Here is an 81,574-nt window from a genome sequence, read left to right as displayed (position 1 = left end):
CAATTCAATAGCTTTCATTTTTGTTTCCACTGGGTAACTTACTCTTGTTGCCAACGTAAAAACACCTCCAAGGTTGTCTCCATATCTTACGACATGGTTGCATTTTCTTGAAGGTGTTTTAATTTGTCTCACGCTAAGGGGTCAGTCCCGTGAGTACACACCATGCTTGACCTTTTTTCTATCTATTTTCTCGGAACCAATATCATATCAGCGGGTTTATGTCGTTAATTTACAGCTTCTTGACAATTGGCTTTATTATCATTTAATGCTGTTTTGTTCCTCTTTAAAACATCACAATGGAAACGCGGCTTTAGCAGAGCTAACGTTAACTATAACTATAAATAGAATTGAGAACTCTATTTTTTCGGATTGTAATCAATGGATATTGACCATTTATTAGAACCTATTTTTCCACTTGAAAAAATGTCAATTTCCGAACCAGTGATTAGTTCTACTACAAACCCCTTTTTAATTGACTGTTGAATTTCATCCTGCTCAATATAGCTATAGCTTTCAATTTCCCCATTGTATTGTAAGATTTTCAATTCTTTCTCGTAAAAGGAGTAAAATTCTTTGTCATCAACATAAGTTGAGTAAAAAGGAGAACAGCCGTCGGATTTTCCAAGAAACACAGTTCTTTTCGGGAGTGGAATAGAAATATTAATTTGGTCTTCCATATAGGACTCACACTCAAAGATTTTACTTGGAAATAAGTAACTACGAATATAACTGTTAAATTCTAAATTCCAAAAGTAAAGTTGGAATAAAGCAATAATTGGTACCGTATAAGCTAAAAATTTTTTAGTTGATCCCTTGCCTTTTTTTATTCCGATTATTACTACGCAAACAATAAAAGCTAAAATCATAATAACAGTATAGGGAATGTATAATATATTACCCGCCATAGAGTCACATCCCTTATTAGTAATTTACCACTATTACGATCTTAATATTGTAAAAATATCGACAACTAGGCAGTTTTCACCCAAGTTGTCGATACCTGATATTTTATATAAACTCACTTAATATCGCATCTCTAAAACGCATAATATGCAGCTTTTTTCCAACAAATCCTTCTATTAATCCGCACATTGAAGATGAGCACTAGTGCTTCTATATCGTATCATGAAAAATAGCCGATTCATATGATCAACAATGATAAGCGTACAAAATAATGACTTTTTCTATTGCCAAACCTACACGTATTTCCTATACCTAAATTACTTAAGCTTCGACAGACCAACAATCCAGTCAGCCAACTCCTTCGTTTGTGCGAGGAGAGCGATAGGATCACGATACCATGAACGTTCTTCATTCCAAAGGAAAATTCGTTCTTCCCGTACCGCTTCCAGAGAACCCCATATTGGATCTTTTTTGAGCTCTTCCAGCGATGACTCGGTTGTTAGGACGATATAGTCCCCTGCATACTCCGGCAGTTTCTCTATTGATATTTTCGAGTAAGTATTAGCTAATATATTTTCAGGGATTGCAGTTGGAGCAGCAAGGCCCAGCATCTGATAAATATTTCTGCCTCCACGACCTGATTTGGGGCCGAATGCGAAAACTTGTCCATCATACTCCTGGAATACTGAAAATGTAGAACCTTCTGGTAAAAGCCCTGCAATTTTCTCCTTCGCTTCAGCTGTATGGAGATCATATTGTTTCAACCATTCAGCCGCCTCATCTTCTTTGCCTAATACTTCTCCAAAATAGGTTAATTCTTCATGAACACTATTGAAGGTATTAGAGGCGATAGACACCGTCGGTGCAATCTCACTATATTTCTCATAAACCTCTGGCTTGGTCGTATGTGTAATAATAATATCCGGCTCTATAGAAAGGAGCTTCTCTATCGAGTCACCGACATCTTCCACACCTTCCAAATGCCCCTTTAAATACGGGCTATTCAGCAGCACATTATTGGAACCGATCGGTTCAACGCCAAGAGCAATTACAGTGCCCAAATAGTCAATAGATGCTACTCGCTTCGGATTTATTGGAATTTCCACATCACCAAAATGGGTAGCTACTATTTTTGTTTCATTTAACTGCGCAGCAGTTGTAGAAGTATTGGCAGACTGATTGTCTGATGTTTTCTCTGTTCCTGTCATATTGCCCGAGCTCGCGTTTCTCGGGGTGTTAGTCGCTGCTGAGCACGCACTAACCATAATAGCAAAACAGAGCCATACTGTGGACAGCATTACCGTTTTGGAGCCTTTGTTCATTGTGTAATCCTCTTCTCTTATGAATTGAGAATGTTTTTCATTCTCATTATAAATATAGTTTTGAGAGGTTTGATTAACAATGGAGTTTTTTAACGTTTTTTTTGTATGATTAGAACCCTGTCCTTGATCGGACAGATGTTTATTTCGAAATTTACCTGGTGCAATACCTGCATATTTTTTGAAAATACGATTGAAATAGAACAAATCTGAATATCCCACATTCAGTGCGATCTCTTGTAAAGTAGCATCTGTCGTAAGCAATAAAAATTGTGCTTTCTCTATTCTCAATTTAATGACATATTCAATCGGACTGAATCCTGTCTGCTCTTTAAATTTGCGCGTAAGATACTGTGGACTGTAATTGAGCTCCAAAGATAATGATTCCATTGATTTCGGCTCTTGATATCTATCGGATAAAAAACGCAATACTTGCTCTGCTAGATTATTTTGACTGATCGCCTCAGGGCTTTGCAGCATTTGACGAAACAGCCTATGTACAAATTGATAAAATACCCCTCTAACATGCAGCATGTCCAGCTTGTTTGCTTGAATCCAATCTCTATGCATCATTTGTATAAATTCCAAGAGTGCCAACCCGTCAAATGGAGTATAGCTGTATGGCTTCTCGAATGGATTATCATTTTGCATCAGTAATTTAAAATCATAAAGACAGTTTTGCGGCAATACAGCCTTATATAGAACTAGATAGTATTCAATTGCCGTTTCTGTTTCAATCTCCAAGCAAGCTCCTTTCCCTCCGTGCAGCACATAAAACCTGTCGGCAAAATGGACATCTCCGTCCAGCCAAAGTCGACCTCTGCCGCGAACAATATAAACAAAGGTGCTGGTGGGCAATGTATACTTTCGCAAGCATTTTCCTTGCTCTAACGTGTTTTGTCTAACATCTAAAACCCTTACAATTGCCTGATCCCATAATTGGATATGGTCATTAATGTTCATTTGCTTCGATTCAAATCCTCTCTCTACTCTCGCAGCGATCAAAGTGTATAACTCTTTGCTTATTAGCAATAAACCCTTATATAAGTGTATTCACTGAGAATTGTTCTCATTGTTATTGTATAGGAAAATACTAGAACTTTCAATTTGCAATCATGAACACAGTGGAAGATCAAACTTATAATAAGCTTATTGCATGCAACCGTAGAACAGTATTTGATATTCTGGCGAAGTTACGGCAGGTATGTAGTAGCTAAAAAAAGCAAAAAACCACCTTTAAGGGTGGTTTCTGATACATATTATTAATGTCGATAGTTTATGGCTAGCTTGATTCGAGAGGAAGCGATTCTGCATGAAGAAACGGTTTCTTTTGTATCAAGCGTTTCGCAAAAAGAGTAAAAAGAATCAAGGAAATCGCGACGGACAAAGCACTGACGATGAACAACACCTTATAGCTTGCATACTGAGAGACAGAGCCTAACATGATTGCACCTAACCCAATACCAAGATCATTAGCAGTCGAGATTGAGGCGTTCGCAACTCCTATACGATTCGGGTGGGCCAAACGGATCGTAGCCGCTTGAAGAGCTGGCTGCGCCGAACCGAAACCAATACCATATAAAATTGCTGATAGCAGTACGCCCATCAATCCGCTTGAGAGGCTCAATACAATCAATGAACCAATCGTAATTACAAGTGCCGGTACAATGACAAAAATTTCTCCGTACCGATCAGATAGTTTTCCCGAAATGGGACGGCTTAGGGCAAGCGTTGCAGCAAATGCTAGAAAAAACGCGCCGGAATTAACCTGAATCGACTCAGCGAAAAGCGGAACAAAGGTTGTAATGCCGCCATAAGCAATAAAGAGAAAAAAGACCGAGGCCGCAACGGGCAAAACCGATTTTTCGAATAATTCAATTTTTCTTGTGTCAGCTTTTGGCTGGAAAGGCATTTTTGCACCTAACATCAGGAGCAGTGCTCCTGATGAGAGGACCACAGCGATTAAAAACAAATCGCTGTATGATCGATTCTGAGCAACCCATATGCCGAACATTGGGCCGATTGCCATAGCCAGTGTCATGGATGTGCTAAACCACCCCATTCCCTCACCACGGCGGGTGGACGGGATCATATCTGTAATCGCCGTCATCGTAGCGGTTGTAGATACCGCCCAGCTCATGCCATGCAATATTCTGAGCCCCAGCAAAACAGCAATTCCCCCGACCCAGTTATACAAATACATTGCTAGGATGAAGAGAATCAGTCCCCAAATGATAAACGGTCGCCTGCCGAACCGGTCTAGCAGCCCGCCAACAAGCGGCCGTAAAATAACAGCAGACAACATAAAAGCACCCATCGCTAGACCGACCTGCGATTCATTGCCTCCCAGTTGTTTGATGAACAGCGGTAGCGTCGGATACAGCATATAAAATGCGTTAAATAAGAACAGGTTACCTATAGTCATGAGAATAAACGACTTCGTCCATAGGCGTTCGATATTTCATTCCTCCTCAGGTGCAAAATGTTTTGATTTCTACTAATGAACAATAATCAGGAAATACAGAAGATATAAAGAAGCTTAATCCATGGAGTGAACTCCAAGTCAATACATAAATTCCACTTGCTTCGGAGCAAAATGTATGGCCAATTTCAATGATGTAATAATAATCATTGATTCATTAATGAACACTTGTCTATAATTATAAACAGATGCAAAACATCTGCAATTGTTAACTGAACGTGATTTGTTAATTAATGAACAACTTCTGTATATTTGTTAATTATTTACGAAAGCTTGGTGACCTGAAATTGGCTAAAGTGGATCGAAGAATACAAAAAACGCAGGATGCGTTAAAAAAAGCGGTTATAGATCTGATGTCAGAAAAAAATTTTGATGATATTACAATTCAGGATCTTTCCGAAAGGGCGAATGTGAGCCGCGGGACCATCTATCTTCATTATTTAGATAAATATGATCTGCTGGATAAACTCATTGAAGAACATATTGACGTGCTAAGGGTAACGTGCAGAGCGGCTGCGGAATTGGATTTTACCGAATCGACTCTAATCTGGACCGAATATTTTGAACGTCATTATTCATTTTTTTCCATGATGTTAGCGAGTAAAGGTGCTCCTTACTTTCACGGTCGTTTTCTTGCATTTCTTATCGAAGAATTTAAGAATGAAATCGATGTAACGAAAGGAAAAAATGAAGGGTTAAATGAAGATCTTCTTGTGAGGTTTGTCGCTTCTTCTTTTGTAGGAGTAGTGGAATGGTGGTTCATGAATGAAATGCCTGTCCCCCATCATGTCTTAGCAGAACAACTGGGGACATTGCTAGAGAGGAATGTATAATCGTTATAAACGTACGGCATACATCATCTTGCCAAGTTCGTCAGAACAATAACTTTAGTGCTCTCTAATATCTACTAAATAAGGCTTACGTATTAAATTAAATTTATAAACGAAAAAATATTCAATATCTGCCTTTATTAGATTCCAAGTTGTTAATGGAACTTTAATTTTATCCGTACGAGTTTGATCAGCATAAATAATATTTATAAAATGATTTCCGCCTTTACTCTCCTTGCTTTCAATCGTGCCAACTGTGATACGAGTAGTCTCTATCGGTTTATAGATCCAAAATATGATAAAAACGATAGAAACAATCAATACAACAATATACTTGTTTCTCATCAATTTAAGCATTGTTGCAGACCGCCCTTTCTAGTCTAATCGGTATTTTTTTATCTGATTTTTTGTTTGTAGAAGTGAATTATGGAATTAATTTCTCGGATTTCAATTTTGTTACAAATCATAAAACTAATTAATACTATAGTCAATCATCTTTTCTAAGTTGACGCTTCACTTCCTATCAATAAAATAGCCACCGCAATGGGTGGCTAGTACAATTATTTAAAATGACCCTTCGGCTTTTTGCCGCTCCATCTTTCGTCAACCTTTTCGTAGGCTGATTGGTATCTCGCATCCACACTAATTCGGTATTGATTGGTTGTATTCTCCAGTGAGCAATGCATTAAAAACATGCCGAAAATGAGTACATCGCCTGCCTGAAACTGAGTTGTCGCCCACTGACCACCGAACTTCTCCGTTATAACAAGCGGATCATCCGTGTAATGTCCCAAACCATCACGATCCGAATCTTTCGATCCATACGATTGCTTCAGCGTTTCAAATCGATGCGAGCCGAGGCAAATCGCAAGTCCCCCCATTTCATACGAAACGTCTCCAAGAGGAGACCATACGGTATAGACATTTGGGGTACCTCTTCCCATGTAAACAATGTCATAGTGCGCTCCTGTGAAATCACCTTTACCTACCGCACGAAGCCACTTGTAGTGATAAGTCAGTGATTGCTCTCCGAGAAATTCATCGAAGAAACGCATGATGTGCTCCCCATTCAAAACATTAAGCAGTGCAGGAAGATCCTCGTTCGTTCCTCCAAAAAAAATCGTTTTGCTTCCGTCTGCCATGACGCCATCTTCTAATTGCGTATCCCGATCTAGCTTTCCCATCTGTTTCATCTTTTCCAAAATATTTGTTCGAGCCTGCAACACCTTATCGCGATCATGAAACCCGCGGATCAGTAAATAACCGTCTTCCTCCATCCGATCGCGCAGCGCCTGAACATCATGAAAAATATCATTAGAGCTTCTGAGCTCTGTAAGCTCTTTTCCATCCATCTCCAACTCACGGCTTCCAACTTTTAGCTTCATTTCAATTACACTCCTCTACTCGGTATTTGTTCTAAGTGTAGAGGAAAAGCATCTATGCATCCATGGATACATGTATTCACATCATGTATAATTGTACATATTATACATAGATTTTACGGAGATTACTGAAATTAAATGTATATTAGAACAATGGTATGGAGTTGATTAATATGACCTACATGAATATTCCTTATATACTTGGAAAAGAACCCATCAGCTTCCCTCAATTTAATTCGATTTGGAAAGTGCAGGCTGACGATGCCTACAACATTATAACCAGTGAAGGATTCGTCGTTCCCGGTCTTTTTATTACTTATGAAGGTAAGGGCATCCTATCCCAAGGGAATGACCGCTATGAGCTGCATGCAGGCACTTTCTTTTTCGTACAGGAGGGAATTCCCTCCGAATACAAGTGTCAGGATAATAACTGGAAATTTTATTATCTTGATTTCAATTCCCTGGATGCCATTCGAAATCTGCAGCTCCCTGTAAGCAAGGTCGAAACAACCGGAAAAGTTGCAGAGGCAGTATTGCTGTGCGAGCGTATCATTGATACTTTGATTGCAGAATCCTTCGGCTACGCTTATTCTTCGAATATCTTCCTGCAACAATTATTGGTACTCTTTGCTAGAGAACTTGAGTCAGGGCAGACCTCGCGCCAAACCGAACTCAACAATATATTAATCTATATCCATCGGAATATGGATAAAGGTATTCGGGTCGAAGAACTCATCGAACGCAGCGGCTTGTCGCGAACGTCCTTTTTTTCGCGCTTCCGCGCATTAACTGGCCAATCCCCCAGCGAGTATATGCAAAATTTAAAGCTAGAATCGGCCAAAGTATCGCTGGAGACAACAAGCCTGTCAGTGAAGGAAATTTCTTCCCAGCTGCAATTTTATGACGAGTTTCATTTCTCTAAACTGTTTAAACGAAAGTATGGTCAGTCTCCAAGCAATTGGCGCTCTTCCAGAGGAACATGAATCCTAGCTGAATGATGAATCGTTTTTTGTCCGTTCCGCTTTTACATGTTTCAGCTGTGCGACGATAATGACACTAATGATTGCCAGAAGGAACCATGAGCTAATCTTACTGAAACTGACCAGCTGCCAGGTTTGATTCTGATCAGGATATTTCCAAGCATTAAAAAACGTGGCTATATTTTCAGCTAACCAAATAAAAAAACCTACAATAATAAATGAAACGGTTAACGGCATTCGATAAGTTATAGCTCTTACTCGGAATATGATCCATGTTTTCCAAAATACAATAAATACAAGCGCCGTCAGCCACCAGCGAAAATCAGGAATAAAATGATGTGTGAAAAAGTTGAAATAGATGGCTCCTCCAAGCAGCGCCGATGACGTAAGTCCAGGCCAGCCCGTCATGTCCATGCGTAGTCTCCGCCAAACCTGACACATAAAGCTTGCAACACTTGCATACATAAATCCGCTATAGAGCGGAACACCTAGCAACTTTGTATACCCTAACTCCGGGTATGACCAAGAGCCCATCCTTACCTTATAGATCTCAAGAAGTAAACCTATGATATGAAATATACAGATTACTTTGATTTCATCACGTGTCTCTAATCCGCTGCGATACATGAGGTATTGCACGCCAAGCAGTACAAGTAGAATGGCATCATAACGATGAATGAAAGGTATTTCTACGATGTTAGAAAGAGCTAATGTTCCAAAAATCGCAACAGGAAATATGCAGCTCATCGCCTGATGGTAGCCAAAATGCAGTAGCTGTAACATTGATTTCAATTTATTTCTCTCCTCACCATGACCAAAGGATAACATTTCACGACAGTGTCAACGTTCTACAACTGTCCTACGAGCTAGATCTCCCGCCATGTTAAATAAAAAAACAATTTCCTTTTCTGATCAGGAAATTGTTTTTTATTTTATTTTATTGTTCTATAAATTATGTTTATTTTTTTTGATCATAGAAATGACAGCCATCAACAATAATATAATCATTCCACTTAAAAATAATAGATAACTTAATGGAATTAAAAAGAACAAAGGTTCTATTAGTGTACCATCTGGAGCGACTTCGGATTTCCCCATCATTCCGATAACTAGACAAATGATTCCCAAAAAAATTGGGATAGAAGCTAATCGATATTGGTTAATCAACATACATTCTCCTTTGCCTACAAAATTAAATATCATTCTTATATTCTAAAATGTCTCCAGGTTGACACTCCAAAATTTCACATATTTTTTCTAAAGTTGAAAATTTTACAGCTTTATCTTTTCCATTTTTTAAAATTGAAACATTAGCCATTGTGATTCCTAGTCAATACCCATTTTTAGCGGTATAGGCTTGATAAGAGCCAATATCCGAACATATTTTCCACCCTAAAACTAATGCTATAAAAAAAGGAATCGCAGTCACCCATATAAACGCAATAGCGGTTTTGTATAATTCCTTTAACTTCGCTGATCATTTTTTCTGTCTCATAAAAATCCTCCTCAAAGCTAACTACAAAAATAATATCTTCATTACCTGTTTAAGTCAATATAAAATTATCGTAAAACGATAAATTTTTGTTGTTTAAATTTCTTACTATGCTTTACACCTTCCTATTTGTAAGCTCTCGCTCAAATCGTTTAGCTCAACGCCACAAATTCGTAACAACTTGCTCATTGTGCATCATTGCCCATTGGGCAATAATATAAGCAGGGATTATTTTTGAAAATGCTTCCATTCTATTTGAAAAGGGGTGAACGCTTAAGCGTTACATGATGAACAAACAAAGCCTACGCGATATTAAAAGAGAAGCAACCGCAAATGCGCTTGCCGATGCAGCTTTCGCTCTTGCTCTGGAAAGGGGAATGGATGGTTTCGTCGTCGAAGATGTCGTGCAACGCGCCGGATACTCCAGAAGAACGTTTGCCAACCACTACTCCTGTAAAGAGGAAGCGATAGCTTCAGCAGCTCTCATCTTTAAAGGCGCCGACGAAATTGGGAATTGGATCAAAAGCTTAAACCAGGACATGTCCCCACTCGACATTCTTCACCAGTTGATGAAGCTGCATCTGACAGGAGAACATATTGGAAAACTGCGACAGCTTGTATCATTTTCGAGGCAGCACCCTACGCTTGAGCCTTACATCTTAAGCGGACTGCGCCGTTTGCAAATTATGGCTCAGGAAACTTTAGATGAGTTTTCCCATGAACGATATCCCGATGGTTATACCCACCTCCTCGCCGGAGCTGTTTATGGAGCCATGCTCCCCATTCTGGATGGCAGCCTGAGTGTGCTGTTACCAGGTCAATCCGTCGCCGAGAACCCAGAGGCCGTAACGTTCGATCAATATTTAGACACCATGTTTGGTTACTTGCGAAACGGATTTTAGTACACGACCTCACGTTATTTCTACATGCAAAGGAGAATCATTAACAGATGTCAACTTTTCTGTACAGATTGGGTAAGTCAGCCTATACCAAGCCATGGTATTTCATTATTAGCTGGATCGCAATTCTCGGAGTTGTACTCGCTATACTCGGGGTCAATGGAATCCATGTAACCTCCGATATGAAAATTGAGGGAACGGAATCGCAGAAGGTATTGGATCAGTTGTCAGCGGAACTGCCAGAAGCTTCAGGCGGACAAGCCAGCATCGTATTTACGGCTCCCAAAGACGAACGACTAGATACACCAGAGCGTTTGAGCGCCATTACTAAAGCTGTTAATGATGTTTATAACCTTGAATATGTTATTAATGCTGCTGAATTGGCTGCTAAAGCCGGCGCTTCAGCTTCAGAAAACGCTCAAGGGAGTGCACCACAAGAAGGGGACGGAACAGCGCAAGCAACCACAGGTGAATTGCCTCCTTTCGGCCCTCTAATGGTCAACGGTGTTCCGGTACCTGGCGTGATGCTTGCCTCTGACGGCAGCGTTGCCCTGTTCCAATTCCAATTCACCGTTCAGCAAATGTCGCTTCCTGAATCGGTACCCGATTCCGTCATCGATGCCGCCATGTCTGTTGAACAAACGGGTATTCAAGCATTGCCAAGCGACTCGCTGTCAACTAAACCTTCCATTGGTTCGACAGAAGCTATCGGTATTGCCGTAGCTGCCGTTGTGCTATTCATGACACTTGGTTCGGTTGTTGCTGCTGGCTTGCCGCTTCTAACTGCCTTAATGGGAGTAGGAATTAGTGTAGGAGGAGCATACGCCTTCTCAAAATTCATCCATATGACTGATCTCACTCCTGTTCTAGCGCTTATGGTTGGGCTTGCCGTCGGAATTGACTACTCGCTGTTTATCGTAAATCGTCAACGCCGCATGATTCTTGATCAGGGATTAAGTGCGCGGGAAGCAGCCAGCAGAGCAGTCGGCACAGCCGGAAGTGCAGTGTTTTTCGCTGGCTTGACCGTTATTATTGCTTTGTGCGGCATGCTTGTCATCGGAATTGGCTTCTTGTCTGCCATGGCGCTTGTTGCTGCTTTGGCTGTCCTCGTCAATGTTCTGGTTGCTTTAACTCTGCTGCCGGCACTGCTAGGTCTGTTGGGTGAACGCATCTGCTCAGCAAAAGCGCGTACGAAGAGCAGCACCCAATCGAATAAAACTGCTCATGGGTTCGCACACCGCTGGGTAACAGCTATAGCGAAAGGCCGCTGGCTAGTTATTGTTGCTGTTATTGTTATTCTTGGCGCAGCAGCACTACCAGTCGCAAAAATGGAAATGGGCATCCCATCGGGAGCCACGGCTAACTTAGATACACCATCAAGGCAGAGCTACGACGCCATTTCAAACGGTTTTGGCGAAGGCTTCAATGGCCCGTTGCTCCTGGTAGCAAAGCCAAAAGGCGTATCGGACAAAGTGACGCCGGAATTGCTGAATGGTCTAGTTCAAGATCTAGGGAAGCATGAAAATGTTTCGCTTGTGACACCTATGGGCGTAAACAAAACCGGAGATATGGCGATTATTAGCCTTATCCCCAAAACAGGTCCAACGGATGCAGAAACCAAAAACCTAGTTCGTGAGATTCGAGCTTCTGATTCCAGCATGGCGCTAACGTATGATGTCACGGTTGGCGTTACTGGGTTCACAGCAATTAACATCGATATGTCATCGAAGCTGGCTGAGGTGTTCCCTCTCTACGTCGGCATTATCGTCATCCTATCGCTTATTATTCTGCTGCTCGTGTTTCGCTCAATCATCGTTCCGCTCAAAGCTACGGTTGGATTCCTTCTCAGTGTGCTCGCCACATTCGGGATTACAACGGCCGTATACCAATGGGGATGGCTTCACTCCCTCTTCGGCTTTGATACCGGCGGTCCGCTGCTCAGCTTTATGCCAATAATGGTTACCGGCATTCTTTACGGTCTTGCGATGGATTATCAAGTGTTCCTCGTCAGCTCCATGCGCGAGTCTTACGTACATGGTCATCACGGAACAGAGAGTGTCGTTCACGGCTACAATCAGGCCAGCCGTGTAGTAGTAGCCGCTGCCGTGATTATGGTGTCCGTGTTCGCAGGCTTTATTTTCGCGCATGATATTATGATTAAGCAGATCGGTTTTGCACTCGCAATCGGCATTCTTATTGACGCCTTTTTCGTCCGCATGGCGCTTGTCCCAGCTGTCATGGCAGTCTTCGGCGACAAAGCTTGGTGGCTGCCAAAATGGCTAGACCGCATGCTGCCGAACCTGGATGTCGAAGGTGATAAACTTCTAGCTGAACTTAAGAGCCAGGAGAACGCTGCTTCCATTAAGGCGAAGCCTCGTCGGGCATATTGATTCATTTATCGCTAATTTGATTTACAAAAAAGGCAAACCAGATCATCTGGTTTGCCTTTTTTCGCATATGATCCCAAAGTCATGCATCAGGAATTGTAGGAGAATTATTAATCCAATTAGATTGACAAAATTATGATTGAGGATTCGTTGGGGTATACTATCACGTATTGAGATTAAAATTCACTGTTTTGTATATTTTACAACATATTCTGAAATATTTTTTCTCATTTGCATTCACTTCCATTGCTTTGTATAAAGTTATTAGTGTATTATTTGTCCTTAGAATACAAAAAAATAGAACCGTAGAGGACGTGTTTACATGCAAGCAAAAATTACACTTCAAGAAGGTCAACGACTAATTACGAACAAAGATTTTGAAGTTGCGATTGCTCAAAAAGCAATAATCAAACCTATGCAAAACGGCATGCAGATTCGCCCAGCATCAACCATAACAGGATATAACGACGATTCTGTTCGCATGTCAGATGGAAGCATTATTCACAGAACAGCAAATTCATTTTTCGTCTAAAAACAATGTCTACAAGGCCGATGTAAAAATCGGTTTTTTTATTTTTTATATGACCATTAACATTAAGGTAAACAACAAAATGTGAGCATGGAACAAAAAAAGCAAGGAAACTTCCCCTGCTTTTTTTACTTTATTTAATTGATTTATAATACTCCGCAAACACGTCAGCGAAAGCCTCTGCTGTTTGAAGATTTTCTTCCAGCGTATTGTTTACTCCCCCAAATTCCAGAAGCAGGCTTCCATTAGAGACGGACTGGTTGTACTCGGCATTCCCCTGGTGGGCGCTTTTCATAAGAACTCCCCTCGATATGCCAGGATACTTCTTGTTCAATAGAGCGTTTAACGCTTCGGCGAACTTTTTGTTTTCCTTATGCGCGGGATTAGCATCACCAATGACGAACATAATGCGTGCATACGTTTTACCATTAATGACAACCGTTGTTTTGCTCCGCGGAACATCAGCGTCACGGTGTATATCGAAGAAATAGGATAGTGAAGTATTAGCCTTCATCGCCTTGTCGACTGCTTTACGCGATTCAACGTAGGCTTTTGTGTAGCTTAATTTCTGTTCATTCAGTCTTTCAGTAAAGTCGGTCTGTTCAACAATGGAGGATATCCCTTTTTTCTGAAGACTCTCAGCAAGCTTCTTGCCTACAAGCGTAATGTTCACTTTGGCATCGTCGACGGAGGTCCCTTTTGAATTGCCTAATACATTTCTCCAGGACTCCCTATTATGGGTATGATAGATATACACTTTACTGCCGCTTTGTTTGTTACTCCCCGTGTTCACAACCCAATTAGCAACGTAAGCGGTTCCTCCACTTGGCAGCGATACTTTATACCAATCTCCTTCTAATCCGACGACAGGAAAGGTTTCTCCAGCTCTCGCCTTGGCAACAATCTCATAATCTAAACCAGGACCTTTTCGCAAATTAGTAGTATCTACTATATTTACTATAGCTTCCTTATCTTGACCACCACTCGGCTTGTTGGCATTTTCCTGGTTTTGTCCATTATTTGAAGTAGGTTGGCTGCCTCTGCTCTCAACCGTCTCCACTACCCAATTTGCAACATAAGCCGTGTTACCGCTGGAAAGAGTTACTTTGTACCATTCCCCTTTCGATCCAACGATTGGATAAGATGTGCCCGCCTTCGCTTTGGCAACAATCTCATATTCAAGCCCCGGTCCTTTGCGCAAATTGGTAGTATCCACAATTTTAGCGATTGTTTCTTTCTTTTGAACGGTTTGTGCGTACTGCTGTACTCCCTGGCTTAGCTTTTTTCCTGCCGACAAGTTCTGAATTGACGCATAGGCAGAATCGGATCCCCCTGCTAATAAAGAAAGAATGATCGTTCCACCCAATATTTGATTTCTTAATCTCAAAGCTAACTTTCCTCCATTTCAAATGCTTATTCTACGAATTTCGACAGCAATGAAGGAAAATCCTTCTAATCTATATTTTAGAACGCGAAAATGAGCGTAAATTCCTAGTAGAGTCATTCAAAAGACATGACAAAAAACACCCCGAAGGGTGTTTTTTACTCTTGATGAGCATTATGGAGAGCCTTACTCAGAACCAGTAGCTTTCTTGGGTATTCATGAATGTTTTTTCTACTTATTTTAACTTGTTATATTCCTCATCGGTTACGGGTTCAAACCATTGAGCAGGGCCCAAAGTAGTATCAGGATCAATGGCAAGATGAACAAACCAACTATCTGCTGCAGCTCCATGCCAGTGTTTAATATTCGGGGGTATCTCCACGACATCGCCACCTTGTAATTCCTGTGCTCGTTTTCCTTCTTCCTGAAACCAGCCTCTTCCACCCGTAACCAACAGAATCTGTCCGCTAGGATGGCGCAAGATGCTTGTTATTGTGCAATTATGATTAAGGAAGTTTGGTGATGACAATAATGCCAGTGATGGATAGAAGAGTTCTCAAATCTCAAGAAGCAATTAAAACTGCTTTTATTGAACTGATGTCTGAAAAAAACTTTAATGAAATTACGATTCAAGATATTTCCGACAAAGCAAATGTAGGTCGAAGAACAATATACCATCATTATTTAGATAAGTTTGATCTACTGGACAAACTGATTGAAGAACATATAAACGAACTAAGGAAAATCTGCAAGGCATCATCAGAATTAGATTTCGTGGCAGCAAATTTGATTATGTTCGACTATTTCGAACGTAATTTTTCTTTCTTTTCGACCATGTTAGCAAGCAGCGGCGCCTCAACATTCCGCACTCGTCTCCTTGAGTTTCTCATTGAAGAATTAGAAAATGACGTAGATATAACTCAAGGAATAAATAAAGGATTGAATAAAGATATTATTCTTAAATTTTTTGGTACTGCAATCGTTGGAATAATGGAATCGTATATTACGAATGGAATACCTGAATCGCCGAAAGTGATGGCAGAACAAGTAGGGATATTATTAGAGAGGAATTTATAAAAGAAAAGAATGCACTGCCGTTAATATTATTAAATAATGAAATAAGCAAGCTACCGTAGAGCCTGCTCATTAATGTACATCATTTAACTAGACTTCACCGTTAGCGTAATCGACCTATCTCAAAAGTTTTTTCTATTGTGGATTTGTAATTATCCCATTCAAAGTGGAAAGGCCCGATATTTAGCAATAGATTATTATGTTCTAAATAAAAATTACTCCATTCAACAATATCTGCTTCTTTATCTATAGCTACAGATATATAACCACAGTCCAAATCACCACATTGAGGACATATCATTATGGGATACCTATGATACTTATAATCAAAGGGACATTTAAATAAATAGTAATCAGTTATAAGCTTTTGTTGGTCAGCATTCCCATATCCAAAAGCAGGTACTAAGTCGTATTCTTTTAGCCTTTGATATAAGGACACTGAATCAATGACTAAGTCAGCAAACACTGTGTTGTTCTCTTGTTTTAAATCCACTTCACCGTATCTGCTCATTAATCTTGTCTCTAGAAAATTTGTTCTAGTCATGACTCCTCCATTAAAAACGTTAAAGTTCTTATTGTATTGTTGAACAAACGGCAACCATCATGTCAGCCGCCGTTTTTAAGCAATCGTTATTCATTAAATAAATACCTATTTTTTCAACTGTAACACTATTGTATTTACCTCAATTAAGTCATCTATTACGATATCTGCCTGAGAGAGTTCGTCTTCTTGTGCAAAATCAAAGTTGCATCCAATAGCGACTAAACCATTATCTTTGGCTGCATTTATATCCGATAGACGATCTCCTACTACAGCTGCGTTGGTAATACCGTATTTTTCAATAATGCTTTTAACTAAATCTGATTTATTCAGCGACTCAATTTGTTGAATACTAAAGGTTTCTGTAACCCAATTATCCAAATGATAATAACTAACTATTGCTTTTAAATAATCCGTTAAACCATTGCTAGCTATGTATATTGAAAAACCATTGTCTTTTAAATAAGTAAAAACTTCTTTTACATTAGGATATAAAGCACCTTTCCCGCTTCTAATGTTTTCAATTAATCGTTCTAGAAAGTATGCATCCGTTTGTTCTCTTATTTCTTTGGAATGATTAGGCAACAGAGTTTCCCAAACCTTTGGTAAAGGGATACCCATAATTTCGCGGTATTTATCAATAGGCGTTGCAGTATCCCATTCATTTATTGACCTTAACTGATTAAACGCATCTTCAAGTGATATTTCTAAAATTTTATTTGTTTGAAATAGTGTTCCGTCCATATCAAAGATAAGTGATAGTGACATTTCTTCCTCTCCCTTTATAAAATTACATGATCATTCCCACTTTAACACAAATCATTGAAGTTAACTGCTCAATTACAATACGAGGCTGCCGTTTCATACCGGCAGCCTCGTCCCTTTTAAGCTATAGTAACCCATTCTTTCTTTCCATTAATGAATATTCAATAATCTGATCCAACAGTTGACTGAATGAAATTCCCGCAGCTTTGGCGCTTTTGGGCAGAAGGCTATTTTTCGTCAAGCCAGGCAATGTGTTCACTTCCATTACATAAGGAATTCCATCTTTAATAATCATGTCGATTCGGGCGTAAACGCTGCATTTTAATGTCTTGTAACAGCCCAGTGCAGAAGCACGAACCCGTTCAAAAATCTCAGGAGGCAGCTGGATCACTTGTTCATCGGCTCCACCGTCATCATACTTGGAAGAATAATCAAAAAAATCGGATTGAGACCGAATAGCGATGATAGGAAGAAGATTACCGTTTAAAATGGAGCAGGTTATTTCCTCACCTTCGATATATTGCTCAATCAATACTTCATTATCCCATCGAAAGGTTTCTAGTACCTCATCAACCAACGTTTCTTTGTTCTTTAATATTTTAACTCCTAAACTCGATCCGCCTGAATTTGGCTTCACGATAACCGGATACCCCAGACGTTCGACATCTTCAATACATAATTCATCTGCACCGTTCAAATGTATCCAGTCAGGAGTATGGATGCCTTCATTACGAAAAAGCTTTTTGGATATATTTTTATCCATGCTCAAGCTGCTCGATAACACACCGCAGCCGGTATAAGGAACGCCTAGTGTTTCAAGCGCTCCTTGAATCGTTCCATCTTCACCAAACTTACCATGCAGCGCAAGCAGAGCTACATCAATATTTTTCACTTTTTCAATGAGTTCATCTTTACGATTGATTTCAATCGGATACAACTCATATTTTTCTCTATCCAAATTAGCAATCATTTCGCGTCCAGTCATAAGGGATACTTCTTTTTCTGATGAAATACCCCCCATTATCACTCCAACTCTCATAGCTGTCTCTCCTTCATCATTTGTTTAGCCGTATCACCTATAATTTGAATCCCTTTTATGATGTCCTCATCTGCTACTCGTGAGAAACCAAGCCGCATCGTATGATGACCTTTATTATCTGTAAAAAAAATGTTGCCCGGAGTAAATATGACTCCTTTGTGGCGACAGTATTCTAATAAGACATTGGTATCAAAGTTATCTTCGAATTCAATAAATACATGAAGCCCTCCGTCGCCTGAAAGGCGTCTTAACGGAATAAACGCTTTACAGCACCGAATGACTAATTCACATTTTCGTTTATATTCAGATTTGGCTTTCTTCAAATACTTCTCGAAGTTGCCATTATGAAGATATTGATAAAGCAAGGATTGATCTAACGTGGAGGTGTGAATGCTTCGCGCACGCTTTACACTTTCCAGATAATAAATGAGCTCTTTCTCAGCCAAAACCCATCCAACCCGGAGGCCGGGGAAAAGGATTTTTGAAAAACTGCCTAGATAGATGACACTATTTCCATTTCCATTACATGCAAGTAAAGGGGCAATGTGATCTCCTGAAAACCTTAGCTCCTCGTTGAACCCATCTTCAATAAGCGGGACTTGATATTTATGGAGCAGCTTGATGACTTCCATTCGTTTATGGGGAGACATCACAATACCCGTTGGATTATGATAAGAAGGTACAAGATAGCTTAAATCAAACGATCGTTCTGACAATGCCCTCTCCAGCTCCACAAGATTAATCCCGTCTTGCTCCATTTCGATACCCTCAATATCAAATCCATGCAACTTAAACAGTTTAATTGCCGCATGATGGGTAGGGTTCTCGCAAAGGACACGACCATGTTTCTTAATTAAAGTCGATAAAATGAGATCTAATCCTTCTGTAAAACCGTTCGTAATCAGAATATCCTTACCCTCTAGATTTACCCCTTTATTCTCCATATATCGAAGTAAATATTCCATTAACGGCTTGTAGCCTTGTGCATATCCATAGTTTAAGATGATTTCACCCTCTATGGACATCCGATCTAAAAAAGCTCGTTTGACATTATCGAGATCAAACAGTTTCCCATCCGGTGCGATACTTGTAAAATTGATTTCTCCTGTGCTCGAACGTATTCCGTGCTTGCTAAGATCCATTTCTTCAGCAATCTTCGCTTGCTTGCTAATATTTTGCTTCCAATCAAGCTGCCATAATTGTTCAGTTGCTGCCTCACCGAATTTTTGAGCAACAAAGCTCCCTTTTCCTTTATCTACATACACAAAACCTTCGTCTTTCAAATCTGCGTATGCACTAACTACCGTATTTCTACTGACATTCAGCATAGAACTGAGTTCGCGCGTGGACGGGAGTTTCTGATTCGCTTGCAATACACCTAAAGTAATTAAACTTTTCATGTAATCTTTTACTTGGGTATAGGCAGGGCTGTCATCCGTCAAATTGAATTCAGTAAACATCCAATCCCCCCTAGAAATATAATGACATACATTAATCAATATAATAAGATCCACGATGTCTGATTTTCAGCCTACCTGTGGATATGTAACAAACTTGGACGAATATATAACCCATTAGAAATATCAACAATCGCGCTCAAATGACAGGGATGATACTTCCCCATAACGCAAACGTTCGTATTCATCTTCTTTAATAAGCTTCCATACCTTTTTTGAATAAACTAACCAAACATTGTAATCCCTAATTTCTTTTCTAAAATCGTATACGCTGTCCATATCAATGTCATGACCAATAAAGGTTACCGGTATTCTTAATTCAGCTTTATTTTTTTGAATTTTTGACAAGTCAATCAATAATCCATCTCTTGTCCATTCTAAAAGTACCGATGATATGTCCTTTGGAATATCCTGAACTTTTCTACCGGCTAGCTTATGAAGCTTAAAAGCAATCACTTTAGCTAAAAGAACTTCATAGTCATATAAATCTGTAACATAAAGTTTGTTAAACCAGCCATCATCATGTGCAAAATAAGCAAACCTCAGCTTTGGTATATGATGCAATGGCTCACCCATATCGCCAAAAAACAATAATTCAGCGATTTGATTGTTGCTTAAAGCATTTAAATCCTCTTCTTTGGAGAAATCTACCCAACAAAAATCTCCATAGTCATACACGTTTTCTTCAATTAATTCATCCAATCCTTGCTTCAAAAGATAATGAAGTCTAGAATGCCGATTCGTCTGTACGTTATGAAAATCATGTTTAAGAAGTATAAGGTTCTCCGGCCTATGATGTACACAGTTCATAAATTCAAGAAATTCGATGCCATAGGAGCAAAAATAATTCTTTACATGCTCCCCGCTTACATATATTAAATCCCTAATTTCCTTACTTTTCTTCATTAAATTTACCCCTCAAAAGGAAAGAATGGTTCCTATTTCTATAGTACTACATCCTGCATAGGCGTTACTCAAAACAATGCAAAAACCCCGACCTCTTTTAAGGTCGGGGTTTCACATAACTTACTTTTACTCCTATTCCAATTCTATGAACTTAAAAATATAATATCTCTTTATTTACTAGCCAAAAACTCATCCAACTGGCGCTGAATCTCAGCTACGTATTCATCAATCCCTGCTGCTTTTAGCTTCTTAATCGCTTTCGGATATTCCGTTTCAAAATCGACAAAGCCTGAACGTATAGCTGCTAAGTCCTTGCCTGCCACTTCTTTTAGGGCAGTCTCAATCAATTTTACTTTCTCATTATTAAATCGGAAACCGAGTGAAGCGGAAGTTACTGCCTCGTCATCCCACGTTTTATAATGATCAATAGATTCTTGTGCTACATCCGGTCCAAACAATTGATAATTCTGGTTTCTAAACATCCATTCATAGAAAAACTCATTTGCAGTCAACTTCTTGATTCTTCCTTCTACAATCTCGTAATCTTTGCCTTCAACGCCATAGAGCGCTAATTGATAATTTTCTTTGGATTTATAAATCCAGTTCACGAATTTTATCGCACCCTCTGGATTAGGAGCCGTTACCGGAACGCCTAGAACTTCTCCTCCTGTTGCAGTAATATAACGAGGTTTCTCCGGTGCCAGAAGATAAGTTTTCACTCTAGCATCAGGTGCATTTGCTTTTATTGCATCTATAATTTCCATTTCTTTGCCTAGCGAGCCTTCAACCCATAAGTATAAACCTGTCTGCATGCGAGAATCCCGTTCATTGTATTTGATAGTCAGATCCTCTGAATAAAGCCCTGCATCATACATGCTGCGGTTAAATTTCGCTACTTTTTGGAAAGCTTCTGATTCATAATAGCTATGTGCTTTTTTGCTGTCTTCGCCAAATACGATTAAATCTTCGACTGCAATAAAGTTATACTGCTCTTCTGTAAAATATCTGGTGAGAGGTTTAAAGACAATATCAGCTGGCCCTTTCATTTCCGGGAACTGTTTTTTTGCTTTGGTTGCAAACTCTTTTAAATCTTCAGCTGTTTTTATTTCGTTCATACCAACTGCTTCTAGTATATCCTGACGTACAGCTACCAGTTGATACATGGCTGATGACGGAGCATACGCTGACGGAATACCATGAATTTTGCCGTCAATTACCGCACCCTGAAACTGTTCCATCGGCAGCACTTTGAGCATGTCCTGGCCATACTGCTTAATTAGATCATCCAATGGCATGCTTTGCTTCTTATTCACAATGGTAGAAAGGTCGGGAAGGCCATCCCAATAAAGATCAATCGGCTCATTTGCAGCGAGCATAATATCTTTTTGCTCCCAGTACTGAGCCCATGGCACAAAAATAACTTTCAACTTTAGTCCAAGATCGGCTGCCATCTTCTCAGAAAATTCTTTTTCAAGAAATTCAGTCATACGATCACTTTCGTCCCCCGGGTACAAGATGGTGAGTGTTTCAAGCTTCCCCTTTCCTCCAACCTCTTCCTTGTTGCTACACGCTGCTAGTATTGAAGTAGTAACTAGCATTAAAACCAAAAAGATAAGCATTTTACTGGATTTCATTGATAACCCTCCCTATTTAATGGTTAATGTATGTTAGGCCTAGATAGGCTACAAACCATGTATCGCTTATTCCTTTACTGCGCCCGCCATAATGCCATGAACGAAATACTTTTGAATAAAAGGAAATAGGAAAATAATGGGACCAATTGTAATTACGGTAATTGCCATCTTTACGGTTTCTGCTGGCAGCGTTATGTTGCCGGAAGCCCCAGAGGGAATACGGCCGGAGCTGATCGCATTTACATTGGATAGAATGTTGTAGAGATAGTATTGCAGCGGAAATAGATCCTTATCGTTGATGAAGATGAGTGCATTCCACCAATCATTCCAATAATTCAGCGCATACATTAATCCCACTGTGAGCAGAGCAGTCTTGCTTAAAGGAAGAGCTACTTTCAAATAAATGGTAAAATAATTAGCTCCATCCATCTCCGCCGCTTCGTATAAAGACGGTGAAATGCTAGAAAAATACGTTCGAAGCAAAAACATATTCCATACGCTAAAAATAGAAGGAAGGATTAACGCCAATATACTATTTTTCAGTCCGTAATAATTCACGCTAACCATATACCACGGAATCAAGCCGGCCGAGAAAATAATTGTAAAATTGCTAATGAATGCGATAATATTGCGATATCTCAGCTTTTTTACGGATATCGAGAATGCAATCATACTTGTAATCAGCAATGCGCTTACCGTGCCAATTACAGTTACAAAGATGGTTACGCCGTAAGATTTCAATATCTTCATGCCACTATTCACATAGATATATTTATACGTATCCAAACTTGGACTCAGCGGGATAATGGAATAACCATTTTTGACAATGGCCTGCTCAGATGAGAAGGAAACACTTAAAGTCAATACAAGCGGGTATAAACATACGAGTGCAAATAAGCCAATAAAACAGTACGCCAAGCTCTTTACGAGTCTATCTCCAAGCAATCGATTAGTTTCCATTATTAAAATAGACCCTCTCCATCGTTTATTTTCTTAGCCGATTTGTTAGCTGCAGAGATTAGAATTAATCCCATTAGAGACTGAAATAATCCGATTGCAGTCGAATAAGAAAAGCCCAACGTACGCATAGACTGGTAAACATAGGTATCTATTACGGTAACCTCGTCAATGAGTACCGGGTTATTACCGACAATGCCGTATATCATACCAAAGTCACCATAAAAGATCCGTCCAACACTTAGTAATGTCAAGACAATGATCGTTGGTTTTAGCATAGGAATCGTTAAGAAAACAATGCGCTGAAGCTTATTCGCGCCATCTACTTTCGCTGCTTCATACAAGCTCCCATCAAAGTTAGCCATTGCAGCCATGTAAAGAATAGAGCTATACCCGCTCCACTTCCAAACACTTGATAGAATAATGATCCATTTCCAATACTTCGGTTCTGAATACCATCTAATCGGATCTGCCCCAAAAAATTCCAAAATATTGTTGGCAACACCTACATCCGTTGAGAAGATTCCATAAAGAATAGCGCCCACTACAACCCACGATATAAAATAGGGAAAAAACATCATGCTTTGAGCAATCCGTTTAAACGATTTATTCCGTATCTCGTTTAAGAAAACAGCGATACTGACTGGAACAATAATGCCTAATATGAGGCTGAAAAAGTTAATGTATAAGGTGTTATAGGTAACCTTCCAGCCCATGCTATTTTTAGAGAAAAAGTAAGTGAAATTATCAAGACCAACAAATTTACTGCCAAATATGCCGTCAACTACATTAAAGTCGGTAAATGCCATCCATATTCCTGCAAAAGGGATGTAGCTGAACATCATTAATACAACAAGCGCAGGCACGCACATGAGATACAATATTCTGTTTTTCTTTATCTCATATAAGAAACCTTTCACAACTGAACTCATTACATCACTACCTTTGCATCGTTATCGAGCGGCTATCGCGTAATGTTTCATGCAGCTCTTCCTTTAAATGATCGATATCAATTACCGTACCTGTAACCCTTGCTCTCTCAGCTGCATAGGCCATAATGTGACTTTCTACTGATCTATCAATGGAAGATCTGCTGTTGCTGTCCTCATTTTCTAAATTGTCCAAGAAATCAATCATCAGTCCTGTATCCCCGCCATTATGTCCGCCATTCATGGCAGCTGGCCGGATCACGGTGTGCTCATATTGTTCAGACATATTGGATGTGAACCGCGTTACTTCAATGATATTTAAGCTGTCATCACCTCTAATTTCTCCATGCTCGCACATAATTTTAAGCGTACGATACATCTTATTGGTAAAACCACTTAAATTAAAGGTGACCGTTATGCCGTTTTTGAACTCAATAATGGATGCTTGATGGTCACAAACATTATTATCAGACCGATAAACACAGCGTCCATAAGGGCTTGTTTCCAAAGCTTTCAATAATCCCTCTTCGGTCTGATCCACCGAAATCGTTGTAGCCGGCCATTGGCCTCTGATTGGAAGATAAGCTTTCCTGGCATCGAAGCGGCAATCTGCGGCAACTTTACAGTCTAGGCATCGATCAGCGCTATTAGCTGGTGCATTCTCTTCTTTAAAATAAGTCAGGTCCCCATAGGAAGAAATCCGCTTCGCATCGCTGTCCACAAGCCACGCCAATATATCCATATCATGACAGGATTTCTGCATAATAATTGGACTCGCTAGGTCGCTGTTTCTCCAATTCCCCCTTACAAAAGAATGAGCCATATGATAATTTCCGACGTTTTCATTATGCTGAATGGTTATGATCTTTCCCAGTTCATTGCTATCAATGATTTTTTTTATTTCTGCGAAGAAATTTGTATATCGGAGCACATGACAAACGATAACTTTGCGACCTTTTTCATTCGCTTTTTGTTGTATTCTTAAACATTCCTCCGGACTTGGCGAAATTGGTTTTTCCAACAGAATGTCATAACCAAGATCAAGCGCTTCCATCGTTTGCGTATAATGGTCTCTGTCCATCGAAGAAATAATAAGAGCGTCGCAAATTTTTCCCAATCGATAAAATTCATCTACAGATTGAAATTGATTCTCCAGCGGGATGCCAAACTGATCAGCTGCAACCTTTCTTCTATTCTCATTTGGTTCAACTACCGCAACAATTTCTACTGTTTTGCTTGCGTATTCTGAATAAATCATGCCTCTTTGCCCTGCTCCGATTAATGCAAGTTTCAAATCAACTACCTCCAGCGTATGAGTTTTTATCCAAGATGCTCTCTATTACTATTCCGGCAATTTAGGATCTTCCAATGGATAATATCCTTCGGGATAATAGGTATCCCATATATTCAAAAGAGGATCTTCACTTGTGATTTCAACGTTCACAGTACCTGCCTCGTAATAACCGTCCTGCACGTTGCTTTGTATATTCAGATCGATGAATGTTCGGTCTTTGAAAAATAAGCCAAAGCTTAATGTATAATTTCCAGGCGGCATATCCGGCAATTGTATAATCTCGTTATGGACAAGATCCCCCGTTAACCATGACTCCGTTGCAGCATGGATGGGAATTTCATACGATACATCCCCTTGCACTAATTTCACCCACAAACGAAATTCACGGTAAATTTTTGAAGTCCCTGTGTTAACAAACCAGAATCGAAGCGGCAAGCTGCCCCCGCTAGAAACGTTCTCTGGATATGTCAATCTTCGTAGAGTAAGGTTATATCCAAGCTCTATTTCCAGATTAGAAAGGCTTGCATGCCAGCGATGCGCCTCACGCCTACTATTAGGACCGCATACATTATCGGTAAAATGAATGACAACCGGATAACTCTTCCATACCTGCTGCAGCTTCTGTTTGGCAAATGCTTCACAGCATGTTATCCAGTTAATTTCACAACACTTTACGATCAAGCCAAACCCGCGGCCACGTTCCCTTAAGTATTGAATCAGTTTTGCATTGTGCAGATCAGCAAGAAGCGTCGTGGCTTCAAATGAATCCGTATAGGCATTCCATTCTTCCTTACCGTCAGCGAGTGTCGATATTACGACTCCTGCAAGTCGACTATCTGAATCTATATAACTGCCAACTTTTCTTATAAAAGCCGCAAAACAATCATCAGCATGGCCTTTCACCCATAAAGGTAAGTCCGGTTTGATCCTAAGTATTGGATTTGTTGCTGTGTTAAGTGCTGCCTTCAACTGTTCGAGTTTGTATTCCCCTCTAGTCGGCTCTAGTTCATTCCATGAATAAGAAACATATTGAAAAGCACCATTTCTTGATTGAGCGTCATTACTCGGTAATGGATAAGGCCGGAATTTTACGGTTTTATACTTCTCGTAGTTTTCAAGCGAATATTTACCCATCCCATTACCTCCTCTGTAAATGGCAGTCAACGGTATTAAAGAATTGATCAATATCCGCATCTGAAATATAGGGCTTGTTTCCAATCTGTTCAATTTCTTCCTTCAAAACAATCATGCTTAAAGTGTTAAATCGCGCTCCCGTCTTCATATAAGCTGCAGCAGCTCTTTGCAACGAGGTTTTGTATTGGACATCGTTCTGGACAGGATCTGCCTCCCGATCTCCAAAGGCTTCATAACGCAGCATGCTGTCCCCTTCAAATGTGGGATAATTATAAAACTGCCTTTGAACCAATACGATATTGCTTTTTTCATTGTCCAATATCAGCGATAATCTCGTATCATAAAGCCAGCTTGCGCTCCAGAAGCCTTTTATAGCTAACTCCGGAAAATAGTTACCATATAATTCAATTGCGAGTGACATCGAATGTTTCAGCCTTTCGGGTGTATAGCCAGGTCCAGATGGAATATGCAGCGCTAATAGGGTATCTCCTCTCTGAAGAACCGGTTCCCATTCCTTCTTTACTATCGAAGTTGGTTCTCTTTCAACGTAGCCCATTGGATTAATCCGATTAGCGATAATGTGATCAGCATTTTCCTCCCATTTCGATGTGAAATGTCCCCCAGGATCAAATACACCATTGATTCCATTCCTTTGCCCATCGCTGCGAAACTCTTCTCCCGCATGACGAAGTGCAATAACCTCTTGCGTGTGAACATGACGATACATGGTAAAAGGATCTTCAAATCGATAAGGTATAAAGAGAAATCGATCTAATCGAAATATTGAACAAGTATAAAAATTCAAATCCCACGGAAAGTCACTGACTTTAGAATCACCGTATGCCACTAATTTTTCCAACTGAGCTTTAAGTGGCTGATGAGGAATATTCTCGTAATATGGTTTAGGAATTCCGCGCTTTTCCACCATTTCCATAGAAGGGACAACACAAGCAAGCAGCAAAAGAAAGGAATATAGATCACTATATTGCTTCATACATCCCGGAGTCATATTCGTATAAAAATCTTCATCACAGCGATTGCGCAACGAGCACATGTCATCTACTAAAAAGGCCGTGAATAGAAATAATATTTCATCCTTTTCTATCGCTTCAATTCCGCCAACCAGCCACTGTTTGATATGCTCGGGAAGTTGATATTGCTCAAAAATTTCATTTAAAAACTTACGTGGAATGAGTATAGTCTTGTTACTCGGTTCGTAGCTTTTATATTTGCCTTCTAAACCTTCTGGAAGATAATCAAATTTGCAGTACGCAGCAGCCGTTTTAAAATCCAACCGTATCGACATTCGTTACTGATCCCCTTTTATCAAAAGTTTTCCCATCTCGTAATAGCCGTCCGTATTTCCTTCAATCGCCAGCTTAACATTTCCAATCTCTTGCACACCTGTTTCTATACCAATTTCTAAACGATACTCTCCTGCTGGCACATCGCTCGGAATCGAAAAACTCTCTTCCCAAGCAATATCTTCGTCCGGCAGCCATTCTCTTATATCTTCTTTGCTATAAAGTGTATAAGTCTGATTATTGCTTGTTAGCTTCAATACAAGCGGATAGCGATTATAAATAGGTGCGACCCCAACATTAGCCCACAAAGCAGCAACATCTAGATTCCCGCCTGCCTCAACTTCAGCATCATAAGTGAACTTTCTTAATTCAAAGCGGTAGCCCATCTTGTTTAGCCACTGCTTCACATGATCTTTCCAAGGCTCCGGTACGATTGTCCCTTTGTTGTTGAAGGAAGAAATATGCCATTTGAGCGTTTCTTGAATAATGTAATCAATATCCCAGCCCTGAATATACCAGTCATTCATATGCCAGCATGCTTCAAATAAAATCGGAGCTTTCTCCCATGCATTTTCCATTTTAAAGTTCTGTATATTCTGAGGGTAAAAGTCGGTCATATGTGACCATCGTTTGCCATGAAAACCGCCCATATCGCCTAGACAATCGACACGAAAGCCTACTTTGGCTTTGCGATCCGTTATGATCTTCATTGAAAGTGGATCATGTAAAAGCGCTTGCAAAGGTGTAATTTTAAAACCATCCAAATAAGCATCTGTAATACATTGAATGGCCTCTGGCTCTAAAAACTCCGTGCCTCCGCCTTCCCCCCATGCTCCTACAATCGTCAAATCTATAGAGCTTATAACGGGATGCCCGTCATACTTCTTTGCAAAAGCTTTTATAAAATCAGACCAATACTCCACATACCTCGTTGTCTCAGGATCTACTCTCCAAAAAGGAAAATCGGGCTCCTCCGGACTTTCCGCTCGAAACCATTCCGGTATATCATCTTCTTCACTTAGTGCATATGGCGAACAACGTACCACCGCAGTACATCCCATGGATTTGGCATACTCTAGCTTTTCCTCAAGCACTTCCCACCTGAAAACACCTTTTGCAATTTCTATATCCCTCCAGCGAGCACTGCAGAAATAGACTTTGCTATCCGGATGATTGTATGTCCTGCTGTCTTGCGTAAATTTATATTTCTCTTTCTTTTCCCCTCTATTGTCAAACACATCGCCGATGTCATCCATTAAACCAGGTGCTGAAGTAAAACCAATGCCAGGATTGCTTAGTAAGCTATCCACGATTATCGGATACACGGTCATCGCTTTATTCATGTCTCATCATCTCCTCACTAGGTATTCTCTTTAAATAAACAACATTTGCTTTTTTGTTACGTTGTGTGTTACGTTATATATGCAGTTTGTTTAGTAATCTTATTGTGCAATTATAACATTTCTAACCAATCCTGCAAGAGGAAATTACATCGTTCTCAAATAAAATTTAATGTGAGACTACGCATCATTCGTATGTTACTATATAGTTTAGTAGGCATACATACTGATAAATCGGTATGAACGTAATTTTCACGCAACAAAACATAAAAGCGCTAATGACGAATCACAACGTAACGTAACGATCATTAGCATTTTCAAAAGGAGACTATGCATAGCTATGAGTACGATTAGGGATGTTGCTAAATTAGCGAATGTGTCCACGGCTACCGTATCTAGAGTTTTAAATAATGATACGAAGTATAAAATCACAGATGAAACACGAGAAAGAGTCTGGCAGGCCGTTACACAGCTTAACTATAAAATTACTGATAGCCCCAAGCATCAAGCAGCAACGAAGGATCATTCAGCAAACAAAGCTCAAGTCAAAATAGGGTGCGTATTAAGTGTGACAAAAAACAAGTATAACGATCCGTATTTCATGTCTATATTATCCGGTGTAGAAAAGAGATTGCTTCAATCAGGTTACAATATTGCCTTTATTCGAACGGGTCCTGAATTAGATGACAAGAAGATTTTGTTTAACACGTTTAGTGAATCGATTACAGGGCTTATCCTAATGGAATCCTTAAATAGCGAAACATATGAATATGTTCGCAAGCAGGTGCCTCATATTGTTGGCATCGATACAGAACGCTGGGATATTGATAATGTAGGTTATGACCATTACAATGTTGCTTCTCTAGCCGTCAGCCATCTTATTGAAAAAGGACATACGAATATTGGCTATATAGGTGGAAGCGGCTTAAAAAGCAACTTAAAGGAAAGCCGGCGCTATCAAGGTTACTATTCCACCATGCATGCTGCTGGAATGAGTGTTAATCCCGAATGGCTTATTGATTGCATGTGGGATGAGGCTGTCTGTATCGATAAAGTCAATCATTTATGCCAAACAAACAACTTGCCTACTGCCTTCTTTGCTGCCAGTGATTTGATGGCTATGGCAACCCTTAACAGCTTATATAACAACGGGATCTCTGTGCCTGATGAAGTGGCTGTTATCGGCCTATCCAACATTGAAGTATCCAAATACTCCAATCCGCCTCTATCAACCATTGATGTGCCGACCGAGGAAATTGGGATGGTCGCCGTTGACTTATTATTAGAACGAATGAATGGGAATAGCTTGCTGCCGAAGAAGGTTATTTTACCTACACATTTGGTCGTTCGCAGCTCTACTTAATTCACATTAGAAAGAACAAAAGCAGCCCCTCCTCTAACGAGGAAGAGCTGCTTTTTGGCGTTTTCACAATTGCTGCATCAATACTAAAAAAGTCTAATACGATGCATACCAATATGGCTGTATTTATTTAAATGCTCATTAATTGGACGGAATGATCCGAATATCCTTATCCAAATTGGCTAGCATCATGTAATTGTGATTGAAAGTAAAGATACGTTTTACCTGATAATAGGACATAGTCACAGCGGTTAATGCTTCGCTGAGAGAGAATCGGAGCTCAGGCCTGTCGATAAGCAATCTGCGCGATTCCCCCTCAAATTCAGGGCCGCTGGAGATGACCGCCAGCTTGCCTTTACTGACTGCCTTATCAATTGCATTTAGAAAATATTCTGCCTGCTGATAGCTGTATTCATTGCGAAGCCATTCGTGAAGATCAAATAAAATAGAGTTGGTCGTTACATAATTACGTTCAAGATCATGCAAATCCAAAAACAGGGAACGAGCTTTCACATAATGAGGGTCCTCCGGGTTCATCAATGCAGCAAAAGCTGTTTCATCCAAAAATATTGTATCTTGTACATTTAAGTGGTTATCCATCTGTCAGCACTCCTTAATCCTCTAATTTGCAAATACCATCCAAATACAAAAGCGGGTTATCTTCCTTCTGGCCCGTCGTGATCGGGGCTATTTCGTATGGAGCGCTTGCCAAGTATTGGACTAAGATTCCATCGATAATCGCTTGCACGGTCGTATGCTGCTTATCGGCGATTGCTTTCAGCTCAACATAATTTTGTGGATTGAGTTCTATGATAGCTTTTTCTTCTTCTTCATTTCTTGAAGAAATAAGCTCGGAAGCGGTAGACTTCGCTTTTTCGAATTGATTTTGAATGAAGCGTTTGTAATTATTCACCATCGTTATTCACTCCTTATGTATTGCTTTTATAAGGTTTCGTCGCGTTTTATTGATTTCAGGGGGGCGTGTAAATGAGAAAATCTTAACAAGATTATCCTATTCATGCTGTGCTAGAATAAACGCTCAATGCCATCCAATCATTACCTATCATTCGCATCAGGAGGGATTTATTCATCATGAACAGATTTTTGACTCTATTTGTCCTACTCGTACTAGTTACCGCAGCCGTATCAAATCACAAAGTTGATGCTTCACCCGTGTTGAAACTTGGCAGCAAGGGACAGGACATTACAGATCTGCAATTTCGGCTTCAAACAATGGGTTATTACAATTTGCCCATCGATAACAGTTTTGGAAAGGCTACCCGCACTGCGGTTCAATCCTTTCAAAAAAAGAGCGGTCTCCAGGGTGACGGCGTTGTAGGTCCAAAAACATGGGCGAAGCTCAAAAAATTGTCGGTCAACAAAAAGGAACTTTCCATGCTCGCACGTGTCATCTATGCCGAGGCTAGAGGAGAAGAGTATAAAGGCCAAGTGGCGGTTGGGGCAGTTGTCATGAATCGGCTTCAGTCTTCAAAATTCCCGAACACAGTAAAAGAAGTCATTATGGAGCCCAATGCGTTCTCTGCCGTAAAGGACGGTCAGTACTGGCTTATTCCGAACCAAACGGCATTCAAAGCCGCTAAAGCTGCTGTAAAAGGGAATGATCCCACTGGCAATGCGCTGTTCTTCTTTAATCCGATAATTACCAATTCGGCTTGGTTCAAGACGCGTACAGCCACTAAGAAAATAGGCAGTCATCAGTTTACACTTTAGGTTTTGCCGATATTGAAGAACGCCTATCGAGAACAGGAGAATATAGGAATGCGCATGGATACGAAGGAAAGGCATCAGGCTAGGGTTGAATTGGTCATTGATATTATTAAAGGAATATTTGAAAAAGAGACGATTTCGGAAGCTCTCAAAGAGAAATTAAATCAAATGAGTTATGATGATTTAGGGGATTTTGTTTTGGATATCGCCAAAAACCGATCTCTTGATAAAATTGAGTAATGTAAGGCTACATCAATAAAAAGAGCAAACGCTGCAGCAGCGTTTGCTCTTTTTATCTTTACAACGCACAAAAAATGATGACTGTGGTTCCCCCATTATTTAGACTGCGAATTGTCACCATACCATTTCCTAAGCAAATTAATATGAGCTTGATGATAGCGGCTATGGTCAGCCATATGCCACAAACCCCAACGTATCGTTGCACGCTTTTCATTTTCATGTCCAAAAGTAACAATTTTATCTAGATCAGCCTCTGTTAATTGTGCACATGAATCATTTAACATTTTTAATACATCATCATATTTGGTCATTAGTGTATTCAAAGATATCCCTTTGACCATAGGAAGTCTATTATTTTCATCTATCATGGGGCCATATAATTCCTTTAATGACAGTGGAAGTGGTTGCCCCTTTAATCTATAAACCCAATTCAGATCAACATACATGATGTGTTTGATTAACTGAGCAGTACTATTAAAACTGTGATCAGGCCCCTTAAAATCCACTTCTTCTTGTGACATGCCGCCAGTAATTAATTGCAGCCGTTGATTATTCTCTTTTACAGCGGAAAATAACATTCCCACAATAGGTGTCATATTCGCTTCACCCTTTAAATCGTAAAGCATTCTAGTTCATCCTCCCTAGCTTAATAAGAACTGCGAACGGTTTGATGTGAAAATTAACATTGCCGATAAGCATAGAGTATAATAAAACTACTAAACAACTATGAAAACTAATAAGGCTCATCATCATGAACATCCGGCATTACACCCTGACATTCGGATAACGTACACGTTAGTCATAGCGAGAGGAGATTGTATGCCACAAATTAAGAGAGTTCTCAGAAGCAAATGGCTATTATGGACGACCGGCATTGTTTTAATTATGATTATTGCTTTCTCTACGGTGTCCTTTCTGTTGGTGAACTCCGTTTCTGCTGCTTTTGAGACGGGCAGCGTGGAAGAGAAATATGCATCATCTGGAGAATACGATGTAGAGACGAGCGAGATCTTAGACGAACATGGTGAAAAGCTGTATAAAGTCTACTCCCCAAAATCACAAGATTCGATGCATCCTCTCATTGCTTGGGGCAACGGAACAGGAGCGCTGCCTGAGCAATACGATGAACTTTTTAACCATTTAGCTAGTTGGGGATTTGTAGTTATTGATACTTTTAGTACAACAACTGGGACAGGAAAAGAAATTGTTGCCTCTATTGATTATATGTTAGCACAAAACGATATGCCCGGCAGCCCATTCTATCAACGAATTCAAAAAGATCAAATAGGTGCTGCAGGTCATTCTCAAGGCTCCACAGGTGTAATAAACGCCCACACCAACTTTGAACATGGCGCTCTCATCAAGACGGTTGTCTCAATTGCGCTCCCGAAGCTGAAATATTGCGATCCAGAGGATGTTTACGACACATCCGCAATAAAGGTACCTTTTTTTGTAATGAGTGGAACGCGTGATTTTATTATCTCCCCTTCATCCTCCAACAAAGTAGAGATTAGTAAGTCAAATCCACATATTCCGGCAATGATGGCGATGGCAAAAGGTGCGGCACATACGGCGATTGAACAAGATGGCGGTCAACATAGAGGATATCTGACCGCATGGATGAGATATCGGTTAATGGACGATTCACAGGCTATGGCCGCCTTTATGGGCAAAGACGCTGAGATTTTAAAGAACCAACGCTGGAAAGATGTTTATTCAGCAAACATGCAGCAATAATAGCTGTCATAGCGAATGAGCGTTCATACACCGTTCAAATAAAAAGGCTGCCTCAAATCGTAGTTAAACCTACTTGACTTGAGAGCAGCCTTTTTCTATTTATATGGGGACGTTTACTTAAGAAATAATTATGAACGGATCGCTTGAATATATACAGATTCTCCGTTAAATGAGGTAAGTCTGCCAGGTTCATCAGTTTGGATAGAGAAAAAATCTTTCATCTCCTTTGGGGTTTGCAGCATTTTTGTCTCAAGTAAAGCCTGCTCCGCTTCTGGAAGATCAGACCGTTCACACCAATCTTGGAATTTAAACGGTTTGGGAAAACAAACCATTATTTCAAGGCGAAACCCGCTATTCTCCAGCAGGTTAATCCATTCAGACTTTTTCCAGGCACGAACATGGCTAGGGTCCCTTTTCTTTTCAACCTGATTGTAAAATTCATCAAACTTATCATTCTCAGGAGCAACATTGTCAATTAGAAGCAGCTTGCCGCCCGGCTTAATGACGCGGAATGCTTCTGAAGCGAAAGCAGGCACATTTGGAAAATGATGCGCTGCAATACGGCAAGCTACCAAGTCAAAGGAAGCATCGGCAAATGGAAGCAGCTCGGCATCCCCCTGTACGAAGTCGACGTTAGAATGTCCATTACCATGAATAAATTCCGCTGCCTTCTCTAACATCTGTTCTGTCAGATCATAAGCAATCACATGGCGGACGAGCGGTGCAAGCGCATTGGCCACATGCCCCCCTCCTGTTGCAACGTCAAGTACCTCCATCTCCTTGTTGGCTTGGGATGACGAAACAAGAAAAGCCAAATCTTCGCCTTTGGCATGGCGGCTGCTTGTTACATATTTTGCAGCATTTTTTCCAAATTGCTTCTGTACTTGATCTTTTATTGATTCTCCCATTGCTGCTCCTCCTCTTATAAAAAGAGTATTTTGTTTCATTGTACGAAACACCATTTCATAATGTGAAACTACTTTCAATTTATCATAAGTTCCTGAGGTTGTAAATGCTGCTTTTCCCGTCCATAATGTCAGAAGAAAATAAAGTGTTAGACAGGGCTTGGCCATTATGAACGGATAGCATAGTTGTTAAATAACTATGGATAATTATTATATTAAGGAACGTCAAATAGCCCTCACATTATCATCAAGTTGAGGGCTGCTCTATGTACCTAAAGGAAGGATTCCTGACCTTTTTTTGTACTTGTTCCTGGCGGGAGCAAGTTTCCTTTCCATTTCTGACATTTATCTCATAAATAGCTTCATCGTCTTAACATAAAACGGATTAACCATGTAGCCGGTCGGGTTTACTGAATGCCTTTTGCCCGTGTTTAATTGATTGATTTTTTCCATTTCTTCCACGGTTAATTCAAAGTCGAATATCTCGCTGTTTTCTTTTATCCTTATGGGGTTTGAAGATTTAGGGATCACAATAATCCCCCGCTGCAGATGCCAGCGCAAAATGACTTGCGCCGTCGACTTTTTGTGATGTTGGGCGATTTCGACTAACTCCGGACGCTCCAGTAGTGCTTTATTGCCTTGCCCCAACGGTCCCCAGGCCTCATGCGAAATTCGATTCTGGACAAGATAATCGTGCAAATCGTTTTGTGAAAATTCCGGATGGGTTTCGATTTGGTTAATCATTGGCGAAATGCTGGAATGCTTCATGAGATATTCAAGATGATTGATCTCAAAATTCGCAACGCCAATAACTTTGATTTTGCCTTCGGAGTATAATTCCTCCATCGCCTTCCATGCTTCCACATAATGAGGACCGGCAAAATGAATCAGGTACATATCAAGATACGCCACATTCAGTTTTTTGCAGGTTTGTTCAAATGCTATTTTCGTCGCTTTATAACCGAGATCCGTCGTCCACACTTTTGAGGTGATAAAAAATTGTTCCCGGGGGATTCCACTTTTTTGAATCTCTAGGCCGAGTGCTTCTTCGTTCCCATAAATTTTAGCCGTATCAAAATGACGATAGCCGGCACGGATCGCCTCACGAATAGCCCTTTCAAATTGTTCCCCTTTTTTTATTTTATACACTCCAAAACCCAATTGGGGAATTTTGATACCGTTCACTGCTTCGATTACCATGTTCATTCTGGGGTTCGCCCTCCTTGCTTTATAAAAAGTAATCCTCATGTGTCATTCGCATTGCGAAAGCAGCATCTCGATTTCATCCACAAGATTTTTCAGCAGCTTGAGCTTGCTTGTGACGTTCAGACGATAATAATTCATGGTCCCTTCTTTACGAACACTAATAATTTGCGCATCCTTCAATAATCTTAAATGATGGGACACAGCCGGACGGGATAGATGGGTTTTCTCCTTAATCTCTCCCACACGCATGCCAGGATCTTGTTGTCCTTGAATCAGGGTCATAAGAATGGCTTGTCTGGTTTCATCTCCGATTGCGGTCAGTACCTTTTGATTATTTTTAAATTCGTTTGCGAGATTAGCTGTGATTTCTTGGTTCACATCCACCCCCCCTTTCGAGATTCAAATGTTTAATTCTTTGAACAGATAAAGAGTATCACACCTTCCTTTTCCGACGCTACATCGGGAAAGAAAATCGAGACGCTTGATTCAACAAATTCAGTCCAAGACTTTATTTTCTTCGAACACATAAAGCAGCTCTATTTTCTGCCATGTACTCGTAGAAAAAACAAATGCCAACCAAGAACATCTGGTTGGCATTTGCATTTGTTTCCTTAATAATCCCGTATTTGACTTCTATAATCTACATACTAGAGCGCACATACGAGTTAAGTCCGCTTCTTATATCTGTTTCTAACGAGAAAGATCACCAAAATGGCTAATAGAGAAATAATGATCACATTTCTCACTAAACCTGAGTAATCAGTATTCTCTCCTTTGAATTGTCCATCTCTGTTTGCTTTTATAAACTTCCCATCTTTATGTTGAACTGCGATCGCTTCATCTGTACTAATACCTTTAATTGAATAATATTTAGTGCCCTTCTTATATGAGTTAGAGTAATTGCCAGTATAGGTTTCCATATCTGAATATACAGTGACATGCCCAATCTTTTTATGTATATCTGTTACAAACTCATCACTTATTACATAAACATAACCATGCCAAACAACAAACTCATTTGCCCATGAAGTTGCTGATAAATTGCTTGGAAATAATAATGAAGTGATCAAAATAAAGAAAATTAAATGATTTCTCCTCATACAATACCTCCCTTTTAAAAAATCAATCGTTTCGAATTGATTACTTTAATTTCACGGCTGTCCTCCAAAAAGGGCAGCAATTAAGTATCCAATAAACATAAAAATAAAAACACTGATGGTCATTAGTGCATTGGAGATCATTCCCCATTTACTTCTTCCAAGAAGCCCAAATAAAAATCCTATAGGATTTATTAGAAAGGTGAGCAACCACAATTTGTACATATGCTCAAATAAAATATCAGTCAACCAAGCTGACAGTCCTAAAAGTACACAGATAAATGATAAGACAATCCAATTTTTCTTCTTGATAATTGCTCCCCTCCAATACTCCCACTACGAATGAATTGACAACAAAGTTGTTTTGTACCATATTATACCTTATCTTAGACAATTACTTCCTCCTATTTCTATATTCCCGTTGAAACATGAAAAAAAAGCGTAAGCACATTTGTGCCTACGCTCTTGCTCGTGTCATTTATTTTAGTTTATTAAACACTGGTTTTCCAATTAATAAATATATTTCATTTCTGTTTTGATAACCCTGAATATCCCGAGTGCGAATAAGCTATTTTCATGTTAGGCTTTATACTAGCGCCAAAAAGTCGAACAGTCTGCCTTATCCAAAATATTAAACTCGATTATTTTCTCAAGTAATAAGAAATCGACCGGACTAGCCCATGGGATACGTATCAACTCCTTGGTGTTGTCATAACCTGATTGCACAATCTCCTCAGAAAAATGATTAATGCCTGCTTTTTCAGGAGCAACAGCCATATGTTGTTTGGCTACGCTAAAGCCAATAATAAATGTGTCGTGATCGGTAAACATAGGCTGCTTCCAGGCGATTTTTGGCTTTAAATTTGGAAATTTCTTAGTTACCCAAGTTAAAACTTCTTCCGCTCGGCTCCGATGTTGTGGATTTACGATAGTTGCTAAATACTCTTCAAAAACTTCCATGTTGTGCCCTCCTAAAAATAATAAGTTATCTTTCAGAGAAGTCTTTCAACCCCATTCGTCGATAAAACTCCTCATAGAACCTCTTGACTTATTGAACAAGAAACTGTCTATCTCTTACATTCTGGTCCATGATAAGGTCGATTTTTTCACCTTACTTAGATAAATGGCCAATTGCTTTTAGATTCCATAATGATTAATTAATTGATTTTAGTCTGAGACTTACAATAAGCTAGTTATGTTTATTCTTCTACAATTGTATATGTATAATCGGAAAATATTTTTTTGAGGTCTTTCAGGTTTTTCATTTTATGCTCCTTGCCTACAGATTTCTGATTGCGCTAATAATTTCGTATATTTTCCATACTTGAAATATTCGCGAAGAAGTTAAACTATCCTGCATATTCGTTTTATGCAGTCGTCAGAACTCCATTACTGGACTTTGTCCATCTGTAGGGTTTCAAGCAATCGGACAATATCATTATCCTGTCATGTACTCTCTATAAATGCTTAAAGAGGATGCATTTTTGCATCCTCCCTATTGACCATCAATATTTTAAACCTTATTTTTCAAGAAAACCTGTAGAAGGGTTCGTTATGAAGAAACCTTCTTCCGGCACATAAAAATATTGAACCCAAACCCCGTCTAATAGCGGTTCACGTTTATCTAATACAATTTCAATGTCTTTGTCTGTTTTTACAATTTCATCATGTTCAGTAGGTGTATCCAGCTTTATATCATAATGACCATGATCTCCATGATTCTGAGTTATAAAAACACGAATCATCTTCCCTTCTGCTTCATTACTGCTCAACATCTTTTTTAAAACATTTGCTGCATTTCGATTAATTTTGCATTTCATGCTTTATGTCCTCTATTCTTTTTTGACTTACTGTAATAATATTAGTTACAGAATGGGATGTCAAGTTTTGAGTAAGCGAAAATAAAAAGAGAGCAATGCCATCATTACAAATGGCATTGCTCTCTTTCAATTGTAGCGATTGAATCCTCGTTATATATCTTATCGTGGCTTCGACATCAGCCAAGCGTGATCCGGATCGTTATAAAACTTCCAAATACGAACTGGCCCCGCCATTACGTTCAAATAATATACATCATAACCTGGAGGAGCAGATACAGGATGGTAGCCCTTAGGTACAAGGACAACTTCACCACTGCCTACAGTCAACGTCTCGTCCAGTGAACGGTCGTCGGTATAGACACGCTGTATTGCAAATCCTTGCTCTGGCTGAACTTGATAATAATAGGTTTCTTCCAGCAGCGATTCCTCAGGCAAAAAATCACGGTCATGCTTATGCGGAGGAAAACTGGACCAATGACCGGCAGGCGTAAACACTTCTACAACGAGCAGACTGTCTGCATCTGCGGTTTCTGGCAAAATATTATGAACGAGCCGCTGCGTACTGCCTTCGCCACGATTTTCAACCCCAATATGACCAGGTTCGATCAATCTTGCTGCGTGCGTACCGCTGCCGGGAGCCCAGCATACAGCAATTTGCAGGTCTGTTAATGCGGTAATCGTGAACTTATCCTCAGATGGAACATACACGGAATAAGGAGGAATTTTCTCAAAAACATTCATCCGGCGGCCGATGCTCTTCCATTCTGACTTCTCTGTGGAAACGTCAGCCTTTCCTCTAAGCAGGACAACGCAAGCTTCCCGCTCCTCTGTCAGACGGCTAAGTGATTGTCCGGCATCTAGCGTAAACACTTCAAAACCAACATATTCCCACCCTGCAGATTCTGGAGTAATCCGAAGCGTATTACCTTCCTGATCCGGAGTTTGGTTCGGTTTTACAATCAGTTCACTCATGTTCAAATGCCTCCCTTCGGGTATTTTAATCCATTGTCCATACATTTTAACAGGAGGATCAGAATCAACCGATCCTCCTGCTAACGAGCCGCTTACCAGCGGGAAGTGACCATTTTCTTCCTCGTAAAAAACTCGACACCGTCTGAACCGTTAGCATGCAAGTCACCGTAGAATGATTTCTTCCAGCCAGAGAAAGGGAAAAATGCCATTGGGGCAGGTACGCCCAAATTCACACCCAGCATACCAGCGTCGATCGTTTCACGGAATTGACGAACATGACTGCCATTTTGAGTGAAAATGCACGCTCCGTTTGCTAGTTCTGAACGATTGGCAAGTTCAATCGCCTCTTCCAGCGTATCAACGCGGACAATCGACAGCACGGGAGCAAATATTTCGTCCTTCCAAATTTTCATCTCACTCGTCACATGATCAAAAATTGTCGGGCCGACGAAATACCCTTCGCCATTTGATGCCGCATCCGTACGTCCATCACGGAGCAGTACCGCACCCTCTTCTGTACCTGTCGCAATATAGCCCAGCGTACGTTCCTTGTGCGGACCGCGGATAACCGGCCCTAGAAAAACATCTTTGTCCATGCCATTACCAATGATTAGCTTATCAGCAGCCGCGACCAATTTATCAATCAACGTTTCGGACGCTTTCCCAACGGAAACGACGACAGCGCATGCCATACAGCGCTCGCCCGCAGAGCCAAATGCTGCGTTGATGATTTGAGTCACTGCTCCGTCCATGTCGGCATCCGGCATGACGATGGTATGGTTCTTCGCGCCGGCAAGTGCCTGAACCCGTTTCCCTTGCTCTGTTGCGGACTTATACACATATTCCGCGACAGGCTGGGAGCCAACAAACGAAATCGCAATGACGTCCGGGTGCTCAATCAGACCATTTACGACATCGTGTGATCCATGTACAAGATTCAGCACGCCATCCGGCAAACCCGCTTCCTTAAACAGCTCCACCAGACGATTCGCAAGCAGCGGCGTCCGCTCGGAGGGCTTCAGGACAAACGTATTGCCGCAAGCAATCGCAAGCGGGAACATCCAGCAGGGTACCATCATTGGGAAGTTAAACGGTGTAATTCCGCCGACAACCCCAATCGGATACCGGAACATGCCCGACTCCACATTTGTAGCGATGTCTGGAAGCTGTTTTCCCATCATGAGCGTTGGCGCCCCAGCAGCGAATTCAACACATTCAATGCCGCGCATGACTTCCCCATGAGCATCTTGATAGTTTTTTCCGTTCTCCAAGGTAATGATCTGCGCAAGCTCTTCCCAATGTTCAACTAACAGCTGTTGGTATTTGAAAAGAATTCGAGCACGGCGCGGTACCGGCGTTTTACTCCATGTTTTAAACGCTTCTTTCGCATTTCGGACAGCTTGATCAACTTCATCCTTAGACGACAGCGGAACGTAAGCCAAAATTTCTTCGGTTGCTGGATTGAATACGGGTTCCGTCTTGCCTGAAGTCGAGGCGATCCATTCGCCTCCAATAAAATTCGATAAAGGTATAAGTGCTTGCATTTGGGTCATCATTGTCGTTCTCCTCTCCAATTACGCTTGTTTGGAAGAAAGCATATATTGTTCAATCTGCCCCACTGTCGGCATGGCGTCCGAGCAGCTATGACTGGAAATAACAATAGAAGCTGACGCGCTGCCGAATGTCATACTGCGGCTGACATCCCATCCTTGCATAAGTCCATAGATGAAACCAGCTGCATACGAGTCGCCGGCTCCGAATGTCTTGATAACCTTAGCCGGGAAAATAGAACCCCGCTGTGAGCTGCCGTTTTTGCCATAAGCAATCGATCCTTCTTTGCCATGCTTGATGACGACGATTTCAGCGTGGTAACTGAACCATTGCGCCGCAGTTACTTCGTCGCTGCGTTCGGTGTTGCCATCGAACCGCTCCAGCATATCGAATTCCTCGCGCGTGCCAATAATAATATCGCTCTTTTCCGCTGCCAAATGATAATAAATGGCCGTTTCCTCGGGAGATGCCCACGAATATGGCCGATAATCGATATCGAATATCACCTTCGTTCCGTGTTTACGTGCGTAACGAAGTGCAAGAAGCACCGCCTCGCGGGATGGACTCTGTGCCAGCGCCGTACCGGATACAAGCAGCACTTTGCTTCGCTTGATCAACGATTCGTCTACTTCTTCAGGCGCAAGCAACAAATCTGCCACATTGCTGCGGTACATCAGTATGCTGCAATCCTCTGGACTTTTGATTTCTGTAAAAGCAAGTCCGGTAACCGCTCCGGTCCGATCCGTTGTGACACCTGAAGTAACTATGCCGTTATTACGCAGGTATTGATCAATGAATCGGCCCATCTGATCATCAGCAACCTTGCCGATAAACGCTGTTTTCATGCCTAATCGCGACATACCGATGCAGATGTTGGCGGGTGACCCGCCCACATATTTGGTGAAAGTCATCGTTTCTTCCATAGGACGATTGATTTCATTGGCATTCAAATCAATACATAGGCGGCCGATTGCTACAAAATCCAAATCCTTATCGCCCGCAAAAGTAATCGTATCCATCATATCCCTTCTTTCCAATTAATAAGGGCGCGCCGCACTGATGTTTTGCTGCATCTGCTCATGCGCTTTCCTCACTTTGTCGCTCACAGACACCTCAGGTACGCCGACATTCCACCATGAGTCATAACCATCCGTATTCGTTCCCGGAAGCACCTTAATTTCCACCAGCACAGGTCCTTGTTCCGCTTTCGCGTCGTGCAGCGCTTGCTCCAGTTCCTTCACTGAGGTAGCTTTATATGAGGCAGCACCTAAGCCGCGGGCAAGTAATGAGAAATCAATCGGCATAAACGGTCCATCTAACCTTCCCGTCTCTTTGGATCGGAATCGGAATTCATTGCCAAAGCCGTCGCTGCCGTGACCGCGCTGCAAGTTATGAATGCATTGAAACCCGTTGTTATCGAATAGCATAATGGTCAGCTTCACGCCCTCTTGTATTGCCGTAATCAGCTCAGAGTGCAGCATGAGGTAGCTCCCGTCACCAACTAACGCATACACTTCACGATCCGGTTCCGCTAGCGCGACGCCAAAAGCACCGCTTATCTCATACCCCATGCAGGAAAAACCATATTCCAAGTGATAAGTGTTCGGTTCAGTTACACGCCATACACGGTGCAGATCGCCCGGAAGGCTTCCAGCGGCGCCAACGACAACATCCTTCGATTCGATGAATCCATTAATGATACCGAGTGCTCTAGTCTGGGTTAACCCATTAGTGCTCTCCAAGGCGTAGAGACGATCAACTTCACTGTCCCACTCCGCTTTCAACTCTTGTATATAACCGTCAGCATAGCTGGATCTGAATCTGCGATTCGTTAATTCCATCTGCAGTGCGACAATCGCCAACTTTGCGTCTGCTGTGATCGAATCCGCTTCCATCTTAACCRCATCAAATGAACTAACATTCAAGTTCAGAAATGCAGCATCGGAGCTGCGAAAAGCGGATTTGGATGCCGTCGTGAAATCAGAAAATCGTGTACCGATTCCGATGATCAAGTCTGCTTCGGCAGCTACCCGATTCGCCGCCAGTGTGCCGGTTGTACCAACTCCGCCGAGGCCAAGCGGATGATTCCACGGCACCGCGCTTTTGCCCGAATGCGTCTCAGCTATCGGAATGCCGAATGCTTCTGCAAATGCGAGAAGTTCTTTCGTCGCATCCGCATAGTGAACGCCTCCCCCTGCGATGATCAAAGGTTTCTTTTTGCGCATGATCAAATCTGCGGCACGTAAAATGGCATCTTGCTCCGCTGGACGGCGCTGCAGGAAATGGATTCGCTTCTCAAAGAAGCGTACTGGATAATCATAAGCTTCTGTTTGAACGTCCTGCGGCAGCGCTAACGTAACCGCTCCGGTGTCAACTGGATCAGTCAGTACACGCATCGCTTGTAGAAGCGACGACATCAGCTGTTCCGGGCGGACGATGCGATCCCAAAACTTGCTGACTGCCTTGAACGGATCGTTTGCAGATATGGAGTAGTCACTCGGAACCTCCAATTGCTGCAGTACGGGGTCAGGCTGTCGGGAAGCAAAGTTATCGCCTGGTAGAAGCAGCACAGGTATGCGGTTAACCGTTGCGGTTGCGGCGCCAGTCATCATATTAAGTGCTCCTGGGCCGATTGAAGTCGTACAAGCAAAGATCTGACGGCGGTTGTTCTGTTTAGCGTAAGCTGTAGCCGCGTGAACCATACCTTGTTCGTTCTTGCCCTGCACGAACAATAAATCGGTAGTTTCTCGCTCAAGAGCTTCGCCGATGCCTGTGACGTTACCATGTCCGAAGATGCCCATCACACCACGAACGAACTTTATCTCTTCTCCGTCTACAGACAAATACTGTTGATCCAGAAATCGCAGCAAAGCCTGCGCCATAGTCAAGCGAATCGTTTTCATCAGCTAAACCTCGATTCATTATAGATTGGATAAGGAAAAGCCCGCTGTTCCGGTTATTCAGATGCGGGCTTCAAGGTTAAACGAGCGTTTTTTCCAATTTCAATAAGTATTCCAGGCTAGCGGCCAGACTGTCCAACGGACTTCCTGTGCAGTAATCCTGCTCTACCGCAAACCACTCAACGCCGCTTCGCAATCCCCATTGCAGGATTGGAGAAAAATCGATAACTCCTGATCCGATTTCAGCAAAAGTTTGTCTGCTGTCTGCAGTCATATCTTTCAAATGAAGAATCGGCATACGATTCGCATAGTTCTGGATGAAGGACAGAGGATCTTGGCCAGCTTTGCGAACCCAGTACGTATCAATCTCAGCGTAAATGGCCGGGTCATCAAGCAAGTACGCCAGTGCAAATTTACCATCTATGGATGTATGAAATTCAAAATCATGATTATGATAGCCAACGCGATATTTTGTGCCCTTAACTTTAGCAGCCACTTCAAGCAAGTCTTTCTTCACGCTTGCATACCCTTCTGGATTTTGCAGCCCATCCGGCAGGGAGTGACAGATAAAGTCTTTCGTATCGAATAATCGAGCCTCTTCCAGCACAGCATCTAAATCAAACTTCATTCGTTCCAGCCCTACATGCATGCCAGCGGTACGTAATCCGAGTTCGTTCATCACCGCAGCAATTTCTCGTGCTTCATATCCGTGCAGCCCGTCGATTTGAACGGCCGCCCATCCCATTTCACTCAATTGCTTCAGCACCGCTGGAAAATCCTTCTTTACTTCGTTTCTTAAAGTGTAGAGCTGAGCCGCCAATTGGTGTTTGATCATTCCGCAATCTCCTCCTTTTTCAAATCCAGCCATTCGACTTCACCAGCAGTTAATGGTAGATTCATAGCCATAACCGAATCATGAAGCTCATCAAGATTTCGAGGTCCGATGATCGCGCATGTTGGGAAAGGCTGATGAAGAACATAAGATAATGAGATTTGAATCGGTGTTACCTGTTTCAGCTCCGCTAGCTTCACTGCACGTCGGTATCGCTCCCAGTTGTTGTCGTTGTAATACACTCTCACCATTTCCGAATCAGAGAGATTGTCTGGCGTAAAATGGCCTGAGAAAAATCCGCCTGCCTGCGAAGACCATGACAATAGCGGCAGTTGGTTACGCTCATGCCAATTGCAGGTTTCCTCATCAGCAGATACACAGCCCTCCCACCTCGGCTCTTTCGCTTTGGCAAGACTCAGGTTCGTACTGCTAAACGTAAAACCTACTAGCTGATGCGCCGCCGCGTATTCATTCGCTTCCTGTATGCGCTGATGCGACCAATTCGATGCGCCAATCGCGCAAATCTTCTTCTGTTCAAGCTGCTTATTCAGCTCTTCCATGATCGGCCCAACCTCGACGGTCGGATCATCTCTATGAAGCGCATATAGATCGATATAATCTGTTCCCAGCCTCTCCAAGCTTTCGTCCAGATCCTTTCGGATGGCTTGTGGATTCACCCGTGGGCCTGGACTCCCATCATCGTGGTGAGCGCCTTTGTTCATAATGACTACTTTTTCTCTGATCTTCTTCTCCGCCAGCCATTGTCCCAAAATCTTCTCTTTCCCTCTGTACTGATGGGCAGTATCAAACATATTGCCGCCTGCTTCAATGTAAGCATCGAGCATCAACCGTTTTGCATCGTCCAATACTCTCAGGTCTCCCGTTCCCATAATCAACCGGGACATCGGCTTGTTCACACCTTGCATCTCCATCATTTCCATATGAACATTCCTTTCATGCTGTACTTATTCTGTTCTTCCTCTTTCAATAGAGGCATCAGTCGAAGTTCGAAAATGTCTCCAACAAAACGTTTAAAACAGCTCAACTTTTTTGTTCAACAATCTGTATGGTAGCGATACCATAAATGGACAATCATGTTTTCTGGTATCGCTACCATACGGTAATTGAAGTCAGTATAATAGATTCTACCCCGTTTTACAATAGCCTCTAAAAATTACTTTCCTCAACTAAACTAAAAATATTGAAAACCCTTTCATTTAACATTAAGTACCGTGCATATTCAGTCATTGCAAAAAAGGAATAGCCGCCTTGTTGAGCTAGAGCGGCACTCCCCCATTCATTATTTATTGATCATGTTATACAAAATTACAGCTGATTCTGCTCTTGATAGTGGAGCCAGCGGAAGAATGTAATTCCCATTTCCTTTGACAATTCCATTTTCAATCAACGCCGTCAAGCTTTCCATCGCATAGCTCGCAACTTTTGCTTTGTCGTTAAAACGATCCAGCCCAGCTGACGTGACTTCGTTCAGCTTCATACCGGCAGCCTTCATCGATTTATGGAGTAGAACGAACGCGTCCTGCCTCGTGATCGGTTGAAGCGGATTAAATTTATTGTCTCCGCTGCCATTAGTGATGCCAAGCTTTTTGGCGATCATCACTTCATTATAATAATAAGAAGATAAACTGACGTCATCGAAATTCGTATCGATTGGAGCAGTTAATTCAAGCGCCTTAACAAGCAGAACGATAAAATCCGCCCTTGTTATAGTGGCTGAAGGATTGTATTTTGTTGCAGACGTGCCATTAATAATCCCTTTGGATGCCAGCACATCGATTTGTTTTTTAGCCCATTTCACTTTCTCGAGATCATCGAATGTTTTATGAACAAACATGATCGCATATTTGCTGAAATGACTCGTCGTAAATGTAACCGTTTTTGTAATTGGCTCATATTTGCTGTTTGGTACTGTGATCGCTTTACCAATGTTATTAATGTACCCTGCTACAATATGCTCCGAATCGGCTAACTCTACATCTGATGGTGTATACGGAACTGAAATTTTCACTCGAGCCTGTGGATTGTTCCAAGCAACCTTAGCTCCATCGATATACACATCAACCTCAATAATTGGCCTATCGCCAACCTGTTCCTGTAAAGCTGGATCAAGCGATGTTTTTTCTACGCTCGCAATAACTAGCGCAACCGACTTCGCTCTGGACAAATCCTGTCCGTTTAGCATATTGGCAGGTACCGTTATTGTTCCAATTGCAGTCTTTATCTCGATCAAATGCGTCGCTAGATCAGAATGAAGTGCTGCTTTCGGAAGCTCAACGACATATGTTTTTGCTTTATCCGCTTTCTGCACCTCGACTTTAACCGTTTTCACGCCATCGTCATCAGCTGAAGATGTGCTAAGCGCTTTGTTCCAGTCTCGCTCTTCAACCACGGCCCTTGCTTCTCCCGTTCTAGCATCAACTTTAGGCACTAAATTAATTGAACCTTTGTCGTTTGTCACGTCGGGAGTGACGACATCAACGACATCATTTTTTGCAAAACGAAATCTGGTGCTGAAATCAAATGGAATGTTGTACATATCTCCGGGACCAATCAGAAATTTCGTGTCCAGATATGAACGCTCCCCTACCGGAATGCTATCAACATATGGCGAGAACGTCTTCACACGAATCTCCTTTGACTTTTCATCAAATTCAAAAAAAGATGTCCAACCGTTGCCGCCAGCGATATCCGATTGATAATCAGTTAACACCTGCAAGACTTCATTTCCATTAGCCTTCTTCTTCACATTCAGACCAGCACCGCTAATATGTCCGCCTACCATCATGAATACTTGATCATAATTCTCGACAAAGTCTCGCCAAAATAAGCTGCCCTGACCGCCTTCGCTTACTTGGCCGTTGCCATCGATCGTCATAATATTATGCGAGAAGATGACGGTTGGCATTTTCTGGTTCTCATTAAGCACCGTTTTTGCCCAGTCTCTTTCTTTCGTATTACTCGAATTGTTCCCCACTGAGTCTACCGCAAGGAACATATACTTGTAGCTGCCGGCTGTAATGATCGAGTAGGTGCTTAATCCCGAAGGCGAAGCGCCCTTGAAATGTTCCGTACCAGCAAATCTATTGGGACCCATGGTGTCCAGATAGCCAGAGCCATTCAAATCGTGGTTACCGCGAGTAACAATATAAGGCACGTTGGCTTGATCTAAAATTTTATAGGCCTTATCGGCAGAAGCCCATTCCTTAGCTGCACTGCTTTGCGTCGTGTCGCCAACATTTACTGTCATCGCGATATTCTTGCTAACATAATTGTCTGCAATAAACTGCAGCTGCTTTTCAAGAATTTCCGGTTTGGATTGCACCACATACTGAGGATCTGGAATAACCGCAAACGTATACGTATCTTGTGCAAACATCGGAAGATCATTGTTAGTCCCGTAATCTACCTTATAATTGAACTCCGTTTTAATGAATTGGTCCTTCTCCAATGCTTTACTGGATACTCGGATATGTTTGATTTTCCCTAAAAAGAGACTGCTTGGCGCTCTATCCCACTCATAAGCTCCAACATTCCACCCCATGCCCGCTTCGGCTGCGATTCCATTTATGATTTCGTCCGTTTCAGGATTGCGAATGGATTCTACACCATTTAAGAATAATCGAGTCTTTGAGCCATCATTCACAATTGCAACGTGTGTGTAGTCATCTGACTGAGCCCATGCTTTAACAGCTGAAAGTGAGTTCGACCAGTTCGATTGGAGTTCGTTCGAGCTCGAGTTCCCATGCGTACTCGCCCATTGAACTTCGCGAATGCTTGAAATGGATAGCGTTGATAGCGGCTCCTGTTCCCCTGGATCAAATGTGTTATTCCCTTGGCGAGTCAATATCCCCATCCAGTCATTAATATTGGTGCCAAGCTTAAATTCTGCTTCAATCGTAAAACCTTTATCGAAAGTTTTCGTATTGATTGGGGCGCCTTCTACTGTAGTCAAATATTGGCCATTTATTTTCTCATTTGCAAAATCAAGAGCACCGTCTTCAGTAAATGACAGCCTATTGCCTACCGGGGTTCCAGCAACGGCCATTTTAAGATCATTGCCCATGCCGCTCCTATCTTTTATAACCAAATTGCCTGCTTCGATAGATGTTCCGGGCTGCACATTTGCTTCGGAAAACACCCAATCAGCAATTACGGAATCATTAGGATTCTCAGGATCAGTGCCAGGTATTTCACCTAAAGTCAGTTCAATAGGCTCAGCTGCATCTTGTTCGTTGTACAGCTCAAATTCGCTGATCGCATATTTATGATCGGCATTTAAATTCGCTGCCCATAGCAGCAAATAAATGCCTTTCAACCCCTTATAACCTTCACCGTAATATTCCTTATAATTGGGAAGATCAATGGTTACACTCTCGTAAATGTCTGGACTGTCTGTCTGCCATGTCGGCTTATAGGCTTTAGCATTAAGCTCCTGCCATGTGGTGCCATTTACAGAAGTTTCAGTATCGATGACGGTTATACCTTGCTGCTGTGCATTATTGACGACAAGAACTAGTTTATTAAAATCTTGAAGATTATCGTCGTCCCATTGCAGCATAATCCGATGCGCAGGATTAAACTCTCCTTTTGGGTTCAGGTTTGTAATAGCAGCACTTTGGAAATACGTCTCCTCATCCCCGTCAGCAAACTTGAGCGGTGAATGCTCACTTGAGTTATCGTAATCGTTTCTAATTAAGTTAGCTGGCTCTCCATCTTTATTCAAATATGTCGCACTTACAACCGTAGCTTCAAGCGCTACATTTTTGTTTCGTTTTACCGTTAGTGTATAGGTTTTTTTTGTTATGCCATCCGCTGCTATGGTAACGAATACGATCTTACTATTGCCCATCGGCAGCTTCGCTGTAATCTTCTGGCCGCTGATGACAGGAATATCGTTAACTGTCATCGTGCCTTTTTTGTTTTTCAGCCGTGGTTGAATCGTAATGGCATCTACTTTTGTATTAACCCTTGTTGTATATTCGTATATTTCGCTATTAAAAACAATGTTCTCTTTTCCTCCACTAACGACTAACTCCGACAATGACGCTTCGCTGTTTGCATCCAACACCGTTATTGTACTTTTAGCGACAAATCGTCCGTCTAATGTTCTGGCCGAAATCTCAGCCGAGCCCGGTAATTTCGCAAATACCTTACCGCTCTGATCCACGGCAGCTACAGCAGCGTTGCTGCTGAACCATTCATATGCTTTGTTCGTTGCATTGCTTGGTAAGATCTCAGCAGTCAACTTCATCGTTTCATTCGTATAGAGCGTTCCGGTTGAGGGGGAAACCTTAATGCCAGTTACAAGAACAACGTCACTAGTAACCGTGATGCTAGTGGATGCCTTTTTGTTACCATCAACACTAATTGCCGTAATAACTGCTTTCCCTCCAGCTATCGCAGTTACTTTTCCATTGCTGTCTACGGTCGCGATCTGCTCATTCGATGTGTACCAATCTACACTCTTCTCGGTCGCTCCTGCTGGTAAAACAACCGCTTCTATTGCTTCCGTTTCTCCTGCATCCATTGTAATTGTCTCAGGCAGGCTTATAGCATTCGCAGCAATGTAGTCAAGATTTACTTTTGTTTTATCCAATTGGAATAAATCCGCTACTCCCCCGTTAAGGACGACTTCTAGTTGATAGAGGTTTCCGCCAATTGGCGTCAATTCAACAGGTTCAAGATCTCCTGTAAGTCTACTTACTCTCTTAATCGCATCCTTATTGTATTTTGCTAGATTTAATTGCACCGTAATCGTCTGTTCCGTCTCTACACCCTCTCCGTGCTGCTCCACCGTTTTACCGTTACCTGATGTCAGTCCATTCATGACCATAAAATATTCCATGTCTGTGGAGTTGAAAAACGACTCTGTATCTGGCAGAGGTTCAAAAAAACCAAGCATTACATCGCCATTAAGTCCACCTTGAACGCTGGAGTTTTTCGAAACTACACTCCTTAAATAAGGATGCTTTAGCTGAGTATTCTTATCGAATATTGGTGTTTCTCTTGGCGATAGGTTTTTAACGATTCTTCCGCTTGAATCCTTATGTTGCCCCGGCAAAATAGAGACATCTGTGCTATTGAGCCGTACGAGATGCGGTCCAAGGTTGTTTATTTGCCTTGCCATTTCGGCATATTGATCATATTGCTTTGTAGGTTTACCGTCCTTGTCAAAAAACAAGAAAGTGTTGCTGTCATATTCCCAACGGAACATGCTGAGCCATTTGCCACCCATCGTCAATGTAGCGAACGGAACGCCATATATTTGAGATTCAGTTATAATATATGGACCTACATCTGCAGGAATCTCACCTGTCTTGAAGCCAAGCAAATATTGCCCGAAAGCGATCGGACTTTGCCCGGTTCCGTCATAGCCCTTCAGTGCAATCGTTCTTTGGTCATTAATGTTATTGACGATTGTTGTAAATAGATTGTTGTCCGAGCCTCTCGTTGAGAATAAATAATCGTCGAAAGTAAGCAGGTCAGGTTCGGCCGTACGAATGTACGTTTCATAATCGTCCCTTTGCCATTGACGCGATTGTTGGTTGCTGTGAGCGAGGACATCCGGATAAAGTTTATGGCTTAGATTGAACCAATCCGTAAAGGTTTTTAAGATCTCTTTGTTGTAGTTTTCTTCATCTCCAAATGATATCGTAATCAGCTTATCTACATTAGTTTTTTGCGCATCACTCAAAAATCCCGTCATATCTTTTTCTTTCGGACCGCCTCCCAAGCCATCTCCGAATGCCCCTTTTACAAACGACCATTGTGCTTCTGGCACCTGGTTATGGAACATTTGGTTATAGCCCGGATATTCGTAATTGGTAGCTGTAGTAAAATGACTGTTTTTCCATTCCTCTGCACTAGCGTATTTCCGACCTGATTGATCCGTTGTCATCCACGTCTGCATTTGCAGCCCTTTATCAATCAAAACTCTACTAGCGCGAGATAACGTTTTTGGTGGAATAACAGTTACAGTCCTCACTTTGGTAACCGAATCTCCTGCTTGGTTAGATACCGTATAGTTCACTTTGTAGATGCCGCCTTTACTCGTATCGACAAGACCAGTCGTTTGAATATCGGCCGTAATATCTCCGTCCTTTGAATCGGATGCTTCTGCTCCGCTCTCCACATAGGTATCGTTCAAAGATAAACTCAATTCCGAATGACCGTTTAACGAAATAATAGGCCAATTAAAACCCGGAACCTGTTTCATTTCCTCATCTGTCAAAGCCTTGTCATAAATCTTGAATTCGTCGATGAGCCCCGGCCACGCATTTGTCACTTCCGGCTCTCGGTCAGCTCCAATCCGAAAATCACCATAATTCGATACTAATAACGTATCGTCCGAAGCTGTTTCGAACGCACCGTTGACATATAGCTTAACCCGGTTACCCTCTCTGCTAAGAGCAACATGGTACCACTTTTTAGGCTCAATTACGGTTTCTCCGATTGTCGTATTTCCGCCTAGAGAGGATTGTAATCTACCATCTGCTCTGCGTGATAGCAGCGTTTCTGCGCCTTCGCCTTGCTGCTGAACAATGACAACGTCTCTGTTTGTATAGGGTGAATTGAAATTGACAAGTAAGCTCATGGAGAAATCGCTGCCTGTATTTATCAAATTCTGATTCGGTATAGTGGCGTAACTAAGATAACCATTTAACAATAAGGCTTTTCCTACCTTGCCGCTTCCTATTGCAGCATCGGTAAGGATAGCATTATTCCGCTTCAACGTGTCCGGAGATATGCCATCCTTTGACACTTCATCAAATTTCCATTCACCAACTAAACCGGAAATCGTCGTAGGTTGACTGCTATCATCAGCATAAGCAATAGCATGAGGAAAACCGATACTGATACAGCTAATCCATAAACTCATAACCAAAATCATGCTAACCAATCTCTTATTTCTCATAAGCAACATAAATAACCTCCTACATTAATTGGATAGAATAATAATTTCAACGCTCACCCACTTGTTGTTTAATGTTATATATGTATTTGTTTGCGTTTACAAAAAATAAATAAAGAGGAGGATTACCCTCCTTTTTATCTCGACATCACAAACGAAGCCAACATTCTCGCGCCGAAACCGGTCGCACCGATAGCCTGCTGGCCACTTGCGGAGGATGAATCTTTGGGACCATTCATGTCGATATGTGCCCATTTCAATGAAGGATGGACAAACTTGCGTAAGAACAGTGCCGCTGAAATCGCTCCTCCGCCATCACCGCTGCTAATGTTGCAGACATCGGCATATGTGCTATCCAAATACGATTCGTATTCATCTACCAATGGCAGCTGCCATACTTTCTCGCCAAACGGCTCACCTGCATTTTCACACAACCCCACCAACTCGTCGTCGCCGAGGATACCTGCAATCTTCGTTCCTAGTGCGCCGACGACAGCGTAAGTTAACGTCGCCATATCGATCGCTTCCACTGCTCCTATTCGATGAGCATGGATCAACGCATCAGCGAGTATGAGTCGGCCTTCCGAATCGGTATTGCCTACTTGAACGGTTAGGCCATTCGCAAATCGGATTACATCACTCGGTAGTAAGCTGTTCCCTGATATAACATTCTCTGCAGTCGGCACCAACACCGCTATGTTGGCGGACGCACCGCTCTTAACGACGATATCCAGCGCTCCAAGCACACCTGCCGCACCGGCCATATCCATCCTCATACTGCTAATATCGTAATCTTTTTTAAGGCTGATTCCCCCGGTGTCGAACGTAATTCCTTTGCCAATTAGAGCTATAAGCGGCTTTGACTCATCCGTACAATAGCGAAGTTCGATAAAAGCAGGCGCATATGCGCTTCCTTTACCAACCGCTATTACACCGGCAAAACCTTTCCTCTCCAACTCCTCGCCAGTGTAGACATTAATCTCCACACCCGTTCCGGCAAAACGCTCCATCACTTTGTCCGTAAGTTCTAACGGGCGCAAATAGTTGGCTGGTTCATTCGCAAGATCGCGCGCCCAGATCGTACCTTCAGCATGAATTTCCCCTTGGCGAATAGCCTCCTGGATCTGCAAACCGGTCTGTCCATCGAAAGAAAGGATCGGGATTTCCAGCTTATCTGAGTTCGTCTTATATTTATCGAAGGAATACGTACCCAGTTTCCAACCTTCCACCCATGCCGAGACAGCTTCTGCTTCTTGATCGGATGCTATATTGGCATCCCACAGCGCTTGAAAAGAAACATACACACGACCACATTTCTCTTTGGCTGCTGCTCTTCCCGTGTTGCCGGCTGCTTCCCTAATCCGAACAGGGTGAATTAGCGAGGCATCACCCATACCTACGATAACAACATCCGGTTGTCCTAGACGACCATAGAACCACGTTATTGCATCTTTGGCGCCCATATGCGGTCTCAATACTGACACATCGAACAGATGCCGGACTCGCGGCAGATCCAGAATCCGTTCTACATTTTGTTCATAAACTGGATAAATTAAGGTTTGTGTAGTCTTTTCTGCTTGCTGATCGATACTCACCGGACAACCCTCCTATTGTTCAAATTCAATACATAGGCTCGCGACGCCAAAAGCCATAACCTCAAAACCTATTTGTGATTCATTAATGAATACTTCCCCCTTAACTAGAGGATGTTCTAACGTATCGACAAAATAAGCTTTGCTCACCTTGCGGCATAACTCCAGCTTTACCGAGGATGTGTTTCCTTCGGTTTCATACACGCGAATTATCAAACGATTAACAGCTTGATTGTCCTCAGGCATCTTGATCGCAGAGATTGCAATCGTTCCTTCAATTAATTGCAAGAAGCTTTGTGTTGTCGGCCAATCTCCATTACTGGCAGCCGCTGAGATGTATTGGAGCGGAAGATGATAATGGGAGGATTGTTCAATCAATTGCTGGTTTTTAGAAGCATCAACTACACAAATACTTAAACGAATGCGATGAACCCCTGTATTCGGATAAGCATCCGGGCCATAAGAACCCCGCAGCAGTGTGACGGAAAGGGCTCGATCTGTACCTCGGAATCCATATTTACAATCCGATAGAAGCATAATTGCTCTAACATTCTCATGGTTCGAAGGAACCCCGAGTGCCCAACTGTTCGCAGGTACGTCTAAATCGAGGGAAGGACGTTCAATCGTACCGAAAGCCATATTGTATCGATAGGAATCGCTTTCATAACCAAAAGGCGCATAAAACTGTAACTGTGGTGTAAATTCCTTTTCATTGCCGTACTCATGCCAATCACATTCCACATTATAATCGAGCCTGCTGCTGCCCTGATCCAGAGATACCGTAACTTGCAATTTCGATCTTCGAAACGGGACGCTGAACGTAATGGATTGCCTCAGCAGCTTGCTGCCTAATTCACTGCTTTCGATATTTATGCCTTCAGTGAGCTCTTCAATTTTGCGGTATCGGCCTACCAGCCATGCATTGCCACCTCCTTGAAAAGTATCCTCTTCGATGAATCGGAATACGCCTGCGGGTCGGCTGCTATCGATGAGCTGCTGACCATTCTCTTTATTGATTAATGAGATAATCGTAAGCTTTCGCACATCAAGAACTGCCTTTAACAGCTCGTTCTCGAGCACAAACGTATACAGTTCTACAGGCGGAAGGTTTTGACCCGTGAGATAGAAATCATTTGCCGTAAGGACTGCCATATCCCCTACTTTTTCCGTCATGATATAGGTGCTGTATCCTAATGCTGGGACATTTACAGGCAGTAATATACGCAAGAAAAAGTGCCCCCAATGCTCGGCAAATCCACGATCCACAAATTGAAAATCAAGTAAATTTCCCTCGTCGTCTTCGAAACCGATGCTTTGGATATTTCCATCCCAATCCCAAATCGTAATCTCGGCTAATTCTTTACGTGCGGTAGTAGCACTGTTGAACACATTAAATATCCGTGTTTTCCCGCGTCCGCGGTCACTTTCACCCGTTCGAAACTGATGCTTTATACTGACACCGACTCCAGCGCCTGCTCCTTCGGAAAAGCTTTCTTTCAGGTCCTCGCCCTCAACAAGAAAACGTGAGGTATCGATGCGCGCAGCAAGACTGCGCATAGCAGCGCTTCGTTTGCTATTAGCCATGGCGGATATTTCTTGGAACGCTCCAAGTGCATGATCACGCGTTTCTGGAATGCCTGTTCCCGGCAAAATATCATGAAATTGATTAAATAAAGTTTTTCTCCAAGCTTCTTCTAATTGCTTGCCATAATACTTGGACGAAGTCCACAACGCGGACACACTAGACAATGCTTCCGCTTCATACAGCAGGTTTTCCGAAACCCGGTTCGCTTGTTTCAAACGTGCTTCCGAGCTGTAGGACCCAGTAAAAATAAAGTTCAGCTCGTTTTGCACAATCGGGAGTTGATCGGCTATTTGCTCTGTTAACGCGAAGTATTCTGCATACTTTCCGAAGCGAATGGTCGGAAAAATCGGCCATTCCTTCATATCAAGTATGCGCTCTATGTCACGCCGCGTCGGACCGCCGCCATGATCACCTACCCCATATACTTTCATCATCGTATTCAAGCCTGTTTTCTGGCAAAACTCCGGCACCGTAAGCACCATTTCACCTTCAATGCGGGAATCGTACCAATGCGGCTCTTTATATGCGATAACCGATCTCCCGGAGGGCGCCATCCAGCGATAGAGGTGATGGTCCTCATTGTTATGACCGCGGCAATAGTAATAATATTTGATGCCCGCGTGATGCAATGTTTCCGGCACATTAAGTGCATGACCGAAAGTGTCCGGCTCAAAATCGATTTGCAAATCATCCAACTGCAATCCGAACAAATGTGTAAGATAGTTTTTGGCATATAAGAACTGCCGAGTCATACTTTCACCGTTTGGCATGTTCTTATCCGCTTCAACCCAAGTTGATGCCGTTACTTCCCATCGTCCTTCTTGTACACGAAGTTTGATTTCTTCTAGCATTTCAGGATCATAGGTTTCAACAATATGATAGGCAGCTGCTTGAGAATGGGAAAAGCGAAAATCAGGATACTCCTGCAGCAGATCCAGCATTGTCCGGAACGTATTAAGAGTCGCAGATACCGTCTCATCCCAGCCCCAAAGAAAGTTCATATCCAAGTGGGCATGAGCAGCACAAATCAAATGGTACGACTTCGCTGCTGCTGCCATTTCAGACAACCGCTGCTCTGCACTGCGAACCGTTTGCTCCCCGATGATGCCTTCTTGATCTAATGTATTCAGCAGATCAATAACAACGGGATCGATCAGATCATCATACTGACCTCCCATCACTTTTGAAACCCGATTAGCATATTCCAATTCCGCAACGATGCGTTTGCCCCATTGCCCTTCCGACACACGAGTTTTCAGCTTTACGAGATTTGCGTTCAGTTTCTCGACTTGTATGATGTCCACTCTCCTAAAACCCGCTTATAGTCTCATACATAAACCATCACTATGAATCATTAGATTCATAGTGTGGTTTCCAGCGTTACTTTTGTTTCACCAATTCGATCTGAGATAAATTTCTCTAGCAGCTGTATGTTTGTCGTCCCTGTATTTCCACCATATTCGCTTACAGACATAGCACCGCAAGCATTTCCATATATCAAACATTCCTCTGGATTTTTCCCTGCCAAATATCCATAAATATAACCGGCATTAAAAGAATCACCCGCTCCAGTCGTATCGACGACTCGCACGGAGAAGCTCGAACGATAGGACTGCTGCCCGCCTACCGATGTCACCGCACCTTTCGAACCCAATTTGAGCACGATATGGCTGCTGTGTTTAGAAAGAACTTCAAGACTTTCCTCTACCGTTGTACAACCGGTATAGTGTATAGCTTCGGTTTCGTTCATTAAGAAAACGTCGATATGCTTCATTAATTCAAAAATGCCAGGATACCATTCCCCTGTGTCATCCCACCCCATATCAATAGAGGTCGTTACGCCTAGTGCTTTAAGTTTTTTTACGGTTTCCAAAAAATCAGCATGATTGCGGCTTCCCTTATAACAAGTCAAATGAACATGACGTCCTAATAAAACACTATTCATGTCAAGCTGCTGCAAGCTTAGCTCGGCATTTGAACCAGCATACGTAATAAAAGAACGATCATTTTCCGGATTAATTGCAATGGATATTCCTGTATTGCTGCTGCTCTTTTTAATATATCTGGTATCGATTCCATATCGAGAAAATTGATCTTTTATAAGCTGACCAAATCCGTCATCACCTAGAACCCCGTTAAAGGCAACCTTCAAACCTAGCTTGGCTGTCGCCAAACTAAACAAAGCTGCCCCTCCGCCGACGTGGATTGTCATATTTTGGACAAATACCTCTTGTCCGGGTGCTGGCAGCTCGTTGCAGCCCTCAACAACTAAATCAATATTCGCGTCTCCAATCACGATGACATCGTAATTTTTCAATGGTGCCTCATCTCCATCTATTTCCGATATGCACTGATGTGCTATGCTCTCTAATCCTTATGAATCTCTTCTTATACAGCTTTCACGGACAACTAGTTTATGCTCCAAGATAATATCCTCGGTTGACGTTTCCTTATTCGTAATCTGTTTCAACAGCGCTGCCATCGTCACTTTGCCCATGTCTTGAATAGGCTGCTCCATTGAGGTTAACCTCGGACGGGCAAGTTCGGTCAGTTGACTTCCGTCAAAGCCCATAATGGAAATATCCTCTGGAACTCGAAGGTTATGATCCCAAATGCAGTTCATCGCTCCAACAGCCATATCATCACTTACGGCAAATACAGCCGTAGGCGTTTGTTTATTGCGAAGAATATCCTTCATTTGCTCGTATCCGCTTTTCACTTTATAATCACCGAACCGGATATTTTCATATATGATTTTAATGGAATGGTCTGACAATGCATTTCGATATCCGCTATACCGGTTTTGTCCCGATGTAATATCACGCATGTCGCCGCCGATAAACCCGATTTCCTCATGGCCAAGCTCAATCAAATATTTTGTCGCATCGTAAGCAGCTTTGTAGTCATCAATAATTACAGAAGCGAACTCCTGGTCCATCGGTTTAACACTAGAAAAAATAACGGGAATGTTCATCTTATGAATCAAAGCACGAATTTCCTCATTAATTTTCTCATGCATAATAATGATGCCTTCTACCCGCATTTCCTGAAACACATTGATATACTTTAATTCTTTATCTATATCCTCGATGATATTGCATACCAAAAGGTTATAATCATTAGTGCTAGCCGCTTCTTCGATGCTGCTTAAAATTGTCGAATAGAAGCTTGAGGTAAGATCTGGCACAATTACCCCAATGAGATTCGTTTTGTTGCGTACCAAGCTTCGGGCGATATGGCTAGGAGCGTATCCCAATTGATCGATGGCTTGATTCACCTTTTCCTTGAGATCGTCTTTCACATACCTCTCGCCATTTAGCACTCTGGACACAGTCGTAACCGAAACTCCTGCTACCCGGGCCACATCTTTGATTTTTGGTTGCACATTATTCACCCTTCGTGGAAGTATATTTCGTTCATATATTAGAATTATATAAGATATACTTCGACTTCGACAAACTTTCTCATCATTTATTCTTTAATATCATTCAGCCGCGAACTAATCCTTATCAACTTAGTTCAATTTCGCTATTTCTATCCGTGTATCGAACTCCCGTTTTCCTTCGAATAACGTAATGATTCTTGCTCCGCGCTCAAGCTCTCCGTATGTGTTGAAGCCCGTGGCACGTCCATAACACAATCGGATGCCATGAAGCTCTCCTACGTAATCATTATCATGATCATGTCCGGCAAAAGTCCCCATGACATCACCCTGCTCCAGCATTGCCGTGAATAAACCGCTGTTCAACTTCGGACAGCAGACCTCCTCGCCTTTATTGCCTATACTTTTGCCTTCCTGCCAGACTTGCTCATATTCCGGTATTGGAATATGGAAAAAAGCGAGTCCAGGCAATGCGCTGCCATTCTTCTGAGCAAGCTTTTTCGATTCGCTGCAGTACCAGTGAACCTGATCTGGATGTATCCATTCATATCCACCAACGGACTCAGGTGCTGAATCTCCGGAATCAAAAAAGTACAGAACAGCCGTATCTTCTTCACTCGCAGAACCCGCTACAGTTAGAGCATAATTCCCAACTCCATGGATGTCCTTAGGACCATCCTCAGATAAATTATTACTATATTCCTTTAAAACTTCATTCAATCGCTGACGAGTAATACCTGTCTCTGAATCATGATTGCCATAAATGACAGCGAACGGAATGGCAGACTGGACAACATCCGCAATCGCACGGCGAAATGCTGCTTCTTGATCCTCTGTATCATAGCTGGATATGACATCGCCAGTAAGGACGATCAAATCGGGCTTCTGCGACGCAATCAGCTGCTGAATAACAGCTAACGTTTGAACATCCTTTTCAGGTTCAATTCCATTCTTGATATGCATATCGGTAAATTGAATGATCGTAAATGTCCCGTCTGATCGGAATCTTAACTTGTTGTGCTCCACCATAACTCCTCCTCGACCTAAGAGCTGATTAATCTTCAATAAATAATGGCTGAGAAAAAGCGGAATACCCGCCTTCCAAATAAACGGCTATACGGACGTATTTTTCGTCTCCTTTACACTCATATTCAGCTTGCTTGATTCGTCCTGTTGTTTCTTTAAGCACCTGTCCGTCTTTACCGAAAAACGTGACGTATTTGTACATTTTATCAAGCAAATCATTAGAGCGAAGATCAACAACAACCTTGTTGCCTCCTACACTGATCGCATCAAACCCATACCCCGTTGATACATAAAAGTTACCTTCTTTAATCGCATCAATGATAGCATCGTTCGTATTTGCCTTAGCTCTAACCACGTTCCAAGCGCGTTTTTCTTGTCCATATACGTGCGAGTCGTCATTTCCGAAGCCCCACACTTTACGACCGGCGGATAAAAGAGCATCCCACTTGTCAAACGCGATATCATACTCTGGATTGCCGTCCCCGTTATAGACTTCAACCCCAAGATAACGTTCCATCTTAAACATATCTTCTAGTTCCCAAAAATTCGAGAAATACCGATTCGGATGCACAAGCACTGCAAATCCATCGTTCGTCGTTGTTAGATCCACAAAGCGTTGATAGTTCTCAATCGTAAATGCATTGCTGTAGTTTTCCATAATCATTTGCGGCGGTTTCACGAGCAGCATATGTGTTTGCCGACTGCTTACTTCTATGGCTTCGAAAACATTCGGTATCTCTCTTTTGCCTTCGTGTTTCGTAATTTTATCGTGGTCAGAAATACCGAGAAAATCGTATCCACCGTACATTTTGTAAACCGTTTCGAGCGAAAACCAACCATCGCTGTTCGTCGTGTGGTTATGAAAGCTTCCTTTAAACCAAGTTCCCGACTCTACGTATGGATTCACTATTTTCATTTTGTTCCCATCCTCTCCTAGGCTGATTTACTCTTTAATCGATCCGATCATAATGCCCTTGGTAAAATAGCGCTGCACAAATGGATAGATAAGAATAATCGGCGTTACGACGATAATGATCGTTGCCATTTTAAGCGAGTTTCCTGTAACCTGCATTTTTTCGATCAAATCGTATCTAAGTCCGGCAGCCTGATTGAGCGTATCCCGCATCGCTTCCGCACTCATCAACATTTCTTGTAGAAGTGTGGACAGCGGGCGCAAAGACGATTTTCGAATATAAAATGCACCAGTGAACCAATCGTTCCAATGACCAACGGCGTTAAACAAGCCAATAACCGCAATAACCGGCCGACTGAGCGGCATAATGACGCGCAAGAAGATCGAAAAATCGTTATACCCATCAATTCGTGCCGATTCTTCCAAACTCGGATGAATTTGTTGAAAAAATGTTCGCATAATGATGATATTCCACACGCTATATAAGCTTGGAATGACGTAAACCCAAATATTATTCGTCAAATGAATGGACTTAAGCAGCATGTAATAGGGAATGATTCCCCCTCCAAACAACATGGTGAAGAAAATGATCATCATAATGTATTTTCCGCCAGGCAATGTTTTGCTCTTTAATGCATAAGCTGCTGCTGCAGTCAGAAAAACACTTGAGATCGTTCCTACGACCGTTCGGAAGACTGAAATCCCAAAAGCAGTTGTAATATTGGACGTTTCAAACGCTTTTTGGAAGTTTTCCAAGGACCAAATCCTCGGCCAGAAGTAAATGCCGCCTCTTTCCGCGTCTTTACCGGGATTAAAAGCAAGTGCAAAAATATTAAAAAAAGGTAGAATGATCGATAAACACAGCGCGATTAGAAGCAAGTAGTTAATGACTCTAAAAATTCTTTCACCCGTGCTGAGCTTATAAAATTCGTTTCCCACTTTCTCCCTCCTCCGTTGAAGGAAAGGCGTTTTTATCCAGCTGCGGATAAAATCGCCTTGCCTCTTCCACTAATTTTCTGCTTCTAAATGTTGAACCTAGTCTCTAATCGTTCAGGTTTACGTCCGTTTTTGGATCGGCATCTTTTTCTGCGAGAAGCTTCAAATAATCGTCCAATCCTGCTGATTTCAATTGTTTCAAGTTGCTTTCCAACATTTTCTTAGCTTCATCAAGACTCTTGCCGTAATAAGCGCGGATCAAAGTTTCATTGTAAGCGTCCAAAGCCGCTTTAAGTTCTGAAGATCTGTCGAATTCACCAAGGAACGCGGTAGGTACGTAGCTGTCAACGATCTTCGCATTTTTGTACTTTTCCTCAAAGTTCCAATATTCGATTAGTTTTAGAGCACCGTTATTGTCTTCTTTTTTCAATTTGTCGCCATACTGCATTTCCCCGAAATCAGCCAAGTTATCGGTGTCCGTGCCGCCTAGAATATCGCCCCATGAGTTGCCGACGCCTTGGAAGCCGAGCTTTTTCGCTTCGTTCGGATCTGTTGCTTTCAGATCCAACACTTCTTGTTTCACAAGTGGAAAACCGTCTGCGCCGAGCGTATAATCGCGGCCCTCCAAACCGTATTTCCAAATAAGTTTTCCTTCCTTACTAGCTAAGTAGTCCGCAAATTTGACAATCTCTTGCGGGTTTTTCGTTGTAGTTGGGATCGCCCAAGCGCTGTAGCCGGACTTAAAGCTAACTTGCATTTGGTAAGGCCCGTCTACGTTGTTAATTGGTCCAAGCGGTAGGTAATGCATATCTTGGTTGAACTCTTGATAGTTGTGGGCATCACCGATAATCGCCCATGAGCCATTCAAAGCGCCCTCTGTTGCGCGGCTTTCGTCAATCGTAAAGTACTCGGGATGAATAAGCTTTTCTTTAAGCAGCTTTTGGAAATACTCTACTTTTTTCATCGGATATTCGGTTTCTGCTTCATGAAGGATTTGACCGTCTTTCGATTTTTTGATTCGCTGGTCGTCTTCGCCCCACTGCAGATCCTTGAAAGCGGCTGAAACATCTTTACCACCCCAAAAGGATGGACCGATTGGAATCACTGGACTACCATTGTTGTCTTTGAAGTTGCCGGCTTTAATTTTCTTAGCTAGCTCATACACTTCATCCGACGTCTTGATTGTGCGCGGGTCGATTCCTAGTGAGTCAGCAATATCTTTACGGATATAAGCGCCGCCTACATATTTGTTAGATAGATAGCCGCCTTGTCGATTGATATTCATATGAACGAAGTAAGAAGAGCCGTTAAACTCAGGACGGAACATAACGCCGTATTTCGTATCAAGCGGCAAATAGTCATCTTGCAAATATTTGCTGTACACTTTCGTATCTTTCATAAGCGGAGTCAAATCAGTGAACATACCTTCGCGCGCCGCTTTCAAGACAACGGGCATTTCCGGTCTGCCACTGTTATTGAGGTAGAAAGCAACGAAATCCGGCAAGTCGTTTGCAGCGATGCCTGCAATCAAGCCATCGATGGATTTTTCGGCTTTCATGATTTCAATTTCAAAGTCGATCCCCGTTTGCTCCTTTATCTTCGCTTTAATTTCCGGGTTCATATCTTCTGTGTAATCGTCGGTACCCATGAATACAAGACCTTTGATTTTACGATCAGCAATCCATGTAGCCGGTTTCCCTTCCGTTGTAGGTGAAACCCCATCTGTGCCGCCAGGAGCAGGTGTTTCATTATTGTTTTTGTTGCCATTCGAGCAGCCGGCGATCAGCATCGCTGTCACCAAAGGTATTGCGAAATACTTTGCCCATTTCTTACTCATGCGATTGTTCCCCTTTTCTAAAATGATTTTATGAAACACGCCAGAAGACGTCTCCCACCAAGTGGATGGTCATGCAAACCTTTTCGCATAGCAACTATGGTAACGTTATCAGAACAAAGCTACCATAAGGATGTTTCAGAAACCTTTCGGGAAACTCTGTTTGCGAATACAACCAAGATCAATCCAATTAATCCTTGCAGCATGCCCACGGCTGTCGCGTATCCGTACTGACCGCCTTGCAATCCAACTCGGATAATGTAAGTGTCCAAAATATCAGAGAGCGGTGCATTACCCGGTGTTTTGAGCAAATAAATCTGGTCGAACCCGGCGGATAATATACTGCCCAGAGACAATATAAAGAGGATTACAATTGTCGGTGTGATGGACGGCAGCGTAATATTCCAAACCTCTCGGAATTTGCTTGCCCCATCAATTTTAGCCGCTTCGTACATTTCGGGATTAATTCCTGAGATCGCTGCGACATAGATGATCGAATCCCAACCAATAGACTTCCATACATGGCTTCCGAACATAATCTGGTAGAAGTAATCCGAATCCATCATAAAGAATGTACTTCCGTCGCCGCCCATATTCGTTATTACCTGATTCAACAAGCCAGTATCAGGAGCGAGTATACGTTGAACTAAACCGATGACGACAACCCACGAGAGGAAATGCGGCAAATACAGTAAGCTCTGAGAAACATTTTTGAACCATTTTGAGCGAACTTCATTAAACATAAGTGCAAGAATAATCGGAAACGGCAAGTATAGAAACAATTTCATACAACTTATGATGAGTGTGTTTTTAATCAACTCTCCGCTTTGATAGGAATTAAAAAATTGCTTGAAATAATCAAGGCCAACCCATGGGCTTCCTAAGATGCCCTCATTGAACTTGTATTCCTTGAAGGCTAACAACAAGCCGGCCATCGGAATATAGTTGAAAATGATGAAGAAGACAACACATGGCAACAACATGAAATATAAATATTTGTGAGCCAACATTTTTCTCCATAAAACGATACCACTGTTTTTTCGCTTCATTGGTACGGTCATTTGCTTCATAAGTTGAAAGTCACCTTCTTTCTGATTACTGTCTGGAAGCGATACCATATAAAATTTCAATTACATAAATTTTAACCAATCACCCTCTTATCCGAGTAACAGTTTTTCATCCTAGACCGATTGTATTAACAAAAACTTGTTTCTTAAACCATTATTTGTTATCTATAGGTAAATATTTTGTTAAGATTCATTCACTCATTGGTATCAAGAGCTGCAACAAAATTCACCTTCTTCCATGTTGACTATGAGCGTCTTCATCTGAAACTGCTTTTTCTGGAAGCGATACCATGAAGATTAAAATAAAGTGCGCCTCTTAAAGTAAGCGCTTACCATGAACGGATTATACCAAACTTTTTTTCAATTGGCTACAGTTAATTTCATTCTTTTTTAAGTGCGATTAGATCCATCGGTGAACGTGTAGTAATGGCGTCAACTTTCATCCTCAGAAACCATTCCATTGCTGACCGAAAGTTCACAGTATAAACCCATACCTTCAAACCTAAAGCGTGCGCTCGAATTACGATTGGCGGAAGACAAGTAAAGCCATTCATATTGAGCCCTGCGTATCCAGCTTGCTTAGCTTCCCTGCATACGGCCTCCGCGAAGTCGCCATATCGCTCCATTTGTTCCAAAGTCAAATCGTCCGGCGTATTCAGCATGACTTGAATATCCGGGTATCTTACCGTAATGTTATCGGAACATCCTGTAATGAAAACCCGTTTTTGCGCTTCAAACTGGTGAATAAGCCTTACCGTCGGATCAATAGCATCTACCGTTTTTATATCCAAATTCAATTTGATTCCTAGCGAAGCCGAAAGCTGAAGCACTTGTTCCAGCGTCGCAATTTCATGATCTTTATAAATCGGATCGAGCAGCGGCCGTATATCCGGATTATTCAACTGTTCGAAGGTGTGTGAGTGAAGATAAGGTGAATCATCATGCAGAAGGATAGCAATACCATCTTGGGTTATGCGTACATCGACTTCTACGATATCTGCGCCGAATTTAATGCCTTCTTCAAATGATGCCATTGTGTTATCCGGATAAACACCACATCCCGTATGGGCTGCTACCATCGTGTTATGCATGCCATGCCTCCTCTTTCTAAAATTAAAATGATTCCGCTTTCAAATTAGGCGGAGACGCCTTCCGTTTCCAAGCTTAGTACTCCATCCATATGAGCTAACGCTGCGATAGATACCTCATAGTTTTTTATTTTCTTTAATTTCAACTGAATGCGAATCGTTAAATGCCGATCACTTAGCTGCTCCTCCTCTTCGTCGTTGTTTATCGTGAGCTTGCTGATTTGTAGTCCGCTTTGATTCAAATGCATCAAAACAAGATTAAGACCAGCTGATGTTTTATCCATTTTTATTAACAACTCGCGTACTTTTTTCGTTCGGGAGAAAAGTTTCTCAACCTTGTTCAATAAAAACAAACTCACCACCACCAAGAAGGTCGCTATGACAGCGCCGTAGTAAAATCCTGCACCAGCAGAAAGTCCAATTGCTGCCGATACCCACAATGAGGCTGCCGTAGTCAATCCGGAAACACCAAACCCATTTCGCATAATGGTACCCGCGCCGAGAAAACCGACGCCACTGATTACTTGCGCTGCCAACCGAGCTGGATCTAAACGAACATTCGGTTCTGCGGCGAAATCAGAAAATCCATACATGGATAACAATACAATGACAGCCGAACCAAGACAAACCAAAATGTGCGTCCGGAAACCCGCGGAATGTCCGCCAAGCTCACGTTCTAGACCAATCAAACCGCCAAGCACTAAAGCCAATAATAGTCTTAGCGTCATCTCAAATAAACTAATTTGCCATACAGTCGGATCATATTGGAGATCCATCGTGTTCCACTTCACCTCCTATGCGCTGGTATCGATATTAGTTTTGAATAACCACTCATCATCGGGTAGCTGGATAAATGGTATTATTTACACTACAAGATTTCCATCTTTTTCTCAACAGATTTTTCTCAAGCTTACCGAAGCGTTTGATAAGTACCCTAAAATAACTTGTCTGTCAGAAAATGTAACACCACCCATCAAATTGGGCCAGTCTTCTATTTCAACTGATGATTTCCTAGCGAGCGATATAAAAAAAGAATGGATTTTGGCAGTTTCCTGACCATCCACTCTTTTATTGTTCGTATGCTATACCTGCAGAGTAGCAATAATTGGATAATGATCTGATGGGTATTTGCCATCGTACTTGCCCTTGTCGACATTCGCTGACACGATCCGAATATTCGACGTAACGAATATATAATCGATCGGCTCACCTTCTTCGCCGCCCTCAAAACCATGATAAGTGCAGCCCGGATGTACATCAGGATTGGTGTATGTATGACGCAGCCCTGCTTGGATCAGAGTTTGAATCGTTTTGGTTTCCGGTTCACAATTGAAATCACCTGTTAGAATCGCCGATGCTCCACTGGTAATATTCATCTTATCCAAGATGAGCATAGCTCCATTTATTCTTGCTTCCTCGCTTATGTGATCCAGATGTGTATTCAGAATCAGATATTCCTGCCCGTCGATTTGCCCCAGCCTCACCCAAGTGCAAATGCGCGGACAAGCGGTGTTCCAGCTTTGAAAGCCAAGCTGCTCCGGCCGTTCAGACAATCCGAATGTGCCGCTTTCGACTGGCTTCAGCCTATCTATCTGGAAGAAAATCGCGCAAAACTCACCCTCTTCGCCGCCGAGTCTGCCCTCCCCGATCCATTCATATTCGGGAAGCAGCGCATTCAAGCTCTCCAGCATGGGCAAGCTTCCTTCTTGCGTGCATACAACGGCAGCTCCAGACGCTTTAATCGCTTCTGCAGCCGCTTCGACACGGTTAGGCCAAGCATTTTCCCCATCCTCCGCAACATGGATACGAAGATTAAATGACATAATTAATAATTCCATAATGATCCCTCCTAACATGAATGTAAAATAAGCATATGGCGAGTTGACGGGATAATCAACCCATAGACAATGTGGTATCATGTCCATAATAAACTCATTTCCCAAAAGCAATTCGCAATAAAGCTTTCATGACGCCGCTTTACAGGTTTATCATTTTACTAATATAGAGCCATTTATTATAGTCTTCCTTTATTTGTTCTTGTGATTTCCCAAGTATACTGCTTCTATTGTAGGGTCTATTTAATTCTAATATTTTTAGTGAATCATTTAATGAATAGTCATTACTATAAAGTGGATCACTTATAATGGGATAACTTTTTGAGAGTAATTCGTCAGCATATTGCCTTAATATTTCCGCTGCTGAACCATACCTATTTTCTTGAATGCCTGAATCCATCATTAAATGCCATAGCTGTTCAAAGTCGCATTCAGGCAATCTAACAAACCCCGTCTCATTTCCCCAACCGAAATCATATAGATCTCGTTGAACCCATAAAGAATTATCCTTTGGACAAATATAGAAGCCGTTTTCAGCACTCCTTTTTAATCCAAACTCTTTAGGTGTTGATTTATCGAATCTAAAACTCATCAAAAAATATTGCTGTAGAGGGTCTGCTTTCACTATGTTTTTCCTCCGTTTAACAGCATTTTTTTAAACAAATCGTGCTTTCTTTCAGCTTAATCTTATTCTCAATCCAATTAATAATATATTGCTATTAAAGGACTAGGAATGCAAGATAGCTATTGAAATAAATATGCTGGCGACCTTTTTAGGCTGAACATAAACTGGAATGGCTCTGCTTAGAATAACTCCTTAAATAACAGAATTGACAAAAAGCTTCTTCCGGAATAGAATAAACACATAGTTCATGTTAAGTAATCTAACACGAACTTCTCTTGTATAAGCTCATAAATTGGTGTGAGCGTCTCGACCAGGCAACCGTAAATTGCCCCAGGCTACAAGAGGCCGTTAGTGAAGATACTCTAATTTTTTCATTTCAGAAAAATTAGATCTATTTCACTACGCGCCTCTTAAGCCTGGGGTTTTATTGCGTTCAGCCTAATCATTCATTCTAAAGGAGCGATTGTGTATGAATAAGCCAAAGTCGCATGTTGAATCCGCATTGCAATACCCTCGTGATTGTACATTTACACTAAATGATTGGAATGTTCTTTCTCAGTTCTGGTATCCTGTGGCCATTGCTGAAGAAGTAACAAATAAACCAGTTGCTGTGAAGCTGCTTGATGTAAAGCTCGTTTGTTACCGCAGCAGCCACGGCAAAGTCGTGATTGCTCGTGATCTCTGCTTTCACCGTGGAGCACCTCTGAGCAAAGGTTGGATTGAAAACGATGAAATCGTATGTCCTTACCATGGGTTTCGATATAACTGCGAAGGGGTGTGCACTGCCGTTCCAGCCCATTCTGACTCCAAAATATCACCCAAACTAAAATTAATCATGTATCCGGTTATTGAGAGGTATGGGCTGATCTGGACATCTTTAGCCGCTGTAGACGAACAAATTCCGCCGTTCTCTGGGTGGGACGATCCGGATTTTATTAATATATTACCTCCAAGCTTTGATATTGCCGGTTCGGCAGGACGCCAAATGGAAGGATTTTTAGATGTTTCTCATTTTGCATACGTGCATACGGAGACGTTCGGAGACCGCAATAACACAGAAGTTCCACAATACAAAGTAACGCGCGACGGGAATCAGCTTCAGGCGGACTATTGGAGCACCGTCAGCAATTACGGTAAAGGCCAGGAAAATCCCGCTCCTGAAGGATTCATGTGGCTTCGCGCGTTTCGTGTATTTGCACCTTTCGCGGCCTCACTAACTGTACATTTCCCAAATGACGGCAAGCTCATGATTTTGAACTGCGCCTCTCCAGTCTCAGCACGTTACACTCGTTTATTTTGTCCAATCTCACGGAATTTTGATAAAGATCTTCCGATTGAAGATACGATTAAATTTAATTTGCAAGTTTTTCAGGAAGATCGAGAAATGGTTGAATCCCAAACACCAGAAGATCTACCCCTCGATTTGATGGCCGAAGCCCATATTCCAGCTGATCGCACTTCAATTGCCTATAGGCAATTGCTTACACAGCTTGGCCTTGGAAGAAGCTACACATCTTAAGATGTATGATTACAGCTAATTTCTAAACAAATCCTTGAAAAGAAAGATCACCAAGTTACCAACAAAGGCTGCCGATAAGCTCGGCAGCCATTTGTAGTTACTCTGTAGTTTCAACTATGTTTTCCATAATTACAGATAATCAACGGTTAATAATTGCTCTATAAAGCCGCCAATTTCCAGCTTCCTGTCCACAAAATGAATTTCCAAAATCCAATCGCGAGGCCTACCATTCGAATCCGGATCTCTCATTGGAATATGATTATCAGGATGAATATAGTTTTCAACGGATTCTCCCTGTATTACTTCATGAGGGAATTCACCAATAAGGTGACCCGCATGCGGACCTCCAAACTCCCATCCGTATTTTAAAGCTAAATGACTCACATAGGTATAAAGTTCACTACCTGTAATCGCAGATTGAGACTGAAAATAGGCCTTCCCTTCATCCCAGGCCTCCACAATATCATTTTTCAGTTTTAATTTTGCTGGATCATCTCCTAGGACGAAGGTTCTTCCGAAATCAGCTTCCCAATCTTCAAAAATTGGACCGAAATCCAGAAATATAATATCATCTTTGGAAACAATCAGATCAGGCGGGTTTTCTCTATATGGGAACAACGTGTTTTTTCCAGCTCGCACGATTCGTTTATGCCAGTATTTCTTAATACCAAACATCTCGAATGCCAATTGATAGATTTCACGATTTATTTGCTTTTCAGTCACATCAGGACGAATAATTCCTTGATCTTCGATCGCCTTGAATAGTTGTTCCGCCTTGCTTTCAGCCTCTCGTAGCGAGGCATGCCGTTTACTAATAGATAGATCCATTTCCCATTCTCCTCTCAATTCTATGAACCTTCTGAAGAAAGAGTACTTACCATATCTTTTCAAAATAATTCTAACGTTTTATTACATCAATTCCAAATGAAATGAGAATCAATCATTCAAATCGTAAACCTATTAAAAAATAGTCGGTACCATTCCCCCATCCATACGGATTGGAGAGCCTTTAAATGCGGATGCATAAGGACTGCATAAAAATGCAGCTAGTCTACCTATTTCAATAGGCTTGATAAATCGTTGTATTTCAGATTGAGGCAGGTTTGTAGTCATAAAATTTTTCTCTTTTTCTGAAAAAGTCATATCTTCATTTGAGTATATGCCCTCAATGATTTGATGCACATTTTCAGAGAGTGTTGGTCCTGGCAGGATCGTATTCACTGTAACTTCTGTTCCAACTGTTAATTTGGATAAGCTTTTGGACAATGATAATAGCATTGATTTTGTCATACAATACTGAGGCATTTGTCCTGAAGGCATAATTGCTTCTTCACTCGCAATAAAGATAATGCGGCCATAATCATTTTTCAACATTTTAGGTAAATAAAATTTAGATAATCCATTTGCGGTAAGTACGTTCGTGCGGAAGTATTTTTCCCATATCTCATCGTCAACATCTTCATATTTCATCATTTCATAGATGCCCATACTATTAACTAATATATCAATATTGGGGTATTTTTCGAATAAAGCTTCTCTTTGCGCAATATCCACAATATCGGCTGTAGCATTTTGAGGTGAGGTAGCCGGGAAATCTGATTTGATTTCATTTACAATTCGTTCCACCTCTTCGTAATTTCGACCATTAATGAGTACATGGACACCTTCTTTAGCAAGTTCAATTGCAATTGCTTTACCTATACCCTTCGTTGATCCTGTAACTAAAGCTGTTTTATTTTTTAATCCCATATCCATATTAAATTTCTCCCTTTTCATTTACTTATTCATTCACGACAAGCTGATTAATAGTCATGATTAAAACAGTCTTGTAATGAGGATAGTGATAATATTACCTTGTCTGAATGGGATAGTAACTAGCATATCGCGCCAATGTACTCGTTTAACACGCCAAATAAAAAAACGCAATAAAGACTAGCTCTCTATAAATTTATATGGTTGGGAATTCTATATAATCGGCAATTCTAGCCGTCCTTCGGCTAATGGGTTTGTACCCAAATATTCCGTACGCCAATTTGTAGGAGTCTCACCTTCCCAAAGACGGAAGGCGCGGTAGAATGAATTTTGGTCTTCATATCCAATCAAAAAAGCGATTTCCTTAATATCAAGCGAGGAATCTGCCAAGTACTCTAGTGCCTGCTCATGTCTAGCTTGTGTTAAAACATGCTTGAAACTCGTGTTTTCATCGGTAAGCCGGCGTTGCAAGGTACGGTCGCTCATACCGAGTTCCTTCGCGATAACCTGAATATCGGGGCGCCCACCTGTAAGGCTGCGTTTTAGAATCCATTTGACCATTTCAGTTATAGATCGGCTGCTTTGCTGTTCATTGAGCGATCGGTCTAAAACAGGAGTCAGAATCTCCAGCAACTCTTCGTTGTACGTGACAAAAGGACGATCCAAATCGCTTCGATGCAGCGTCAAACGGTTACATTTTGCATCCATTCGGATTGGGCAGCCAAAATAAGCTTCAAGAGCTTGTACATCGCCCATCGATTGTGAAAATTCGACAACACGCGCTGTCAAAGGTTGACCTGTTCCCCGGCGCCCTAGCTCCAATAGAAATGCCAATGTGATACCCACCAGCAGCGGCGGACCTGCTTTCTCCGTATGCAGCCATTCCAGTTCGATTGTACAATGCTCTCCTTCCTCAGTAATACGCAGGCTTTCGGGTGGGCACATTTGTTTGTACCTAGCCATTCGGTTTAAAGCGTCACGATAGTCACGAGCGTAGTAAGTAGCTAAGACGGTCGGTGGATATTGCGCTGTTTCATAGATGGTCGCAAGCTTGATAATTCCTTTTGCTGTGTCGCCAATGAGATCGGAATAAGCCTGCCAGATAGCGAAATATTGAGCGGTGGTAACTACTGATTCAGTAGCAATGGTGAGCGGCAATCCTGCTTTACGAGCTACGTCATGAGGAGCAATTCCTAATTGACGTAATCCTATCCAAAAACCTGCCGGGATTTTAATACGGTCAGCTGTATGAGACTTCAACCATAAGGACCTCCTCTATCTATTTTTATATATTCATTAATATTGGTTGTGATTTGATGCCTGCCTTTTGCCAAATACAGCGAATCTTAGGTACTCATAAGAATAGTCTTAAGTTCGGTATGGTGTCAAAATTAACGTAATAAGCTGCACTAAACTGCCCATTATTTTAACAAGAAAACAACCATAATAACCAGCAGCCATCAACAATGAGTTAGTTAGTCAATTTATCTTAAACAGAGGCATTTCCATAATTATAAATTGCATATCTCTTCTAATTTCTTTCAAACAAACATGCAATGTTAACTTAATTTAACATAATCGGACGAGGACAATTTTATAAACCAATCACTTCTTTGAAATTGATATGATTTCCACAATGCTATTCAGAATTTGCATAATGAAACTTTAACTGTGAGATCATAGGTTCATAGACAAGGGCTTTCACAACATGCAATTAATTTCCGCATAGATGAAACATTAATTTCTAATATTTTTCAAGGTGAAAGCCCAAGCAGGATTTGTGGTACACTCATTTTTTATACGTATGATTATACCCAATCTATTTTTTATTTATTTCTCAATTCCTCTTTGGATTTATTGATTGTTCTGATAATGACCTCTGGAATGAGCAGCAGCAACCCAAGGGTGATATAGATTCCTATGGTATAGCTATCAGAGTAACCGTAACCAAATACCTGTTCAAAAAGAAAAGTGACAAGATGAATCAACATATTCGTAAAACAAAACGCGTAGCTTCGGATCATCCAGTTCCGATGCCGAATCATTTGTTTCTTTCTAATTTGTACGAGCGCTGTAATCGTGATAATCGGCCATATTATATTTAGCATGTTGAAACCCATACTGCTGGTTTTCCCCCCGGTGGAGTAAGGTGCCAAATATCCTGAAGTCAGCACTACAATAAGGACAGACACGATATACACGTAGCCGTTTATGCGATGGAGCTTACGGCTTTTCTCGAAAATAATGGTAGAAAAGTTGAGCAGCCCCGACGCCATAGCTAAACAGGCAAATGCAACATGAACATGCATCACATTTAACCAGACTGGAAGATTAAGCGCTCGCTTCAGCCCGATTTTTTGGCTAAGAAAGCCCTCTGCACCGGGATCAATCATATAATTTTTCGCCAAAGCGTAAAGAATAAGTAGAATGCTAACACAGGATACTATGCCAAATAATAATTTTCGTTTCGTTTCTTGTTCCAATACTACTCCCTCCGCGGCTCATATCGTTTGTACCTCTACATCATTCCGGAAAAGGAAATTCGATTGCCAGTTAATTTGGATGCCGGTAAAATTCCTGCTTTAGCCGTTCCAGTTAGGCTGTCTCCTTCGGCGGACACCTCGAATTTTAGATTTAAGCGCATAGGTTTTGTTATTCGCAGCGACCAGGTAAGCTTATTATTCTCAAGCACAGGGTTCATCATTTCTACCGTTTCGTCCCCTTGAGTTGCCATGCCTTGAATTAAACCCCCTCTAGTCGTTATCGAGAGCTTGACCTGCATTTTCCCGACTGGCGTAGCGATTGTCGTATTCCAATCCCCTTCGAAAATAGATGACTGTGTCATTTGATTGTCAAAAACTTCATTCTTCATCTCAACTGTGTCTGCTGCTACGTTCGGCTCCTCACTTTCCATTGTTTTATGGCTGCCAGGCGCCCTCCCTGTTTCTCTCCAAACCGTCCCTCTTCGTTCGTATTCGAATAATTGTTCTACCGCATGCGCGATACGCGGTCCAAGCTCACGTTCCACCAAGTAAAGAGCTACATCAATACCGGAGGTTACGCCGCCGCCGGTAACCAAGTTGCCATCATCCACGACGCGTGCTGGGACAGGAACAGCCCCAGTTGCTCCAAGTAAATCCATACCAAGATGGTTCGTTACGGCTGGTCTGCCTTCCAGCAATCCTCCCATCGCCAGTATCAGCGAACCTCCGCATATCGTAGCAACTACGATGTCCTTTTGCATAAGCGCCTGTTCCATCAAACCTGTTAATGCCGTGTTCTTAGCACGGCTTAGAATAACCGGAATCGAGTCTGGGCCATCTCCTTCTACCTCACCGGATGCTCCTGGAACGAGAATGATCCCCTGCGTTGCCGTGTTTAGACTGCCGCTTGCTTCAATTTTCAACCCATTGATACCGCTAGTCACGGACCTCGGCCCTTCGGCAGTGACAAATTCTACGTTTAATGCCTTGTCTGCAAGCATCGCAGCAGCACAAAAAACCTCGTAAGGTGCTATGGCATCCAGAAGGTCGAAGCCTTCAAAAAGCACAATTTGAACATTTAACATGAATACTTCCTCCTCATCTCAATAAAAATCGATCGTAATAAAATCATAACAGCACAATATCTCAATCATGGTTGTGAAATAATCACAAAACTATAAACGAACCATCACAAAACATTGGAATTCGATTGTTTCGGTAAAAAAAATGATAAACTGGTTTGGAAGGTGGGATATTTATGAGCTTATTTAATACGATACTCGTTGTAGACGATGACCCAAGTATCGTTGAACTATTGAGTGACTTTTTGGAAAATGATCATTTTCAAGTGGTAACTGCTAACGACACCACTGAAGCATGGACATTGTTCCAACAAAACACGGTACATTGCATCGTTCTTGACATCATGATGCCCGGGCAAGACGGATTCGAGTTATGCCGTCGTATTCGGAAGGAGAGCAAAGTTCCAATCCTTTTCTTAAGTGCCCGCAGCGATGATGTGGACAAGATTCGAGGTCTGACACTCGGCGGCGATGACTATATCGTCAAAAGCGCTTCCCCAGGAGAGATTGTTGCTAGGGTAAAAGCTGTATTGCGACGTTCCGTTTCCCCGCAGCATTTGGATGAAAAAATTTTGGATTATGGTCGCATCAAGATAAATTTGTCCGCAAGAGAAGTATTAGTGGAAGGGCAAAACGTAGTGCTCACACCTAAGGAATATGAGCTGCTGCGATTGTTTATGGAACATCCCAGGCATGTTTTTTCCTTTGAACAATTACTTGAAAGGTTTTGGGAAGGGGTAGGCGACAAGCATACGATTCGGGTTCATTTAAGCCGGCTTCGTGACAAAATTGAACCCGATTCAAACCATCCACGGTACCTCATCAATGTATGGGGAATTGGGTATCGCTTCGAGGGAGGATAAAATGAGGTCCATTCGCATTCGCACGTTTACTTTACTTTGTTTCTTCCTTCTCCTTTCACTGCCGTGGATCTTTTATATTACCGCTCACTTCTTGGAAACAAACACGCTCAGCTTGGACAGAAGCGATTCACAAAACGAGACTCTAAAAAAACATTTAGCCGAAATGACTCTCCTGATTGAATCGAACACCGACAAATGGACGGAACCCAATTGGCAAAAAGAGTTGCAAACCCAATTACGGAAAGCGAATATGAATGCGGTTATAGTATCATCGTCAGATCAGGAAATTTTCCGGTCCAACATGAACTCCCACAGCGCTTTTTCGACAACCACCGAGCGGTTTACTCTCTTAGAGGACGGTCATTTACTTGGAAAGTTCGTCCTTTATGTGCCGAAGACAAATACAGTACAATTCATTTCAATGATTGTCGGATTATTTTTGGCATTCTTTATTATTGGTATCGAAATGCGAAGGTTCATTCTAAAGCCACTAGAGAGGATGAGCCTTGCAGTGAGACAAATTGCTGCAGGAGATTGGGGTGTGCGATTACCCATATCCCGAATCACTGAAATCGCCGAAGTAAGTGATGGTTTTGAAGTAATGGTGAATGGCCTTCAAACATCTAATCAGAAGCAAGTAAGGCTCGAGGAAGAACGTCGATTTGTGATTGCAGCCGTCGCACATGATTTACGAACACCGTTGTTTGCATTACGAGGCTATTTGGACGGTCTGGAACAAGGAATTGCTCATTCACCTGAGAAAACGGCAAAATATTTGGCTGTTTGCAAGGAAAAATCAACTCAGTTGGATCGGCTGGTTGAGGACCTATTCACATTTACAAAGATGGAGTATTTGGAGGAAAAACTAAGCAACAACACTTTTGATCTCACGTCAGTCATTCGGAAGTCGATTGATAGTCTAAATCCTCTAGCTCTGCAAAAACACATCTCAATATCCAGTCATTTAACAGACGATTGCATCATTAGCGGCGACATGCATTTATTGGAACGCGCCATAAATAATCTTTTGGATAATGCCGTTAGGCACACCCCTCCCCGAGGAAAAATTGTAGTCCAATGTGATCAAGATGGAAGAAACATGAAATTTACAATCCAGGATACAGGCTCTGGTTTCTCTTTGGAAGAGCTGCAGCGAGTGTTTGAACCATTATATCGTGGTGAAATATCTAGGAATCGGTTAACCGGAGGCAGCGGGTTAGGATTGACGATTGCACAAAAGATTATTAGGCGTCACGGAGGCGAGCTTGCTGCAGAAAACCATTCGGAAGGTGGAGCCCTGCTGACTGGCTGGGTACCTGTGAACGGTTCGGAGTAAAATAATAACGAGTATGGAGTTAAGGAAATAAGTCAGTACCCTGAGACTTACTTTACGTGGAAGTTTCAGATTGTCCTAAACTCACAAAAAAGCGTCTCCTATGATAAAGGGAAGGCTCTGTACGAAGCTCCGTATTCCAAACAAAGAAGACACCAACTCCACATGGTTTGTGAAGTTAGTGTCTTCTTCTAATAGGAGTGGCCTATCAAATGGGGCGTAATATAGCCGTTACAACTTTTTGAACAGCATCGATATAACTATTACGCTAGTCCCGCCTCCAGCTCTTGCAACCGCTCGTCGTATTGACCGAGCAGCTTATGCAGCTTGCTGTTGCTTGCAGCAAGTCCGCCTTTCCGGTTGCGAAGCAGCCACAGTCGATCAAATTCCTTGATAATAACAAGGAGTTCTGTCTTCTGCTTCTTGATCCACGATTTCTCTGAATCGATGTCAGGCAGATCAATTTGGAAGATTAACCGGTGCAGAGCGGAACCTTGCTCGATGAGACGAATCGCATTTGCCAGTTCAGCAACGACCGTATCCGCATCCTCGATTTCAAGCTGTACCCCGTCAAGCTCCAGTTTTCGCTGCTCAATCCATTTCAGCATTTCGTCATATTGGTAATCCAGCTCAAACGGTGTTCCGCTGCCAAGCCCAAACGGCTCATCCAGATTAATATTGACATAATCGGATATAAAATGTGGCAAAAGATCGCTGAACATTGTTTCAATTAGTTTGATTGCCCTCTCGTCCGTTGGATTCAAAGTCATCGGAGGCAATTTGATAGACACCGGCGTTTGTTGTCCACCGAGGTGTTCAGCCAGTTCGGTAAACTCAGCTTTGGCCAGCCATGGTCCCATATGTCCTAGACAATTCTTTTCCCGCTGATTATTAGTATTTTCTGGAATGATTTTCATTTCATTAGATGATTAGGCAGAAAATCTATATTTCAGCCAACTTGCTGCCATTACAAATCAAACTTCTATACATTCAGCTCATGTGGCACACCACAAAAGTGCTGCCTCCGAAACTTACGGTAGATCAGCCCAAAACCTTAACGTAATCATACTCATCGCCATTTCTCCCTTGAAATAAAGTCCTCCCTTATCATATCGCCTTAGAAAAATTATCTCTATCCATTTTCCGTCAATTTCATAGCACTTTCTCGACTCTTGTGGCTTATCAGAAAAGTATCCTAAGTGATAATTGCTGCGTTTACTGCTAATAAAACATGATGAGTCAAGTTTGAAATATCTTTAATCAAAAAAACCACATGGAGTTGTTGCCCTCCATGTGGTCAATCATGTTATAATCTTTCTCTTTAACTATATTCCTATATGCATCTGTAGATAGGGAATAAATAGTTTTACTGCGCCTCTAGGTTCGAATACTCACGTGAGATTCCGTGGCCTATACTCTAATAAAACGAAGACCCAGCATAAGGTGGCTGGGTCTTATTTATAAATTTCTCTCTTTTATATCGTTTACTATCACTAACGCTTCGCGTAAATTTTCCACGATCCCATCGTCATTATATTTCTCCACTAATTTTGCTACAAATAACATATCATTCGAAGCCCCGTAATCATTTACCGTGTGTGCTAACGCCTCATATACCACAGGTTCAAGGGCGTGGCTATCGAAGCGGGTTATATACGTTCCGTCATTCGAAATAATTCGCTCTAGGCGCTCGCTTGCCTCTTCAAGTGATAAAGTCGGTGCGGGCTTGCTTGAGAATGCATCGGGCATATAGGTTTTAAAGGCGATTCCGCCAATAATGAACACGATTAGAGTAATAGCGATTATATCACGTTTTAAGTCCGTAATCATGGAAACCTACCTCCTACAAGTCTGTAACGCTTACGCACCTTACTTACATATATTGCAGGAATTCCGACTTTTCGTGTAATATTCAAGGCTTTATTTTCCTCTTTTTGTTGTCTGTGCAATCGTTGATCTTTATATTCTTAAACTACTTAAATTGCTTACCTGTAAATTTAAATCCATTACTTCCTGCCTTATTTTTTCAAGTTTATTGTACTTCTCTTCGAATTTTGGATCAGTGATTTCTAAGGAAAATGCATCCTTTTCTGCTTGCTTTAATTCCTTGTCTTTCTGCTCAATCGCTTTCAATAAAAAATCCATATTTAGTTTGGTCACGTTTCATTTCTCCTTTAAACGTAGAATCAACTTCAATCCCGTTAGTTCAAAAACTCTATTAAGACCAAATTAGAAGACATACCCAAAATAGCCCCCCAAAAAGTAATGATGTAATAATAGTTAATTGAGTACTATTTTCTTTATTAATAAGAGCACGGAATGTACTTAAGAAAAACAACATAAATAAAAAAGCCAATATAGCAAATAAAAAAGCCATTAGTTTTTCCCCCTATCCTTGAAACTAGTAAAAAGTTATCCGTTTGACATAAACTCTCGATTGTTACCAAATACGGATTCACCATTCAATAATCGTATATAAAAGCACTTTCAAAATAATAATACCACATATTGGAATCTACTAGACTAATTATACCATTCTAATTATGCATGACTGTCTATTAGCTTAATAAAATGAGCAGGCCACCGCAGCGCCTGCTCATCAATGTTTTATTCAAGTTTTGCTACAAATTCTCGCACGTCCTTCGGAGACTTTAAAATGATTATTTTCTTTTCATTCGATAACCTTCGCAGTTTTTCTGTTATCTTCGGCTTCTGTTTGTCTGGGTATTCCCAGACCCATTTCAAAAATTCCAAACTAACCCTTTCTTCGCAACCTTCTGCCATATCCATTCTCTTCTTGTTGCGGTACTGAAACCTTCTCTTCAACACGCGAACAATGCAGATCCATCTTGATAGATCAACAAATATGATTGTATCAGCCGCTTGTAACCTAATATCTAAAGTGCCTCCATAATTACCATCAATAATCCAACTATCATGACTTATGAGCTCCTCTTGAACAACTTTTTGCTCGTTTTTAGGCGTGCTAATCCAACCCGGCTTCCAAAAAATTGAATCCAAATGATGAACTTTAATCGATAATATTCTGCCCAGCTTGCTAGCCAAAGTTGATTTGCCTGAACCTCCAGAACCAATAAGTACAATTTTTTTCATATTGACCCCCATCAATGATCCTTATAAACTGATTATTCCTTAAAAGATAGTTTTAGTCATCACACTAACCTGGCTTTTTTCTATTATAATGTAGCTTTGTATTGACAAATCCCATTCATTCTCAAAAAAAACCATCCCGAAGGATGGTCCATACTTTTGATGAGCACTATAAGGTTTGGATTAGAGTGGAGAGTCCTATCCTAAACCTTTCGCTTTTTAATATAACATACATTTGTATCTCTCTATTTCATTCTATCGTCGTTGCTAACATAAAAGCCACCGAGATTGTTTTATTATTTATAA

71 protein-coding genes, 2 pseudogenes and 1 riboswitch are annotated in these 81,574 nt (G+C 41.6%); of the genes and pseudogenes, 13 read left to right on the top strand and 60 right to left on the bottom strand.

Annotated features, from left to right (window positions below; translation table 11 throughout):
• Window positions 1-356: 356 nt before the first annotated feature.
• The 3 genes from AC1DM9_RS27370 to AC1DM9_RS27360 form a co-directional block, all read right to left on the bottom strand.
• Window positions 357-905, bottom strand: a complete 549-nt coding sequence (locus AC1DM9_RS27370) for a hypothetical protein (protein WP_441875051.1) — start codon at window positions 903-905, stop codon at window positions 357-359.
• Between the two features lie 315 nt (window positions 906-1,220).
• Window positions 1,221-3,227, bottom strand: a complete 2,007-nt coding sequence (locus AC1DM9_RS27365) for an AraC family transcriptional regulator (protein WP_477509698.1) — start codon at window positions 3,225-3,227, stop codon at window positions 1,221-1,223.
• Between the two features lie 277 nt (window positions 3,228-3,504).
• Window positions 3,505-4,680, bottom strand: coding sequence for an MFS transporter (locus AC1DM9_RS27360; RefSeq protein WP_441875562.1), 1,176 nt, complete (start codon window positions 4,678-4,680; stop codon window positions 3,505-3,507).
• 311 nt (window positions 4,681-4,991) lie between these two features.
• On the opposite strand from AC1DM9_RS27360, the gene AC1DM9_RS27355 reads away from it, so the two are divergent.
• Entirely contained in the window at window positions 4,992-5,537 is a 546-nt protein-coding gene (locus AC1DM9_RS27355) for a TetR/AcrR family transcriptional regulator (protein WP_477549481.1), read from the top strand.
• A gap of 54 nt (window positions 5,538-5,591) precedes the next feature.
• Here the strand turns inward: AC1DM9_RS27355 and AC1DM9_RS27350 are convergent, their stop codons facing one another.
• Both AC1DM9_RS27350 and AC1DM9_RS27345 read right to left on the bottom strand, forming a co-directional pair.
• Window positions 5,592-5,891, bottom strand: a complete 300-nt coding sequence (locus tag AC1DM9_RS27350; protein WP_477549482.1) for a hypothetical protein — start codon at window positions 5,889-5,891, stop codon at window positions 5,592-5,594.
• 203 nt (window positions 5,892-6,094) lie between these two features.
• The gene (locus AC1DM9_RS27345; protein ID WP_441875038.1) at window positions 6,095-6,919 is read right to left on the bottom strand and encodes a phytanoyl-CoA dioxygenase family protein; all 825 of its coding nucleotides are present in this window, start codon (window positions 6,917-6,919) and stop codon (window positions 6,095-6,097) included.
• Between the two features lie 170 nt (window positions 6,920-7,089).
• On the opposite strand from AC1DM9_RS27345, the gene AC1DM9_RS27340 reads away from it, so the two are divergent.
• Entirely contained in the window at window positions 7,090-7,899 is an 810-nt protein-coding gene (locus AC1DM9_RS27340) for an AraC family transcriptional regulator (RefSeq protein ID WP_430058478.1), read from the top strand.
• A 3-nt stretch (window positions 7,900-7,902) separates the two neighbouring features.
• Here AC1DM9_RS27340 and AC1DM9_RS27335 read toward each other — a convergent pair whose 3' ends face one another.
• From AC1DM9_RS27335 to AC1DM9_RS27325, 3 genes and pseudogenes are all read right to left on the bottom strand, one after another.
• Entirely contained in the window at window positions 7,903-8,679 is a 777-nt protein-coding gene (locus tag AC1DM9_RS27335) for a DUF817 domain-containing protein (RefSeq protein WP_441875559.1), read from the bottom strand.
• A 162-nt stretch (window positions 8,680-8,841) separates the two neighbouring features.
• Window positions 8,842-9,066 (bottom strand): DUF3955 domain-containing protein, encoded by a 225-nt coding sequence (locus tag AC1DM9_RS27330; protein ID WP_441875556.1) that lies wholly within the window; start codon window positions 9,064-9,066, stop codon window positions 8,842-8,844.
• A gap of 22 nt (window positions 9,067-9,088) precedes the next feature.
• Window positions 9,089-9,226: pseudogene (locus AC1DM9_RS27325) on the bottom strand (helix-turn-helix domain-containing protein); the annotation flags it as partial.
• 446 nt (window positions 9,227-9,672) lie between these two features.
• Here AC1DM9_RS27325 and AC1DM9_RS27320 point away from each other — a divergent pair.
• The 3 genes from AC1DM9_RS27320 to AC1DM9_RS27310 all read left to right on the top strand — a co-directional run bounded on the left by AC1DM9_RS27320 (window position 9,673) and on the right by AC1DM9_RS27310 (window position 13,206).
• Window positions 9,673-10,290, top strand: a complete 618-nt coding sequence (locus tag AC1DM9_RS27320) for a TetR/AcrR family transcriptional regulator (RefSeq protein WP_477549483.1) — start codon at window positions 9,673-9,675, stop codon at window positions 10,288-10,290.
• A gap of 47 nt (window positions 10,291-10,337) precedes the next feature.
• Window positions 10,338-12,677, top strand: a complete 2,340-nt coding sequence (locus tag AC1DM9_RS27315; RefSeq protein ID WP_477549484.1) for an MMPL family transporter — start codon at window positions 10,338-10,340, stop codon at window positions 12,675-12,677.
• Window positions 12,678-12,996: 319 nt separating this feature from the next.
• Window positions 12,997-13,206, top strand: coding sequence for a hypothetical protein (locus tag AC1DM9_RS27310; RefSeq protein WP_076265602.1), 210 nt, complete (start codon window positions 12,997-12,999; stop codon window positions 13,204-13,206).
• A gap of 130 nt (window positions 13,207-13,336) precedes the next feature.
• Here the strand turns inward: AC1DM9_RS27310 and spoIIP are convergent, their stop codons facing one another.
• On the bottom strand, window positions 13,337-14,590 hold the full coding sequence (gene spoIIP, locus AC1DM9_RS27305) for a stage II sporulation protein P (protein ID WP_477583220.1): 1,254 nt from the start codon (window positions 14,588-14,590) through the stop codon (window positions 13,337-13,339).
• A gap of 232 nt (window positions 14,591-14,822) precedes the next feature.
• Window positions 14,823-15,065, bottom strand: a pseudogene (locus tag AC1DM9_RS27300) (cupin domain-containing protein); the annotation flags it as partial.
• Between the two features lie 53 nt (window positions 15,066-15,118).
• On the opposite strand from AC1DM9_RS27300, the gene AC1DM9_RS27295 reads away from it, so the two are divergent.
• Window positions 15,119-15,664, top strand: coding sequence for a TetR/AcrR family transcriptional regulator (locus AC1DM9_RS27295; RefSeq protein WP_477583227.1), 546 nt, complete (start codon window positions 15,119-15,121; stop codon window positions 15,662-15,664).
• A gap of 100 nt (window positions 15,665-15,764) precedes the next feature.
• Here AC1DM9_RS27295 and AC1DM9_RS27290 read toward each other — a convergent pair whose 3' ends face one another.
• The 12 genes from AC1DM9_RS27290 to AC1DM9_RS27235 form a co-directional block, all read right to left on the bottom strand.
• The gene (locus AC1DM9_RS27290; protein ID WP_477583218.1) at window positions 15,765-16,205 is read right to left on the bottom strand and encodes an oxidoreductase; all 441 of its coding nucleotides are present in this window, start codon (window positions 16,203-16,205) and stop codon (window positions 15,765-15,767) included.
• A gap of 105 nt (window positions 16,206-16,310) precedes the next feature.
• Window positions 16,311-16,970 carry an HAD family hydrolase gene (locus tag AC1DM9_RS27285; RefSeq protein WP_477583216.1) on the bottom strand — a complete coding sequence of 220 codons (660 nt, stop codon included), beginning with the start codon at window positions 16,968-16,970 and terminating at the stop codon, window positions 16,311-16,313.
• A gap of 121 nt (window positions 16,971-17,091) precedes the next feature.
• A complete protein-coding gene (locus AC1DM9_RS27280; protein WP_477583214.1) occupies window positions 17,092-18,006 on the bottom strand; it encodes a D-alanine--D-alanine ligase in 915 nt (304 codons plus the stop codon).
• Entirely contained in the window at window positions 18,003-19,466 is a 1,464-nt protein-coding gene (gene pdxR / locus AC1DM9_RS27275; protein WP_477583212.1) for a MocR-like pyridoxine biosynthesis transcription factor PdxR, read from the bottom strand. The genes AC1DM9_RS27280 and pdxR overlap by 4 nt, the downstream gene beginning before the upstream one ends.
• Window positions 19,467-19,589: 123 nt before the next feature.
• Window positions 19,590-20,369, bottom strand: coding sequence for a hypothetical protein (locus AC1DM9_RS27270; RefSeq protein WP_477583211.1), 780 nt, complete (start codon window positions 20,367-20,369; stop codon window positions 19,590-19,592).
• Between the two features lie 170 nt (window positions 20,370-20,539).
• A complete protein-coding gene (locus AC1DM9_RS27265; RefSeq protein WP_477583209.1) occupies window positions 20,540-22,003 on the bottom strand; it encodes an ABC transporter substrate-binding protein in 1,464 nt (487 codons plus the stop codon).
• Between the two features lie 66 nt (window positions 22,004-22,069).
• Entirely contained in the window at window positions 22,070-22,963 is an 894-nt protein-coding gene (locus AC1DM9_RS27260) for a carbohydrate ABC transporter permease (RefSeq protein ID WP_339203014.1), read from the bottom strand.
• Between the two features lie 2 nt (window positions 22,964-22,965).
• The gene (locus tag AC1DM9_RS27255; RefSeq protein ID WP_441875008.1) at window positions 22,966-23,892 is read right to left on the bottom strand and encodes an ABC transporter permease; all 927 of its coding nucleotides are present in this window, start codon (window positions 23,890-23,892) and stop codon (window positions 22,966-22,968) included.
• A gap of 7 nt (window positions 23,893-23,899) precedes the next feature.
• Window positions 23,900-25,183 (bottom strand): Gfo/Idh/MocA family protein, encoded by a 1,284-nt coding sequence (locus tag AC1DM9_RS27250; protein WP_441875006.1) that lies wholly within the window; start codon window positions 25,181-25,183, stop codon window positions 23,900-23,902.
• 48 nt (window positions 25,184-25,231) lie between these two features.
• Entirely contained in the window at window positions 25,232-26,317 is a 1,086-nt protein-coding gene (locus tag AC1DM9_RS27245; RefSeq protein ID WP_477583206.1) for a DUF4832 domain-containing protein, read from the bottom strand.
• A gap of 4 nt (window positions 26,318-26,321) precedes the next feature.
• Window positions 26,322-27,623 (bottom strand): acyltransferase domain-containing protein, encoded by a 1,302-nt coding sequence (locus tag AC1DM9_RS27240; protein WP_477583204.1) that lies wholly within the window; start codon window positions 27,621-27,623, stop codon window positions 26,322-26,324.
• Between the two features lie 3 nt (window positions 27,624-27,626).
• On the bottom strand, window positions 27,627-28,964 hold the full coding sequence (locus tag AC1DM9_RS27235) for a DUF4832 domain-containing protein (RefSeq protein ID WP_441875000.1): 1,338 nt from the start codon (window positions 28,962-28,964) through the stop codon (window positions 27,627-27,629).
• A gap of 337 nt (window positions 28,965-29,301) precedes the next feature.
• On the opposite strand from AC1DM9_RS27235, the gene AC1DM9_RS27230 reads away from it, so the two are divergent.
• Window positions 29,302-30,324 carry a LacI family DNA-binding transcriptional regulator gene (locus AC1DM9_RS27230; protein WP_441874998.1) on the top strand — a complete coding sequence of 341 codons (1,023 nt, stop codon included), beginning with the start codon at window positions 29,302-29,304 and terminating at the stop codon, window positions 30,322-30,324.
• Between the two features lie 138 nt (window positions 30,325-30,462).
• Here the strand turns inward: AC1DM9_RS27230 and AC1DM9_RS27225 are convergent, their stop codons facing one another.
• Window positions 30,463-30,921: a hypothetical protein gene (locus AC1DM9_RS27225; RefSeq protein WP_339203021.1), complete on the bottom strand. Its 459-nt coding sequence runs from the start codon at window positions 30,919-30,921 to the stop codon at window positions 30,463-30,465.
• Window positions 30,922-30,934: 13 nt separating this feature from the next.
• A complete protein-coding gene (locus AC1DM9_RS27220; protein ID WP_441874996.1) occupies window positions 30,935-31,237 on the bottom strand; it encodes a hypothetical protein in 303 nt (100 codons plus the stop codon).
• Window positions 31,238-31,413: 176 nt separating this feature from the next.
• On the opposite strand from AC1DM9_RS27220, the gene AC1DM9_RS27215 reads away from it, so the two are divergent.
• Window positions 31,414-32,052: a cell wall hydrolase gene (locus AC1DM9_RS27215; protein ID WP_441874994.1), complete on the top strand. Its 639-nt coding sequence runs from the start codon at window positions 31,414-31,416 to the stop codon at window positions 32,050-32,052.
• 48 nt (window positions 32,053-32,100) lie between these two features.
• Window positions 32,101-32,289, top strand: a complete 189-nt coding sequence (locus AC1DM9_RS27210; RefSeq protein WP_076265587.1) for a hypothetical protein — start codon at window positions 32,101-32,103, stop codon at window positions 32,287-32,289.
• Between the two features lie 95 nt (window positions 32,290-32,384).
• Here the strand turns inward: AC1DM9_RS27210 and AC1DM9_RS27205 are convergent, their stop codons facing one another.
• Window positions 32,385-32,915, bottom strand: coding sequence for a DinB family protein (locus tag AC1DM9_RS27205; protein ID WP_441874992.1), 531 nt, complete (start codon window positions 32,913-32,915; stop codon window positions 32,385-32,387).
• A 193-nt stretch (window positions 32,916-33,108) separates the two neighbouring features.
• Between AC1DM9_RS27205 and AC1DM9_RS27200 the strand changes: the two genes are divergently transcribed.
• Window positions 33,109-34,026, top strand: a complete 918-nt coding sequence (locus tag AC1DM9_RS27200) for a poly(ethylene terephthalate) hydrolase family protein (RefSeq protein WP_441874990.1) — start codon at window positions 33,109-33,111, stop codon at window positions 34,024-34,026.
• A gap of 128 nt (window positions 34,027-34,154) precedes the next feature.
• Here AC1DM9_RS27200 and AC1DM9_RS27195 read toward each other — a convergent pair whose 3' ends face one another.
• From AC1DM9_RS27195 to AC1DM9_RS27070, 26 genes are all read right to left on the bottom strand, one after another.
• Window positions 34,155-34,934, bottom strand: coding sequence for a class I SAM-dependent methyltransferase (locus tag AC1DM9_RS27195; protein WP_441874988.1), 780 nt, complete (start codon window positions 34,932-34,934; stop codon window positions 34,155-34,157).
• A 342-nt stretch (window positions 34,935-35,276) separates the two neighbouring features.
• A complete protein-coding gene (locus AC1DM9_RS27190) occupies window positions 35,277-36,137 on the bottom strand; it encodes an aldo/keto reductase (RefSeq protein ID WP_441874986.1) in 861 nt (286 codons plus the stop codon).
• Between the two features lie 45 nt (window positions 36,138-36,182).
• Window positions 36,183-36,521 (bottom strand): ArsR/SmtB family transcription factor, encoded by a 339-nt coding sequence (locus tag AC1DM9_RS27185; protein WP_441874984.1) that lies wholly within the window; start codon window positions 36,519-36,521, stop codon window positions 36,183-36,185.
• Window positions 36,522-36,802: 281 nt separating this feature from the next.
• Window positions 36,803-37,237: a hypothetical protein gene (locus AC1DM9_RS27180; protein WP_477509721.1), complete on the bottom strand. Its 435-nt coding sequence runs from the start codon at window positions 37,235-37,237 to the stop codon at window positions 36,803-36,805.
• A 588-nt stretch (window positions 37,238-37,825) separates the two neighbouring features.
• Window positions 37,826-38,194 carry an iron chaperone gene (locus AC1DM9_RS27175; protein ID WP_441874980.1) on the bottom strand — a complete coding sequence of 123 codons (369 nt, stop codon included), beginning with the start codon at window positions 38,192-38,194 and terminating at the stop codon, window positions 37,826-37,828.
• Window positions 38,195-38,754: 560 nt separating this feature from the next.
• The gene (locus AC1DM9_RS27170; RefSeq protein ID WP_441874978.1) at window positions 38,755-39,054 is read right to left on the bottom strand and encodes an iron-sulfur cluster assembly accessory protein; all 300 of its coding nucleotides are present in this window, start codon (window positions 39,052-39,054) and stop codon (window positions 38,755-38,757) included.
• Window positions 39,055-39,213: 159 nt separating this feature from the next.
• A complete protein-coding gene (gene iolB / locus AC1DM9_RS27165) occupies window positions 39,214-40,026 on the bottom strand; it encodes a 5-deoxy-glucuronate isomerase (protein WP_477583199.1) in 813 nt (270 codons plus the stop codon).
• Between the two features lie 92 nt (window positions 40,027-40,118).
• Window positions 40,119-41,582 (bottom strand): CoA-acylating methylmalonate-semialdehyde dehydrogenase, encoded by a 1,464-nt coding sequence (locus AC1DM9_RS27160; RefSeq protein WP_477583197.1) that lies wholly within the window; start codon window positions 41,580-41,582, stop codon window positions 40,119-40,121.
• A gap of 18 nt (window positions 41,583-41,600) precedes the next feature.
• Window positions 41,601-42,596 carry a 5-dehydro-2-deoxygluconokinase gene (gene iolC, locus AC1DM9_RS27155; protein ID WP_477583225.1) on the bottom strand — a complete coding sequence of 332 codons (996 nt, stop codon included), beginning with the start codon at window positions 42,594-42,596 and terminating at the stop codon, window positions 41,601-41,603.
• A gap of 18 nt (window positions 42,597-42,614) precedes the next feature.
• A complete protein-coding gene (gene iolD, locus AC1DM9_RS27150; protein ID WP_477583195.1) occupies window positions 42,615-44,480 on the bottom strand; it encodes a 3D-(3,5/4)-trihydroxycyclohexane-1,2-dione acylhydrolase (decyclizing) in 1,866 nt (621 codons plus the stop codon).
• A 76-nt stretch (window positions 44,481-44,556) separates the two neighbouring features.
• Entirely contained in the window at window positions 44,557-45,312 is a 756-nt protein-coding gene (locus AC1DM9_RS27145; protein WP_477583193.1) for a sugar phosphate isomerase/epimerase family protein, read from the bottom strand.
• Window positions 45,309-46,244 carry an aldo/keto reductase gene (locus tag AC1DM9_RS27140; protein ID WP_477583191.1) on the bottom strand — a complete coding sequence of 312 codons (936 nt, stop codon included), beginning with the start codon at window positions 46,242-46,244 and terminating at the stop codon, window positions 45,309-45,311. Before AC1DM9_RS27140 ends, AC1DM9_RS27145 begins: the two co-directional genes overlap by 4 nt.
• A 365-nt stretch (window positions 46,245-46,609) precedes the next feature.
• Window positions 46,610-53,254, bottom strand: a complete 6,645-nt coding sequence (locus AC1DM9_RS27135) for a LamG-like jellyroll fold domain-containing protein (protein WP_477583189.1) — start codon at window positions 53,252-53,254, stop codon at window positions 46,610-46,612.
• 125 nt (window positions 53,255-53,379) lie between these two features.
• Entirely contained in the window at window positions 53,380-54,837 is a 1,458-nt protein-coding gene (locus AC1DM9_RS27130; RefSeq protein WP_477583187.1) for a leucyl aminopeptidase family protein, read from the bottom strand.
• A 12-nt stretch (window positions 54,838-54,849) separates the two neighbouring features.
• The gene (locus AC1DM9_RS27125; protein WP_477583185.1) at window positions 54,850-57,723 is read right to left on the bottom strand and encodes an alpha-mannosidase; all 2,874 of its coding nucleotides are present in this window, start codon (window positions 57,721-57,723) and stop codon (window positions 54,850-54,852) included.
• Window positions 57,724-57,779: 56 nt separating this feature from the next.
• A complete protein-coding gene (locus AC1DM9_RS27120) occupies window positions 57,780-58,736 on the bottom strand; it encodes a carbohydrate kinase family protein (protein ID WP_477583183.1) in 957 nt (318 codons plus the stop codon).
• A gap of 57 nt (window positions 58,737-58,793) precedes the next feature.
• Complete coding sequence (locus AC1DM9_RS27115; RefSeq protein ID WP_339203046.1) at window positions 58,794-59,804, bottom strand: LacI family DNA-binding transcriptional regulator; 1,011 nt, start codon at window positions 59,802-59,804, stop codon at window positions 58,794-58,796.
• Window positions 59,805-59,933: 129 nt separating this feature from the next.
• Window positions 59,934-60,830 carry a metallophosphoesterase family protein gene (locus AC1DM9_RS27110; RefSeq protein WP_477509732.1) on the bottom strand — a complete coding sequence of 299 codons (897 nt, stop codon included), beginning with the start codon at window positions 60,828-60,830 and terminating at the stop codon, window positions 59,934-59,936.
• A 25-nt stretch (window positions 60,831-60,855) separates the two neighbouring features.
• Window positions 60,856-61,743: a CehA/McbA family metallohydrolase domain-containing protein gene (locus AC1DM9_RS27105; protein WP_477583180.1), complete on the bottom strand. Its 888-nt coding sequence runs from the start codon at window positions 61,741-61,743 to the stop codon at window positions 60,856-60,858.
• A 27-nt stretch (window positions 61,744-61,770) separates the two neighbouring features.
• On the bottom strand, window positions 61,771-62,679 hold the full coding sequence (locus tag AC1DM9_RS27100; protein WP_076265569.1) for a carbohydrate ABC transporter permease: 909 nt from the start codon (window positions 62,677-62,679) through the stop codon (window positions 61,771-61,773).
• A 103-nt stretch (window positions 62,680-62,782) separates the two neighbouring features.
• On the bottom strand, window positions 62,783-64,513 hold the full coding sequence (locus AC1DM9_RS27095) for an extracellular solute-binding protein (protein ID WP_477549512.1): 1,731 nt from the start codon (window positions 64,511-64,513) through the stop codon (window positions 62,783-62,785).
• A gap of 119 nt (window positions 64,514-64,632) precedes the next feature.
• Complete coding sequence (locus AC1DM9_RS27090; protein ID WP_441875547.1) at window positions 64,633-65,580, bottom strand: ABC transporter permease; 948 nt, start codon at window positions 65,578-65,580, stop codon at window positions 64,633-64,635.
• Between the two features lie 377 nt (window positions 65,581-65,957).
• Window positions 65,958-66,668 carry a glycerophosphodiester phosphodiesterase gene (locus tag AC1DM9_RS27085; RefSeq protein WP_441874950.1) on the bottom strand — a complete coding sequence of 237 codons (711 nt, stop codon included), beginning with the start codon at window positions 66,666-66,668 and terminating at the stop codon, window positions 65,958-65,960.
• A 44-nt stretch (window positions 66,669-66,712) separates the two neighbouring features.
• A complete protein-coding gene (locus tag AC1DM9_RS27080; RefSeq protein WP_477549514.1) occupies window positions 66,713-67,441 on the bottom strand; it encodes an MgtC/SapB family protein in 729 nt (242 codons plus the stop codon).
• Between the two features lie 306 nt (window positions 67,442-67,747).
• Window positions 67,748-68,503, bottom strand: a complete 756-nt coding sequence (locus AC1DM9_RS27075; RefSeq protein WP_477583177.1) for an endonuclease/exonuclease/phosphatase family protein — start codon at window positions 68,501-68,503, stop codon at window positions 67,748-67,750.
• Window positions 68,504-68,642: 139 nt separating this feature from the next.
• Window positions 68,643-69,125: a hypothetical protein gene (locus tag AC1DM9_RS27070; protein ID WP_477549516.1), complete on the bottom strand. Its 483-nt coding sequence runs from the start codon at window positions 69,123-69,125 to the stop codon at window positions 68,643-68,645.
• A 255-nt stretch (window positions 69,126-69,380) separates the two neighbouring features.
• A riboswitch (purine riboswitch) is annotated at window positions 69,381-69,483 on the top strand.
• A 111-nt stretch (window positions 69,484-69,594) separates the two neighbouring features.
• On the opposite strand from AC1DM9_RS27070, the gene AC1DM9_RS27065 reads away from it, so the two are divergent.
• Complete coding sequence (locus AC1DM9_RS27065) at window positions 69,595-70,644, top strand: Rieske 2Fe-2S domain-containing protein (protein ID WP_477583175.1); 1,050 nt, start codon at window positions 69,595-69,597, stop codon at window positions 70,642-70,644.
• Window positions 70,645-70,773: 129 nt separating this feature from the next.
• Here AC1DM9_RS27065 and AC1DM9_RS27060 read toward each other — a convergent pair whose 3' ends face one another.
• The 5 genes from AC1DM9_RS27060 to AC1DM9_RS27040 all read right to left on the bottom strand — a co-directional run bounded on the left by AC1DM9_RS27060 (window position 70,774) and on the right by AC1DM9_RS27040 (window position 75,964).
• Window positions 70,774-71,472, bottom strand: coding sequence for a M24 family metallopeptidase (locus tag AC1DM9_RS27060; protein ID WP_477549518.1), 699 nt, complete (start codon window positions 71,470-71,472; stop codon window positions 70,774-70,776).
• Between the two features lie 132 nt (window positions 71,473-71,604).
• Window positions 71,605-72,399: an SDR family NAD(P)-dependent oxidoreductase gene (locus AC1DM9_RS27055; RefSeq protein ID WP_477583173.1), complete on the bottom strand. Its 795-nt coding sequence runs from the start codon at window positions 72,397-72,399 to the stop codon at window positions 71,605-71,607.
• 210 nt (window positions 72,400-72,609) lie between these two features.
• The gene (locus AC1DM9_RS27050; RefSeq protein ID WP_477583171.1) at window positions 72,610-73,656 is read right to left on the bottom strand and encodes an AraC family transcriptional regulator; all 1,047 of its coding nucleotides are present in this window, start codon (window positions 73,654-73,656) and stop codon (window positions 72,610-72,612) included.
• 566 nt (window positions 73,657-74,222) lie between these two features.
• A complete protein-coding gene (locus tag AC1DM9_RS27045) occupies window positions 74,223-74,879 on the bottom strand; it encodes a DUF2306 domain-containing protein (RefSeq protein ID WP_477583169.1) in 657 nt (218 codons plus the stop codon).
• A gap of 35 nt (window positions 74,880-74,914) precedes the next feature.
• Window positions 74,915-75,964, bottom strand: a complete 1,050-nt coding sequence (locus tag AC1DM9_RS27040; RefSeq protein WP_477583167.1) for a DJ-1/PfpI family protein — start codon at window positions 75,962-75,964, stop codon at window positions 74,915-74,917.
• A 173-nt stretch (window positions 75,965-76,137) separates the two neighbouring features.
• Here AC1DM9_RS27040 and AC1DM9_RS27035 point away from each other — a divergent pair, with 173 nt between their 5' ends.
• Window positions 76,138-76,824, top strand: a complete 687-nt coding sequence (locus AC1DM9_RS27035; protein WP_477583165.1) for a response regulator transcription factor — start codon at window positions 76,138-76,140, stop codon at window positions 76,822-76,824.
• A gap of 1 nt (window position 76,825) precedes the next feature.
• A complete protein-coding gene (locus AC1DM9_RS27030; protein ID WP_477549524.1) occupies window positions 76,826-78,160 on the top strand; it encodes a sensor histidine kinase in 1,335 nt (444 codons plus the stop codon).
• A 260-nt stretch (window positions 78,161-78,420) separates the two neighbouring features.
• On the opposite strand, the gene AC1DM9_RS27025 is transcribed toward AC1DM9_RS27030, so the two are convergent.
• The 4 genes from AC1DM9_RS27025 to AC1DM9_RS27010 all read right to left on the bottom strand — a co-directional run bounded on the left by AC1DM9_RS27025 (window position 78,421) and on the right by AC1DM9_RS27010 (window position 81,271).
• Window positions 78,421-79,074 (bottom strand): hypothetical protein, encoded by a 654-nt coding sequence (locus tag AC1DM9_RS27025; protein WP_477583163.1) that lies wholly within the window; start codon window positions 79,072-79,074, stop codon window positions 78,421-78,423.
• A gap of 541 nt (window positions 79,075-79,615) precedes the next feature.
• Window positions 79,616-79,987 carry a hypothetical protein gene (locus AC1DM9_RS27020; protein ID WP_477583161.1) on the bottom strand — a complete coding sequence of 124 codons (372 nt, stop codon included), beginning with the start codon at window positions 79,985-79,987 and terminating at the stop codon, window positions 79,616-79,618.
• 129 nt (window positions 79,988-80,116) lie between these two features.
• On the bottom strand, window positions 80,117-80,317 hold the full coding sequence (locus tag AC1DM9_RS27015) for a hypothetical protein (protein WP_477509749.1): 201 nt from the start codon (window positions 80,315-80,317) through the stop codon (window positions 80,117-80,119).
• 447 nt (window positions 80,318-80,764) lie between these two features.
• Entirely contained in the window at window positions 80,765-81,271 is a 507-nt protein-coding gene (locus AC1DM9_RS27010; RefSeq protein ID WP_477509750.1) for a DNA topology modulation protein, read from the bottom strand.
• Window positions 81,272-81,574: the final 303 nt, after the last annotated feature.

It is taken from the genome of Paenibacillus sp. 01T431 (assembly GCF_056398625.1).
The sequence above is the reverse complement of the archived record's forward strand: the minus strand, read 5'-3'. Positions and strand labels throughout refer to the sequence as shown.

Coding starts and splice junctions, on each gene's coding strand:
- AC1DM9_RS27370 (WP_441875051.1), bottom strand. CDS start 905: ATGGCGGGTAATATATTATACATTCCCTATACTGTTATTATGATTTTA.
- AC1DM9_RS27350 (WP_477549482.1), bottom strand. CDS start 5,891: ATGCTTAAATTGATGAGAAACAAGTATATTGTTGTATTGATTGTTTCT.
- AC1DM9_RS27345 (WP_441875038.1), bottom strand. CDS start 6,919: ATGAAGCTAAAAGTTGGAAGCCGTGAGTTGGAGATGGATGGAAAAGAG.
- AC1DM9_RS27340 (WP_430058478.1), top strand. CDS start 7,090: ATGACCTACATGAATATTCCTTATATACTTGGAAAAGAACCCATCAGC.
- AC1DM9_RS27335 (WP_441875559.1), bottom strand. CDS start 8,679: ATGTTACAGCTACTGCATTTTGGCTACCATCAGGCGATGAGCTGCATA.
- AC1DM9_RS27330 (WP_441875556.1), bottom strand. CDS start 9,066: ATGTTGATTAACCAATATCGATTAGCTTCTATCCCAATTTTTTTGGGA.
- AC1DM9_RS27320 (WP_477549483.1), top strand. CDS start 9,673: ATGATGAACAAACAAAGCCTACGCGATATTAAAAGAGAAGCAACCGCA.
- AC1DM9_RS27315 (WP_477549484.1), top strand. CDS start 10,338: ATGTCAACTTTTCTGTACAGATTGGGTAAGTCAGCCTATACCAAGCCA.
- AC1DM9_RS27310 (WP_076265602.1), top strand. CDS start 12,997: ATGCAAGCAAAAATTACACTTCAAGAAGGTCAACGACTAATTACGAAC.
- AC1DM9_RS27295 (WP_477583227.1), top strand. CDS start 15,119: ATGCCAGTGATGGATAGAAGAGTTCTCAAATCTCAAGAAGCAATTAAA.
- AC1DM9_RS27290 (WP_477583218.1), bottom strand. CDS start 16,205: ATGACTAGAACAAATTTTCTAGAGACAAGATTAATGAGCAGATACGGT.
- AC1DM9_RS27285 (WP_477583216.1), bottom strand. CDS start 16,970: ATGTCACTATCACTTATCTTTGATATGGACGGAACACTATTTCAAACA.
- AC1DM9_RS27280 (WP_477583214.1), bottom strand. CDS start 18,006: ATGAGAGTTGGAGTGATAATGGGGGGTATTTCATCAGAAAAAGAAGTA.
- pdxR (WP_477583212.1), bottom strand. CDS start 19,466: ATGTTTACTGAATTCAATTTGACGGATGACAGCCCTGCCTATACCCAA.
- AC1DM9_RS27270 (WP_477583211.1), bottom strand. CDS start 20,369: ATGAAGAAAAGTAAGGAAATTAGGGATTTAATATATGTAAGCGGGGAG.
- AC1DM9_RS27265 (WP_477583209.1), bottom strand. CDS start 22,003: ATGAAATCCAGTAAAATGCTTATCTTTTTGGTTTTAATGCTAGTTACT.
- AC1DM9_RS27260 (WP_339203014.1), bottom strand. CDS start 22,963: ATGGAAACTAATCGATTGCTTGGAGATAGACTCGTAAAGAGCTTGGCG.
- AC1DM9_RS27255 (WP_441875008.1), bottom strand. CDS start 23,892: ATGAGTTCAGTTGTGAAAGGTTTCTTATATGAGATAAAGAAAAACAGA.
- AC1DM9_RS27245 (WP_477583206.1), bottom strand. CDS start 26,317: ATGGGTAAATATTCGCTTGAAAACTACGAGAAGTATAAAACCGTAAAA.
- AC1DM9_RS27240 (WP_477583204.1), bottom strand. CDS start 27,623: ATGTCGATACGGTTGGATTTTAAAACGGCTGCTGCGTACTGCAAATTT.
- AC1DM9_RS27235 (WP_441875000.1), bottom strand. CDS start 28,964: ATGAATAAAGCGATGACCGTGTATCCGATAATCGTGGATAGCTTACTA.
- AC1DM9_RS27230 (WP_441874998.1), top strand. CDS start 29,302: ATGAGTACGATTAGGGATGTTGCTAAATTAGCGAATGTGTCCACGGCT.
- AC1DM9_RS27225 (WP_339203021.1), bottom strand. CDS start 30,921: ATGGATAACCACTTAAATGTACAAGATACAATATTTTTGGATGAAACA.
- AC1DM9_RS27220 (WP_441874996.1), bottom strand. CDS start 31,237: ATGGTGAATAATTACAAACGCTTCATTCAAAATCAATTCGAAAAAGCG.
- AC1DM9_RS27215 (WP_441874994.1), top strand. CDS start 31,414: ATGAACAGATTTTTGACTCTATTTGTCCTACTCGTACTAGTTACCGCA.
- AC1DM9_RS27210 (WP_076265587.1), top strand. CDS start 32,101: ATGCGCATGGATACGAAGGAAAGGCATCAGGCTAGGGTTGAATTGGTC.
- AC1DM9_RS27205 (WP_441874992.1), bottom strand. CDS start 32,915: ATGCTTTACGATTTAAAGGGTGAAGCGAATATGACACCTATTGTGGGA.
- AC1DM9_RS27200 (WP_441874990.1), top strand. CDS start 33,109: ATGCCACAAATTAAGAGAGTTCTCAGAAGCAAATGGCTATTATGGACG.
- AC1DM9_RS27195 (WP_441874988.1), bottom strand. CDS start 34,934: ATGGGAGAATCAATAAAAGATCAAGTACAGAAGCAATTTGGAAAAAAT.
- AC1DM9_RS27190 (WP_441874986.1), bottom strand. CDS start 36,137: ATGAACATGGTAATCGAAGCAGTGAACGGTATCAAAATTCCCCAATTG.
- AC1DM9_RS27180 (WP_477509721.1), bottom strand. CDS start 37,237: ATGAGGAGAAATCATTTAATTTTCTTTATTTTGATCACTTCATTATTA.
- AC1DM9_RS27175 (WP_441874980.1), bottom strand. CDS start 38,194: ATGGAAGTTTTTGAAGAGTATTTAGCAACTATCGTAAATCCACAACAT.
- AC1DM9_RS27170 (WP_441874978.1), bottom strand. CDS start 39,054: ATGAAATGCAAAATTAATCGAAATGCAGCAAATGTTTTAAAAAAGATG.
- iolB (WP_477583199.1), bottom strand. CDS start 40,026: ATGAGTGAACTGATTGTAAAACCGAACCAAACTCCGGATCAGGAAGGT.
- AC1DM9_RS27160 (WP_477583197.1), bottom strand. CDS start 41,582: ATGATGACCCAAATGCAAGCACTTATACCTTTATCGAATTTTATTGGA.
- iolC (WP_477583225.1), bottom strand. CDS start 42,596: ATGGATACGATTACTTTTGCGGGCGATAAGGATTTGGATTTTGTAGCA.
- AC1DM9_RS27145 (WP_477583193.1), bottom strand. CDS start 45,312: ATGATCAAACACCAATTGGCGGCTCAGCTCTACACTTTAAGAAACGAA.
- AC1DM9_RS27140 (WP_477583191.1), bottom strand. CDS start 46,244: ATGATGGAGATGCAAGGTGTGAACAAGCCGATGTCCCGGTTGATTATG.
- AC1DM9_RS27135 (WP_477583189.1), bottom strand. CDS start 53,254: ATGTTGCTTATGAGAAATAAGAGATTGGTTAGCATGATTTTGGTTATG.
- AC1DM9_RS27110 (WP_477509732.1), bottom strand. CDS start 60,830: ATGGTGGAGCACAACAAGTTAAGATTCCGATCAGACGGGACATTTACG.
- AC1DM9_RS27105 (WP_477583180.1), bottom strand. CDS start 61,743: ATGAAAATAGTGAATCCATACGTAGAGTCGGGAACTTGGTTTAAAGGA.
- AC1DM9_RS27095 (WP_477549512.1), bottom strand. CDS start 64,513: ATGAGTAAGAAATGGGCAAAGTATTTCGCAATACCTTTGGTGACAGCG.
- AC1DM9_RS27090 (WP_441875547.1), bottom strand. CDS start 65,580: ATGAAGCAAATGACCGTACCAATGAAGCGAAAAAACAGTGGTATCGTT.
- AC1DM9_RS27085 (WP_441874950.1), bottom strand. CDS start 66,668: ATGCATAACACGATGGTAGCAGCCCATACGGGATGTGGTGTTTATCCG.
- AC1DM9_RS27080 (WP_477549514.1), bottom strand. CDS start 67,441: ATGGATCTCCAATATGATCCGACTGTATGGCAAATTAGTTTATTTGAG.
- AC1DM9_RS27075 (WP_477583177.1), bottom strand. CDS start 68,503: ATGGAATTATTAATTATGTCATTTAATCTTCGTATCCATGTTGCGGAG.
- AC1DM9_RS27065 (WP_477583175.1), top strand. CDS start 69,595: ATGAATAAGCCAAAGTCGCATGTTGAATCCGCATTGCAATACCCTCGT.
- AC1DM9_RS27060 (WP_477549518.1), bottom strand. CDS start 71,472: ATGGATCTATCTATTAGTAAACGGCATGCCTCGCTACGAGAGGCTGAA.
- AC1DM9_RS27055 (WP_477583173.1), bottom strand. CDS start 72,399: ATGGATATGGGATTAAAAAATAAAACAGCTTTAGTTACAGGATCAACG.
- AC1DM9_RS27040 (WP_477583167.1), bottom strand. CDS start 75,964: ATGTTAAATGTTCAAATTGTGCTTTTTGAAGGCTTCGACCTTCTGGAT.
- AC1DM9_RS27035 (WP_477583165.1), top strand. CDS start 76,138: ATGAGCTTATTTAATACGATACTCGTTGTAGACGATGACCCAAGTATC.
- AC1DM9_RS27030 (WP_477549524.1), top strand. CDS start 76,826: ATGAGGTCCATTCGCATTCGCACGTTTACTTTACTTTGTTTCTTCCTT.
- AC1DM9_RS27025 (WP_477583163.1), bottom strand. CDS start 79,074: ATGAAAATCATTCCAGAAAATACTAATAATCAGCGGGAAAAGAATTGT.
- AC1DM9_RS27020 (WP_477583161.1), bottom strand. CDS start 79,987: ATGATTACGGACTTAAAACGTGATATAATCGCTATTACTCTAATCGTG.
- AC1DM9_RS27010 (WP_477509750.1), bottom strand. CDS start 81,271: ATGAAAAAAATTGTACTTATTGGTTCTGGAGGTTCAGGCAAATCAACT.